The sequence below is a fragment of the Streptomyces sp. NPDC047085 genome (assembly GCF_040643735.1).
Classification (GTDB): Bacteria; Actinomycetota; Actinomycetes; order Streptomycetales; family Streptomycetaceae; genus Streptomyces.
In genome coordinates this window covers 169,800-280,396 of the sequence record NZ_JBEYUW010000012.1, presented here as the reverse complement: position 1 = coordinate 280,396, position 110,597 = coordinate 169,800, and the positions used below count along the sequence as shown (strand labels likewise).

Here is a 110,597-nt window from a genome sequence, read left to right as displayed (position 1 = left end):
CTGACGCCGTCGGCATGGGCTCCGGGCCCGCTGACGCCGTCGGCATGGGCTCCGGGCCCGCTGACGCCGTCGGCATGGGCTCCGGGCCCGCTGACGCCGTCGGCATGGGCTCCGGGCCCGCTGACGGGACTGGCATGGGCACCGCGGCCGCTGACGGCACCGGCACGGGCGCCGCGCCCGCCGACGGCGCCACGGCCGGCATCGCCCTGCTGCTCCGCCCGCCCCGGCCCCGCGCGGCCTGGCGGCTGCTGCCCGCCCGGGTGTTCGCGATGTGCGCCGTGGAGCTGCAGAAGCTGCGCCACGACCGCACCGAGCTGTACACCCGCGCGGTCCAGCCGGCCCTCTGGCTGCTGATCTTCGGGCAGACCTTCACCCGGATCCGGGCGATACCCACCGGCGGGATCCCCTACATCGACTATCTGGCGCCCGGCATCATCGCCCAGTCCGCGATGTTCATCGCGATCTTCTACGGCATCCAGATCATCTGGGAGCGGGACGCCGGCATCCTGAACAAGATGCTCGTCACCCCGACCCCGCGCTCGGCGCTGATCACCGGCAAGGCGTTCGCGGCCGGGGTGAAGTCGCTGATCCAGGCCGTCGTCGTCATCGTCATCGCGGCGGTGCTCGGCGTGGCGCTCACCTGGAACCCGCTGAAGCTGCTCGGGGTCGGCGTGGCCGTGGTCCTCGCCTCCGTCTTCTTCTCCTGCCTGTCCATGACCATCGCGGGCATCGTCCTCAGCCGTGACCGGCTGATGGGCTTCGGGCAGGCGATCACCATGCCGCTGTTCTTCGGCTCCAACGCCCTCTACCCCGTCTCGGTGATGCCGGGCTGGCTCCAGGCCGTCAGCAAGGCCAATCCGCTCAGCTATCAGGTCGACGCCCTGCGGGGCCTGCTGCTGGGCACACCGGCCCACCTCGCCGCCGACTTCGGCGTGCTGGCGGTGGCCGCCGCCCTCGGCATCGCGGCGGCCTCCTCACTGCTCGGCCGGCTGGCCCGCTGATCTTGCCGCGGACGTGATGTGCGGCACGCACCCGCACCCCGCCCGGGACCCCTCCGGAGGGATTCTTCCTGGGCAGCGCTTGATCAACGATCAAAGCGGGCGAATCCGCTGGCCACAGTGCATTCCGCTCATTTGACAGTGCGCTGAGCACACGGATAAACAGCATCTCTTGAAAGGCGAGAGGGGCACCGTGTACGAGCCGAACGTGGTCGGGGACTGGCAGGAGTACGACGAGCATGCCGGTCTGCGGGTCCGCGTCCACCGTCTGGAGGCCGGTGAGCCGCCGCGGGGACGCGACGACGCCGCGGCCGGGCTGACGTACTTCAGGGTCAAGGTGACGGTCGAGAACCGCGGTGCGCGGCACTACGGCATCCATCTCGAGGACGGCCAGATCGATGTCCGGGTCGGCCCCGACGGGGAGGCCGCGTTCATCGACTGGCGCAACACCCAGTTCATCGAGGGCTTCGACGTCTACCCGCTGCGCCGGGTCACCGCCGTGCTCTACGCGGCCGCTCCGGAGGCCGCGCTCACCCATGTCGACATCCAGGTGCAGCTGCGGGTGGACGAGGAGTGGACCGACCGTCGGCTGTGGTTCGGCGGCATAGGCGTCGTGGAGGCGACCGCGGCGGCCACGACGGCGAGCGGCGGACCGGGCAGCCTGGCGCACCAGCTGAGCGCCTTCCTCAAGGACCAGACCGAGCCGGGAACCGCCTGACAGCGGGCCCGGCGGGCCCCCGAGCGGACCGCGCGGTGCGTGCGGTCGGTGAGCCCGGTCAGTGAGCCCGGTCTCGGTCAGTGCGGGATGCCGTCGATGATCTCCCGTGCCCCCTGCCGCAGCAGCGACACCGCGACCGAGGTGCCGAGCGTGGCCGCGTCGAGCCGGCCCGCCCACTCGTGGGCGTTCAGCCGCGTCTTGCCGTCCGGGGTGAAGACACAGGCCCGCAGAGAGAGTTCCCCGCCGCGGTCCACGCGCGCGTAGCCGGCGATGGGGCTGTTGCAGTGCCCCTGGAGCACGTGCAGGAACATCCGCTCGGCCGTCGCCTCCCGGTGCGTGGCCGGGTCGCCGAGCCCGCTGACCGCGTCGATCAGCTCGCTGTCGCCCTCCCGGCACTGCAGGGCGAGGATGCCCGCGCCGATCGGCGGCATCATCGTCTCCGGGGACAGCACCTCGCTGATCACGTCCTGGCGGCCGATCCGCTCCAGACCGGAGACCGCCAGCAGCAGCGCGTCCGCCTCGCCCGCCGCCAGCTTCTCCAGCCGGCGGTTGGCGTTGCCGCGGAACGGCACGCACTCCAGATGCGGGTGCGTGGCGGCCAGTTGGGCCACCCGGCGTACCGAGGAGGTGCCGATCCGGGTGCCGGCGGGCAGTTCGTCGAGGGTGAGCCCGCCGGGGTGCACCAGCGCGTCCCGGATGTCGTCCCGCTTCAGGAACGCGGCGAACACCGTGCCGGCGGGCAGCGGCCGGTCGGCCGGCACGTCCTTGACACAGTGCACAGCGAGGTCGGCCTCCCCGGCGAGCAGGGCAGCGTCCACCTCCTTGGTGAACGCCCCCTTGCCCTCGACCTTGGACAGGTCGCCGAGCCACTTGTCGCCGGTGGTCTTCACGGGGACGACCTCGGTGCGCACCCCTGGATGCAGGACGCCCAACTCGGCGCGCACACGCTCGACTTGGGCGAGGGCCATCGGTGAGTCACGGGAGACGATACGAATCAGCTCGGGCGCGGACATGAGGGACACGATAGACCCTCGGGCGCGCTGCCCCGGCATGTCCCACGGATTGGTCAGGCGCCCGGGTCGAAGGGGATCCCGGACGGCTTCGCCGAGGCCAGGTGGGAGGCGAAGCTCGCGTCCTTCAGGCCGAAGTGGGCGCTGCCGAAGTCGTACGCGCTCAGCTTGTCGCGCAGGCCGGGCGGATAGCCGTTCCAGCCGACCAGGGGCGGGTACTGCCAGGTGTGCTTGTGGTTCTCCGGCGGCTCGTCGTTCGCGTTGGCCAGCCGGAAGCAGTGCGTGCCGATGCCGTCCTTGTGGTACACGATCTTCGGGTGCGAGCCCTCGAAGCGGACCTCGGAGACCGGGTGCACGGTGAACGAGCCGTGGTTGGACGTCGACACGTACCGGATCTGTCCGTCCTGCACCCACACCACCACGTGCTCCCAGTCGTGCCGGTGGCCGCCGAGGCTGATGCCGGGTATCGCCTGGTCCTTCTCGAAGTAGAGGCCGTAGAGGTAGGCGCACCAGCCGTTGTTGCACTTGTAGCGCGAGTAGCTGTTGGTGTTGTCCAGGTCGGAGGCGTCCCGGCAGTTGCCGTTGAGGGCGCCGGTCGGATTGAGGCCGGGGTTGATGGTGCCGTCGGGACCGATCGCGGGCGTCGCGTAGCAGCCGTCCGTGTCGTAGTCGAAGGCGGGCTGGTACGTCAGCTCGGCGGGCTCGGCGTTGCGGGGCAGTGCCGGGGGCGGGGCGGCGAAGGCGACGGCGGGGAAGGCGACGACGAGCGCGACGGCACCGGCCACGACGCCGAACCATCTGCCGCGCCGGACACGGGCGGTGGACGAGGTCACGTGGAGCCTCCAACAGCGGTGGGGGGCAAGGGAGTTGCGAGGGAGTTCAGCATCCCGGTTCGCTGTCCCGCTGCCAAGACACCCCGGGCGTCCCACAGATGAAACCCCGCCCAACAGGTGTCACGCCGACTCAGTCGAAGCCCTCGGGGAGGTCCGCCGCCGACTCCTCCGGCGTCAGGTCCGGACGCAGCCGCAGCCAGGACGGCTGGCGCAGCAGCCCGCCCCGGGTCCGGGTGCTGAAACTGACCTCGCCGACCAGCCGGGGCAGCGCCCAGCGGGCGTCCGGGATGCGCGGCACCGGCTCGAAGGGGCAGCGGCTGCTCGCGGCGGCCCGCAGCAGCGCCGCCAGCTCCGCGCGCTCCGCCTCGCTCCAGCCGGTGCCCACCCGGCCGACGTACCGCAGCCGGCCTCCGGCGCGCTGGCCGACCAGCACCGCGCCGGGCAGCCCGGTCAGCCGCCCCTTGCCGGGCAGCCAGCCGCCGACGATCACGTCCTCGCTGCGCATGTTCCGGATCTTGATCCAGGCCCGGGAGCGCACGCCCGGCTCGTACACCGAGGTCAGCCGTTTGCACACCAGGCCCTCCAGGCCGTGCTCCCGGGTGGCGCGCAGCGCCTCGGCGCCGTGTCCCACCACGGCGACCGGCGTCGACCAGTGCGGCCCGGCCAGGCCCAGCCCCTCCAGCCGCGCCCGGCGCTCCACCCACGGGAGCCGCAGCAGCGGTCCCTCCAGGTACGGCACGTCGAACAGCACCAGGTGGACCGGCACCTGGGCGGCCCGGCGTGCCGCCCGCGCGGGGGCGTGCGCGAGGCCCATCCGGCTCTGCAGCAACTGGAAGTCGGCCCGCCCCTGTTCGTCCAGGGCCAGCACCTCGCCGTCCAGCACGGCGGGCGTGCCGCCCAGGACGGTGCCGAGGGGGCGCAGTTCCGGATAGGCGGCCGTGATGTCCTCACCGGACCGGGCGCGCAGCAGCACGCTGCCGTCTCCGGGCAGATAGGCCATCACCCGCTGCCCGTCCTGCTTCGTCTCGTACGCCCACCGCTCGTCCTGGGCGGCGGGCGGCAGCGTGCCGGGGGTGGCGAGCATGGGGGCGACGATCGGCAGGGTCACAGCGGTCACGGCAGAAGATGTCGACCGCTCCCGGCCCCCTCACGCCCCTTCCGGCGCCGTTTCCCCTGAACGGGCCCCGACTGACGCACGACCACCAAGAGTTGACGGCGAGGACGACGGCCCACCCGGAGCCGGTACCGGACCCTGTCGTTCGGGAGCGGGGCGCGCGTCGTGGGTTTCGGCGGCTGGACCTCGCCGACCGGACCTCGCTGGCCGGCCCGCGCGGGCGCCGCCCCGGTCGAGGACCTGGAGCGATGCGCGGCACCGGCCGCCCCGGGAGGTGCGCGGTCCCGGAGCGGTGGTGGGCATGGCGCGCGGGACGGCGCGGGCACGGGCGTCTCAGTCCGGGTCGTTCGGCTCCGCGTCCAGACCCGTGCAGGCCAGCTGCCCGTCCACCTCGGCGCACGCCTGCACTCCCCGGGGGGACCGGACGGCGAGCATCGGGCTGGTGGTTCCCGTCGGGTCGTCCGCCGGATAGCCCGCCCACAGCACGTTCTGCCCCGCGCGCACCGACACCTCCCTGGCCCGCGGGGAGCGTATGCGCACCTCCGACCAGGCGGTGCCGCAGATGCGCGAGTAGCGCAGCACGACGCCGTAGGAGGGCCCGGTGACCGTGCTCTCGGTCTTCGCGTCGCGGGCGCAGACCGACGTGTCGGGCAACTCGCCCTGACAGGAGCGCCCGTGACAGCGCGGGGTTGCCGTGGACCGCACCTGCGCGGCGGGCGTGTCGCCCCGGTCGGGCAGGGCGATCGCGGCCGCCACGCCGAGCAGTGCCAGCGCCGGCAGCGGCAGCCACCGCACCCAGCCGCGGCCCTTGCCGCCCTCGTCGATCCGCGGGCTCGCGGCCGGCGGCTCGTCGTGCGCCTCCCACAGCGCGAGTACGGCGGCGGGATCGGCGCCGGCGAGCCGGCACAGCGCCTCCACGGCCGGGCGGGGCGGCCGCTGGGTGCCCGTCAGATAGCGGTGCCAGGCGGACTTGCTGTACGGGGTGCGCGCCGCCAGCGCCGCCAGGCTCAGGCCCGTACGGTCCTTCAGTTCGCGCAGTCTCACCGTCAGTGGCTCGTCCGCTGTGGCCGATTCTTGGGGATGCCCCATCGCGCGTCCCTCGACTCCCTTTCCGCTATGGGCGATTTAGCCCCTGATGTCGCAATGGCTTCCCGGCTGACCGGCGTGTGCAACGTCCGGCGAGGTATGAGGACGGTGAGCCACGGGGACATGCCGAAGGCCTGTTCGGAAGGGGGGTCACCCGAACAGGCCTCGGCGGTCAGGTCGTACGACGAACGGCGGCCGTCAGCACCAGGGGACGGCGCGCCCGGTGCGCACGTAGTGGGCGGAGACGTAGCCCCGGTGATGCGGGAGTCGGTACCAGATGTGGTTGCCGTGCACCCCGGAGCCGTACGTCTTGCAGGTCAGTGTGAGCAGCCGGCCCGTGTGCCGGTGCCCGACCACGCGGTAGCCGGTGCCCGGGCCGGAGCGGACGTTCAGCCGGACGCGGTGCGTGGCGACCCGGCCGACGACCGGCAGGGTGCGGTGGTGCGAGACCCGCCGCGTCACGACGTGGTGGGTGCGACGCGCGTGGTGGCGGCGCTGGTGGGCGTGGCGCGTACGGCACGTCGTACGGTGCGTGCGGTGCGTCGTACGGTGCGTGCGGTGCTGGGCGAGCAGCGGCCCGTGCTGGACGAGCCGCACGGCGCGCTCGGCCGGCAGGACGAGGTTCGCGAGGTGCTGGACCGAGACGTCCGGCGCGGGGCCCGGGACGGCCGCCGCGCTCGCCGGGGCGGCGCCGGCCGTCATCGGCAGGAATGCGAACACCGCGACCGTGGCCAGCAGGCCGCTCGTGAGAGTCCGTCGGATCATGGAAACCTCCGGCTGTCGTTCTCGTGACCACGAGCCGTGATCACGACGCCAGCCTTGCCATGACAGTCCGTCAGAATGCCGTCCCCGCGTCCCCCGGGACATCCGGGACGTCCCGGGGGACGGTCACCGCCCCCCGCGCCCCGGCTCACCTGGCACGAAGCGGGAGGCTCGGTGCCTCGCCGACTTACTTGAGTCAGGCAACGAGAGACTAAGGTGGCCGTATGTCCACGGAACCGCTGCCCGACCTGCCCGCCGCCTCCCCCGAGGTCGTCGAGATCGAGCGCGCCCTGACCCGCATCACCTACCTCGGCACCCGGGCCCGGCAGCACGACCGGCTCATGGCGCTGGCCGGGGTGCCCCTGGACCGCGCCGCGGTGGCCCTGCTGCGCCAGGTCGAGGACGCCGAACTGCTGCGGCCGGGGGAGCTGGCGCAACGGCTGGGCGTGGAGGCCTCCCATGTGACGCGGACCGTGCAGCAGTTGCAGCGCAGCGGATACGTGACCCGCGTGCCCGACCCCGACGACCGCCGGGCCCAGCGGATCCGGCTCACCGACGCCGGGCGGGAGGCCGTGGCGCGGATCCGGGACACCGGCGCCCGCGCCATGCAGCTCGCCCTCGCCGACTGGGGGCCCGACGAGCTGCGGCAGCTGGCCGGACTCTTCCACCGCATGGTCGACGACTTCGTCGCCCACGCGGCGCGGAGCGAGCCCGGCCAGGAGACGCACGCCCCGTCGGGCACGGCCTGACCACCGGCACCCGAACCCCTGACCACGGGCACCCCGGATGCCTGATCACCGGCATCTGGAGGCCTTGCCGCCCGGCTCCGGCCGCCCGGCTGCGGACGCCTGGCCGTCGGCATGCCCGGCCACCGGCACGCCCGACCGCGGGCATGCCCGACCATCGGCAGGCCGGACGACCGACGCTCAGGACGCCCCGCTTCGGACGTCCAGCAACCGCCACGCCCGACCGCCGGCACCCCCGCCCGCGGGCACGCCCGACCATCGGCGGCCCGGACGACCGGCGCTGCGGACGCCGCGCTCCGGACCCCGCGACCACCGGCACGCCCGAACGCCAGCACCCTGACCGCGGCCACGCCCGGCCACCGGCACGCCGGGCGGCCGCGCCCAGGCGGCCGCACCGTCGTCTACCGGGGAGTAATATCCGGCGCCAGGTCACCAGAGGAGGAACCGTGCCCCGGTCCGAACGCTCACCCCTGCTGCTCGCCGGTCTCTTGGCCACCGCCGGCGTCGCCCACTTCGCCGTCCCACGGCAGTTCGACGCCACGATCCCCCGGATCCTGCCGGGATCTCCCCGGGCCTGGACGTACGGCAGCGGGGCCCTGGAACTGGCCCTCGCCGCCGGCATCGCCGCGCGCCGGACGCGCCCGGTCGCCGCGAAGGCGGCCGCGGCCTTCTTCGTCGGGGTCTTCCCGGCCAACGTGAAGATGGCCGTCGACTGGCGGACCCGGCCCGCGCCGCAGCGCACCGCGGCCCTGGCCCGGCTGCCCCTTCAGCTGCCCCTGGTGCTGTGGGCCCGCGGCGTCGCCCGTGGCGGGGAGGGACGGTCGTGAGCGAACGCATCGAGATCGGCGACAAGGTCGAGGACTTCGCGCTGCCCGACGAGACCGGCACCACGCGACACCTCACCGAGCTGCTCGCCGACGGGCCCGTCGTGCTGTTCTTCTACCCGGCCGCCCTCACCCCGGGCTGCACCGCCGAGGCCTGCCACTTCCGCGACCTCGCCGCCGAATTCGCCGAGGCCGGCGCCCGCCCCGTCGGGATCAGCGGCGACAGCGTCGAACGGCAGCAGGAGTTCTCCGGCCGGCACACCCTCGGCATCCCCCTGCTCTCCGACGCCGACGGCACGATCCGCGAGCGGTTCGGCGTCAAGCGGGGCTTCTCGCTCGCGCCCACCAAGCGGGTCACCTTCGTCATCGGACAGGACCGCACGGTCCTCGAGATCGTCCGCAGCGAACTGCGCATGAACACCCACGCCGACCGGGCGCTGGCCGCGCTGCGCGCCGCCAAGGGCTGAGCCGGGCCGCTCCGGCGCACCGTGCGCCGGAACCGCTCTGCTTGATGCTCCGGACCGATCGGATCATCCTTGACGCTATGGAGCATGTCGCGGCCGCGGCGATCATCGATGCCCACGGCAGGGTGACCGGGTGGAGCGCGGGCGCGCAGCAGCTCACGGGCCACCCGGCGGGGGAGGTCGTCGGGCGGCCGGCGACGGACCTGCTCGCCGAGGACGTACCGGCCGCCACCCTCGCCGCCCGCTCCGGCACCGTCGCCCTGCGCCACCGCGACGGGCACCGGATCGAGCTGGCCCTCACCGCCTGCCCCGTCCTCGGCCCCGACGGCGAACCGGCCGGACACGTGGTCACCGCCGAACCGCCCCGCCCGCCCCGCCCGTCCGGCACCGCCGTGGCCGCCGACGCCTTCCAGCAGGCGTCCATGTGCATGTCCGTCTTCGACCTGCGGCAGCACTACCTGCGCGCCAACGACGTCGCCTGCCAGGTCCTCGGCCAGAGCGAGGAAGCGCTGCTCGGCCGCCACCTCGCGGAGACCGTCGAGGACACCGTGCACACCCACGGCTTCCTGGACCATCTGCGCCAGGTCGCCGAGACCGGGCAGCCCCTGCGCTACGAGAGCTTCACCGACGCCCCCGCCCTGCACCGGGACCACGCCTGGAGCATCGAGATGTGGCCCCTGCGCGACGGCTCGGGCGAGCTGACCGCCGTCGCCCTGGCCGCGTTCGACAGCAGCGAGCAGTACTGGGCCCGGCGCCGCCTGGCCCTGCTGAACGAGGCGGCCACCAGCATCGGCACCACGCTGGACGTCGTCCGCACCGCCGAGGAAGTGGTCGACCTCCTCGTCCCCCAGTACGCCGACTTCGCCGGCGTCGACCTGCTCGACTGGGTCCTCGGAGAGGCCGAGCCGCCGTCCCTCCCGCACCGTGGCGCCGTCCTGCGCCGCGTCGCCCACGGCTCCACCCGGGAGGGCGCCCCCGGTGCCGCCATCCCCCTGGGCGAGACCCACGTCTACGAGCCGCCCTCGGCGCCCGACCGCGCCCTGCGCGAGGGCAAAGTGGTCCTCAGCCACGCCGGCGACCCCGAGTTCGACCTGTGGCTCGAGGAGCGCAACCTGCGCTCGCCCGAGGGCCGCGCCTACCGCGAGGGCGTCCACTCCCTGATCGCGATCCCGCTCCGCGCCCGCGGCACCACGCTGGGCGTCGCGATCTGTGTCCGCCTGACCCACCCGAACGCCTACGCCCCCGACGACGCCGTCTTCGCCGAGGAACTCGGCAGCCGGGCCGCCGTCTGCATCGACAACGCCCGCCGCTTCGCCCGCGAGCGCAGCACCGCCCACGCCCTCCAGCACAGCCTGCTGCCCCGGGGCGGACTGCCCGGACAGGCCGCCGTCGACGTCGTCCACCGGTATCTGCCGTGCGGCTCGCAGGCCGGGATCGGCGGTGACTGGTTCGACGTGATCCCGCTCTCCGGCAGCCGGGTCGCGCTCGTCGTCGGCGACGTGGTCGGCCACGGCATCCAGTCCTCGGCCACCATGGGCCGGCTGCGCACGGCCGTACGCACCCTCGCCGACGTCGACCTGCCCCCAGACGAACTGCTCACCCACCTCGACGACCTCGTCACCCACCTGGGCACCGAGGAGGAGGGCGGCCAGGAGGTCGCCGAACTCGGCGCCACCTGTCTGTACGCCGTCTACGACCCCGTCTCCCGCCACCTCTCCCTCGCCGCCGCCGGCCACCCCGCGCCCGCGCTCGTACTGCCCGGTATCCCCGCCGAGTTCGTCCCCATGACCGCCGGACCACCCCTCGGCATCGGCGGGCTGCCCTTCGAGGCCACGGAACTGGAACTGCCCGAAGGATCCGTCGTCGCCCTCTACACCGACGGCCTGCTCGAGGGCCGCGACGACCGGGACGTCGACGGGGACGACCGGGACGTCGACCGCGCCGACGACGAACTGCGCCGCGCCCTCGACACGCCCCACAACTCCCTGGACGCGCTCGCCGACACCATTCTCAAGGCCGTCCTGCCCGACCGGCCCGGCGACGACGTGGCCCTGCTGCTGGCCCGCACCCGCGCCCTCGGCAGCGACCGCGTCGCCACCTGGGACGTGCCGCCCGACCCCGCCCAGGTCGCCCACTTCCGGCAGGCGGCCACCGACCAACTCGCCGTCTGGGGCCTGGAGGAGGCCTCCTTCGTCACCGAACTCGTCGTCAGCGAACTCGTCACCAACGCCATCCGCTACGGCGAACCGCCCATCAGGCTGCGCCTGATCCGCGACCGCGCACTCATCTGCGAGGTCTCCGACGCCAGTTCCACCTCACCGCACCTGCGCCGGGCCCACGCCTACGACGAGGGCGGCCGCGGACTGCTGCTGGTCGCCCAGCTCACCCAGCGCTGGGGCAGCAGGCAGACGAGCAGCGGCAAGACGATCTGGGCGGAACAGCCGCTGCCCGGCACCTGACCCCGCGCGGGCCGGCGGATCACTCGAAGGAGCAGCCCGGGTTCGGCACCGACTCGGCGTACGGCGAGCCGTGCGGCAGGACGTACAGCACGTCGAGGACCAGCGGCGTGTCCCCGAGGTTGGCGCCGAGGTGGACCTCGTCCGGCCCGCTCGGCTCGCGCACGGTCTGCCCGGCGCGGTACCGGCCGTCCTGGGCGCAGTCGGAGTGGAAGTGGGTGAGGGTGCCCTGGCGGACGTACCCGTAGACCGGACCGTCGTGGTAGTGCCAGCCGGTGCTCTGGCCCGGCGGGACCGTGATCTCCCGGACGACGTAGTCGGTGTCACCGATGGTGGTCTGGCTGATCAGCCGGGCGGTGACACCCGGTCCGGCGGGGGTGGCGTGGGCGGTGCCGCAGGTCAGCAGCGTGCCGGCGGCCACCGCCCCGGCTATCGCGGAACGGAGCAGGGTGCGCATGGGAAGCCTCCAGGAATCCGGGAACACGGACGGAGATCGACTGCCGCCGTGAACATAGGGGCCCCGCACGGCGGTTGGGGCCGGAACGGCACAATCCGTCGGCGCCCGGGGTGCCTGCGCCTTGGTCGACGGGAGTTCGCCGGGTGAGGGCCGGGGGTGTCACGATCGTGCGTGGAGCCGGTACCGACGAGCAGACGAGCATCGGAGCGCGCATGACGACGCACAGGGCCCCTGCGGATCAGACGGAGCGCGTCGAGGGCGTGGAGGTGAAACCGGTCGCCGGGCACATCGGCGCCGAGATCACCGGTGTCGACCTCGCCGAACCGCTGGACGACACCGTGGTCGCGCTGATCAGGCGGGCGGTGCTGCGCTGGAAGGTGGTGTTCTTCCGGGGACAGGAGCTGGACCACGCCGCGCATCTCGCGTTCGCCCGCCGCTTCGGTGAGCCGGTCGTGCTGCCGCGCCGCGGTCCGCACTCACCGCCGGGCTTCCCCGAGGTCGAGACGACCGCCGACCGGATGGAACTCGCCGGACGATACGGCATGGAGCGCGACGAGTGGCTGCACCGGCGCCGGCACACCCTGCTGCGCGGCTGGCACTGCGACTACGGGAGCCGCATCGACCCGCCGGCCGCGACGATCCTGCGGGCCGAGACCGTACCGCCCTACGGCGGCGACACCACCTGGGCCAACCTGGCCGCCGCCTATGCCGGGCTGTCGGAGCCGGTCCGTGCCTTCGTGGACGGGCTGCGCGCCGAGCACCGGCTCGGCGTCGGATACCAGCCCCGGCCCGGCGACGACGCGTACGCCCGCCGGCTCCTCGACCACCAGGTCGTCTCCGTCCATCCCCTGGTGCGGGTGCACCCGGAGACGGGGGAGCGGGTGCTGTTCGTCAACGGCTACTACGTGGAGGAGATCGTCGGCCTCTCCCGCCCGGAGAGCGCGGCGATCCTGGAGATGCTGGTGGAGCAGGCCGTCCGCCCCGAGTACACGGTCCGCTTCCGCTGGGAGCCCGGCAGCGTCGCCTTCTGGGACAACCGGGCCACCATCCACCTCGCCCCCAGCGACAACGCCCACCTGGACTTCCCGCGCATCATGCACCGGGTGATGCTGGCGGGCGACATACCGGTGGGCGTGGACGGCAGGCCGTCCGAGCCGGTCACCGGTCCGGAGCCGGGTCGCTGGTGACCGGAGACGGGCGGTCGTACCACCTCGGCCGCCCGGCCCGGACGACAACGCCTCAGCGGTGCCCGCGCTTCTTCTGCTCGATCCAGACCACGGGGATGCTGACGACCAGCACGAGCACCGCCGGCAGCGTCAGCCAGAGCGGCATGCCCAGGAAGAACGACACCCAGAGGGCGATGATGCCCGCGATGCCGGCGAGGCTCGCCCACATCTCGCGGTCGCTCATCTGCTGTTCGCTCATGATTCCCCCCTGTCGGCTGCCCGCTCCCCACGGGTGTCGACAGCATCACCCCGCGCATCCACGGGGATCAAGGTCTCGGCGACATGAGAGATCAGCCCGCCGACCGCCACCCCAGCGCCGGGCCCAGCTTCGTCGCCATGTCGGTCAGGATCTGGACGTAGTCCTCGTGCGCGAAGGTGAACGGCAGCGCGAACGCCACCTCGTCGATCTCGCGGAACGCGGCGTGCGTGCGCAGCCGCTCGGCGATCTCGTCGGAGGTGCCGACGAGGTCCGGCGCGAACAGCAGCCGCGCGGGGCCCTGTGGGGCTGCCGTACGGGGCAGGCGTTCGGCCGCGTACTTCTCGTACCTGGCGCGCTGCTCGGGGCTCGCGGAGTCGGTGGGGATCACCACCAGGCCCTGGGACACGCGGGCCGCGTCCCCGTCGGGGTGGTGGGCGCGGAACGCGCGGATGAGGGACAGCTGGATCTGGGCGAAGTCATGCGGTCCCTCCTGGTCCTCGGCCTTGACCACGCTGCTGGTCAGGAAGTTCATGCCGTGCTCGCCCGCCCAGCGCGCCGAGCCGAGGCTGCCGCCGCCGTACCACAGCCGCCGGCCGAGCCCGGGGGAGTGCGGCTGGACCACGTCCGAGAAGACCTCGAACCCCTCCACCCCGCTGAAGTGGCTGGCCGGCGTGCCGCGGACGAAGTCCAGCAGCCGTCGCACCCGCGTGTACCCGAAGTCCTCGGCGTCCGCGGTGTCCGGATACAGGGCGTCCTTGACCTGCTCGAAGTGCATCGGGGGGCCCACGCTGACGCCCGGGTTCAGGCGGCCGCCGGACAGGACGTCGACGGTCGCGAGATCCTCGGCGAGGCGCAGCGGGTTCTCCCAGCCCAGCGGGATCACCGCGGTGCCCAGCTCGATGCGCCGGGTGCGCTGCGAGGCCGCCGCCAGCACCGCGACCGGCGAGGAGATGCCGTGCTGCAGGTGCCGGTGGCGGACCCAGGCGCTGTCGAAGCCCAGCCGCTCGCCCAGCTCGATGATCTCCAGCGTGGACTCGTGGCCCCGCCCCGGATCGGCCGGGTCGAACAGACCGATGGTGAGGAAGCCCAGCTTGCGGAGCGGGCGGGCAGTGGTCGGCACGGGCTCCTCCAGCGGTCGTACGTGACGTCCCCGTCGATTCTCGCAGGCGAGTGTGACAACCGTGTGATCAGTCGAACGGGATGATGACCTCGTCCTCGACCGGCGGATCGAGTTCCTGTGCCCGGTTTCCCGTCGCGGCGAGGCAGCGCAGCCGCACGGCCTCCGGTGTGACGTCCAGCCGCAGGAAGGACTTGAAGAACGGCGGGCTGTACGTGGCCGAGCCCGGCGAGAAGAGCTTGGCGTAGAGCTTGCGGACCGGGAGCCGGACCCGGGAGGTGCGGTCCGGGTCGCCGCCGGCGCCCAGCAGGCTCGCGGCCAGACGCATGCGCCGGGTCACCCGGATGTCCGGCCCCGGGGCTCGGCCCGTGTCGATGCCGAGGTACTCGGCGATCACGGCCGTCGCCTCGGCCTCGGTGAGGGTGAACAAGCGGCGCAGGCCCAGCCGGCGGGCGTACAGGCGGCTGTAGAAGGCGAGCGAGTCGCCGCGCAGGGGGTAGCAGCGGAAGTCCCGCTCGGTGACGTTCGCGACGGAGATCCGGGGGACGGTGTGCGTGGCGTGCATGAACGCGCCGCCGCCGCCCGCGACCACGTACTGGATGGTGCGGCCGGCCACGTCGACCGGATAGCGCTGGTAGTTGTGGATGTCACCGCCGATCGCGGCCACGTAGTGGTGCTCGGGGTCGCGGACGACGTCGTCGACGGTGCCGCCGCCCTCGATGGCGCACGGGTGGTGCTCACCGTCCACGTACAGCGGCGAGCCGGTGATCAGGATCTTCGGCTTCGGCCCCCGGGACGCCTCCCGCAGCCAGGCGCCCTGTTCGGCGTCGATGGTGCCCAGCAGCCCGGTGTCGATGCCCACGATCCGTACGGGACCCGCGTCGATCGCCCAGTAGGGGCCGGGCTGTTCGGCCTGCTGCCCGGGCAGGGAACGCAACTTCCGTGCCTCGGCGAGGCGTTGCTCGTCCGTGGGGCGGGGCCTTCGCCACAGGACGGCCCGCCACCAGGCGGGGGTGAGCGGCCGCGGGGCGGGCTCCGGGTCGAGGGGCGGGGTGTCGGCGCAGAAGACGCGCATGAACGCGCCGAGGTCCTCGTACCAGTCGTGGTTGCCGGGTATCGCGTATATCGGCGCCGGATAGTCCTGGTACGGCCGGAAGAACTTGGTGCCGTAGTCGTCCGCGCTGCCCACGGGGTAGATCACGTCGCTCGCGATCACCGCGAAGTCCGTGTTCTGACTCGCAGTCAGGAAGCCTGGTACGACGCAGTACTGGGAGTCATCGCCCTCGCCGGTGTCCCCGATGACCATGAAGGAGAACCGGTCCGGGACCTCTCGCCGGATCACCTTGTCGGCGGGCGCCCCGGCCGCGGCCCGCCGGGCCACCCAGCGGCTGCGGGTCCGGCCCGTCGGATCGCCGAACCACGACGCCAGCACCCCGTTGCGGGCCGCCCACAGGGTTCTCGGATTCAGCCACGACAGCTTCTCGACGTGGTCCGGCATGAGCTGCTTGTAGGCGCCGGGCTCGGCCGAGCCCCAGCCGGCACCCTGCGCGGTATCGCGTGAGGAGTCAGACACGCGGTGCACGGTAACAACGCACCGATCACCGGCGGGAGGGCGGGGCCTGACACCATGCCAGATCGCCGATCACACCGTCTTGACCTGGCCCCCGTCGATCGTGAACTCGGCTCCCGTGATGTTGCCGGCGAGCGGCGAGGCGAGGAAGAGGGTCAGGTCGGCGACTTCGCGGGCTTCGGTGATCCGCCCGGTGGAGATGCCCATGCTCTGCGGAACGACCACATCCATCGCTTCCTGGGCGGTGGTGCCGGCCTCGGCCGCCGTGGCATCGGCGAAGCCGCCCGGTGCGGTCCAGAAGGGCGTGCGGACCGGGCCCGGGGCGATCGCGTTGACCCGGACGCCACGCGGGGCGAACTCCTCGGACAGCGACTTGGTCAGGCTGGTCAGCCCGGCCTTGGCCGCGGAGTAGTCCACGACCATGGGGAAGGGCAGCCGCGCGTTGATGGAGCTGATGTTGATGATGGAACTCTCGCCGGCGTCCAGGAGATGAGGCAGCGCGGCCCGGCTGGCCCGGACCGCGCTGAACAGCGTCATGTTGAAGATCCGCTGCCACTCGGCGTCGTCGATGTCCAGGAAGCTCGGCCGGGACGTCGCGGTACCCAGATTGTTGACCAGGACGTCGATCCTGCCGTACTGGTCCACCGCGATCCGGACGAGTGTGTTCGGGCCGTCCTCGGTCGACAGGTCGACCGGGACCGCGGTGACGCCGTAGTTCTCACGGAGCGCTTCGAGTTCGGGGGTGATGCTCCGGCTGCCGGCGACGACACGTGCGCCCTCACGGGCGAACCCGTCGGCGATGGCGAGGCCGATGCCCTTGCTCGCCCCGGTGACGACGACGACCTTGTCCTTGAGCTGAAGGTCCATGACGCTCCTTTTGTGGTTGATCAACGCATACGCGGAGACTAGGCGGAACCGGCCCGTCAGCCGGGTAGGAGCGCCTCTCCCGGCCTGAGAGGATCGGCAGGGCCGGTCCGAACGGCGCAGCAGCTCGCCCACGGTGAGCGTCACGCTCGCGACGGCGCGGACCCAGCGAGGCCCGCCGCGCTCCGCCCACGCCCGGTCTTCAGCGCAGGGGGACCGGAAGCGGGCCACCGTGGCCACTTCCGCACCACGCGGACGCGTACGGCGCGGGGGAAACGCCCCAGTCGTCCCACTCGCATCGCGTGGTATAGGGAAAACCCTCGATTGCCTCCGACGTGGCTGACATGCGCTAGTCAAAACTGCAATCCTCCCTCCGCACACAGATCCTCCCCGGTGTGCGCAACGGATCAGGTTCCCGCACAGCTCAGCTCGTCCGGGCAGCACACCCGTCTGCCCGGTCTGTCACCGGCCGCGAACCGGCGGTCGCAGCAGGAGGAGTACGAGTGAGACGTCTTCCCCACAGACGGGCCACGATCGGAGCCGCACTGGTCTCCACCGCGGCCTTCCTCGCCGTCGGTATCCAGTCGGTCCCGGCGAACGCCAAGCCCGCAGGGCTCCACCCCAGCCCGCTCCGTACCGGAGGGCTTGAGGCCAAGCTCACCCCCGCCCAGCACTCCGCGCTGATCAAGAGCGCAAAGGACAACACGGGCGCGACCGCCCGCACCCTCGGGCTCGGCGCCAAGGAGAAGCTGGTCGTCAGGGACGTGGTCAAGGACAACGACGGCACCCTGCACACCCGTTACGAGCGCACCTACGCCGGTCTTCCCGTCCTCGGCGGCGACCTGGTCGTGCACACCCCGCCCGCCTCGCTGGCCAAGGGCACGGTGAGCACCACCTACAACAACAAGCACAAGATCAAGGTCGCCTCCACCACCGCGACCTTCACCAAGTCCGCCGCCCAGACCAAGGCGCTCAAGGCCGCGAAGGCCCTCGACGCCCAGAAGCCCACCACGGACAGCGCCCGCAAGGTGATCTGGGCCGGCAGCGGTACCCCGAAGCTCGCCTGGGAGACCGTGGTCGGCGGCCTCCAGGACGACGGCACGCCCAGCCAGCTGCACGTCATCACCGACGCCACCACCGGAGCGGAGCTGTACCGCTACCAGGCGGTCAAGACCGGTACCGGCAACACCCAGTACAGCGGCACGGTGACGCTCACCACCACGCTGTCGGGCTCGACGTACCAGCTGAACGACACCACGCGCGGCAGCCACAAGACGTACAACCTGAACCACGGTACGTCCGGCACCGGCACCCTCTTCACCAGCACGAACGACGTGTGGGGAGACGGCACCGGCTCCAACGCGGTCACCGCGGGCGCCGACGCCGCCTACGGCGCGCAGGAGACCTGGGACTTCTACAAGAACACCTTCGGCCGCAGCGGCATCCGCAACGACGGCGTCGCCGCCTACAGCCGGGTCCACTACAGCAGCAACTACGTCAACGCCTTCTGGGACGACAGCTGCTTCTGCATGACCTACGGCGACGGCTCGGGCGGCACCCACGCCCTGACCTCGCTGGACGTCGCCGGACACGAGATGAGCCACGGTGTCACCTCGAACACCGCGGGCCTCGAGTACAGCGGTGAGTCGGGCGGCCTGAACGAGGCCACCTCCGACATCTTCGGTACCGGCGTGGAGTTCTACGCCAACAACTCCAACGACGTCGGCGACTACCTCATCGGCGAAAAGATCAACATCAACGGCGACGGCACGCCGCTGCGTTACATGGACAAGCCGAGCAAGGACGGCGGGTCCGCCGACAGTTGGTACTCCGGGGTCGGCAACCTCGACGTGCACTACTCCTCGGGTCCGGCGAACCACATGTTCTACCTGCTCTCCGAGGGCAGTGGCACCAAGGTCATCAACGGTGTGACCTACAACAGCCCGACCTCCGACGGCGTCGCCGTCACCGGCATCGGCCGGGCCGCCGCCCTGCAGATCTGGTACAAGGCGCTGACGACGTACATGACGTCGAGCACCAACTACGCCGGCGCCCGCACCGCGGCCCTCAACGCGGCAGCCGCGCTCTACGGCACCAACTCCGCCCAGTACGCGGGCGTGGGCAACGCCTTCGCCGGCATCAACGTGGGCGGCCACATCAACCCGCCCGCCAACGGGGTGACGGTCACCAACCCGGGCAGCCAGACCTCCACCGTCGGCACGGCGGTCAGCCTGCAGATCCAGGCGAGCAGCACCAACGCCGGTGCCCTGACCTACAGCGCCTCCGGGCTCCCGGCAGGTCTGTCCATCAACAGCTCGACGGGTCTGATCACCGGCACACCGACCGCCGCGGGCACCTCCAGCACCACGGTCACGGTGACCGACTCCACCGGCGCGACCGGCACCGCGACCTTCAGCTGGACGGTCAACCCGGTCGGCGGCGGCTGCACCCCGACCCAGCTGCTGACCAACCCCGGCTTCGAGTCGGGCAGCACCGGCTGGACGGCGACGAGCGGTGTCATCACCAACGACCCGGGTGAGGCCGCCCACGGCGGTTCCTACAAGGCCTGGCTGGACGGTTACGGCACCTCGCACACCGACACCCTGTCCCGGTCGGTGACCATCCCCGCGGGCTGCAAGGCGACCCTGACCTTCTACCTGCACATCGACACCGACGAGACCACCGCCAGCACGCAGTACGACAAGCTGACGGTGACGGCCGGTTCGAAGACCCTGGCGACCTACTCGAACCTCAACGCGGCCTCCGGCTACAGCCAGAAGTCCTTCGACCTGTCCTCGCTGGCGGGTACGACGTTCACGCTGAAGTTCAACGGCGTCGAGGACGTCTCGCTGCAGACCAGCTTCGTGGTGGACGACACCTCCCTCACGACCGGCTGACCCCGTACCAGCTCACGGTCCCGCACGCGGAAGCCGTCCGCGTGCGGGACCGCGGCATGTCAGCTCAGCGGATCCAGCGTCAGATACGCCTGCCGCGGGCTGCCGTCGTTCACCAGCGACTCCTGGTGGCCGACGTCGTCGAAGGCGAACGCGTACGCCTTGCCGTCGGCCATCTGGGCGTGGACGGCGCGCGCGTACTGGTTGGTCACCGCGTCCCGGTAGAAGTTCGCTGCCGAGGTGTCCGGCTGGTTCGGATTGGTCAGCAGGGTGGAGCGGTTGTAACCGGCGCACAGCGTACGGGAGATGGGGCCCCGCACGGCGTCGTTGGGCGCGTCCAGCAGCTTGTGGCAGCCGAAGACGCTGTCCGCGTCCGGCTTCTGGAAGCTCGTGACGAGCCTGCCGGAGGAGTCCGTGAAGTTCATGACGTTCCCCGAGACCCGGCCGAAGTACCGGGTGTTCGGCTGGTCGGCGAACGGCGTGACGGTCAGGGTCGACGTCGAGTACTTCTGCCACACCCGGCCCACGTAGTCGGCCATCACGTTCGCGGGCAGCGCTCCGGTCTCCACGCCGTACAGCGGGGACAGGGCGCGCAGCACGGTGCCGTCGGAGCGGGTCTGGATCAGGTTGCCCCAGCCGCCCGGTTGTGCGCGCAGTGCGTTGAAGAAGCCGGTGTAGCCGCCGGACTTGAGGTGCCCGGTGCTGCTCACACTGCCGTCGGCCCGCTGTACGCCGACCGCGTACGGCGCCGAGAACATGTCGACCTGGGTGCTGTTGAGCCACAGCCCCCCGTCGTTCAGCGTGTACTCCGACCAGTTGAACAGGATGTTGCGGTTGGGGTCGGACGGGTTCTGCACGGCCGGCTGCACCAGCCCGCCGGTGGTGAGCCGGAAGTCGAGCTTCTGGCCGTAGGAGAAGTAGATCCGGCCGGAGAACTTCGGTATCCGGATGGTCGTCGACTGCCCCGGGGCCGGTCCGGCCATGGACGCGTCGGGTGCGGGAGTCGGCGGATTCCCGCCGGCCGGCCAGGCGTGGAAGGTGCCGTTCGCGTCGGCCCAGCCCTGCCGTCCCGTGGACAGTTGGGTACCGAGGTCGTAGACGTACACCGGGCCGCGGCCGGAGTTGTTGGTGATCTTCAGGGGGATGGTGTCGGGGACGGCGGCGTCGGCGGGATCCGGTGTGCCCAGCGCGAGCACTGCGCCGACCAGGGCGGTCGCGGCCACGAGCGGCAGCGTGGGCCGGGTGATGGTGTGGGGCACTCTCCACCTCCGTGTGGGGTCGGGGTCGTACGGATGTTGGTCCGTACCTGTTTGAGAGCGCTCTCAGCGTGCGGGCGGGGCGCGGACATGTCAATGAGTGGGACGGATCCGGCCGACGCCGCTCCCGGTGGGTCGGGCGTCGGCGGGATCTCAGAACGTGCGGCTGAGCAGATCGAGCAGTGCCGCCCAGTGCCGCTCGTCGGCCTCGCGGTCGTAGGCGGGGGTGTCCGCCTGGCTGTAGCCGTGGCCCGCACCCGGGTAGACCTCGGTGGTGTGCCGTACGCCGGCCTTGGTGAGCGCGTCCTCCAGGCGCCGGATCTGCTCCTCGGGCATGGACGGGTCCTGGTCGGCGTGGCCGAAGTACAGCTCCGCGCCGATGTGTTCGGCGCCCAGGTGCGGGCTGTCCGGGGCGTCGGTGGCCAGCCGGCCGCCGTGGAAGCCGGCCGCGGCCGCCACCCGCTCGGGATGAGTGGCCGCCGTGCGCAGCGCCAGCCGGGCGCCCATGCAGTAACCCGTCAGCGCGACCGGGCCGTCGGCGACCAGGGGGCTGTCGGCCAGCCAGCCCAGATAGGCGTCAGCGTCCCGCTCGGTCTGCTCGGGGGTGAGCGAGGCCATGACCGGGGAGATCCGCTCCCAGATGGTCGGGTCCGCCGCGGGGTCGATGAATGCGGGAAGCTCCCCGATCGGGGTGCGGCCGTGCCGGTAGAAGACGTTCGGCACCAGGACCGTGTAACCGGCGCCCGCGAGCCGGTCGGCCATGGCCCTCAGCTGCGGGCGCAGTCCGTAGGCGTCCTGGTAGAGCAGCACGCCGGGGTGCAGCTTCCCGTCGGCGGGGTGGGCGACGTAGGCGTCGGCCACGCCGTCCTCGGTGCGGATGTCGACGTCTGTTCCCTGTACGGCGGTCATGGTGAGAAGCCTCCTGAGGAATCAGCGGCCGGAGGTGGGTGCGCCCCGGTGCCGCGTGCGTCTCTCATGCTGCCACGCAAGATCCACACCGCCGCGCCGGGCCTGCCGCCCTGGTCCCTCGGCCGCGCCGGGTCGGCCGTCCCTGTCTCTCGGCCGCGCCGGGTCGGCTGTCCCTGTCTCTCGGCCACGCCGATCCGGCCGCCCGTGTCCCTCACTCGAACCGTGTGGTGTCCCCGGCGCCCCGCCGCACGATCTCCGCCTCGCCGCCGGAGAAGTCGATGACCGTGGTCGGCTCGGTGCCGCAGTCCCCGGAGTCCACCACCGCGTCGACGACGTGGTCGAGCCGGTCCTTGATCTCCCAGCCCTGGGTCAGCGGTTCCTTCTCGTCCGGCAGCAGCAGCGTGCTGGACAGCAGCGGCTCGCCCAGCTCGGCCAGCAGCGCCTGGGTGACGACATGGTCGGGGATGCGCACACCCACGGTCTTCTTCTTGGGGTGCTGCAGCATGCGCGGCACTTCGCGGGTGGCGGGCAGGATGAAGGTGTAGCTGCCGGGGGTGGACGCCTTCACCGCGCGGAACACGTCGTTGTCGACCCGGACGAACTGGCCGAGCTGCGCGAAGTCCCGGCACATCAGCGTGAAGTGGTGCCGGTCGTCGAGCCGGCGGATCGAGCGGATCCGGTCGATGCCGTCCCGGCTGCCCAGGCGGCAGCCCAGCGCGTAGCAGGAATCGGTGGGGTATGCGATGAGTGCCTCCGAGCGCACCGCGTCGGCGATCTGGGCGATGCTGCGCGGCTGCGGGTTCTCGGGGTGCACGTCGAAGTACTTCGCCATTCACCGAGCTTATGCCGTGGACCGGGCGCCGCACCCGCAGCTTCGGCCCCTGTCACCCCACGCGCCGGAATCGACCGGTGTGCGGCGCGGATTCCGGGGCATCCGACGGATGAGGCGCCCGGGCTCCCCCCCGCTCAGGGTTGCCGTGTCTCCGCCGGCGGCCCGCCCCCCTCTCAGGGCGGCCGGCGGAGACCTGCCCCGGCGCCCGGGGCGTCCGGGCCGGCTCTCGGGTAACGTCCTTCGTCGAACACCGAGGTCAACCCGACGACAAGGAGAAGGACGACGTGGCCGGCCGAGCCGACGAGGGCCCCCACACCCGGCAACCGCACGACAGCGACACCGCCTGGGCGGAGCAACTGCTCGACCATCTGCGCCCCGCGGGCCGCGACCCGCGCCGGGTGGTCAGCTGGCTGGAGCGGACCGTGCGGGCGTCGGTCTGCCTCCAGGACGCGCGGGGCGGGCTCCTGGCCGGCGGGCCCCTGCCGCTCGACGGCACGGTGGTCGCCGACGTGGTCGCCGGCCGGATCTCCTCGGCCGCCCTGCAGGAGTCCGCCTCGTCGGTCTGCGCCACGCGGCAGGGGGCCCGGGGGCGGGAGCGGTGCTGGCGGTGGCCCGCTCGGCACCCTTCGACAGGCGCGCCGGCGAGATCGTGCTGCGCACCGCAGGGGTGCTCGAACTCCTGCTCAGGGAACAGGAGCTGACGGACGCCGGGCGCCGGCTGCGGCGCGCCTCGGCCGACCTTCGGCTGGCGATCCTGCAACTGCTGATGGTGGAGGACGTCGTCTCCGCCCGCCGGGTCGCCGCGGGCCTGTGGCCGGGCCTGCTCGAACAGGACAGCACCCGGGTGTACGTCGTGGAGGGCGCTCCCGCCGAGCGCGACGCGCTCGCGGAGGAGTGCGGGGACCTCACCGAGGGCCAGGCGCTCGTCGTGCGCTGCCCCGCCATGGACGGCCATGTCATCGTCGTCAGCCCCGCACCGGCGGCGGGGGAGCGGCTGCGGTCCCTGGTAGGCGGCCGGCCCGGCACCTTCCTCGGCGGCAGCCTGCGCCAGGGCCTCGCCCGGACCGCCACCGCCTACGGGCAGGCCGTCAGCGCGCTCGCCGTCGCCCGGTTCCGCTCGGACCAGAGCGCCGTCTACGCCGAACGCACCCACCCCGAACGGCTCCTGGACCCGGACCTCCTGCGCGCCTGGTCCGCCGAGGTGCTGCGCCCGCTCGACACCCTGCCCCACCACATCCGCGCCGAACTCCTCGCCACCACCCGCCTGGGTCTCGACTTCACCGCAGTCAACGCCGCCAAGGTGCTCGGCGTCAGCCGCAACACCGTCCGCGCCCGCATGGACCGCGTGGAGACGCTGCTCGGCATCGACTTCACCGACCTCACCACGCGCGCCGCGGCCCGCCTCGCGCTCACCACCGAGGCGGTGCACGGCCCGTACGACCCCGCCGCCACGTCCCCGCGACCCGCGCGGCGCGCCGGGCTCGGCGAACTGCTCGGCTCGGCCGCGCTGCGCGCCTGGGCCCGCGGCCTCCTCGGCCGCCTGGACGGCGACGGCCGTGACCTGCGCGGCACCCTGCGGGCCTGGATCGCCGCCGACGCGAACGCCGAACGCGCCGCCCGGGAGCTGGGCGTCCACGCCCAGACCGTGCGCGAGCACGTCCGCGCCGCCGAACCCGTCCTGGAACGGGAGCTGCTGGCCGGCGGCAGCGACCTGTACGAGGTCGTCCTCGCCCACCTGGCCACCGAAGCCCTCACCGCACCCGTGCTCGGAGGGGCGAAGCGGGACCAAGCGGACTCACCTGTGCACGGGTGAGTCCCCGCCGCCGCGGAGCAGGCATGGGCGCGATACCCGTCACCGGGAAGCGCACGTAAGTTCAGCCTTGCGCGGGGCACGACCGGATCGGGGGACCGGTCGAGGCCCCGCACCTGTCTCAGCCGCCCAGCAGGACCGGCACCTCCTGCCAGCCGTGGGCGATGAACGACGGCACATGCCGCAGCTCGCCGGGCCCGACGGCCAGCCGCAGCCCCGGGAAGCGATCGAACAGGGCCGGCAGTGCCGTCAGCGCCTCCATGCGCGCCAGGGGGGCACCGACACACCGGTGCACGCCGACCCCGAACGCCAGGTGGTCCCCGCCGTCCCGCGCCGCGTCGAACACGGCCGCGTCCGGCCCGTGCCGCGCGGGATCCAGACCGGCGGCCGCGTACGTCGTGACGATCGCGTCCCCGGCCGGGATCGTCACGTCCCCGACCTTCAGGTCCGCCACCGCGAACCGCAGCGGCAGCGCGGCGATCGACGGATGCACCCGCAGCGTCTCCTCGACCACCGCCGCCCAGTCGGCCTTGCCGGAGCGCACCGCCGCCGACTGCGCCGGGTCCGCCAGCAGAGCGACCACCGCGTTGCCGATGAGGTTGACCGTGGTCTCGAAACCGGCGCCGACCACCAGCAGGAGGGTGTGCAGCAGCTCCTCCTCGGAGAGCCGGTCGCCGTCCTCGTCCCGGACCCGGATCAGCTCCGTGGTGAGGTCGTCGCCCGGCCTCCTCACCTTCTCCTCGATCAGGGCGCCCAGCACCGTGCCGATCCGCTCGTGCACCGACGCCGCGTGTTCGGGACTCGGGTCGGAGGTGTCCATGACGTCCGCGATCAGCCGTGCGGCGTCCGCCCGCAACGCGTCGGGAACGCCGAGCAGCTCGCAGATCACGCGCATCGGCAGCGGATGGGCGAGCCCCTGCCGCAGATCGACCACGCGGCCGTCCGCGCCCTCCGCCTCCAGCGCGTCCAGCAGCTCGGCGGTGACGGCGGCCACGAGCGGGCGCAGCGCCTCCGTGCGCCGCAGGGTGAAGCTCGGCGCCACCAGCTTGCGCAGCCGGACGTGGTCGGGGCCGTAGGTGGACAGCATGTTGACCACGCCCACCCAGTTCACGATCCAGCTCCAGGCCGGGTGGCTGCCGGTCTCCGGCCACAGCCGCCAGTGCCGCCGCGCGTCCTTGCTGACCAGTGGATCGAGGATCAGGTCCTTGAGGACGTCGTGTCGTGTGGGCGCCCAGGCGGGGATGCCGCCGGGCAGTTCGACGGGGACGACCGGGCCGAGCGCGCGCAGCCGGGCGTACTCCGCCACGATGTCGGTGCCGAACGGGTCGAGGGCGATGCGGTCGGTGACGGTCACGGATCTCCCGGGCTGGTCGGCCCTCTTGCGAGGCGGTCAGGTCCGCTCCACGTGTGCGGACGGAGCGTTTCCGTACACATGGTGACCGGGCCCGGGATCGCGGAGAAGGGCCGCCAGCGCCAACCGCCGTGAAAACCGGCCGAGTTCGGGCCTCACCTGGCGGCGGGCTCCGCCGGCAGGTCGAAGACGTGGCCCGGGGAGACGATCTTCGTGACGGCCTCGCCGACCAGGGTGCTCGGCTCCTGGCCGTCGTGGTCGATGTCGGTGTTGAGCAGGACCACGAGGGTCGCCTGTGCCGACGGGAGATAGACGGTCAGGGACTCGTAGCCGGGCAGGGAGCCGTTGTGGCCGATCCAGCCCTGCACGTCGAAGATGCCCAGCCCGTATCCGACGCCCGGGATCGGCGTCGCCGGGGTGGTCAGCCGCTGCTGCTGCGTGGCCTCGCTGATCATCCGTCTGCCGTCCGGGAACTGGCCGGTCGCCACCGTGCGCGCCCATACGCGCAGATCGTCGAGGGTCGAGATCATCGCGCCCGCCGCCCAGCCCCATGAGGTGTTCCAGTCGGCCGCGTCCGCGACCTTGCCGTCGGCCGTCTGGTTCGTGTAGCCCTGCGCGTGCGGCTCCGGGAACTCGGCGCCGCTCGGGAACAGGGTGTGCTTCATGCCGGCGGGATCCGTGACGTGCTGCCTGATGTAGTCACCGAGCGGCTGACCGCTCTGCTTCTCGACGACCAGGCCGAGCAGGATGAGGTTGGTGTTGCTGTAGGAGAACTTCTGACCCGGCTGGAACAGCACGGGGTGCCGGAAGGAGTAGTCGAGCAACTGCTGGGGCGTGAAGCTGCGTTGGGGGTCGGACGTGAGCGCCTTGAAGAAGTCGTCGTCCTCCGAGTAGTTGAACAGCCCGCTGCGCATCCCGGCCAGCTGCCGCAGCGTGATGGTGTCGCCGTTGGGCACGCCCGCCACGTACCTGCCGATGGGATCGTCCAGGCCCACCCTGACCTGATCCACCAGCTGCAACAGCGCGGTCACCGTGAACGTCTTGGTCTCGCTGCCGATACGCGAGTACAGGTCGGAGCTCATCCTCCGGCCATTGCTCTTGTCGGCGACCCCGAACGAACCGACGTAAGTCCCTTGATCCGGAGTCCAGATGCCGACCGTGACCCCCGGGATGTTCGCCTCGCGCATCACGTTCCGTACGGCGGCGTCGAGTTGGCGCGCCACGGCCGGGGTGAGGGCGCGGACATCGGGGCCCGAGGGAGAGGGGCTGGGCGGATCCGCGGCGGACACGGCCGACACTGCGGGCGCGGCGGACACGGCAGGCGTGGAGGCCGGCACCGCCCCCGCGGGAGCACCGGCGAGCGGCACGAGGAGAGTCCCCGCCGCGACGGCGACCACGGCCCCCCTGCGCAGGCGTGCGGACGTATGCGACATGGGCTGACTCCAAGCACGTGAGAGCCGGACGTGCGGCGGGCGGGATGTCGGAGCCCTGAGCTCCCAGCATAGGAGCGCGTACCGCGCCGCGCCCCTCGGCCGACCGGGCCGGCGGCGACGTGCCGGTGGACGCGCGCGGGTGGCCGCGCGCCGGTGGCGCGCGTGCTGGGCGTGCACGGCGTATCGGGCCTGCCGCGGGATGCTTGTCGGACAGGCGGAACGGCTCGTTCGAGGGGCGCGCTCACCCGACCCGGTGAGTGGGGCGCCCCGGAACGTACCGGCGGCGCGCGCCGGGCGTTGCCCTCGGCATGAACGTCATCGACCACGTCGCCCGGGTGACGCGCAAGGACCGGACGGAACGTAGGGAACGCAAGGACGGGGCGGACCGGAGGATCCCGGTGGACCGCACCCGTGAGCCGATCTACGCCCAGCTCGTCAGGGAGTGGCGGGCCCAGGGGCGCACCGTGCCCGCCGAACAGGATGTGCTGTGGGCGACGCTGGCCGGGTTCGCCCTGCGCACACGGCCCGAGCCCGAACGCCGCCCCTGACCGGCCGCCGCTCACGGGGAACAGACATCTGCCGGCACCCGCCGGCTACCGGCACATCGGGGCGAGCACGGTCAGGGTGCCGTTCGCCGTGCGCAGCGCCTCCTCCAGGGGGCCCGGCTGGTGCAGCGCGCCGGTGCCGTCCGGCGGGATGAGCCACTCCAGGGAGCGGGCGGGCCGGTACGGCGGCGGTACCGCGACCCAGGAGCCCTTGGTCGCGCAGCGCACCCCGGCGCCCACCCAGCCCCCGGACGGGTCGGGCGGAAGGAAGAACCCGACGCGCCCCGCCGCCGTGTCCACCAGGGTCGGCCCCGGCGTGCCCGACGCGGGCCGCCACAGCAGGTCCAGGGCGAGCAGACCGAGCCCCTCGGGCACGCTCAGGACGTCCCAGAAGCGTCCCGCCTCCAGCAGTGCGACACCCTCCCCGTGGTCCCACTCCCATTTGCAGGCGCGGGGATCGGCCGCCGCCGCGGCGAGCCACTCCACGCCCCGCATCCACATCGCGTTCGTCATGCACTGCTCCGGGTGATCCTCGCACGCCGCACAAGGGCGCAGGGAACGGCTGTGACCGGGCACTTCGTGCGGCCGCACGCCAACCCGGCATATGCATGCTCGTAGATATTTCTACCTGGCGGAAGGGGTGGCGCGGCCTGGCGTTTGAGTGGGTGTGTTCGAACTCCGGGCGATGGTTCGTCAGTTGGATCAAGGGGATGTGTCACTCCTGTGGGTGCCTGCGCCGGCATGCGCGCTCGATTCGATCGTTCTGGCAATCGATTCATGCGTGACATCTTGTTTGAGTCGCTATTCCAGTCGTACGCTCACGCTGTTCCGTCACCGCACCCCCCGAGGTACTCCATGGACCGCACGCGCCTGCACGCCCTCCTGGCCCGCGAGAGCGCCGAGGCCGAACGCCGTAACCCGCGCTCCCGGGCGGCCTACGCGCGCGCCGACCATCTCTTCGGTCGGGTGCCGATGACCTGGATGAACAAGACCGCCGGTGCCTTTCCCCGGTATCTGGCCGGGGCGCGCGGCGCCCGCGTCACCGACGTGGACGGCCACGAGTACATCGACTTCTGCCTCGGCGACACGGGCGCGATGGCCGGGCACTCGCCGGCGCCGGTCACCGAGGCGGTGCAGCGCCGGTACGCAGACCTCGGCGGGGCCACCGCCATGCTCCCCACGGAGGACGCCGAGTGGGTCGGCGCCGAGCTGACCCGCCGCTTCGGCCTGGCCCGCTGGAGCTTCTCGCTGACCGCGACCGACGCCAACCGCTGGGCGATCCGGCTCGCCCGTGCCGTCACCGGTCGCTCCAAGATCCTCGTGAACAGCTACTGCTACCACGGCAGCGTCGACGAGTCGCTGATCGTCGTCGGCCCCGACGGCGAGGGCACCGCCCGTCCCGGCAACGTCGGCGCCCCCTGCGACGTCACGCTGACCAGCCGGGTCGCCGAGTTCAACGACCTCGCCGCACTGGAGCGCGAGCTGGCCCACGGGGACGTCGCCGCCGTCCTCATGGAGCCGGCCCTCACCAACATCGGCATCGTCCTGCCCGAACCGGGCTACCTCGCGGGTGTACGGGACCTGACCAGGCGGTACGGCACCCTGCTGATCAACGACGAGACCCACACCTTCTCGGCCGGCCCCGGCGGCTGCACGGCCGCCTGGGACCTGGAACCCGACCTGCTCACCATCGGCAAGGCGATCGGCGGCGGCATCCCGGCCGGCGCCTACGGCCTGTCCGCCGATCTCGCCGAGCGGCTGCTCGCCCGTGAGGACCTGGACCTGGTGGACATGGGCGGCGTCGGCGGCACCCTGGCCGGGAACGCCCTGTCGGTCGCCGCGATGCGCGCCACCCTCGAACACGTCCTCACCGACGAGGCCTTCGCCCACATGGCCAAGCTGTCCGAACGCTTCGAGGCCGGCGTCCGCGCGGGCATCGACGCCCACCGCCTGCCCTGGTCGGTGAGCCGCCTCGGCGCCCGCACCGAGTACCGCTTCGCCTCTCCCGCGCCCCGCACCGGCACCGAGTCCGCGGCAGTCGCCGACGAGGAGCTGGAGGACTACCTCCACCTCTACCTGGCCAACCGGGGCATCCTGCTCACCCCGTTCCACAACATGGCGCTGATGTGCCCGGACACCACCGAGCAGGACGTGGACACCCACACCGAGGTGTTCGCCGCCGCCCTGGCCGAACTGACCGGCTGAGCCGCGCGGTTAGTCTGGACCGACCCGCCGGAGAGGAAGAACGACGACCGTGGACGAGATCGACCGGGCCATCCTGCGCGAACTGCAGACCGACGGACGCATCGCGTACGCCGACCTCGGCCCCAAGGTCGGCCTGTCGGCGTCCGCCGCCCGGCAGCGGCTCCAGCGCCTGCTGGACTCCCGAACCGTGCAGGTCGTCGGCGTCACCGACCCGATGGCCATGGGCGGCCAGGCCATGGCGCTGCTCGGCATCGGCGTCGACGGCGACCCGCGCACGGTGGCCGACGCCCTCGCCGAACGCCCGGAGGTCGTCTACTCGGTCCTCACCTCCGGCGGATTCGACCTGTTCGCGGAGGTGGTGGCGCCGGGTCCCAAGGCCTTGCTGGACTTCGTCAACGATGTGGTACGGCCGCTGGAGGGCGTCCGCGAGATCCAGTCCTTCCCCTACTTCGGGATCCACACCCACCGGTTCCTGTGGGACGTGGGCTGACATCCGTGCCGACGGGGCACCCGGTGCCGGGGTGATCGGATGCCGGTGTGATCAGGGGACCGGAGGGGTGGGGGTCAGGACGAGCATGGTGGCGTCGTCCCGGACCGCGTAGCGCATCCGATGGAGGTCCGCCCACACCGCGTCCGGGAGCTCGCCCGAAGCTGTGGCGGCGAGCGCGGCCAGTCGCTCGGGCAGCGGGTAGAAGGTGTCCGCGGCGTCCCGGGCCTCCCACACCCCGTCGGAGGCCAGCAGCAGCCGGTCCCGTGGGCCGAGCGTCACCGTCACCTCCTTCGGACGGTCCATGCCGACCAGTCCGATGCCCAGCGGGGGACAGGGCGGGACGGCCAGCTCCAGGGCCCGCCCCTCGTGCAGCAGCACGGGCGGCGGATGACCGCAGCCCACCACCCGCACCGTCCGCGCGTCGCCCGAGAACTCCAGCAGTACCGCGGTGGCGAACAGCTCCGCGTGCCGGACACCCGCGGAGTCCACGCCCAGCCTGCGGTCCATCCGGGCGGCGACCGACTCCAGGTCCGGCTGGTCCAGCGCCGCCTCCCGGAACGCGCCCAGCAGCGACACCACGGTCGTGACCGCCGACAGCCCGTGCCCCTGCACATCGCCCAGCACAGCGCGCACGCCGTGCGGCCCGTCGCGCACGTCGAAGAAGTCGCCGCCCACCAGCGTGCCGTCCTGCGCGGCCCGGTAGAAGCCCGCGCACCCGACCGGGCCGACGCGCTCCGGCAGGGGCGGCATCACGGCCCGCTGCACGGCGTCGCTGATCGCGCGCTCGGTGTCCAGCTGGGCGTCCCTGCGGCTGCGTACGAAGGCGACGAACACACTCAGCACGGCGACGAACGCGATGGTGAGCAGATCGGTGTTGCCGGGTCGATCCAGGTGGGTGAAGGGCAGATTCAGCGCAACGATGACCAGGCCGCCGAGGGCGGCAGTCGCCAAAGGCCCGTACGAGAGCACGGCGAGCGGCGGGATCGCACCGAGCAGGAATCCGAGATCGTGGGCGTGCGGGGTGGCCGTCGTGGCCGCGGTCACCACCACGAGCAGCAGAACGGGCAGCACCCGCACCCATCGCGGCGGTGGCGCGCCTCGCAGCCAGCCGCGCTCCTCCCGGGTCCGACGCGACGACCAGCCGCGCACCGATCTCACAAGCCCACGCTACGCCGCCGCCGAGCCGGTGGCCTCTCCCCGGCCCGCCGACGCCCATGGCGTGAAAAAACCGGTGCCCATGGCGTGAGAAAACCGGTGGACGCCCGCCCGGCCGTCCTCCTAGCGTGAGGCCACCACGCCCGAGACGGCCGGAAGGAGGCGAGCACCATGCAGGTCCCAGTGATTCAGCGCTCCCCCCTCCCCGCTGCCCGGGCGTGCCACCTCTGACCGGACCGGGAGCGCTGTACGCCGTACGCATCCCGGAGGAAGCCCTTGACCGCACCGGTCTTCCGCACGCTCGACGAGAGCAGTGCGCACCTGTTCGACACCCTGCCCGACCCGCTGCGCTTCCGTGAGAAGCATCGGCGGACCCAGTACCGCCCCGACTGGAAGCGCGTCGCCCTGCGCGACGGCCGGCCGGTGGCCCGCGCCGCCTGGTGGGCCCGGCCCGAGGACACCCAGCCGCTCGTGATCAACTGGTTCGACGTGGCCGAGGGCGAGGAGGACGCGGGCGCCGAACTCCTGATGACGGCGCCCTGGCGGACCGAGGAACTCGAGCTCGACCTGCCGGTCGGCTGGCGCGACGACCCCGCACAGCGGGCCGCCGTGGACACCCGCGTCGCGGCCGCCCGCAAGGCCGGCTACGAACTGTTGGTGGAACGCTTCCTGTACCGCTGGACCCCCGACCAAGGTCTGCCCGAGCGCCCCGGACGGCTCCTCTTCTCCGCCGAACCGGACGACGCCGTCTTCTTCGACGCCCTGCGGCACATCCACTCCGTCACCCTGGACGCCCACGCCCGGCGGGCCATCGAGCGGGGCGGAGTGGACCGGGCGGCCCAGGAGGAACTCGACGTCTTCCACTGGATGCCGTCACCGCGCGAGTGGTGGGAGGTGGCCCGCACGCCCGAGGGCGAGCTGGCCGGCATCCACATCCCCGCCCGCAACCCGGGCGGCCCCTGCATCGGCTTCATCGGTGTCCTGCCGGACCACCGCGGCCACGGCTACGCCTACGACCTCCTCGCCGAGTGCACCCACTTCCTGGTCGGACGGGGTGCCGAGTTCATCGCCGCCGGCACGGACCAGGGCAACTTCCCCATGGCCGCGCACTTCGCCAAGGCTGGCTACCCCGTCGTACGGGAACGCCTGAACTTCTGGGCCGACGGCGATGTCAGTGCCGGGTGACATGCTGACGGGGTGGTGACCGGAGACGGAGCGGGGGAGACGCCCATGGTGACGGACGGCGCGGTCTGGCGTGTGGACTCGGCGGTGGAGCCCGTCGGCGAGATCCTGATCGACGAGGCCGACTTCCCCTGGCTGGCGGGACGCTTCACCGCCGGCCCCGGCTTCGCCGCCGTCCAGGACCTCTTCGCCCGCGAGCTCGCTCTGGCGGACCGCGACGACGAGCACGGCTGGGCGGAGTGGGAGTCCGTGTACGAGGAGATACGCGCCCGCGTCTCACTCTCCTCGCCGGACGGCCCGGTCCCCGAGTTCCTGCTGCACATCGAGGGGGACCGGGCATGGTTCCGGTGGAGCGAGGCGCCCTTCGAGGACGCCTAGGCGCCCGCCGGCGACCGCTAGGGGGTGTCGTTTGGATCATCCCGGCGTCGCGGGCCCTGGCACGCACACCTGCGGCGTTGTCGTCGGTCGCCGACGCTCCGCGTCGACTCCCTCCTCCGCCTTGCATCTGCACGCACCAGACCCCGCTCGGGTCGGCCAGGAGGCTCGGTCGGCCGGAGCCGGCCTGATCCAAACGACACCCCCTAGGCGACCGCTTCGGGTGGCGGGGGAGGTGTCCGGTCGGCGAGGTTGCCGGCCAGGCGGGCCTCCGCCGCCGCCAGGATCTCGGTGACCCGCAGGCCGAACGCGGCGTCGCAGGCGTGCGGGCGGCCCGTGCGGGCGGCGGCCACCAGGGCGTCGGCGGCACGGGCCAGGGCGGGGACCGCACCCTCTGAACTCCTCGGCAGCAGCGCCGTCCCCGCCTCGCCCCGCAGCTCCACGTCGGCTCCCGCCGCCGCGGGCGGGGCCGTCAGGCTCAGGGTCAGCGCGCTCGACGCCCCGGTGTCGTGGTCCAGGACCAGATGCACGGTGTCCGAGGGCCCGTGCGCCGCCGCCAGGACCTGCCGTACGTCGCCGAGGACCGGAAGCAGCACCGACAGCGCGTGCGGGCCCACGTCCCACAGGGCACCCTTCTCACGGCGCCACGGCGAGGCCGCGAACGGGCTGTCGCTCGTGAACACCGCCCCCAGCCACTGCGCCCGCGCGGTGAACCAGCCCGCGGTGGCGGCCTGTTCGTCGATCCACGCCTCGGGTTCCTTCTGGAAGCGGGTGGTGAAGAACACCACCGAGGCGACCCCGGCCCGCTCCACCGCCTCGGCCACGGCCCGCGCCTCGGCGACCCCTATGGCCAACGGCTTGTCCAGCAGCAGATGGCGGCCGGCCCGGGCCGCGCGCACCGCCATCCCGGCCTGCACCGACGGAGGCAGGGCCACCGCCACCGCGTCCACGTCGGCCAGCAGGTCGTCCACGTCGTCGTACGCCCGGACACCGTGCTCCTCGGCCAGGGCGCGGGCCGCCTCCGGGCTGCGCCCCCACACCCCGGCGAAGTCCAGGCCGGGGTGTCCGGCGAGGGCGGGGGCGTGGGCCGCCCGGGCCCACGGTCCCGTTCCCAGCAGTCCGATGCGCATGTCGCGTTCCTTTCTCCGAGCCGGTCGCCACAGCATCAAAATGCCGTGTCCCGTGCGCTGTCGACAGACGTCCGGGCCGATGCGCCGTCTCCCGCGAGCCATCGCGCGATGGCCGCGGCGATCGGCTGGCCGGTGTCCATCTCGACGAACCCGAACTGGCCCGACTGGTTGCACTCCAGGAACCACCAGATGCCGTCCGCGTCCTCGGCGAAGTCGAAGGCGCCGTAGGCCAGTTCGGCGCTCTCCATGTACCGGCGGACGGCCTCGGCGACACGGGCGGGCACCTGCACCGGCAGCCAGGGGGAGACCGAAGGGGCGAAGCGGACGTCCACGTCGTCGGGGTGGGCGTCCGGATCGACCTGCTTCCGCGCGGCCAGCAGCCGGTCCCCGACCACCGTGAGCCGGATGTCCGCCCGCTTGGCGACCCGCCGCTGCAGCAGGGTCGGACCGAAGGCCACCGCCGAGAAGTCCGTGTCCGGCGCGACCCTGCTCGTCGGCACGGCACGCGGCGGCTCCTGCGGATGCGCGCCGGAGACGGGCTTGACCACCAGGTCCGGGAAGCGTTCCGCGAAGTCCCGGGCCGCCTGCGGGAACGTCGTGATCAGCGTGGCCGGCACCGCGAGGCCGCTGCGCTGGGCGAGCCGCAGCTGCCAGGGCTTGTGCCGGGCGCGCTGGGCCGCGTCCGGATGGTTCATCCAGCGCGCGTCCGTACACCGCAGCATGCCGTACAGCGCCTGCGTGGACTCCTCCGTCAGCCAGGCCGACGGATGGGCCGCGCGAGCGGCCGCGGCGCCCGGCCTGCGCACCCAGACGGAGCGCAGGCCGCTCATGCTCACCAGGCGGCCGCCGACGGACAGATGCCCGCCGTGGGCGTCCTGCACGTACTCGCCCGACAGCGCCACCCCGCTGGTGAGGTCGGCGGGGTCGAGGCGGACGACGGGCACCCCCGCCTCGCCCAGCCTGAGGACCACCATGTCCGCCGTCACGTCCTCTTCACTGGTCAGGATGAGCACGGTCATCTTGCGCAACCCGCGGTCAGTCGTCGAAGTGCGTCTTGGAACCGGCCGTGGAGGTCGTGGTTCCCAACGCTCTCAACGTTGCGTGATCGGTGGCGGCGATGCGCCCGTCGGGGAGGACGTTCAACTGCAGTCCGGAGTCGTACGCATACGGAGTGGTGACGTCCAACTGCACAGCGGGGCGCGCGTAGTTGAGCGTGAACGGTTGCATGGGTCTCTCCCTGGTTCGGCTTTCACGTCCTTATACGAATCGAACGGGTGATTGGTTTCCTTACGCTCCGTAACCACGGTCCGGAGAGGGGCGGTTCGGGCGCCAGCTAGAAGGACGCCGGCGAGGGCGAACTGGCTGCGCGCACGGCGCGGCAACCTCGCGAATCCGGCGCCTGGGGCGGCCCCGGGCGCCCTCCGCCCGGTCGCGGCGCCCGGCTCAGCCCGCCAGGGCGCCGCGGGCCGCCGCGAGGGCCTGCTCGGCGTAGCTCCGGCCGAACAGCACCGCGTGCACCAGCAGCGGGAAGAGCTGGTGCACGCCGACCCGTCGCCGATGGCCGTCCGCCAGCGGAGCCGCCTCCTGGTACCCCGCCAGCACCCGCTCCAGATGGGGGCAGCCGAACAGCTCCAGCATCGCGAGATCGGTCTCCCGGTGCCCGCCGTGCGCGGCCGGGTCGATGACCCGGACCTCGCCGTCCGCGCCCCACAGCACATTGCCGTTCCACAGGTCCCCGTGCAGCCGCGCGGGCGGCTCGGCCGGGCCGGCCAGCTCCGGGAGCCGCGCGCAGACCCGCTCGATCACGCCGGCCTCCCCGGGCCGGACGGTGCCCGCGTCGACCGCGGCGCGCAGATACGGCAGCACCCGGTGCTCGGCGTACCAGGCCGGCCAGTCGGTGCCCGGCGCGTTGCGCATGGGCGCGAGCCCGATGTACGCATCCACGGGCCCGCCCGGCGGCGCCGCGCCGAACGCGGGCGCCCCGGCCGCATGCAGGGCGGCCAGCGCGTGGCCGAAACGCAGCGCCGCACCGGCGTCGGGAGGACCGGTCGGCACGCGCTCGGTGACCATCCAGTGCTCGTCGTGCCCGAGCACCCCGGGCACCCGGACCGCCCCCGCCCCGCCGAGCCAGCGCAGCCCGGCCACCTCGGCGCGCACCGCGCCCGGGGCGTCGGCACGCTTGACCATCACCGTCGTACCGTCGTCGAACGTGACCTCGGCGGGCGATCCGGACGGCACCCGTCCACCCGTGACCCGGCGTCCGGTGAGCCGGGACGCCGCCTGAGCCGGACCTTCGTCTCGCGTGACCACGGCCCCAGGGTATGGCCCGCAAAGGGGCAGCCACGCAAGGTACTTCGACGGTTGCTACGACTGTTTTCGGTCAAACCCAGGCGGTAACTACCCGTGTTGACCTGGTACGGATAGCGTGAGGGCGTCGCGTCGCCACACCAGGGGCACAGGGCCCTCGCGGGACTAGCGCGCGGCGGAGGATTTCTCCGTGACCACAGCATCCGTGCTGATGGCCGACGTCTTCGAGGTCCAGCCCTACACCACCCACTGCGAAGTCATCTTCGGCGAGGGCGCACATGCCGTGATCGGCGTGTCCCCGGGCAACAGCTACTTTTCCGCCCGTCGCCTGCACGACCTCGCCCGCTGGGGGCTCGACCATTTCGAGAGGGTCGACTTCGTCTACACCGACCTGTACGTGGCCGAGATGTACGAGGCATCCGGCTACGCGCCCGACGAGGCCCGCCGCAAGGCGGTGAAGAACCTGCGGGGCGTGCGGGCGAAGGTCCGCGACGCGGTGACGGCGGCCGACCCGGACGGCACCCGGCTCGACTGGCATCCGATGTCGTCCTTCCGCACCAACCCCGCCTACCAGGAGATCCACGGGCAGCTGCAGAGCAGGCTGACCTCCGACCCCGACTTCCGGTCCGTCTGCAACGTCCTGGTGAGCCGGTTCCTGGCCGCCCGCGGCGAACCCGCGAGCGAGGAGCAGCGCGCCGTGTGCCTGGAGTACGTGTGCGCCGAGGCCCCGCTGTTCCTCGACACCCCCGCCATTCTCAAGGTTCCGTCCTCCCTCAACTGCTACCACCAACTGCTGCCGATGGCCGAACTGTTGTACTCCCGTGGCGCCGGACTGCGCGCCTCCCGCAACCAGGGCCACGCCATCGTGACGCCCGCCGCCCTGGAAGGAGCCGCGGCATGACCACCGCCCCCGATGTCCGCACCGACCTGCCGCCGCTGCTCGACTTCCCGTTCTCCTGGGACGGCACCCGTGTCCCCGCCGAGGTCGAGGACCTGCGCGCCACCAGCCCCGTGCGGCGCGTGCGGACCATCGCCGGCGACGAGGCCTGGCTGGTCTCCTCGTACGAGCTGTGCCACCAGGTGCTGAAGGACGACCGCTTCTCCCTCAAGGACACCTCCGCACCCGGCGTCCCCCGGCAGTACGCCCTCACGATCCCGCCCGAGGTCGTGAACAACATGGGCAACATCACCGGGGCCGGGCTGCGCCGGGCGGTGATGAAGGCGCTCAACCCCAAGGCGCCCGGCCTGCTGGAGTGGCTGCGGACGGAGGCGCAGCGCCTGGTGGACCTGATGGTGGCCGAGGGTCCGACAGCCGATCTGCGCGGAGCGTTCTGCGAGCCGTACTCGGCGGGCATGCACTGCCGCATTCTCGGCATCCCGCAGAGCGAGGCCCCCGCCTTCCTGCGCAGCCTCGACATCGCCTTCATGAACGCGCCGTGCCCGATCACCGGCGCCAGGATCAACTGGGACCGGGACATCGCCCGGATGACCGCCCTGCTCGACGACCCGGCCACCCACGGGCTGATGGGCGAACTCGCCGCCCTGCGCGACGACCCCGAATACGCCCACCTCACCGACGAGATGCTGGCCACCGTCGGGGTCACCATGTTCGGCGCCGGCACCATCTCGACGTCGGGCTTCCTCGCCATGGCCCTGGTCTACCTGCTCACCCACCCGACGGCCCGTGACCTCCTCAGGGACCGTCCCGACCTGATCGGTCCGGGCGTGGAGGAGCTGCTGCGGGTGAACCTCTCCATCGGCGACGCCCTGCCCCGCCTCGCCCTGGAGGACGTCCGGCTCGGCGACGTCGGGATACGCCGGGGCGAACTCGTCCTGGTCCTCGTGGAGGGCGCGAACCTCGACCCCGAGAAGTTCCCCGACCCGCACCGCTTCGACGTCCACCGCGACAACACCGCCGACCATCTGTCGTTCGGCGGCGGCGCGCACTACTGCCCGGCGACCGCCCTCGGCCGTGTGCACGCCCGGATCGCCCTGGAGGTCCTGCTCGACCGCCTGCCGGACCTCGCCCTCGCCGTGCCGGCGGCGCAACTGGTCTGGCGCACCGGGTTCATGAAGCGGCTCCCCGAACGGCTGCCGGTGACCTGGTAGAGCGATAGGGGGGTCCGTCCGTACGGGTACGAGGGCGGACCATCCGTACGGGAACGTACGGCGTCCCCTTCGGCCCGGCCGCCGGGCACCGGGGGGACGCCGGTCCGAACGCCGGGCAGCGGGAGTACCTATGTGACAGATCTACGAGTCCGTCACCGGCCCGCGAACTGCTTCCGGGTCAGGCCCACCGGGTTGGTGGCCGGCAGCAGGCCCGAGGCGTGGACGGCGCGGGCCAGGGGCTCCAGCAGTGCGGCGAGGCGGGCCGTGCGGTCCGGGCCGAGCGCGGCCCACGGCTGCTCGGCGGCCGCGTCCGTCAGCGTCTCGACGTCCGCGCGCAGGGCCGCCCCGGCCGAGGTCAGCGTGCCGTCCGGCGCGAGCAGGCCGCGCTCGCGCAGCCCGGCCCCGGCCGCCTCCCAGTCCGCCTGCTCCCACTTGCGCGTCTCCCGCAGGAACGGACCGTCGGACTCACCGGAGGCCGCCTTGAGCACCATGGCCTCGACCGGGCCGAGCCCCCGGCTCACCAGCGTCGCGACATGCCCGTCGCCCCGGTGCTCGCGCAGCGTCGTGGCCGCCTGCCACAGGCGGGCGGTGGGCAGCTCCGGGCGCTCCAGCGCCTGGTTCGCCGCGCCCAGCACCCGGCCCGCCGTGTCCGCGGCGGCGGCCGCCTCCCAGGCGAGGTCCGCCGCCTCGGCCAGCTCCGCCGAACCGGCCACGTCCGCCCCGAGCAGCCGGGTCATCGCCGCGTCCATCGCCTCCCAGCGGGCCGCCAGAACGGCCTCCGGGCCGGCGTACTCCCAGGCGTCGGGCAGTGCCCGGCGCACCCGGGCCGGGTGGAAGACGAAGAAACTGCCCGTCACCACGGACGGGGGCACCGCGCCGAGCGGCGCCGCCCGCAGCGCCATGTAGCCCATCCAGTACCCGCGCAGCCCCAGCCCGTCCGCCGCCTGCCGCGCCTCGGGCGCGAAGTACACGAGATCGTGCACCGGTTCGTACCGCTCCCACATCGCCCGCGCCGTCCCGCCCGCCACTGCGTCCTCCCACCACGTCGTGCCTGCTGCCCTGCCGCTGTCCTGCCGTCCCGCTGTCCTGTCGGCACCAGACTGCGCTATGACAGCGGTCATAACAAGCGGTATGGCGAACTCGCCGGTCGGCGGGCCGGCGGGTCACAACGGTTGGGCCGCACGGGGGGTGCTCCGGCGTGTCGATGGGACAGACGGGTGGAGCGGTGACCCGGCTGGGCGGCCTGGATGGTGCGCGGCAACGGCCTGATTGACGGTGGTTCATGTCGAGGCCGGGTCACTTCAGCCGATGACGGATCCGCTGCCCGGCCACGGCGGAAGGACACCGATATGCGTTCTGCCCGCATTCTTCTCGCCACGGCCGCCGCGTCCGCAGCCCTGGCCTTCACCGTGCCCGGTGCCGCGCTCGCGGGGGACGACGGAGGCGGGGACGACTCCTCGTACAGCAGGGAGCAGGACAGCGACTCCGGCAGCGATCATGGCAAGGGTTCCGACAGCGACCACGGCAAAGGCTCCTCCGACAGCGGCCGGGGCAAGGGGTCCGGCGACGAGAGCGACGACTACAGCAGCGGACGCGACGGGGGCGACGACGACTCGCCGCGCGGTGGTGTGCACACCGGCGGCGGTGCCCTCGCCGCGGTGCGCAGCGGGGACTGGACCAGCTCCGGTGAGGACGACAGCAGGTTCGACCCGGAGACCTACAGGGACAACGGGGACGACAGCGGCGGCAAGGACAGTGGCGGCAAGGACAACGGTGGCAAGGACAACGGCGACGAGGACAGCGGGAGCGGGCGCGGCAGGGACGACTCGGAGAGTGACGACGAAGGCAAGCCGCACGGCGGCATGCACACCGGCGGCGGTGCCCTCGCCGAACCGGGCGTCACCGCGGGCGGTCTGGCCGTGCTCGCCGTAGGCGCTGCCGGCATGTACGCGCTGCGCCGCAAGAAGGCCGACGCGCCGGCGTCCTGACCGCCCCCTTCCCGAGGCCGCGGCCACCGCTGGCGCGCATCGTGCCGGCGGCCCGCGCCCCCCGTGTCCCGATCCCTCCGCCCTGATCCGTGTGCCCCGATCCCCGTGCTGCCGCGCCCGAGTGAGGTGGTGTCCGATGGCAGCAGATCCCTCCACGCCGCAGCCCGACCAGCCGGCGGACGGACAGCCCCCCGGCCGCGGCGGGCGGCTGACGCTCTGGGGCGTGGCAATCGTCGTCCTCACCGTCAGCCTGCTCGGCGGCCACCACGGGGCGAACGACCCCAACGACCCGTCCCGGTCCGGCGGCGCGACGGCCGGCACCCACCTGCCGGGCGAGCCGCTGCCCCGGTCCACGCCGACCCGTCTGCGCATCCCGAAGATCGCCGTGGACGCCCCCTTCACCGCGCTCGTCCTCGACGCCTCGGGCCGGCTCCAGCCCCCGCCGGCCGACAACATCAACCTGGTCGGCTGGTACGCCAAGGGTGTCACGCCCGGAGAGAAGGGCACCGCGGTCATCGCCGGGCACGTGGACACGAAGACTTCCGCGGCCGTCTTCGCCGGCCTCGACGAGCTGGAGCCCGGCGACCACTTCAGCGTGGAGCGCGCCGACGGGCAGACGGCGCAATTCGTCGTGGACAGCGCCGAGACCTTCGAGAAGGACGACTTCCCCAGCAAGCGCGTGTACGCCGACGCGACGCGCCCCGAGGCACGGCTCATCACCTGCGCCGGGGACTACGACCACTCGGCCGAGGACTACACCGAGAACCTGGTGGTCTTCGCCCACCTCGTGTGACCGGCCACCGACCGGTACGGGGCGTCGGTGGCCGGTACGGTCAGCCGGCTTCCGCTCCGACCTCCGCTCCGGCCTCGGCCTCGGCGCGCTCCGCGAGCGGGCCGCCCGGCGCGAAGGCCAGCGCGGCGAAGCGCTCGCCGATGCGGCGGTGCGTGGCGGCGTCCGGGTGCAGCCCGTCGGGCAGCGGCAGTTCGGCGACATCGCCCTCGCCGTAGAGGTCGCGGCCGTCGAGCAGGTGGAGACGCGGGTCCTCGGCCGCCCGCTGCCGCACGACGCGGGCCAGTTCCTCGCGGACGACGCGCAGCGTGAGCTTTCCCTGGGCCCGTTCCGTGGGGTCCCCCATGGCCCGGAACCGCAACGTCCCCGAGCTCAGGGCGGACAGATCCGGCGCGCTGGGGCCCGGCGTGTCCTCGTGGATGGGGCACAGGATCGGCGAGATGACGAGCAGCGGGGTGTCGGGATGGCCCTCGCGGACGGTGTCCAGGAAGCCGTGGACGGCGGGCCCGAAGGCACGCAGCCGCATCAGGTCGGTGTTGACCAGGTTGATACCGATCTTGACGCTGATCACGTCGGCGGGCGTGTCACGCAGCGCGCGAGCGGTGAACGGGTCGAGCAGGGCGCTGCCGCTCAGCCCCAGGTTGATCAGTTCCACCCCACCGAGCGAGGCGGCGAGCGCCGGCCACGTGGTCGTGGGGCTCGCGGCGTCGGAGCCGTGGCTGATGGAGCTGCCGTGGTGCAGCCACACCCTGCGTCCCCGGTTCGGTACGGGTTCCACGGGGGCGTCGGTGCGCAGGGCGACCAGCTCGGTCGTCTCGTTGTGGGGCAGCCAGATCTCGACGTCCTTGACCTCGCCGGACAGGCCGGTGAAACGGGCCGTGCCGACCGGGCCGGGCCGGTGCTCGGCGGTGCCGGCGGACATGTCGATCGTCAGGGTGTTGCCGCCGCTCACACACGCACGGTCGGCCCGGCGCCCGTTCACGAGCAGCTCGTACACACCGTCCGGGCGGGGCGGGGCGCCGACGTAGACCCGCTTGGTGGGCCGTGTGTCCAGTTCGACGGCGGTGGCACGGGTGCGGAAGGCCAGTCGTACGCCGGAGGGCTGGGACTCCGCCATGAGCAGTTGCGGGTCGGCGCACTGCGCGCGGGCCCGGGCGGGGAGCCGGTGCGGCAGCAGGCCGTCGCCAGTGCGTTCCACGTCCAGGGCGCCGCGCAGCAGGTCGGCGGTGAGGGGGGTGGTGATCCAGTCGTACGAGGTGGCGGGCATCGGGTGGGCCTGTCGAGAGAGTTGCGAAGGGGGGCAAGAGAAGGGGGGACAAGAAGGGGGGGACAAGAAGGGGCGGGGGACTGGATCAGGGCGTGGGCCAGGTGCGCAGGAGGGTGTCGAGGGCGTCGAGGATCCGGGTCCAGGACTCCTGCGAGTCGGGGGCGCTGTGGCTGAAACCGCCGGCCGTCTCCAGGCTGACGTAGCCGTGGAACACGCTGCCCAGCAGCCGGACGGCATGGGTCTGGTCCGGTTCGCCCAGGTCGTAGCCGCGCAGGATCGCCCGGGTCATCTGCGCGTGCCGGCCGCCGGCGCTCGCGGCGGCGGTCTCGGGGTCCAGGCGGAACCGGGCCGCCTCGTAGCGGCCGGGGTGTTCCCGGGCGTAGTCGCGGTAGACGTTCGCGTAGGCGCTCAGGGCGTCCTTGCCGGCGCGGCCGGCCAGCGCGTCGGCGGCGTGGTCGGCGAGTTCCTCCAGCGCGAGCAGGGCGATCCTCGTCTTGAGGTCGTGCGAGTTCTTCAGGTGCGAGTACAGGCTCGCGACCTTGACGTCGAACCGGCGGGCCAGCGCCGACACGGTCACCTGATCGAAGCCGACCTCGTCGGCCAGCTCCGCGCCCGCACGCACCAGCCGCTCCGTGGTCAGACCTGCGCGCACCATGAACTCCCTCTCGTTCTCCGATAGCGATTATGGGCCTTCCTAAAGGTATTAGGCAAGCGGGGTGATGCTGTAGCCAGGCTTGGTGCGGAGTGAGGACGGGTCGGCCCCGGAGTCGGGTGGGAACACCCACTTTTTTGTGGGTACTTGGCAGCCCCGCCCCGCCGGGAGAGGCTGTTGTGCGAGGTCAGGGGCTGCCCGGCGGGGGAGGGGAGGTGAGGGAGTGAGGGTGTCTCAGGAGGCCGGGCGGGTCTCGGTGAGCAACTCCAGGCGGCGGTGGCCCCAGTCGGACAGGGGACCGAGGGCCGCGGCCAGATCACGGCCGAAGTCGGTCAGCGAGTACTCGGTCTTCGGCGGCAGCACGTCGTACACCGCGCGGTGCACCAAGCCGTCCGACTCCATCTCGCGCAGCGCCTGAGTCAGCACCTTCTCGCTCAGCCCCGGCAGCCGGCGCCGCAGCTCGCCGGGCCGGTGCGGACCCGACTCCAGCAGCCACAGCAGGGACGTCTTCCACTTGCCGTCGATCACGGCGATCGCGGCGGTGACCCCGCACACGTTCGGATCCTGGGCACGGCTGCGCGTCATCTCGGCCTCTCCGGTCCTCTCCACGGCCCGTTCGTCCACGTGCCCGTCCGGCACGTCCCTTTCCTGCAGGTGTCTTACCTGCACGTTCCTTTCCTGCACGTTCCTTTACTCATACGGGAGTTCAGTCATGTCTATTCCATCCGCACCCTCCACAGTCACCGTGCTCGGTCTCGGCCCGATGGGCCGCTCGCTGGCCGGGGCGTTCCTGAAGGCCGGGCTGCGGACCACGGTCTGGAACCGCACGCCGGGCAGGGACGCCGAGCTGATCGGGCAGGGCGCGGCCGGCGCCGTATCCGCCGAGGAGGCCGTCGCCGCGAGCGACCTGATCGTCGTCTGCGTGGTGAACTACGACGCGTCCGACGCCGTCCTGCGGCAGGACGCGGTCACCCGGGCGCTGAAGGGCCGTACCGTCGTCAACCTCACCGCCGACACCCCCGACCGTGCCCGGGACACGGCGGACTGGGCGGTCGCCCACGGCATCCGCTATCTCGACGGCGCGATCATGACACCGGCGCCGAGCATCGGCACGCCCGACGCCGTGTTCCTGCACAGCGGGCCGCGGGACCTCTTCCAGGGGCAGCTGCCGCTGCTGGAGGCCCTGGGCGGCACTCACACCCACCTCGGTGAGGAGATCGGGCGCGCCGCCACCTTCGACATCGCGCTGCTCGACATCTTCTGGACGGCGATGGCGGGCTACGCGCACGCCGTCGCCCTCGCCCGCGCCGAAGGCGTCACCGCCCGGGAACTGGCGCCCTTCGCCCAGGGCATCGGCGCGATCCTGCCGCCGCTGTTCGCGGAGTTCGCCGAGGATGTCGACAGCGGCACCTACTCCGGTGCGATCAACCCCATCACCTCGGCCGTCTCGACCATGGCCCATGTGGTCGCCCACTCCGAGGCCCACGGCATCGACGCGGGCGTGATGCGCGCCGTCGAGGGGATGGCCCGCCGCGTCATCGGCCTCGGCCACGGCACGGACGGCTTCATCCGGGTCGCGGAGGTGCTGGGCCGGCACTGATGCCGGGCTCCACTCCCTGTTCCGAGGGGCGCACGCGGTGGTGGCGGCGGCGAAGGCGGACGTCCGGTCGGTGGCGGATCCATGACTTGTGCGGGTGAAGGCACAATGGAACGCTGCCGTCCGGCGGCCGCGATCACGGCCGGCGACGGCGCTGAGCACCGGTTTTCCGAGGGGCGGACGATCTCCCGACCCCCCGGAGCCGGCCGTGGACCGGAACGGGGAGTGGACCGATGGAGTTGGAGCTTCGGCACCTGCGGGTGCTGTGCGCGATCGCCGAAGCGGGCAGCGTGGGCCGCGCGGCGGCGCAGCTCGGGTACTCGCAGCCCGCCGTGAGCACCCAGCTGCGGCGCATCGAGCGCCACCTGGGCGAGCCGCTCTTCGAGCGGGGCACGAGCGGCGTACGCCCGACCCCGTACGGCGCCGAGGTCGTCGCCCAGGCCCGCGACGTCCTCGCCCGCGCCGACGCCATCGGCCACCGCCCGGCCGCCGCACGCCCGCGCCGCACGCTGCGCGTGGCCGCGACCAACTCGCCCATGCTCTCCGGCACGATGTCCCGCGCCCGCACCCGGCTGCCCGAGCTGTCCGTCACCATGACCAGCGTCTACGCCTCCTCACGGATCGTGGAACTGCTGGAGGAGGGCGCGGCGGACGTGGCCATCGCCGCCGACTACCCGGGCATGGAGCTGCGGCACTCGGCCGCCGTGCGACACCGTGGCATCGTCACCGAGCCGACGTTCGTCGCCCTGCCCGCCCGGCACCGGCTGCGGCAGAGCGCGCAGGTCCAGCTCGCCGACCTCGCCGAGGACGAGTGGTTCCTCACCCCGGACGACGGCGCGGGCTGGCCCGGGGTGTTCTACGACGCCTGCGCGGCCGCCGGATTCACCCCGGTCGCCGTGCACGAGTTCCTCGGCGACCAGACCCAGCTGCAGAGCATGATCGCGGACGGCCTCGGTGTTTCCGTCGTCCAGCCGACGCTCCGCCCGATCCCGCACGTCGTGGTCAAGCCGCTGGTCGGCTCGCCGCTGTGGTGCCGGTACGTACTGGCCTGGCGGCCTGAGACGGTCACCGACGACGTCGTGGAGGCACTGTTCCAGTCGGCCACCGCCGCCTACCGCGATCTCGTCGCCCAGGCACCGCACTTGAGGACGTGGGTCTCGCGCACCTGGAGCATCACCGGGGCCTGACGCAGGGCCTGGCGGAGGCCTTACGGGGAGTCAGACGGGTGCCTTACGGAGGCCTGACGGACCGCCACCGGCGCATGCGGACAGTGATGTTATGGCCACGTGGTGCCATGTGCTATGTCACACGCCATTGTTGGCCGTGGGTGAGCGCTGAGACAGTCCCCCTACGCCTCACACCCCACAGAGGCGCATACCTTCCTGGAGGACTCCAGATGCGCTATCGCCTCGCGCTGCCCAGAAGTCTGGCCGGCGCCGCCGCCGTCTGCGTCACCGTGGCCGGCCTGCTGTCGACACCGGCATCGGCATCGGCCAGGCCCCAGGCCGGCACGGCCGCCACCGCACCCGGCAGGCACACCCCCGCGCCCCCGCCCACCGGCCCGACCACCGATGCCACCGAGCATCCCGCGACCCAGGCGCACCGGCTCAGCCCCGCCCAACTCCCGCCCCAGATACCGACTTTCACGCACGGCAGGGCATCCGCGCCGCACACCGTCGGGAAGGCCGCCTCCTGCACCCCGGCCGACTTCGGCAGCCGTACCGGATCCGCGCTCGTCTCGTACGTGACGGCCTCCTCCACGGACTGCGTGAACACCCTCTTCTCGGTCACCGGCCAGGACGCGCACGCCGTCTTCCGCCAGGCACAGATGCTCACCGTGGCCAACGCCTTCACCCGCACGGCGGCGCGGTACCAGGGCGACAATGCGGCCGGCCTCCTCCAACTGGTGTTGTTCCTGCGCGCCGGCTACTACGTCCAGTTCAACCACCCCGGGGACGTGGGCCCGTACACCTCCCGGCTCACCACCGCCACCACGAGTGGCCTGGACGCCTTCTTCGCCCGCTCGCACTCCCGGGACGTCACGGCCGCCAACGGCGACATCCTCGGAGAGACCGTCATCCTCACCGACAGCGCCGACCAGCAGGGCCGTTACCTGTACGTCTACCGGCGGCTGCTGGGCGACTACGACAGCTCCTACGACGCGATCGACAGCATGGTCAGGGCCGTCAACGACGTCTACACCCCGCTGTGGCGCGGCAACTGGAACCCTGCGTACGTGCGGGCGGTCGAAGCCGACCCGCGCATCATCGACACCCTGTACGACTTCGCGCTCGCCAACACCGACCAGCTCGGCACCAGCCTGGCCTTCCTGGACTCCAACGCCGGGATGAACGTGGCCCGTTACGTCGAGCATCCCGAACTGCGGGATGTCGCCGCGCCGTTGGCGAAGGACCTGCTGGACCGGACCGCGATCACCGGACCCACGGCCGGACTGTGGGTCGCCGTGGCCACGCAGGCGAACTACTACGACAGCGCCGACTGCGCGTACTACGACGTCTGCGACCTGCCGGCCAAACTCACCAGGGCCGTCCTGCCGATCACCCGGCACTGCGACGCCAACGTCACCATCCGCGCCCAGTCCCTGACCCCCGCCGACCTCGACGCCGCCTGCGCGAGCGTGCTGAACCAGAGCGCCTACTTCCGCGGCGTGGTCGGCGCCGACAGCGCGATACCCGGCCAGTACGTGTCCACGATCCAGCTCGTGGTCTTCGCCGGCCGCACCGACTACCAGACCTACGCCGGACCGATCTACGGCATCAGCACCGACAACGGCGGCATGACGCTGAACGGCAACCCGTCCGACCCGGCCAACCAGGTCACGTCGATCATGTATCAGAAGAACTACGACGACGGCTTCGTGGCCCGGATCTGGAACCTCAACCACGAGTACACGCACTTCCTCGACGGCCGCGACGACATGAAGGGCGACTTCGGGCAGCAGATCTCGGTGCCCGACGTGTGGTGGATCGAGGGAATCGCCGAGTACGTCTCCTACAGCTACCGGGGCCTGGCCGACGACCAGGCGGTCCAGGAGGCGGCCAAGCACACGTACCGGCTCAGCACCCTGTTCGAGAACACCTACGACAACAGCGACGTCACCCGCACCTACCCCTGGGGTTACCTCGCGGTGCGCTACATGATCGAGAAGCACCCCGACGACGTCGGGCGCATGCTCGCCCGCTTCCGTGTCGGTGACTACGCCGGCGGTTACGCCGTCTACCACGACGGCATCGGCACCCGCTACGACGCCGACTTCGACCAGTGGCTCACGGCGTGTGCCGCAGGCGCCTGCGCCAGGCCCGCCGCGGCCTGACCGAACGCGGGCGAACGCAACGCGGGCGAACGCAGCGGCCGCCGACCGGAACCCGGTCGGCGGCCGCACGTGTCACGCGGGCCCCCGGCGTCAGACCGCCGTCGCCGGGTAGGTCGGGTACTCCACGCCCGAGACGTGCTGGACGACCCGGACGACCTGGCAGGAGTAGCCGAACTCGTTGTCGTACCAGAGGTAGAGGATCGCGTTGTCGCCGTCGACCTTCAGGGCGCCGGCGTCCACGATCGAGGCGTGGCGCGAGCCGATGAAGTCGCTGGAGACCGCGTCGGGCGCCGTGATGAAGTCGATCTGGCGCTTGAGCGGCGAGGTCAGCGACACCTCGCGCAGGTAGTCGTGGACCTCCTCGCGGGTGGTCTCACGGGCCAGCTGGAGGTTGAGGATCGCGATCGACACGTCCGGCACCGGGACGCGGATCGAGCTGCCGCTGATCTTCGCCTTGAGGTCGGGCAGGGCCTTGGCGACGGCGGAGGCCGCACCGGTCTCGGTGATCACCATGTTGAGCGGCGCGGAGCGGCCACGGCGCTCGGACTTGTGGTAGTTGTCCAGCAGGTTCTGGTCGTTGGTGAACGAGTGGACGGTCTCCACGTGGCCGCGCAGCACGCCGTACTCGTCGTCCATCGCCTTCAGCGGCGGGACGATCGCGTTGGTGGTGCAGGAGGCGCAGGACAGGATCTGCTCGTCCGGCTTGATGGTGTCGTGGTTGACGCCGTGCACGATGTTGGGGACGTCGCCCTTGCCCGGGGCGGTCAGGACGACCTTGTCGATACCGGGGCGCAGGTGCTTGGACAGGCCTTCGCGGTCGCGCCACTTGCCGGTGTTGTCGATGAGGATGGCGTCCCGGATGCCGTACTCGGTGTAGTCCACGGACGTCGGGTCGTCCGCGTAGATCACCTTGATCGCGTTGCCGTTGGCAATGATCGTGTTGGTGTCCTCGTCCACGGTGATCGTGCCGTTGAACTGGCCGTGGATGGAGTCGCGGCGCAGCAGCGAGGCGCGCTTGACGATGTCCTGGTCGCCGCCGCCGCGCACGACGATGGCGCGCAGCCGCAGGCCGTTGCCGGAGCCGGCCTTCTCGACCAGGAGCCGGGCGACGAGGCGGCCGATGCGGCCGAAGCCGTAGAGGACGACGTCGCGGGGCTCGCGGCGCTCGATCTTGTTGGCACCGGTGGCACCGGCGACGGCCTCGGCGGTGAACTGCTCCACGCTCAGGCCGCGGTCGTCGGCCTTGTAGGTGGCGGCGAGCATGCCGAGGTCGATCTGGGAGGGCCCGAGGTCCAGGGTGGTGAGGGCCTGAAGGAACGGCATGGTCTCGGTGACCGACAGCTCCTCGCCGGCGATCTGCCGGGCGAAGCGGTGCGTCTTCAGGATGCTGACCACCGACTTGTTCACCAGGGAGCGGCTGTGCAGCAGGACGGTCACGTCCCGCTCGCGGTGCAGCTTCCCGATGAGCGGGATCATCGACTCCGCGATTTCCTCGCGGTGCATCCAGTTGGTGAACGAGTCGTCGTTGACAGTCACAGATCTATCTTTCGAGCTAGGCAGCGCTCATATGGTAACCACACCCTACGTTGATCTCTTCGGAGGGCTGTAAGGGGGGTGGGGGCATCCCGTCTTGTCCCGTTTTGCGGGGCAGGTTGGTTGATGGTGCGTCAGGTAGGGGCTTTTCCTGAATCCGGTTGTCCCCGTTCCTGAATCAGGGTGGAAGACCGTAAGAAACCCGGGTCGCGCTTGGTCCGGCCGTGTCGGCCTGCCCAAGGTCTGAGCGTGAGCACGTCTTCCGTACCCCGGCCCGAGTCGGCCACCCCCTCCCGTTTCCCCCTCCGCCCCGCGCTGTCCCGCGTCCGCCGGGGCCACACACCGCACGGCGCCCCACTCGCACTCGCGCTGTTCGCGGCCGTGCGGCTGGCCGGTGTCCTCGCCGTGATGGTGGCCAGCCACCTCGGCGGACATCCGCTGACCCGGAGCCTGGCCCACTCCTGGGACTCGCGCTGGTATCTGCACATCGCCACGCACGGCTACGGCCGGCTCATCTGGATCAGTCAGGCCGGCGCGGTGCAGACCGACTGGGCGTTCTTCCCGCTCTATCCCGGTCTCGTCCGCGCCCTCACGACCGTCCTCCCCTTCGTCACGCCCGGCCAGGCCGGCATCCTCATCGCCTGGAGCGCCGCGATCGTGGCGGCGTACGGCATCTACGTCATCGGCCACCACCTGTACGGCCGCGCCACCGCCACCGCCCTGGTCGCCCTGTGGGCCGTCCTGCCGCACGCCGTCGAGCTGACCATCGCCTACACCGAGTCCCTGTTCGCCGCCCTGGCCGCCTGGTCCCTGTACTGCGTGCTCAAGCGGCGCTGGGTGTGGGCCGGTTCGCTGGCCGCGCTGGCGGGCCTGGCCCGGCCGACCGGTTTCGCCGTCGCGGTCGCCGTCGGGGTCGCCGCCGCGCACGAGGTGCTGCGCCGGCGCGGCCGGGTGCCGGCGGGGCTGTGGGTGGGCGCGCTCGTCGCCCCGCTGGGCTGGCTCGGCTATGTGCTGTGGGTGGGCTGGCGGACCGGTGACCTGCTCGGCGGCTACTTCAAGGTGCAGAGCGCCTGGGACTCGCGCTTCGACTTCGGTGCGGGCGCCGTGCGGTTCCTGGGGGCGCTGTTCCGGTACGGCGGCGGCTTCGTGTACCCGATGGCGCTGCTGGTCGTCGTACTCGGACTGGTGCTGTTCGGGCTGCTCTGCCTGGACCGCGCCCCGCTGGCCCTGGTGGTCTTCGCCGGGGTCCTGGTGCTGCTCGTGGTCGGCGGCTCCGGCTCCTTCTCGTCCAAGCCGCGCTTCCTGCTCCCGGCCTTCCCCCTGCTCATCCCGCCAGCCCGAGCCCTGGTCCGCACCTGGCGGGTCCGGCCCGCGCATGCGCTGCTCGTCGGCGGCGCCCTGGCCGTCGTGTCCGTGCTGTACGGGGCGTATGTGACGGTGGTGGCCCACTCGCCGCTGTGACGTCAGTTCAATTAAAAGATCCACCCGGATCGTGGTGAGACCGAAGTTCTGCACGAGAGAGGCGTGTCGATGAAGCTGCACACCCGAGAGTGGGGGACCGGAGACCGCGTCGCCGTCCTGGTGCACGGGATCATGTCCGACCACAGGACCTGGCGGCGGGTCGCGCCGGCCCTCGCGGACCAGGGGTATCGCGTCGTCGCGGTGGACTTGCGCGGACACGGTGCGAGCGGCCGGGGGGAGTACGGCGCCGAGGTCTGGGCCGACGACCTGGTGGAGACCCTGCCCAAGGGGCCCGAGCTGGCGATCGGGCACTCGCTCGGCGCCATGGCGCTGTCCCTGGCCGTCGATCGGCTGGCGCCGGCCCGGGCCGTCTACTGCGACCCCGCCTGGGAACTGCGGGCGGACGCCGACCTGGTCGCCCGCACCTTCATCGACGCCAAGCACGCGCCCCGCTCGGCGATCGCGGGCTTCAACCCGTGCTGGGAACAGGCCGACGTGGACATCGAGTTGGCCACCCTCGCCGCCTGGGATCCCGCGACGGCCCAGGCCCTGCCCGACATCTACGCCGTCAGCCGCACACCGGCGCGAGCGAAGGTGCCCTCCCTGGTGCTGCGGGCCGACCCCAGTACCCTCGTCCCGCCGGACATGGCGGGCGAGTTGACCCGGCGGGGCTTCGAGGTGCGCACGGTTCCGGGGGTCGGACACACCCTGTACCGGAACGACTTCGAGGGTTTCATGGCGGCGCTGGACGGATGGACCTGACCGGCACTCCCTCCCCGTGTCGCCGTGGCGCGTGATCTTCACTCGGGGGAGGGATCACCGGAAAAGGTAAAATCATGGCGTTTGCCCCAGAGGGTCACGCCGAACCGGAAGTGATCGATGCCCCGCAAGCGCTCCACGGACGACGGCGACGAGCTGCTGACCAGACTCGGATCGCTCACCGCCCAGGCACGCGAGCGCGCGGAGCTGCAGCGCAGCCAGGTCGAGCTGGCCATCGCGCTGCAACGCGGCATGCTGCCCCGGGACCTGCCCAGCCTGCCCGGTCTCCGTCTGGCGGTGCGGTACGCGCCGGCCTGCTACGGCCTCAACGTCGGCGGTGACTGGTACGACGCCTTCGCGCTGCCCGACGGCCGGATCGGGCTGTGCATCGGCGACGTGCAGGGCCACAACATCGAGGCCGCCGCCTTCATGGGCCAGGTCCGGGCCGGACTGCGCGCCCTGGCCACCGTCACCAGTGAGCCTGGTGAACTCCTCGCCCGGACGAACGACCTGCTGTTGTCCCTGGGCAGCGAGCTGTTCGCCACCTGCACGTTCCTGCGGCTCGACCCGGCCACGGGGGTACTGGAGAGCGCGCGGGCCGGACACATCCCCTTCGTCTGGGCCACGGCGGACGGCAAGTCCGGCATCGTCGACGACGAGGGAGGGCCGCCGCTCGGCATCCAGGCGGGCATGGAGTACGCGGTGACCCGGCACCGGCTCACCACGGGCGGCGTGTTCGTCCTGCTCACCGACGGCGTGGTGGAGGGCCCCTCGATGAGCGTCGACGAGGGCCTCGACCAGGTGGTGCGGCTCGCGGGCATCGCCGCCGTCGCGGGTCTGGAGGCCCACGCGCTGGCGGCGGCCGTGATCAAGGGTGCCGAGAACGTGGGCCACGAGGACGACGCCGCCGTCCTCGTCGTGGGCCACGACGAGCCGGACGCCCAGCCGTAGCGGCCGGGCGGGTGGCCGGCGTCCGGACCGCGGGTTCAGCCATAGAGCGGGAGCGGACCCGCTCTCGCCTCGCCGCCGGGGAGCCACCGGTGTGAGATGGCTGCTGTGGTGGGTGTCCAGGGTCTGCGTCGGCCGGGTGGCTATGTCCTCCGCGTCCTGGCCGTCACCGCCTGCTACTTCGCGGCGGGGCGGCTCGGACTCATGCGCAGCCTCGTCGTCGAGGGCGCCGTGGTCACCCCCATCTGGCCGCCGAGCGGCGTCGCCGTCGCCGCCCTGCTGATCCTCGGACTCGGCTGCTGGCCCGGCATCACGCTCGGCGCGTTGTTCATCATCCTGTCCATCACCCTCACCCCCGGCCCCGACGTGCTCGGGTTCATGGCCGGCAACACGCTCGCCCCCGTGTGCGCGGCGGTGCTGCTGCGCAGGGCCCGTTTCCACACCGACCTCAGGCGCCTGCGCGACGGCCTCGCCCTGGTGTTCCTGGGCGCGCTGGGCGCCATGCTGATCAGCACGACCGTCGGCGTCGGTCTTCTCGTCCTCACCGGCAAGATGCCCGCGCACAGCTTCTGGCCGATCTGGCTGGCCTGGTGGGTGGGCGACGCGATGGGCGTCCTGCTCGTCACCCCGTTCCTGCTCCTGCTGTACACGGCACGCCGGGCGCCGCCCCTGACGCGCTGGAAGGAGGCCGCCGCGCTCGCCGTGGCCGCCGGTGGCGTCATCCCGCTGGCCATCTACAGCTCGCTCAGCCTGGCGTTCCTCGTCTACCCGCTCATCATCTGGGCCGCGCTGCGCTTCGAGCTGGTGGGCAGCATGCTCTGCGCGCTGGTGACGTCCGTGCTGGCCACCGTCGCCGCCACGGACGGCGCCGGAGCCTTCCACGGGCTGACCCGAATAGAGGTCATGGCGAAACTTCAGGCCTTCAACGGCACGATGGCACTGACCGCGCTGCTGCTGTCCGCGGTGATCATCGAACAGCGCAACACCCGGCGCTCGGTCGAGAAGGCCTGCCAGGAACTGGTCGAGGTCCTCGAACATCTCACCGCGGGCGAGACCCCGCCGCCCCGGCCGCCGCCCCGGCCGCCGTCGGGTGCCGAGGCCGGGCCGGGGCCCGGGGGCGTCCCGGGGCCTGAGGGCACACCGTGGCCCTTCGACCAACCCCGACCCCGTACCGATGACCAACCGGGGACCGGCGACCAGTCCGGTCCGGAGGCCAGCCCGGGTCCGACGTAGGCCACACCGCCGCACCCCCAGGCGGATTGCTTAATCCTGGTTGAACAGTCCAGACTGATAAATCTATCGTTACTAGCCATGGGAACGGACCGCATCATCGAAGACGGCACCCCTTCCGCCGGGCCCCCGACGCAGGACACCGCGCCGCTCGCGGCCGCCCTGCGGCTGGCGATGGGCCGGATCGTGCGCCGGCTGCGCCAGGCACACGCGGTGGGAGACCTCAGCCTCTCCGGCGTCTCGGTGCTGAACCGGCTGGCCGCCGGCGGACCGGACTCGCCGGGTTCGCTCGCCGAACTGGAGCGGGTGCGGCCACAGGCGATGGCCACCACCCTCGCCGCCCTCGAACAGCGCGGGCTGGTCAGCCGTGCCCCCGACACGGCCGACGGACGACGGGCCATCGTGTCGGTCACCGACGAGGGCCGGGCCGTGCTGGAGGAGCGCCGCTCCGAATCCGTCGCCCGGCTCGTCCACGCCCTCGACGAGTTCACCCCGCGGGAGCGCGAGGCACTGCGTGCCGCGCTGCCTCTCCTCGACCGACTGGCGGAACGGCTGTGAGCGGACCGACGCCCGACCGGGCGGGCACCCCGTCCACAGGCGGAACACCCGTCATGGGCGGAACACAGGCCACGAGCGGAACACACGTCACGGGTGGAGCGCGCGCGTGGCTGGTCGCCCGCTCCGCCCGGCACCGCGACACGCCACCGGGCCCCGGCTACAAGTGGGTGGCGCTGTCCAACACCACGCTCGGCGTGCTGATCGCTACGATGGACGCCTCCATCGTGATCATCTCCCTGCCGGCGATCTTCCGGGGCATCGGCCTGGACCCCCTCGCGGCGGGCAACATCGGCTATCTGCTGTGGATGATCCTCGGCTATCTGCTGGTCTCGGCCGTGCTGGTCGTCGTCCTCGGCCGACTCGGGGACATGTTCGGCCGGGTCCGCATCTACAACCTCGGCTTCCTGGTCTTCGCCTGCGCCTCGGTCGCGCTGTCCCTCGACCCGTTCCGGGCCGGCGCGGGCGCCCTCTGGCTGATCCTCTGGCGGGTGGTGCAGGCCTTCGGCGGCTCCATGCTCACCGCCAACTCGGCCGCCATCCTCACCGACGCCTTCCCGGCCCGGCAGCGGGGCATGGCGCTCGGCGTCAACCAGATCACCGCGCTCGCCGGGCAGTTCCTCGGTCTGCTCGCCGGCGGTCTGCTGGCCGCCGTCCACTGGCGGGCGGTGTTCTGGGTGAGCGTCCCGATCAGTGTCATCGGCACCGTCTGGTCGTATCTGAGCCTGCGGGAGACCGCCGCCGGCGGACGCGGCCGAGTCGACTGGCTCGGCAACATCACCTTCGCCACCGGCGCCGGCATCCTGCTCGCCGGGATCACCTACGGCATCCAGCCCTACGGCGGCCACCCCACCGGCTGGACCAACCCGTGGGTGCTGACCGGCCTGATCGGCGGCGTGCTCCTCCTGGTGGCGTTCTGTGTGGTGGAGACCCGGGTCGCCGAGCCGATGTTCCGGCTGTCGCTGTTCCGGGTGCGGGCCTTCGCCGCGGGCAACCTGGCCGCCCTGCTCACCGCGATCGCCCGGGGCGGGCTGCAGTTCATGCTGATCATCTGGCTGCAGGGCATCTGGCTGCCGCTGCACGGCTACGACTTCGAGGACACCCCGCTGTGGGCCGGCATCTTCATGCTGCCGCTGACCCTCGGCTTCCTGATCGCCGGGCCCGTCTCCGGCTATCTGTCCGACCGGTTCGGCGCCCGGCTGTTCTCCACGACCGGCCTGCTCGTGGTCGCCGGTTCCTTCCTCGGCCTGCTCGCCCTGCCGGTGAACTTCGACTACGGCGCCTTCGCCGCGCTGCTCCTGCTCAACGGGCTCGGTCAGGGCATGTTCTCCGCGCCCAACACCTCGTCCGTGATGGGCAGCGTGCCGGCCCGGTACCGGGGCGTGGCCTCCGGGATGCGCTCCACCTTCCAGAACTCGGGCACGGCCCTGTCCATCGGCGTCTTCTTCTCCCTGATGGTGTCCGGACTCGCCGCCTCGCTGCCGTCGACGCTCAGCGACGGACTCCAGGCGCACGGCGTGCCGGCCGGGACCGCCCACGAGGCGGCCGCGCTCCCGCCGGTCAGCACCCTCTTCGCGACGTTCCTGGGCGACAACCCTATTGGGCATCTGCTCGGCGCGAGCGGCACCCTCGACCATCTGACCGCGGGGCAGCGTGCCACCCTGACCGGGCACGCCTTCTTCCCCGAGCTGGTCTCCGGGCCGTTCCACGACGGGCTGTCCGTCGTCTTCGGTGTCGCCGCCGCCATGGCCCTGGTGGCCGCGCTGGCCTCCGCCCTGCGGGGCGGCCACGAGCGCGGCGACGAGGCACCGCCGAAGGACGGCCCGGACCACGCCACGGCCGGGCGTCCGGAGCAGCGCACGGCGCCCTCCTCCTGAGGGAAGGACGCCGCACGCGGCCCGGGTCACCGGGGGTACGACTTATCGGGCGTGCGACGTCAGCGGGCGTACGACGTCAGCGGGCAATGGTCCGAGAGGTTCGTGTCCAGGTCCTCGCGCGGGTCGCTGGGTACCGGTAGCGGGCGATGGAGTTCTCCTGGGTGTCGAAGGAGTACGGGTGCCCGGTGCGCGCGTCGGCCCCGACCAGGCCGGCGTCGGCGAGCATCGAGGCGTACTCGGGGCTGCGCGAGTCACCGGCGACCAGCACTTCCTCGTCCGTCGGGATGTTCTTGGCGTCCAGGAAGGCGTCGATGGCCTTGAACTGCCGACTGCGCATCGCCGCCGCCTCGCCCGCGCCGCACCCGGGGTCCGTGGACTGCGCGTGCGTGCCGGGGAAACGCTGGACTCCGGAGGCCGGGCCCCTGGCCGGCCGGACAGGTCGGCCGGTCAGGGGGCTGCGGGGCGGCCGGCGGGCGGGGCCGCGGCCGCCTAGCGCCAGAAGCCGTAGCCGTCCGTGCCGAGGTCCGGCTCGGGCTGGCAGGTGCGACACAGCTCGTGGGTCCCGTCACGGGTCACCACGGTTCCCCAGCCCAGACAGTGGTCGCAGTCACGGGCGAGCCTCAGGTCGGGGTGGGGATTGGAGAAGGGGCTGTGCTGGGCTCCGTAGGCCATGTGGTGGGGGGTCCTAGGAATCGCGGCGAGATCGCAGGAAATGCGGCGGTTCGGTGCCCTTAATTATGTCTGATTTGTTCCTTATGTCTAGAGTCGGTGTCACTGAGTGCCAGGCTCAGCCGCCCAGGTTCCCCAGCCGGGCGTCCCGCCACAGGTCGACGCCGCCGTCGGTGGCGTACTTGTCGATCTCGGCCAGCTCCTCGGCGCTGAAGTCGAGGTTCTCGAGTGCCGCCACGTTCTGCTCCAGCTGCTCGACGCGGGAGGCGCCGAGGACCAGCGAGGTGACCCGCTCGTCGCGCAGGGCCCAGGCCAGCGCCATCTGGGCCAGCGACTGCCCGCGCCGGGCCGCGATGTCGTTCAGGGCGCGCAGCCGGCCCCGCATGTCCTCGGTGAGCCAGGCCGCGTCGAGCGAGGTGCCCCGCGCCGCCCGCGAGTCCTCGGGGATGCCGTCGAGATAGCGGCCGGTCAGCAGGCCCTGGGCCAGCGCGGTGAAGCCGATGACGCCGAAGCCCTCCTCCTCGGCCGTGTCCAGCAGGCCGTCCGTCTCGATCCAGCGGTTGAGCATGCTGTACGACGGCTGGTGGATCAGCAGCGGGGTGCCCAGCTCGCGCAGGATGGCGGCCGCCTGCCGGGTGCGCTCGGCGTCGTAGGACGAGATGCCGACGTACAGGGCCTTGCCCTGGCGGACGGCCGTGTCGAGCGCGCCCATCGTCTCCTCCAGCGGCGTGGTCGCGTCCAGCCGGTGGGAGTAGAAGATGTCGACGTAGTCCACGCCCATCCGGCGCAGCGACTGGTCCAGCGAGGCCAGCACGTACTTCCGGGAGCCGCCGCCCTGCCCGTAGGGGCCCGGCCACATGTCCCAGCCCGCCTTGGTGGAGATCACCAGCTCGTCGCGGTACGGCGCGAGGTCCTGCTTCAGCAGCCGGCCGAAGTTGATCTCGGCCGAGCCGTACGGCGGGCCGTAGTTGTTGGCCAGGTCGTGGTGGGTGATGCCGAGGTCGAAGGCGCGCAGCGCGATCGCGCGCTGGGTCTCGAAGGGGCGGTCGTCGCCGAAGTTGTGCCAGTAGCCCAGGGACAGGACGGGCAGGTCCAGCCCCGAGCGGCCGGTGCGCCGGTAACGCATGGTGCCGTTGTAGCGCTCAGGGTCCGCGACGTGGTTCATCGGGTCTTTCTCCGGGTGCGGTAGATGTCGCCCCTCCGTGTGCGGACGGGGCCCATCCACCCTGCGCCCGCGCGCCGCCCAAGTCCAACCGCCGTCCCGGATGGGATTGTGCGGTTCTGTTTCTGAATCGGCCGAGCGGGCAGTCGCCGAGCGGGCAGTCGGTGACCGGTGAGCGCGTGGAAAGGGAGGCGCTCGCGAGCGGTGCGTCGGACGGACGACAGCGGGGCCGACATCGGCCCGGGGTCCCGCAAGCCTGGCGCGGCTGCCACGCCAGGTGCGCGAGGAGCTGACCGACCGGCTCCGCCAGGGCCGGCGCGCCTTCGGCAAGGACGACGTCCAGGTCGTCGAGCCCCGCTGCTCCGGCGTGCCGTCGGCGCCTCCGCGCTCGGCAACTGCATGGAGTGGTTCGACTTCGGGGTGTACAGCTACCTCGCCGCCACCGGCGACGACCTGATGCCCGCGTACTACCTGATGCTGGCGGGCGCCATCGGCCTGCTGACCGGTCAGGTTCCTTCCCGAGAGCGCGCAGGTGCCGCTCAAGGGCTCGCAGCCGATGGTCGGTTCGCGCGAGGAGCGGCGTGAACTGATCACCGTCTCGAAGGAGCTGTACACGCTCGCGCGGGAGCAGGAGCGGGCATTCCGGCAGGTGCCGCACCACGGCTGAGCCGCGGCTGAGCAGGCCGGGCGGCTGTCGCGGGGGCGGGTGGAGCCGGGTGAGGGGGTGCCACCGGGGCCAGAGCCAGTCGTTCGATCCTACGAATTTCACGCGGACCGGGTTACCGGCATGCCTCTACATTTGATAGGAAACTTTCCTACCAGTGCAACGCATGCCCAACTCCCCACCCCCCGCCTCGATTTGGAGTTCACGTGGTGCACGCAGACCGCGACACAGCAGGACCCGCCACCGTCTCCCGCCGGACCGTCGTCGCCGTGCTCGGCGCCGTCGCCACCGGCGCGCTGCTCGGAACCCAGCGCGCCCTCGCGACACCGCTGGCCGCGCCGGGCCTCGACGACCCGGCGAAGAAGGAGATCGCCATGAAACTGGTCTCGAGCGCGGAGAACTCCTCGCTCGACTGGAAGGCCCAGTACAAGTACATCGAGGACATCGGCGACGGACGCGGCTACACCGCCGGCATCATCGGCTTCTGCTCCGGCACCGGCGACATGCTCGACCTCGTCCAGCTCTACGCCGACCGCAAGCCCGGCAACGTCCTCGCCAAGTACCTGCCGGCCCTGCGCCGGGTCAACGGCACCGACTCGCACGACGGACTGGACCCCAACTACCCCAGGGACTGGCGCAAGGCCGCCCAGGACACCGCCTTCCAGCAGGCGCAGAACGACGAGCGCGACCGCGTCTACTTCAACCCGGCGGTCGCCCAGGGCAAGGCGGACGGCCTGCGCGCGCTGGGCCAGTTCGCCTACTACGACGCCCTCGTCATGCACGGCGACGGCGACGACCCCACCAGCTTCCGCAACATCCGCAAGCGGGCCCTGCGCACCGCCAAGCCGCCGGCCCAGGGCGGCAACGAGACGACGTACCTCAACGCGTTCCTCGACGCCCGGGTGTGGGCCATGAAGCAGGAGGAGGCCCACAGCGACACCAGCAGGGTCGACACCGAACAGCGGGTCTTCCTGCGCAAGGGCAACCTCGACCTGAACACCCCGCTGGACTGGAAGGTGTACGGCGACAGCTACCACATCGGCTGAGCAGCCCCACCCAGACGGCCCCGATCTCCTTCTGCGGGTGGCGCCACCACCGCGTCCAAATGGTCCAGTGCACTGGCCCATGACAGGCGCGAGCCCGCGGTGGCGCCTACCGTCGCCAGGGAGCGACAGCTCGAGCGATGCAGACGGAGACAGGGCCGCAGGGAGGCGGAACATGGCGGAACCCCAGCCAGGGGCTCGCGGTGTCAAAAGACGGCTCAGCCGCACCGCAGTGGCCGGCGTGATCGCGGTGGGGTTCGCCTTCGCGAGCTGCCCACCCTCCGCCACCGCGAGTTCACCGCCGGACCGGCCGCACCTGTGCGCGACGCAGCCCGCTCCCCCGACCGGCAGTGCGACCACCCCGCCGCCGATCACTTCGGGCAGCGGCGTCTGGAGCTTCGTCTCCGAGCCGGCCCTTCACCCCCAGCGGGTCACAGTGACCGCGCACAAGCCCGGGACGGCCCCCGGCAAGATCTTCGTCGGCCCCTACGCCATCGGCACCGCGGTGTTCGGCCAGACGGGGGCGCTCATCTCCGACGACTCCGGAGATCCGGTCTGGTTCCGTCCTCTGCCCTCCCCCGACCTCCAGAACGCGGACTTCAAGGTTCAGACCTACCACAACCGGCGGACCGGAAAGGCGCAGCCGGTGCTGACGTGGTGGCAGGGATCCATCGCCATTCCGCCCACATACACGAACCTGCCGGGCGGCGCACCCGAGCCGGGTGGGTGCTACTACATCTATGACGATCACTACCGCCTGCTCAAGACGGTCTTCGCGCATCACGGCTTCTCTCCGGACGAGCACGAGTTCCTGCTGACCCGCAGGGGGACCGCACTGTTCATCGCGTCCAAGCCGGTCCCCATGGATCTCACCCGCTACGGGGGCCCGAAGGACGGGGCCATCCTGGACAGCGAGATCCAGGAAGTCGACCTGGAAACGGGAAAGCTCGTCTTCTCATGGGACCTGCTGGATCACCTGGACCCCGCCGATTCCGAGGTGCCGGCCTCCGACGCGGCGGCGTCAGGCGGGGTATGGGACGCCTACCACCTGAACTCGCTCGACGAGGGACCGAGAGGGGAGCTGTTGATCTCGGTCCGGAACTTCTGGGCGATCTACGAAATCTCCAAGAAGACCGGAAAGGCCCGCTGGCAACTCGGTGGCAAGAACAGCGACTTCACCTTCGGCCCCGACGCGGACTTCTACTGGCAGCACGACGCACGGTACGGGCCGGACAACAAGATCAGCCTGTTCGACGACGGCTGCTGCAACCAGCCGGACGGCACACCGGAACAGGAGTCCCACGGCCTGGTCCTGGACCTGGACTTCGACCACCGCCGCGCGACCGCCGTGCGGACCTACTACCACCAGCCGGCGCTCTTCTCGGCGTCCCAAGGGAACACCCAGGCCCTGGCCAACGGCGACAAGTTCGTCGGATGGGGCCAGAGCTCGTACTACTCGGAATACGCCAACGCGGGTAACACGAAAGGCAACGGCTCGGAGAACCTGCTGTACGACGCGAAGATGCCGGGCTCCAACATCTCGTACCGGGCCTTCCGCAACACGTGGGTCGGCAAGCCCTACTATCCGCCGAGCGCAGCGGCGAAGACCGACAACGGGAACAGCGTCGTCTACGCCTCCTGGAACGGTTCGACGCAGACCAGAGCGTGGCGGGTGCTCGCAGGACCGGACCCCGATTCCCTGTCGGTGGTCGTGCGGCACGCCGAACGAACCGGGTTCGAGACGGCGGTCCGGACGGCCCACCGAGGACCGTACTTCCAGGTCGAGGCGTTGGACGACGAGGGCCACGTCCTCAAGTCCTCCGACGTCGTGACCCTGTCCCGCTGAAGGCCGGCCCATGACCGAGCCCACGACGGAACCACGTCCCGATCCCTCCCGTCGGACCCACCTGGGTATGCGGCCCGGCGAACTCGACGGCAAGTGGTACGCGAAGTACTGGAACCCGGTGATGGCTCCGCTGCCGGGGCACATCAAGGAGGCGATCGATCTCGGTCCGCAGGCGCCCCCTTTGTGTCTGGGCCTCGACGACGCGGAAACACTGAGCGAGACCGGCCAACAGGATCTCGAGAACGGATACAGCCTCTTCGACGACGGCTCCATGCACATCGCCACATCGACTCATATGCCGAGGGTGACCCCGGACATGGTGGACTGGTGGTTCTGGTGGCACACCTCGGAGACCCAGCGCTACAAGCTCTGGTATCCGCGTGCCCACCTGTACGCGGAATGGTCCGACGGCACGGCGGACCGGAGCGCTTCCTACCGTGAGAGATATGTCGGCGGCACATCGTTCGTCGACGAGTACGTCGGCAACGTGCCGGGCGAGCTCGCCATTCGCTTCGTCCGTCCCAGCGCTCTGGGATTCAGCGAGGACAGGCTCGATCCGGACAAGGCAACCGCGATCTGCGCGAGAGTCGGATTCTCGCATGTCCCACTCGACTGGGGTCATGTGGTCCATTACGTACGCCGGGTGGACGATGGCGCCGAGATGCGTTCGCGTTTCTGGATGGGCGGGAATTACGTCGCCCCCAGCGGAGGAGCCTCCCTGACCGGTGAACTCGAAAAAGTCGCGGAAGGCGTGAGGAGGCTCGGAGACGTGCAGGCCCGCGCCATGGTCGTGCACTGCTCGCAGGAGATGAACCACCTCGCCGCGTTCCTCCCGGACATCTTCGACGAGTTCGAACACCGTCAACAGGTGTGAACGGTCCGGATGTCCTGGGCCCTGGAGGCTCGCGCGACGGGTGATGTACATCGAACTCGGCGAAGGGAACGGCCATGGCGAACCACATCGAGGGCAGGGTGCTGCGGCGCGGTGACTACCGCTACGAGTGCCTGCGCAGCGAGGCCTGCTGGCATTCGGGGGTCCCGGACCGCTACCCCGAGGTGATCGTGCTGGCGAACGGCGAGGACGACGTCGTCGGAGCGGTGAAGCTGGCCAGGGAGGAAGGCCTGCAGATCTCGGTCCGTTCCGGCGGCCACAGCTGGTCCGGGTCGCACCTGCGCGACGGCACGGTGCTGATCGACCTCTCCAATCTGCGTCATGTGGCCGTCGACAAGGAGGCGATGACCGGCACCGCCCAGCCCGGCATCAAAGGGTCGGAGCTCAACTCGATGCTGGCGGAGAAGGACCTGTTCTTCCCCACGGGGCACTGCACGGGCGTCTCCATCGGCGGTTACCTGTTGCAGGGCGGATTCGCCTGGGCCGGGCGGGACTACGGACCGGCCTGCATGTCGGTCACCGGCATCGACGCGGTCACCGCCGACGGGGAGCGGATCCACGCCGACGAGACCCGGAACGCCGATCTGCTCTGGGCCGCCCGGGGCGCCGGTCCCGGCTTCTTCGCCGTCGTCACCCGGTTCCACGTCAAGTTCTACCCGCGCAAGCGGATCACGATGAACAGCGGATATTTCTGGCCCGCCTCGGCCGCGCGGGACGTCTACGGCTTCGTGCACGAGATCGGCCGTCGGACGCCCGCAGAGATCAATCTCATGTGCAACCGCGACCCGATGACGTACGACGAGCCGCTCATCTCACTCAATGCCACCGCCTTCACCGACAGCGAGGAGGAGGCCAGGGAGCAGTTGTCGGTCTTCGAGTCCTGCCCGGCACGTGCTCAGGTGCTCACCACGCGGCTCAACGAGGTGACGGACACCGGCACCCTGAGCCGGCTCGGCACCGATCCGCACTACGACGAGACCAAGCGCTATCTGGCCGACAACATGTGGACCCATGCCTCCTTCGACGACCTCTGGCCCAACTTCGAGGCCATGCTGAAGACCTGGCCTCCGGCACCCTCGCACATGGTGCTGTACAACTGGGGATACGAGGGACAGCCCGAACGCCCGCCGATGGCCTTCTCGGTGGAGGACGAGCTGTACTACGGGCTGTACGCGGCCTGGTCCGATCCGGCCGACGACCGGCGGTACACGGACTGGGTGACCGAGCACATGCGCGCCTGGGAGCCGTACGCCAGCGGCATCCAGCTGGCCGACGAGAATCTGATCAACCGCCCGTACCGGTTCGTGACCGACGAGAACCTCCGACGCCTCGACGACCTCCGCGCCACCTGGGATCCCGACGGGCTCTTCATTTCCTGGCTCGGCCGCCCGTGACCAGGGCGTCATCCTCACCGTCCATGAACCCTCGCACCTGGCCCGCTGTCCAAGATCAATCTCAGTGCCGACCACGGATTCATTGATCCCCGGGACCGTAGGACACGTCCGCTTCCGGGCGCGGCGGTTCCGCGACGCCCGGGAGCGGGCGGGTCGCGTCGAGTGCGGCGGACTGGCGTGCCGTGACGCGCTGGATCACGGCGATCGCCAGGGCACCCGCGGCCAGTTCCAGGAACTCGGTCACGAAGAGGTAAGGGAGCGAAGTCTCCAGGCCCGCCAGGGCGCCCGCGGTGAGGGCCAGCGCGTGCCCGACCCACGCCGCCCACCAGACGTTCACCAGCACGCGGTCGCGGCCCTCGGCCGCGCCGGGGCCGCTCGCGCGATGCACGTCGAGGACCAGCCCCCGCGGAGCCCAGAGGTGGACCACCGGGATCAGCCACGCGAGCACGGCCCAGGCGGCGGAGCCGGCGAGCGGCGTGGGGGAGAGCAGCCGGGCGTTGCGCCGGCAACGGGAGAACCACACCAGGAACAGCACGATCGCGACCGTCGCCACGTCCACGTACACCTCGGACGCTCGTCCGGACATGCCCAGGGGCGTGTCCTGCGGATGCAGCCGGTGCGCCCGCAGGGTCACCGCCCGCCAGACGTCCGTCACGGCCGCCGCGGCCACGGCGGCCTGGGCGGAACGGGCGAGCGCCCAGGGGGCTTTGGCAACGGGTCCGGGCACGAGGGGGCACCTGCCTGTGGGGGACGGCACGCGCGGGCACGGCGTGACGGCGATCGGGTCGGAAGATCGGAGGACCGGATCATAGGGCAGGTGCCCATGGGGCAGGCGCCCCGGTCCGCCCGCCGGCTGCCCCGGTGGCGTACTCGCCTGCCCGCCGCTGACGAGGAAAGATGAGTCCGAGCGTTCGATCACACCGATGCGGAGGAACGGACTCATGCCGCACGAGCGAGCCGGCCGGCCGGCCGGTCCCGAGGACCTTGTCGACGTGGCCCGGCTGGTCACGGCGTACTACGCGCTCCACCCCGACCCGGCCGACCCGGCGCAGCGGGTCGCGTTCGGCACCTCGGGGCACCGGGGTTCGTCCCTGGCGAGCGCCTTCAACGAGGACCACATCGCCGCCACCAGCCAGGCCATCTGCGAGTACCGCGCCGCCCAGGGCATCGACGGCCCGCTGTTCCTCGGCGCCGACACCCACGCCCTGTCGGAGCCCGCCAAGGTCACCGCGCTGGAGGTGTTCGCCGCGGGCGGGGTCACCGTGCTCATCGACAGCGAGGACGGCTACACCCCGACCCCCGCGGTCTCGCACGCCATCCTCACCCACAACCGGGGCCGCACCTCGGGCCTCGCCGACGGCGTGGTCGTCACCCCCTCGCACAACCCGCCCGCCGACGGCGGCTTCAAGTACAACCCGCCGAGCGGCGGCCCCGCCGCCTCCGACGCCACCGCCTGGATCCAGAACCGCGCCAACGAGATCATCACGGGCGGCCTGAAGGACGTACGGCGGGTGCCGTACACCCAGGCGCTCGCCGCGGACACGACCCAGCGGTACGACTTCCTCGGTGCCTACGTCGGCGACCTGCCGAGCGTCCTGGACCTGGACGCCGTGCGCGCGGCCGGCATCCGCATCGGCGCGGACCCGCTCGGCGGGGCGTCCGTCGCCTACTGGGGCCGGATCGCCGAACAGCACCGCATCGACCTGACCGTGGTCAACCCGTACACCGACCCCACCTGGCGGTTCATGACGCTGGACTGGGACGGCCGGATCCGCATGGACTGCTCCTCGCCCTACGCGATGGCCTCCCTCATCGACCAGCGCGACCGCTACCGCATCGCGACCGGGAACGACGCCGACGCCGACCGGCACGGCATCGTCACCCCGGACGCGGGCCTGATGAACCCCAACCACTACCTCGCCGTCGCCATCTCCTACCTCTACCGGCACCGCGAGCAGTGGCCGCAGAGCGCGGGCATCGGCAAGACCCTCGTCTCCTCCACGATGATCGACCGGGTCGCCGCCGACCTCGGCCGTCAACTGGTCGAGGTACCGGTCGGGTTCAAGTGGTTCGTGGACGGACTGGTCAGCGGTTCCCTCGGGTTCGGCGGCGAGGAGTCGGCCGGCGCGTCCTTCCTGCGCCGGGACGGCTCGGTGTGGACGACGGACAAGGACGGCATCCTCCTGGCCCTGCTCGCCTCCGAGATCACCGCGGTCACGGACCGGACGCCGTCCGAGCACTACGCCGGCCTGACCGCCCGCTTCGGCGAACCCGCCTACGCCCGCATCGACGCCCCGGCCACCCGCGAGCAGAAGGCGCTGCTCGGAAAGCTGTCCCCGGCCCAGGTCACCGCCGACACGCTGGCGGGCGAGGCGGTCACGGGCGTCCTCACCGAGGCACCGGGCAACGGAGCAGCCATCGGCGGCATCAAGGTCACCACGGCCAACGCCTGGTTCGCGGCCCGCCCTTCGGGCACCGAGGACGTCTACAAGGTCTACGCCGAGTCCTTCCTCGGCCCCGACCACCTCGCCCAGGTGCAGGAGGAGGCCAAGGGTGTGGTTCAGGCCGCGCTCGGCGGCTGAGCACACGCGGTCGTACCACGGCCTCCACGCCGGATGCGTGGAGGCCGTTGCGGTGCGTCCGAGTGGAGGCCGCGGGTGGCGTGGAGGCCGCGGGTCGCGTGGAGGGCGTCGCCGTGCCGGTCAGTCCCGGCCGCGTGGCTGCTCCAGCCGGTCCAGCACGGCCTGCGCCATGGCCGCCTCACCCGTGGCGTTGGGGTGGGCCGGGGCCGCGGGTGAGGCCGGGCGCAGCGGCTCGATCCAGCGGTCGGCGGGTGCCTTGCACATGTCGTGGCCGACCGTGGGCCGGTAGGTGTCGACGTACTCCGCCCGGTTCCACGCGGCCACCAGACGCAGCATCAGGTTCAGCCGCTTCTCGGTGTCCCGCAGGTACGGGAAGTCCTGCTGCGCGAACGGCACCGACGGGAAGCAGCCGCTGCCGTCGTCCGGCAGCAGGTCCGGGTAGCCGACGAGGAGCACCCGCGCGTGCGGCGCCCGGTCGTGGACGGCCCGCAGCACACGGTCGATCTTCGGCGCGGTCTGCGCGATGGTGAGGGCCAACTGGTCGTACCCGGACGCCTTGTAGGAGCGCTCGCAGGGATTGCCGGCCGGGTCCTGGACGGCGAGCCGGGCGCACGTGTTGATGATCGAACCGAAGCCGACGTCGTTGCCGCCGATCTGCACCGTCACCAGGTCGGTGTCCCGCCCCACGGCGTCGAGTTGGGGCCCGTTGGTGCCCTGCGCCTTCCACATCTCGTTCGTCGTGGCCCCGCCGCAGCTCACGTCCTTGAACGCGGTCGCCTCCCGCTCCGCCGCCACGAGGGAGGGGTAGTTCCGGTCGGAGCGGGCGCAGTTGGCGTCCACCTGGTTCGGGATGAGGGGGCCGGAGGTGTAGGAGTCGCCGAGCGCGACGTAGGTGAGGTCGTGGCCGTGGCCGGCCGGGTGTGCGGCGGCGGGTGTCGTGGAGGCGGCGACGAGGGCGCAGCCGCCCAGGGCCGCCCCCAGCACGGCGGCCCGCCGCCGACCTCTCGCCACGTCCTCCGCACGCGTGTCGTTCGTCATGAATCCTCCCCCTGAGGCCGGGACATCGCGCCGAGTCCGCACCGTGGAGCGGCCCTCGCGCGTTCGACGGGGTCTGTATACCGCCCGGTAGGTCACGTGGACCAGAAGCGGGAACGAACATTCGCGCCGGCGGGGAGCCGAACCCGGGTGCCCACGACGGGGCGACTTCGGCCCGCGTTCACAGGAGCAACCAGTGCCGGAACCCGCAGGCGTCGCCCCGCCGGCTTCGCTCCGCCACGCTCGGCGCGCCCGGGGTGTCACCCGGTCGGGTGTTCTCCCGGGAGCGCCCGCCGGGCGAGTCGATGCGGCCGTGATTCTTCCGTGATCATGCCCTGGTGAATCCGCAACGTCGAAGTGTCGTACGCCGCCGGGTCGTTCCGGCTGCGCTCGGCACTCTCAGTGTCCTGTCCCTGTTGTCCGCCCTGCCCGCCGCCGCGCAGCCCGCGTCACGGGAGGACGCCCGCAGTGCCGCGCCACTCCGGCCGGTCACGCTCGCCGAGGCGCGCACCGACACCTACCTCCGCTCCGTCGAGGCCCGGCCCGACGCGCTGCGCGACTTCTTCCGGCGGCTGCCCAAGGGCGGAGACCTGCACAACCACCTGTCCGGCGCGGTGTCCACGGAGTACCTCATCGAGCTGGCCGCCGAGGACGGGCTGTGCATCGACGCCACCCTGACCGCCGTCGTCCCGCCCTGCGGCACGGGCACCCGCCCCGCCGCCGACGCCCGCACCGACCGCGCCTTCGGCGACGCGATCGTGCGCGCCTGGTCCATGCAGGACTTCCCGCCCGACCAGAACGGCCACGACCACTTCTTCGACACCTTCGGCAAGTTCGGCGAAGTCACCTGGCGGCACCGCGGCAAACTGCTCGCCGAGGTCGCCGACGACGTCGTACGGCAGAACCAGTTCTACCTGGAGACCATGGTCACCCCGGCGTCCGACAGCGCGAGGAAGCTGGCCGACCAGGTCGGCTGGGACGACGACCTGGCCGCGCTGCACCGCAAGCTCGTCGAGGGCCACAAGCTGGACAACGTGGTGGCCGAGGCCCGCAAGGAGGCCGACGACGGCGACGCCGAGTTCCGCGCCACCGAACGCTGCGGCACCGGGGAGTCCCGGCCCGGCTGCGGCCTCACCGTCCGCTGGATCTCCCAGGTGTCCCGGGGCAGTTCACCGGAGCGGGTCTTCACCCAGCTCGCCCTCGGCATGCGGCTGGCCGAGGCCGACCCGCGCTTCGTCGCCGTCAACCTCGTCCAGCCCGAGGACTGGGACAGCTCGCTGCGCAACTACAGCCTGCAGATGCGTATGGTCCAGTACCTGCGCACCCAGTACCCGAAGGCCCATGTCACCCTGCACGCGGGCGAGTTGTGGCCCGGCCTCGTCAAGCCCGAGGACCTGAAGTTCCACATCAAGGAGGCGGTGAACGTCGCCCGCACCGAGCGGGTCGGGCACGGCGTCGACCTCGTCCACGAGGACGACTGGCAGCAGACCGCCCGGACCATGGCGGCCCGCCGGGTCGCCGTCGAGGTGCCCCTTTCCAGCAACGCCCAGATCCTCGGCGTCAAGGGCGCCGACCACCCCTTCACCACCTACCGCCAGTACGGCGTCCCGGTCGTCCTCTCCACCGACGACCCCGGCGTGTCCCGCATCGACATCAGCCACGAGTACCAGTACGCCTCCGGCACCTACGACCTGGGCTATCCCGAGCTGAAGGACCTCGCCCGCGCCTCCCTCGAGTACGCCTTCGTGCCCGGCGCGAGCCTGTGGCAGGGCAACCCCACCGCCGAGGGCTACCGCCCGGTGCGGGCCTGCCGTGGTGAGCGGCCCGGCCTACCCGTACGGGCCCAGGCCTGCCGGCGCCTGCTGGCGGAGAGCCCGAAGGCGCGGCTCGAATGGCGCCAGGAGACGGCGTTCACGGACTTCGAGCGGACGTACACCCGAACGGTGAACTGACACGCCCCTGGTGCTGCTGGCCGTGCGCACCGCCCGCGAGCGGGGCGCGGCCGTCTGCGGACGGTCACCGGCGAACCCCCCGACCCCTGGGCCGCGTTGACCCCCCGCGCCGACGGGGCCGGGAGGGGTCCGGCGCGGCCGGTGTGCAAGGCTGCGAGGGTCAACCACCGTACCCGCCAGGAGAAACTGCCGTATGGCCCTCATCCACCACACCACCCTCAAGCCGACCAAGCTCGAACTCCTCACCACCTGGCTGCCCACCCGACCCTGGTACCGGGGCGGCGCCGACGCGCCCGTGCTGACCAAGTCCGGCGGTTTCCGGTTGGACGACCCGGAGGGCGAGGTCGGTATCGAGTTCATGGTGGCCACCGACACCTCCACCTCCGAACCGACCGCCTACCTGGTCCCGCTCACCTACCGCGGCGCGCCGCTGGAGGGGGCCGAGCACGCCCTCGTCGGCACCACGGAGCACGGCGTACTGGGCAAGCGCTGGGTCTACGACGGCTGCCACGACCCGGTGCTGGTCACCGAACTGCTGTCCCTGATCGAGGGCAGGGCCCAGGCCATGGCGCAGAGCATCACCGACACACCCGACCACGAGGTGACCCGCTCCTGCACCGGCGAGCCCTTCCCGGGCACCGCGGTCACCCCGGCCCCCGTGGACGACGAGCACGGCACCCGCCTGCCCGCTCCGCACGGCACGACCCTGCGCATCCACCGGGTCCTCACCCCGGTGCCCGAGAACCCGCCGCTGCCCGCCCAGGGAGCGCTCGGCCATGTCGCGACCGGCTGGCCGGGCCCGGACGAGACCCGCCTGCGGGCCGTCTTCATGGTCCTGGACGCCGGCTGACCCGGCGCCCGCTCCACCACCCGCCCGGAAAAGCCGACGTGCCGGGGACCGGGACCGGGGGTGTAGTGGGGGACGGAACCCGTGGCGCCGTGGGGAGAAGAAGGTGTTGCGGGGAGAAGGAGGCGCTACGGGGAGGAGAAGGTGAGGCCATGCCCGGACGACCCCACCGCCCCGATCCGCTGCCCAGGACGCTCGTCGTCCTGACCGCCGTCACGGGGGCGGTCGACGCGGTGGCCTACCTGGGCCTCGGGCAGGTCTTCACCGCCTTCATGACCGGCAACATCCTCTTCCTCGGCTTCGCGCTCGCGGGCGGGGTGGGGCTCTCGCCGATCGGATCCGGTACCGCGCTGGCGGCGTTCGCCGTCGGCGCGGTCGCCGGGAGCCGGCTGGGCGCCGCCCTGTCCGCGCGGCGCCGCCGCTGGCTGTTCGCCTCGGCCACCCTCGCGGCCGCCCTCCTCGTGGCCGCGGCGCTCACCGCGATCGGACTGCGCCCCGCGGGCCAGGATCCGGAGACCCGCCACTACATCGTGACTGCGCTGATCGCGCTGGCGATGGGGCTGCGCAGCGCGACGATGTGGCGCCTGGGCGCGGTGCTCAACACGACCCTCGTCACCGGCACCCTCGTCACCCTGATCCGGCACTCGGCCCTGGGCGGCGGGACGGGTGACCCCGGCCAGCGCTACCGTGCTGCCGGCCTGCTGGCGGTGTGCGTGGGTGCGGCCGTCGGGGCGGCGCTGCTGCGGCTGAGCATGACCCTGGCGCTGCTGCTCGCCGCCGCAGGTGTGCTCGGGGGTATCGGGAGCTACGTGCTGCGTTCGGCACCGGAATCCTGAGCCTCACCAGGCACCGCAGTCCTGAGCCCCGCCCGGCGCCGGAGTCCTGAGCTCCATCCGGCACGCCGCGTGGGTCCTCCCCGCCGCACTCTCCCTGACCCGACATCAGGAGCACGCCCACCCACTTCCCCTGCACTTCTGGCATGCACTGTTCAAATCTGTCACTCTTTCGGCAGCCTCGTCCTGACCCCATCAGGGCGCGGCGCCCCCGCACAGCGATCGCGCAACCCCAACCCCACGGCCGCCCCGGCGCACCCCAGCCGGCCGGGCGGTCATCGAGCAGGCCGGAACCCCGGCCGCCGTAAAGGAGTTAGCGTGCTGAGATCGACCCCCCACCGGGCACTCGGCGCCGGCGCCCTCACCGTCGCCGCGCTGGCCGCCCTCTCCCTCCCCGTCATTCCCGCCGCCGCCCAGCCGGCCAAGGCTCCGGTGGCCGCCGCGTGCACTCCGGCACAGGTCGTCACCAACGGCGGCTTCGAGAGCGGCACCTCGCCCTGGACCCAGTCCTCGTCCACGGTGATCACCAGCCGCACCGGCCAGGCCGCCCACGGCGGTTCCGCCTACGCCTGGCTCGACGGCGTCGGCAGCACCCACACCGACACCCTCTCGCAGAGCGTCACGATCCCGAGCGGCTGCAGCACCGCCACCCTCACCTTCTGGCTGCACATCGACACCGACGAGACGACCTCGTCCACCGCGTACGACAAGCTGACGGCCAAGATCGGCAGCACCACGCTGGCGACCTACTCGAACCTCGACGACAACACCGGCTACGTGCAGAAGTCGTTCGACGTGTCGTCGTTCGCGGGCCAGACCGTGAACGTGTCCTTCACCGGAACCGAGGACTACAGCCTCCAGACGAGCTTCGTCCTGGACGACATCGCCCTCGCCACCTCCGGCGACACCACCCCGCCCCCGGCGGACTCGACCCGCACCCCGGCCGCGCCCTCCTACACCGTCAGCCTCAGCAGCGACACGAGCGGCACCGTCTGGAACGGGCACGAGAGCGTGTCCTTCACCAACGCCTCCGCGACCGCGCTCGGCGAGGTGTACCTGAGGCTGTGGGACAACTACCACGGCACCTGCTCGGCGATGCCGATCACGGTCACCAACGTCACCGGCGGCACCGCGGGCGCCCTCTCGGTGGACTGCACCGCCCTGAAGGTCACCCTGCCGACCCCGCTGAACCAGGGGCAGACCGCCACCATCGGCTTCGACCTGGGCATCACCGTGCCCAGCGGCGCCGACCGGTTCGGCCACGACGGCGCCTTCAGCTTCATCGGCAACGCGCTGCCCGTCCTCGCGGTCCGCGACAGCGCCGGCTGGCACCTGGACCCGTACACCAACAACGGCGAGTCCTTCTACTCCCTGGCCGCCGACTTCAAGGTGACCCTCGACCACCCCAGCACCCTGCTGGTCCCGGCCACCGGCACCTCCACCGACACTCCCGGCACCAGCGGCCGTACGGTCACCACCGCCACCGCGGCGAAGGTCCGTGACTTCGCCTGGGCCGCCGGTCCGTTCAGCAAGATCTCCGGCACCTCGCCCGGCGGCGTCCCGGTGAACATCTACTCCGTCTCGGGCATCAGCTCCTCCAGCGCCCAGTCGATGCTCAGCACCGCCAAGACCGCCGTCGACGCCCACGCGGCACGCTTCGGCGCCTACCCCTACGGCGAGCTGGACGCGGTCATCGACAACAACTACTGGTTCGGCGGCATGGAGTACCCCGGCTTCGTCCTCGACCTGGTCAGCACCACGGCCCTCACCCATGAGATCGGCCACCAGTGGTGGTACGGCATCGTCGGCGACGACGAGTACACCAGCCCCTGGCTGGACGAGGCGTTCACCGACTACGCCACCGACCTCGCGCTCGGCAAGACCGGCACCAACTGCTGGAGCAGCGTCTCCTGGGCCTCCAGCGCCGAGAAGATCACCAACTCGATGGCGTACTGGGACGCGCACTCCTCCCGCTACTCCACCGTGGTCTACGGCTACGGCAAGTGCGCTCTGCACGACCTGCGACGCGTCCTCGGCGACACCGCGATGACCAAGCTCCTCAAGGACTACGCGACCGCGCACTGGTACGGCGTGTCGACCACGGCCGAGTTCAAGGCGGCCGCCCAGGCCGCCACGAGCACGGACCTGACGTCCTTCTGGACTCAGCACCGCATCGACGGCTGACCCGGCCGGCCGGTCGTGGGCGGCGCCCGACGGCGTCGCCCACGACCGGTCCGACGCGGGACCACAGCCGGGCCGTACGCCGTCCGCAGGGAGCCACCCACATGGCCCAATCCCCGGTCGGTGATGGCTTCTTTGGGCGGTACCCGGAGTGCGGTACGCCCCGACCGCGGGTCAGATGGATGATGTGCGAAGCGACAACACCCGCCACCGCGGCCGGCGCTCACGCCTCGGCCTCCTGGGCGTCCTGACCGGCCTCCTCCTCGCCCTGGCGACTCCCGCCGCCCTTCCCGACCCGGGCGGTCGCACACCCCTGCGCGGCACCGCCTACATGGGCATCGGCGTCCTCGCCCACGACGGCAGCGCCACCAGGGCCGGCACCCGGTCGGCCGACGACCGGGGGACCCGCACCGAAGGGGTGGACGTCTCCAGCCACCAGCTCAACGTGCCCTGGTCGGACCTGTGGGCCGACGGCGTGCGATGGGCCTACACCAAGGCGACGGAGGGCACGTACTACAAGAACCCCTACTTCACCCAGCAGTACAACGGCCCCTACGACGTCGGCATGATCCGCGGCGCCTACCACTTCGCCACCCCCGACACCACCGCCGGAGCCACCCAGGCCGACTACTTCGTCGAGCACGGCGGCGGCTGGTCCAAGGACGGCAAGACCCTGCCCGGGGTGCTCGACATCGAGTGGAACCCCTACGGCGACTCCTGCTACGGCAAGTCGAAGAGCGCCATGGTCAGCTGGATCCGCGACTTCCTGAACCGCTACAAGTCCCGCACCGGACGTCCCGCCGTCATCTACACCGCCACCAGCTGGTGGAAGGAGTGCACGGGAAACCACGCCGGCTTCGGTGACGCCAACCCGCTCTGGATCGCCCGGTACGCCTCGACCGCGGGGACCCTGCCGGCGGGCTGGTCGGCGTACACGATGTGGCAGTACACCTCGTCCGGCCCGACGGTCGGCGACCACAACAAGTTCAACGGCTCCACGGACGCGCTGCGTTCCTTCGCCACCGGGTGAGGCCGAGAACGAGGGCTACGACGCGACCGTCTCACGCACCGGGGTGATGATCTCGTCGACGAGCCACCGTGCGACGCCGGGCGGATAGGGGCCGCGCAGGCTCAGGACGATGTGGGTCAGCCCCGCGTCGACGAGTTCGGCGACGGTCTTGCGGTCGGTGGCGGGGTCGTCGTACGACACGATGTACTGCACCGACCGGGTGAGCGTGTCCGGGTCCCGGCCGATGTCCGCGCAGTGCGCGTCGAGGACGCGGGCGCGTTCGCGGACGAGGTCGAGAGAGTTGTGCGGCGGCCCGGGGATGTTCCAGATGTCCGCCTGCTCGGCGACGACCCGCAGGGCCCGGCTGCCCCAGGCGCCGATCAGCAGGGGCGGCCCTCCGGGCTGGACCGGCCTGGGCCGGTTCCGGGTGCCGGTGAGGGTGTAGTACTCCCCGTCGAAGTCGAAGACGTCCCGCGTCCACATGTTCTTCAGGATGGCGATGGTCTCCCGCAGCCGCGCGATGCCCTCGGCGGGCGGGACGAACGCCGGTTCCTGGAACCGCTCTCCGGCCCGGACGCGACCGCCCTGGTCCGCATGTTGCAGGCGCTCGTGGCCGACGACCGGCGCGGTGCCGCGTCGTCGGGGCAGCCTGCCTGAACCGGTCTCGACGCTCAGAACGCCGGCGTCGGCAGCAGCCGCGGCTCGATGCGTTTCTCCACCGCCCGCTCGCCCTCCCGGGTCACCACGTAGGCGCCCTTGTCCGGGAGTTCGGCGACGGCCTCGACCAGTTCGGTGCCCCGGTAGACCAGGCCGACCCCGTCGTCGGTGCAGTGGGCCACCGGGAAGGTGCCGTCCGCGACGAGCCGGTGGATCAGCGGGCGCCGGCCCGCGTCGGAGTCGTAGTGCACGCCGTTGCCGTACGGCAGCAGGCCGAGGCCGTTGGTCACCGGGCGCAGCTCGGGCCCGAAGGAATCCGTCGCGCCGCCCTGGAACCAGCAGAGGGAGCCGGCGCTCACCCCGGCGAGGACCACACCGGCCTGCCAGGCGCGGCGCATTACGGTGTCCAGGCCGTGCACCCGCCAGACGGCGAGCAGATTGGCCACCGAACCGCCCATCACCCAGACCACGTCGTGGTCGCGGACGGTGCCCTCGATGTCCGCCACGTTCGGCATCGGGAAGAGCTGCAGCGGGGTGAGGTCGAAGCCCGCCACCCGGGCCGCCTCGGACACCCGGGCCGTCGCGACCTCGGCGTCCCCGACCGCCGTACCGACGTACAGGATCCGCGGACGCCGCCCGTGCACGCCCGACAGGTCCACCGCGTGGTGGACCAGGGCGTCGAAGAGCAACCGGGTACGCCCGCCGAGGCGGTGCCCTCCGGAGGTGGCGAGGATGGTCGGTTCCGGGGCAGTCACGCGCATGATCGTAGCGTGGAGCGCGAGGGGGGCGGACTGTGCCGCGGTGACAGGTGATCCGAACGGCCCGTCGGCGGAAGGTGGTTGAGAGGTTGCCGAAAGGTTGGATGTCGAAAGGCTGTTGAAAGGGGGTTGAAGGGCTGCAGCGTCCTCGGCGGCGTCCTTCCTACCGCAGCAGGGCGTCCGTGAAGGTCTCGCGGTGGGCGACCAGCCACTTCCGGATGCGGTCCCAGCGCCGCCACCCGCCGCGCTCGACCAGCATCCGCGCATGGGCCGGGTCGCCCTCGGTCACCCGGCGGGCGACGAAGGCCCGGCAGATCTCGGTGGTCTGCTCGATGACTGCGGGCAGCTCGGCGCGTTCACGCTCGCTCAGGCCGTAGCTGTCGGCGAGGACGCGCAGGCGCGCCGGGGCGTCGAGACCGGCGGGGTAGAGGGCCGCGGCGGACTCGGGGTCGAGCATGGGGGCCCAGTAGCGGGCGGTCATCGCGACGTCCCACAGGGGCCGGCCCGGCGCGGCCAGGTCGAAATCGATCAGGGCGGCGGCGCGGCCGTCGCGGAAGACGACGTTGTCCGGGGAGACGTCGTTGTGGCACAGGATCGTGCCGCCATGCGGGTCGGCCAGGTCCCGGGGCCACTCGGTGCGCGGGTCGACCGCGACGGCGGCACCGGCCTCGTGCAGGCGCCGCAGCAGAACCCCGACCGAGCCGAGCGCGGGCTCGGACATCGCCCAGGACGGGAACGGCGGCAAGGGGACGTCACCGGGGAGGAAGGCCAGCCGCTCGCGGCCGTCGGCGGTGAGACCGACCGGGAGGGGCGCCCCGTCGAAACCGTGTTCGCGCAGCGCCAGGAGGTGGCGGTGCAGCGCCCGTGCGGTGCGTGGCGCGGGTCGCTCCACCAGCGCGCCGCGCCGGAAGACCGCCCCCGCGTTCACCGTGCCCCCGGCCAGCTCCCGACCCTCTCCCGCCGCCGCGCCCTCAGCCGTCACACGGCCACGCTACCGGCGGCCCGACGTCCGGTCACCGGCTCATGGAGCGCCCTCACGAGCACCCGTCGGTCAACGGCCGGTCGCGCGGCGGAACCAGCCCCGCTTGGGCGCGCCGGGCGCGGGCGGGGGAGCGGGTGCAGGCGGGGGAGTGGGGTGCGGCGGCTGGGCCGGGCCGGGGAACGGGGGGAGCTGCCGGAAGTGTTCGTCCAGCGTGACGGTCGGGGTGATGCGGTTCAGCGTGGCCCGCACCCGCGTGAGGGGGTGATCGGGGAACTCGGCGTCCCATTGTTCGTCATCACCCACGTGGTACGGCAGCCCGCCGAACTGCTCGCCGGCGGAATACGGGTGGGGCCGGAAGTAGGCTTCGAAGCCCACTCGGTCCGCCACCACGGCCTCTCGCATACCGGTCATCCCGCGTTCCGCGGCCTGCACCTTGAGGACCATGCTGCACGCGGCCTTGGGGATCGTCCACGTGCCGATGAACGCCTGCCCGCGCGGTGCATGGGGGAGGGGCACCTTGACCAGTTGACGGACCGCCGGCACGCCGTGCACCGTGCCGGGCACCGCCTCGATGAGACCGCCCCCGTTCCGGCCCACGTCCGCCGCGCGCGTGGTCCGCAGGCGCTCGAACTCGTGCAGCGGGGCGGGGAGATCGGGGACGAGGGGAAAGAAGTGGACCGACAGCACGAGTTCCGTCGCGTCCATCCACACGCCCGGCTCGAGCGCGGTGAAGCCGGTCAGATCCAGGCCGGTGATCGGAGTCATGCCGATCATCATGCCGGGTGCGGGAGCCGTGCCGGCGCCCGGCCTCCGAGGTCACCGAATGGGCGGGATTCTGCCACTGTGCGCCAACCGGCCTGTTCGCAGGCCGAGTTCGCGCCGCCGCGATCTGTTCGCCGGACGCGCGGCGATACCGTGGTGGGCTGGCTAGGCTTTGAGCGTGGCGCATGTGGAAATCGTTCAGCTGTTGGTCTCGCCGGTGCACCGGTTCGAGGGCCGCCCCGGCGACGGTCTGCCCGAGCTGCCGCCCGCCGACCTGGTGCCGACGGCCGAGGTCCGAGCGGGCCTGGGCATCGTCGGCGACCGCTACTTCAACCAGCCGGCCCACCGCGACGCCTCGGTCACCCTCATGGCCGCCGAGCGCCTGCCGCAGTCGGCCACAGGGGAGGCGGACCTGCTCCGCACCCGGCGCAACGTCCTGCTGCGCGGCGTGGACATCGACGCGTACATCGGCTCGACCGTGTTCCTCGACTGCGGCACCGGGCCCGTGGAGTTCGAGGTGCGCAGCGCGGCCAGGCCCTGCGCCTGGATGGACACCACGCTCGGGCCCGGCGCACAGCGGGCGCTGCGCGGCGGTGGGGGAGTCCGCTGCCGCCCGCTGACCGACGGCACCCTCACGGTGGGCCCGGCCGTGTTCGGCGTGCGGGATGCGCCGGACACGTAGGACACACAGGCCACGTAGGCGGATCACTCGGGACATCCAGGCGCTGGTCAGCGCCCGAAGTCGCCCGCGCCCGCCCGCGTCCAGGCCGCCTCGCGGAGCAACCGCAGCCCGTTCAGACCGACGACGACCGTCGAGCCCTCGTGGCCGAGGACGCCGAGGGGCAGCGGCAGGGTGCCGACGAGGTCCCAGACGACCAGGCCGGAGATGAACAGGGCCGCGATGGCCAGGTTCTGCGCGACCAGGCGGCGGGCCCGCCGGGAGAGGGACACCACGGCGGGGACGGTGGCGAGCTCGTCGCGGACGATCACCGCGTCGGCGGTCTCCAGGGCCAGGTCCGATCCGGCACGGCCCATCGCGATTCCGGTGTGGGCGGCTGCGAGGGCGGGCGCGTCGTTGACGCCGTCGCCGACGACCAGCACTCGGCGGCCGGCGCTCTCCCACTCCCTCACTGCGGCCACCTTGCCCTCGGGCAGCAGCCCGGCGCGCACATCGCCGATGCCGACCTCGTCCGCCAGCAGGGCGGCGGCACGGGGGTTGTCACCGGTCAGCAGCGCCGGGCGGCGTCCGGTGAGCGCGGCGAGTGCGGCGACGGTCGGCGCGGCGTCCGGGCGCAGCCGGTCCGCGATGCCGAGCACACCGGCCGGGACACCGTCGACGGTGACCAGCACGGCGGTACGGCCCCCGTACTCCAACTCCGCGACGACCTTTCCGGCGACCTCTGCGACGCCCGCCGCGATCTCCCCGCCGCCCTCCGCCCCGACCTCCGACTCAAGCCCCGCGCCGCCCTCCGCCACGAGCCCGTCGGCGGCCTCTGCGACGGCCTCCGCGGCGGGGGAGCCGGGGTCGGAGCCGAGGGGCTCGGTCGGCAGCCGTGCCGGTGCGCCCACCGCGACCGCACGGCCCTCGACGGTCGCCCGTACGCCGACGCCCGGCGCGGAGCGGAAGTCCCGCGCCACGGGCACGGTGAGGCCGCGGGCGTGGGCGGCGTCGACCACGGCGCGGGCCAGCGGGTGCTCGCTGGGGTGCTCGGCCGCTGCGGCCAGCGCGAGCAGCTCCCGCTCGTCCAGGCCGGAGCCGGGCAGCGGGACGGCGTCGGTCAGGCGCGGGGTGCCCTCGGTGAGGGTGCCGGTCTTGTCCAGCGCGACCGCGTCGACCTGGCCGAGGCGTTCCATCACCACGGCGGACTTGACCAGCACACCGTGCCGGCCGGCGTTGGCGATCGCGGACAGCAGGGGCGGCATGGTGGCCAGGACCACCGCGCAGGGCGAGGCGACGATCATGAAGGTCATGGCCCGCAGCAGCGCCCCGGTCAGCGGCGCACCGAAGACGAGCGGCACCGCGAACACCGCGAGCGTCACGGCCACCATGCCGAGCGCGTACCGCTGTTCGACCTTCTCGATGAACAGCTGGGTCGGCGCCTTGGTCTCGGACGCCTCCGCCACCATGCGCACGATCCGGGCGATCACCGTGTCCCCGGCGTCGCGCTCGACCCGCACGCGCAGCGCGCCGGTGCCGTTCAGGGTGCCGGCGAACACCTCGTCACCGGGGCCCTTGGCCACCGGCAGCGGTTCGCCGGTGACCGTGGCCTGGTCGACGTCGCTCACCCCGTCCAGGACGCGGCCGTCGGCGCCGACCCGCTCGCCGGGGCGCACGAGCACGGTGTCGCCGACCGTGAGGTCCGCCGGGGTCACCGTCTCCTCCCGGCCGTCGGCGGACAGCCGGGTCGCGGTGGCGGGCGCCAGGTCGAGCAGGCCGCGTACCGAGTCGGCGGTGCGCGCCGTGGCGAGCGCCTCCAGCGCGCCGGAGGTCGCGAAGATGACGATCAGCAGCGCGCCGTCCATCACCTGTCCGACCGCCGCCGCTCCCAGCGCGGCCACGACCATCAGCAGATCCACGTCGAGGGTCCGCTCCCGCAGCGCCTGAAGCCCGGCCCACGCGGGTTCCCAGCCGCCGGCGACGTAGGCGAGCGCGTACGCAACCGCCCAGGTCCAGCCGGGCGCGCCGGTGAGCTGCAGCGGCAGCGCGAGCAGGAACAGCACCGTGGCCGCCGCGGCCCAGCGGGCCTCGGGCAGGGCGAACACCCGGGTCCGGCGCCTCGGGCCGCTGCGCGCGGCGGGGCCGGCTTCGGGCGGCGCGGGGCGCTCGGTCAGGACGGAAGACATGGAGAAGGGACCCTTCGGGGGGCGGGGACGGCAACCGTAACACCATACAGGTACATATGAAGAACCATTCAAGTGTCATCTGTATGATGACAGCCATGGGTCATGGAGCAACTCCCGCGCGGCAGGCCGTGCCTCGTACCCGCCTGGACGCGCACAGCGCCGACCGCGTGGCGACCACGTTGCAGGCCCTGGCCACCCCCTCCCGGCTGCTGATCCTGTCCCGGCTGCGGGAGGGCCCGTGCGCGGCCACCGAACTCGCCGCCGAGGTCGGCATGGAACAGTCCGCCTGCTCCCACCAGCTGCGGCTGCTGCGCAACCTCGGCCTGGTCGTCGGCCGGCGCCAGGGCCGTTCGGTGATCTACGCGCTCTACGACAACCACGTCGCCGAACTCCTCGACCAGGCCGTCTATCACATCGAACACCTGCGTCTCGGCCTCGCCGACACCCCCGACCGGGACCAGCCGGAGGAAGCGACCCTCGGTACGGCCCCGTGACACCGACGCGGCGCGCGGCGCCGGTAGGCCGGCCGGCGTGAGGGTGGGCACCGAGGAGACCCGGCTGGTCGTGCTGCGCGGCAACAGTGCCTCGGGCAAGTCGTCCGTCGCGGCGGCACTGCGCCGGCGCCACGGCCGGGGCCTCGCCCTGGTCGGCCAGGACAACCTCCGCCGAGAGGTGCTGCGCGAGCGCGACCAGCCCGGAGCCGCCAACATCGGCCTGATCGACACGGTCGCCCGCTACGCCCTGGACGCGGGCTACCACGTGGTCGTCGAGGGCATCCTCTACGCCGACCGCTACGGCGAGATGCTCACCCGTCTGTGCGCCGACCACCGCGGCCCGACCCACTGCTACTACCTCCACGTCCCCTTCGAGGAGACCCTCGCCCGGCACGCCACCAAACCGCAGGCGGCCGAGTACGGCGAGGCGGAAATGCGCGCGTGGTACCGGGAACTCGACCTGCTGCCCGGCGCCGTGGAGACGGTCATCGGGGCCCACAGCGCACTGCCCGACACGGTCGACCGCATCCTGCGGGACACGGGCCTGGCCTGACGGCGCGTCGCCGGTCGGCTGGTCGCGAAGAGGCCTGTCCGTGTCGGGCGTCCCCGGTCAGGGAGTGGGGCGGATCGGCCGTCGTGTTCGGATGCCGCTACAGCCCCAACTGCCGCCGGAACGAAGGGAAAGGGGTCGGTCAGGACGCGTCCGTCAGGGCCTGCGCGTCCGCCTCGGGCTTCGGTGATGCGGCGGGTGCCGTCCGGCCCGGGGCGCCTCCGCGGCTGAGGTGCACGCCGATCGCCGAGGTCGCCAGGCTCAGTACGGCGGCTGTTGACCAGGCGATCCGGAAGTCGTGACCCGAGGTGGCACCGACGTGGGAGCCGACCACCGCGATCAGGACGGCGACGCCGACCGTGGTCGAGATCTGGCGGACGGAGTTGACCAGCGCCGACCCGGTCGCGGCACGGTTCCCAGGCAGGGCATGCACACCGGCGGCCACCAGAGTGCCCAGGCTCAGACCGATGCCCGTACCGGTCAACAGCTGGCTGGGCAGCAGGTCACGCACGTAGTCCGGCGTGACGGACGCGAAGCACGCGAACCAGACCATGCCGCCGGCGAACAGCAGCCCGCCCGCGGCGACCAGCGGTCCGTGCCCGAAGCGCTGCGCGGTGCGGGCGGTCAGAACGGTGACGACCGGCACGAGGGCGGGACCGGGGGCCAGGGCGAGACCGGTGCGCAGCGCGCTCCAGTGCCAGACCTCCTGGCACCACAGCACGTTCGACAGCAGCATGATCGCGAAGGCGATGCCGAACAGGAGGCTGCCCGCGTTCGCCGCTCCGAAGCGCGGCAGCCTCAGCAGGTCCAGCTCGAACAGCGGGTGGGGGTGTCGCAGGGATCTGAGGACGAACGCGGCGCCGCTGACGACGGCGACGGCCAGGAGCAGTACGGTCCCGCCGCTCGTCCAGCCCCAGGCGGGTGCCTGGACCAGCGCCCCGGAGAGCGCCGCGATCGAGAAGACGACCAACAGGGCACCGAGGAGGTCGGGCAGCGGTCCGGCCTCCCCGGCGGCCGGCTTCGGCAGGACCGCGCGGCCGGCGACGAGCGCCGCGATGCCGATGGGCAGGTTGACGGCGAAGACCCACCTCCAGTCCACCTCGGTCAGCAGGCCACCGGCGACCGGCCCGGCCGCGGCGGCGAGTCCGCCGACCGCAGCCCAGCTCCGGGTGGCCTGGGTGCGGCGCTCGGCCGGCACCGCCGCCAGCAGCAGGGCCAGGGACGTCGGAATCTGGGCGGACGCCCCGACGGCCTGTATCACGCGGGCCACGACGAGGGTCTCCAGGTTCGGGGCCAGGGCGCAGCCCAGCGACGCGAGGGTGAAGACGGCGATCCCGGTGAGGAAGACCGGCCGCCGGCCGATGCGGTCACCGGCACGCCCGGCCACCACCAGCAGCGCCGCGAAGGTGATCGCGTAGGCGTTGAGGACCCAGGACAGCGAACCGAGGCTCGCGCCCCCGCCGCCCGCGGAGAAGGTCTCTCCCATGGCCGGAAGCGCGACGTTGACGATCAGCAGATCCAGGTTGGTCATGAAGACGGCCACCAGGACGACCGCGGTGGCCGTCCGAGTGTGCTTTGAAAATCGAAGCGTAGTAGCCATGGCGCAAGCCAAGCACGGAGTGATTTGGAAATCAAACCTTGCCGGGTGATACTGGGGCCGTGACCACGCGCATCGATCCCCATGACGTGCCCGGACGCCCGTGCTCGCTCGCCGCGGCCCTGCAGGTCGTCGGCGACCGATGGGCCCTGCCCGCGATCCGTGAGGTCATGCTCGGCAACCACCGGTTCCGGCAGATCGCCAGGAACACCGGCGCTCCCACGGATCGCCTGGCGGCGCGCCTGAAGGCGCTGGTGGACAGCGGCGTCCTCGAAAAGCGCCCGCTCCCGGACGACGCACGCTACAGCGGCTACTACCTGACCGAGGCGGGGCGCGATCTGGGGGCCATCACCCGTGAGCTCATCGGCTGGGGCGACCGCTGGGTCGTCACCGCACCGCCCAGCCGGATCCTTCACCGGGACCACGAACTCGTCTCCCACTCCGTCTGCGAGACCTGTGGCGAGCGGGTCCACGGCGAGGACATCCGCCGGGAGGAACTGATCCCCGACTGGGAGCCGTCCGGTCCGGTGGAAGCGTCGTAGACCGTGCGGTGGTTGATCCAGGACCGTGCTGTAAGGAGATGTGATGCAGGTAGCAGTGGTCACGTTCGACGGGTTCAACGAACTCGACAGTTTGATCGCGTCCGCGCTGATCAACCGATGTCGTAAGGACGGCTTGGAAGCCTTCATCACCACGCCGGCACCGGTGGTCACGTCGATGAACGGTGTCGAGGTGACCGGGCAGCGCCCGATGGAGTTCGTGACGGAAGCCGAGGTCGTGCTGATCGGTAGTGGCGTGAAGACGCGAGACGTGGTCGCCGACGACCGGCTGATCTCCCGGCTGGTGCTGGACCCGTCACGGCAGCTGATCGGTGCGCAGTGCTCCGGCGCGCTGATGCTCGCCCGGCTCGGGCTGCTGGACGGCATGCCCGCCTGCACGGACATGAAGACCCGGCCCTTCGTCGAGGCCTGCGACGTCACCGTGCTGGACGCGCCGTTCCACGCCGAGGGAAACATCGCTACGGCAGGAGGCTGCCTGGCGTCCCAGTATCTCGCCACGTGGGTGATCACCCGGGCGCTCGGGGAGGACGCCGCGACTGGCGTCATCGACTACGTGGCTCCGGTCGGCGAGAACCAGGAGACCGTCGAGCGCGCCCTGCGTGCCGTCCGCCCGGGCGCGGCCGCGCTGCGCTGACGTCCCGTCATCAACCTCGGCACAATGAAGATCCACCATCCTGGAGCCGTCCGGCCACGGCTTGATGCGAGGTGGCGGCCGGCAGGAGACCTGACATGAACGAACTGCTCAGCGAGGCGATCGAAGCCCACGGCGGGAGCACACGCTGGCGCCGGCTGACCCAGGTGCGAGCCACCCTCGTCAGCGGCGGTCATCTCTTCGCCGTGAAGGGCCTGCCGCAGGATCCCGCGCCGCGCGAGATGACCGTGCGCCTCCACGAGGAGCACGCCTCGGTGAGACCCTTCGGCGCCCCTGACCAGAAGACCGACTTCACGCCCGGACGCGTGAGCATCGACAAGCTCGACGGGCGAGTGGTGGCCGAACGCGAGGACCCGCGGTCGTCCTTCGACGGCCACACGTTGGAGACCCCCTGGGACCCGCTGGACCGCGCCTACTTCAACGGCTACGCCCTGTGGACCTACCTCACCACGCCGTTCCTGCTGGCCATGCCCGGCTTCACGGTCACCGAGATCGAGCCGTGGCGGGAGAAGGACGAACTGTGGCGAGGACTGCGTGCCACCTTCCCACCCGAGATCGCCAGTCACAGCACCCACCAGGACTTCTACTTCGGCCCCGACCGGCTGCTGCGCCGACACGACTATCACGTCGACGTGGCCGGCGGATTCGCCGCCGCGCAGTACGTCTACGACCGTGTGGAAGCGGACGGCATCGTGCTGCCCACCAAGCGCCGGGCCTACCGCCGCGACGCCGATGGCCACCCCGTCCTCGACCAGGTCATGGTCTCGATCGACCTCACCGACATCCACTTCAGCTGACAGCACGGAGAACAGCAGGCCGATCGCTCGACGGCGGTGAGGAGTCCGGCCGCTTTCAAGGGAGCTGAGATCCCGGCGGCGGCAGCTGCTCCGGAGGGGCCCGCAGTGCGCTCAGCACCGCCCAGGCGACCGAGACGAACGGCACCGCCACGATGGCGCCGATCACTCCCCCGACGATGCTGCCCGCGATGACGGACACGGCCACGACCAGCGGGTGCAGCCGCACCGCCCAGCTCATCACCAGCGGATGCAGCACATGCCCTTCGAGCTGTCCGATGACGACGATGAGGACCAGCACCAGGAAGGCCGTGAGCGGACCGCGCCCCGCCAGGGCGACCACCGTGGCCACCCCGAGCGCGACCGGTGAGCCGACCAGGGGCACGAACGAGGCGAAGAACTCCAGCAGCGTCAGCGGCAGCGCGAGCGGCACCCGCAGCACGAGCAGCACGACGCCGACGAACACCGCGTTCGTCGCGGCGACGATGATGATGCCGCGCGTGTACCCGGCGAAGGTCCGCCAGGCCGCGCGCCCCGCGCGGTCCCACGCCGAGCGCGCCCCGCTGGGCAGCAACCGGTCCCGCACCCAGCCCCACAGACGCTCCCCGGAGTGGATGAAGAAGGCGGACGCGAACAGCGCCAGCGCGCCCCCCGTCACCAGCTCGACGACCCGGCCCAGCCCCGAGACCGCGCTGCTGAGCAGGCGGGCCCGATGCGCCGCGATGTAGTCCGTCACCTGGCGCTGCAGCTCGGACAGCCTGCCGGGACTGAGCCGGAACGGCGGACGCCGCAGCCACTGCTCGATACGGTGCACACCGCCCCGGAACTCGCCGGCCAGCCGGTCCGACTCCTGCGCCACCGCGTTGCCCACCAGGGCGAGCAGGCCCAGCAGAAGCAGCAGACTCCCCACGAGGGCGATCGCGACACTCAGGGGCCGGGGCAGCACACGGTTCAGCAGGTCGGCCAGCGGCCGCAGCACCGAGGTGACGACGAGCGCGAGGAACAGCGCGACGGCGATCAGCTGGAAGCGGCCGAGGACGCCGAACACGCCGTAGACGACGACGCCGACGAGAATGAGCCGCCAGGCGTACGCCGCGCCGATCCGCAGCCATGGCACGGTGCGCTCGGCCACCGACGTCCTCGGTTCGGAACGGGGGACCGCGGGGAGCCGTACGGAGTAGGCCGGCCGGCTGCCCATCACCGTCTGACGCGCACCCGATGCACGACGCCCGCGCCCCGACGCCTGTCGCCCCGCGCCATCGACCACGCCTCCCGCCTCCGTTCCGCGTCCACATCATGACATTTCGTCACAATATGAGAACGGTATGCGCAAGGCGACGGAACGGGACCGTCCAACGCGCCCGCACCCGTGCCCGGCCCATGCCCGCGCGCGCATCCGTGGCCGCGCCCCATGGCCCGGTGCTCGGCGGCTCCCGGCCGCCTCTCAGCCCGTCGTCCTGACCTCGTTCGCCTGACTCGACCCGCTCGCCTGACTCGACTCGTTCGCCTAATAGGCGCGTTCCACCGGCAGCAGCTCCCGGATGTCCGAGGGCAGTGCGTGGGCCATGCGCTCCGTCAGCTCGGGGGCGAGCGCCGCGTCGAGCACCTCCAGCACGGCGGCGGCCTCGCGCAGGGCCGTGTCCTCGTCCGTGCCCGCGCGGTCGGCGATCCGTCCGGCGAACACGGTCAGCCCGAACCGCTCGCCGGCCGTCCCCGAGTCGACGCCGGGGGACGCGTCCGCGGCCTCACGCATGGCGGCCGCCATGTCCGGCGGCAACTGCGCGGCCACGTGCCGGACGAGCCCGGTCGGCAGCCGCTCCGCCAACGTGCTCGCCACCGCGTGCGCCACCCGCTCGGCCGCGCGCCGGTCGGGCAGCTGAGCGAGATCCTGCACTTTTCCGATCATCTCGTCGTGGTGCATGAGGCCGGTCCCTTCCTCACGGTGCGGTGGGTCCGCACTCCCGACGACCGGGCGAGGGGCGAGTACCCGCATCCGGGACCGCGCCTCGCCTCCGTGCCGCCTACTCCTGCGTCGGCAGCCAGTTCCCGTGCAGGCCCAGCGGGACCCGCACGGGGATGCGTATGCGCGCGAGAGGCCCGCTCTCGGGCCCCTCCGCGGGCAGGACGAGCAGCCAACTCCTCTCGTCCGTACGGTCGGTGGCGAAGGTCAGCCAGTACCCCTGCCCGTCGTCGGGGTGGCCGGGGGAGGGGGCGAAGGCCGGTTCGCCCACGGACAGATCGCCGGCGTGCCAGGTGCGGGACGGAACGGCCGGGTCCCCGGTGTCGTACCACCGCAGCGCGTCGTACTCGCCCGGCAGCAGCCCGGGCGTGTCGCCGCTGTCCGCCGCGACCGCGACGCGCCGGTGCCGGCGCCCGATGCTGCGGTCGTCGATGCGCGGGAACTCGATGCGCCTGTCGTCCAGGGGCTCCCGGCGCATCCGGCCGCCCGCCGGGTCGAGGACGGCGCTCATCAGGTGGCTGCGGTTGCCCCTTTCCCCCGTTCCGCCCAGGGAGAGCCGTGACCACTGCACGTACTGCAGCACCACGGTTCCGTCGGCCTCGACGTCGTACGCGTTCACGGTGTGCCACAGCCAGAACGCGTCGTCGTCGGCCCAGCGCACCGGCGAGCCGTCCCGGGGGATCAGCGCCACCCGGGTGCCGGCCTCGGGACGCCAGTCGATCAGCGAGCCGCCGCGCAGCGCGGCGGACAGGTCGAAGAACACCGGGGCGAGGACCAGGACCAGGTAGCGGCCGGTCAGCGCCATGTCGTGGATCATCACCGGCTCGTCGACCCCGTCGACGGGCGTCGGCCCCCGCGCCACCGCCCCGCTCGGCGCGACGATCGACCAGGTCAGGTACGGCGGCTCCAGCGCGTAGCAGAACACCGCCATCTCGCCGGAGTCCGGGTCGGTCTTCGGGTGCGCGGTGATGCCGGCCGGCAGCGCGCCGCCGAACGTCTCCCTGCCGATCGTCTCCAGCTCCGGGGTCATCCGGAACGGGCACGCGGACTCCGCGAGCGCCAGCAGCCGGCCGGCGTGCCGGACGACGTTGACGTCGGGCAGGTCCCTGAACGTGTGGGCGAGTTCGGGGCCGACCTCCTGGGGTCCCGGCATGATCAGGGACTCGATGCCGCCCCACAGGGCCCGGCCCGCCCGCTCCTCCGCGACGAGGGCGGGCGTGCGCACGAAGCGGTTGCGGTAGCGGGCCCGGCCCCGCTCGATCCAGACGCCGTGCACCATGCCGTCGCCGTCGACCGGGAACAGGTAGGAGCCGATCGGGGTGAAGCGCGGGTTGGGGCCGTTGCGCAGGTAGACGCCGTCCAGATCGTCCGGCAGCCGGCCCTCCACCGCCAGGTCGACCTCGTCCACCTCCTCCGTGACCGGGGCGAACCGCCCGGACAGGTGGGCCACGCGCGCGGGGTCGAAGGTCCGTTCGACGGAAGCGGTCATGTGCGCCTCCCTGGAGGAAGGGAGCGGACGGACCGGTCACGGCCGGTCGCCGGTGAATCGCGGGTCGTGGCGGGCGCGGGCGAGGGCCCCGCACCGGCGCCGTCCCGGAGACAGGGCGGCACACGTGCGCCGGTCCGTCCCGCACTTCCATCGTGGCGCCGTGGCCCTGCCCGCGCATCCGGGTTCCGCGGTCCGACTCGCGCCCCCGGGTTCCGCGCACCGACTCGCGCCCCCGTGCGATCCGGATGGCGGACGAGTGCGGACGGGGCGGACGAAACGCCGCAGGGGTCCTTCACGGACTGCCGGTAACGGACGAACATGCCGTGTCATGGACATTCTGCTCGTCGCCAGTGCGTTCAACAGTCTCTCCCAGCGTCTGTACGCCGAACTGTCCGACCAGGGCCACCAAGTGGACGTCGTACTCGCCACCCACGGCCCCGACCCGGTCCGCGCCGCCGCACGTGAGCTGCGTCCGGACCTGATCATCGCGCCGATGCTCAAGACGGCGCTGCCCGAGGACGTGTGGCGGGAGCACACCTGCCTGATCGTCCACCCGGGACCGCCCGGAGACCGGGGCCCGTCATCGCTGGACTGGGCGATCGCCGAGGAGGCGACGCACTGGGGCGTGACGGTCCTGCAGGCCGAGGCGGCGATGGACGCGGGCGACATCTGGGCGGCGGAGACGTTCGCCGTCCCGCCCGTCGGCAAGAGCGACCTGTACCGCAACGAGGCCTCCGACGCCGCCGTCCCCGCCGTCCTGCAGGCCGTGGGCCGCTACGCCGACGGCTCGTACAAGCCCCGCCCGCAGACCGGCACCTCGCTGCACGTCGTGTGGCGCGACTTCTTCCGGCAGGAGCGGCGCCGGATCGACTGGGAGCACGACAGCACCGAGACCGTGCTGCGCACACTGCGCGGCGCCGACTCGCAGCCCGGCGTCCTCGACGAGCTCCTCGGCCGAGAGGTGTTCCTGCACGGCGGCCACCCCGAGGACCGGCTGCGCGGCCGCCCCGGGGAACTGCTCGCCACCCGCGCGGGAGCCGTGTGCCGTGCCACGAGCGACGGCGCCGTGTGGATCCCGGAACTGCGCCCGCGCAAGAACTCCGGCGACCCGGCGCCCTTCCGGCGCCCGGCCGCCTCCGTACTCGCCTCCTTCTCCGCCGAGGACGTGGCGGCACTCCCCGAAGAGCCCGTCCCGCTCGAACTGCCCCCGGACCGGCGCACCTGGAGCGACATCCGCTACCGGGAGCACGGCGACACCGGCTTCCTGAACTTCTCCTTCCCGGGCGGCGCGATGAGCACCGACCAGTGCCGCAGACTGCTCGACGCCTACACGTACGCGCTCTCCCGCCCCACCTGGGTCCTGGTGCTCGGCGGCGCCCGCGACTTCTTCTCCAACGGCATCCACCTGAACGTCATCGAGGCGGCCCCCGACCCGGCCGAGGAGTCCTGGCGGAACCTCAACGCCATGGACGACCTCGTCGAGGCCGTGCTGCGCACCACCGACCGCCTGGTGGTGGCCGCGCTCGCCGGCAACGCGGCCGCCGGCGGCGCCATGCTCGCGCTCGCCGCGGACGAGGTCTGGTGCCGTACCGGCGCCGTCCTCAACCCGCACTACCGGCGGATGGGGCTGTACGGCTCCGAGTACTGGACGTACACGCTCCCGCGCCGGGCCGGAGCGGACACCGCGCACCGGCTGACGACCGACGCCCTCCCGGTGAGCGCCGCGCGCGCCGCGGACCTCGGGCTGGTGGACCGGCTGGTGCCCGCCGGGGCACAGGAGTTCGCGGGCGAGGTCGAGCGCATGGCCGCCGCCCTCGCCGCCACCCCGGACCTCGGCCACCGCATCGCCGCCAAGGCGGCCGCACGCCGCGCGGACGAGGCGAGACGACCGCTCGCGGACCACCGGTACCACGAACTCGCCCGCATGCACGCCCTGTTCTTCGACCCCCACGCCCCGTATCACGCCCTGCGCTCGGCCTTCGTCCGCAAGATCCCGACCGCCTCCGTCCACCCCCTGGCGGCGGCCGCGGAAGCGGTCCGGTGACCGGCGCGGGTGCGGGCGGACCCCGGAGCGGTCCGGTGAACGGCTCCCCGGGCGGGCTGCTCGTGGCCGGTGTCGGCAACATCTTCCTCGGGGACGACGCCTTCGGCCCCGAGGTGATCCGAGCCCTCGAACGCCGGCCCCTGCCCGCCGGGATCCAGGTGCGGGACTTCGGCATCCGCGGCATGGACCTCGCCTACGCGCTGCTGGACGGCTGCGCCACCGCCGTCCTGGTCGACGCCGCGCCCCGCGGACACCGGCCCGGCACCCTGTCCCTGATCGAGCCGGAGCCGCCCGCCGGCACGGTCGTGCCGGAGGCCCACGGCATGGACCCGCAGAAGGTGCTGGCCCTCGCCGCGCACCTCGGCGACGAACCACTGCCACGGGTCCTCGTCCTGGCCTGTGAGCCCGAGGTGCTGCCGCGCGGTGACGAGGACATCGCCCCGGGCCTGAGCGACACCGTGCGGGAGGCCGTCGACGGGGCCGTCGACGCGCTGCACACGCTGATCCCCGCGCTGCTCGCCGATCCGGCCGCGCCCGTGCCGCCGTTGGGCCGCCCGATGGAAAACGGGCCCCCGCTCGCGGCTGGGCTGCCCGGCCCCGAGACCGACGGAACCGAAGATCGGTGAGACGCCAGGGCCGTGCCCGGCACGGCCCTGGCGCTTCGCGTCCGTTCTTCCCGTGCGACCCCGAGGAGCTGCGCCCATGTGCCGGTCCGACGTCAGGCAGGCCGTCCTGGCCAAGAACGACGACCTGGCCGCGCGCCTGCGCGACGACCTGACCCGGCAGGGCGTCACCGTGGTCAACCTGCTGTCCAGCCCGGGCAGCGGCAAGACGGAGCTCCTCGGGCTGGTCCTGGCCCGGGCGCTGGCGCGAGGCGTCCCGGTGGCCGCGCTCACCGCCGACCTGGCGACCGAGAACGACGCCGTCCGGCTCGCGCGTTCGGGCGCCCCGGTCCAGCAACTGCTCACCGACGGACTCTGCCATCTGGAGGCCCGGCAGGTGCGTGCCCGCCTGGCCGGCTGGTTGCCCGCGGACACCAGGGTGCTGTTCGTGGAGAACGTCGGCAACCTCGTGTGCCCGGCCTCCTACGACCTGGGCGAGACCCTGCGGATCGTGCTGATGGCCGTGACCGAGGGCGAGGACAAGCCGCTGAAATACCCCACCGCGTTCGGCTCCGCCCATCTGGTCGTCATCACCAAGACCGACCTGGCCGAGGCGGCCGGCTTCGACGAGGCCGCCTTCCGGGCGCACGTGCAGCGGGTCAATCCGGGGGTGGAGATCGTACGGTCCTGCGCGCGCACCGGCGACGGTGTCGACACCCTCCTCGAGCGGGCCCTGGCCACCCACGACGGAGCCCCACCGCACCGGCCACCCCTCGCCCCGCACCCGCACCCGCACGGGCACGGGCATGGGCACGGGCGCGACGACGGCGACCACCCGCGCGTCGACCACTCGCACGTCGGCGACCACTCGCACGGCGACGACTCGCACGGCGGCCACCCGGACCACCCGGCGTCCGCCCCCGTCTCATGACGGCGCCCGTCACCGGCCGGGTGCGCCGCAGACTTACCGTGCGCGGCACGGTGCAGGGCGTCGGCTTCCGTCCCCATGTGCACCGGCTGGCCGCCGGCCTCGACCTGGCCGGGTTCGTGAGCAACACCGCGGGCGGTGTGCTCATCGAGGTCGAGGGCCCGGCGGACGGCGTCGGCCGGTTCTGCGACCTGCTGGCCGAGCAGCCGCCACCGCTCGCCGCCGTGACCGGCATCGGCTGCGAGGACCTGCCACCGACCGGCTCGACGGGACCGTTCGCCATCCGGCCCACCGAGCGGTCCACCGGGCGCACGCAGCTCCCGCCCGACACCGCCACCTGCGGCGACTGCCTGCGTGAAATCGCCGATCCCGCCGACCGGCGACACCGGCACCCGTTCATCACCTGCACCCACTGCGGCCCCCGCTTCACCATCGCCACGGCGATGCCCTACGACCGCGTGGCGACCACCATGGCCGGGTTCCCGATGTGCCCGGCCTGCGCCCGCGAGTACGGTGACCCGGCCGACCGGCGCTTCCACGCCCAGCCCGTCGCCTGCCCCGACTGCGGCCCGAGGCTGCGCCTGATCCCTGCCGACGGCACCGGCCTGCGCCCGGCCCTCGACGCGGCGGCCCTGGCGGCGGCCCGGGCGCTGCTCGGTGCGGGCCGGATCGTCGCCGTGAAGGGTGTCGGCGGCTACCACCTGGCCTGCGACGCCACCGACCCCCGCGCCGTCGCGACCCTGCGCGCCCGCAAGGAACGGGGCGGCAAGGCCTTCGCGGTGATGTGCGCCGACCTTCCCACGGTGGAGCGCATCGCCGTCGTCTCCGACGCCGAACGCGCCGCGCTCACCAGCCCCCGGCGCCCCATCGTCCTGCTGCGCGGGCGCCGGTCGGCGGACGGCCCCCGGCTCGCCGACCAGGTGTGCCCCGGCAGCCCGCACGTGGGCGTCCTGCTGCCCTACACACCCGTGCACACTCTGCTGTTCGGGCTGCCCGGCGATCCTCCCGGTCCGCGCGTCCTCGTCATGACCAGCGGAAACCGTTCGGGCGAGCCCATCGTCACGGACGACGACGAGGCCCGGACCCGGCTGGCCGGCCTGGCCGACGCCTGGCTCGCCCACGACCGGCCCATCGCGTCCCCGTGCGACGACTCCCTGCTCCGCGTGCGCCCCGACGGCACCGAACAGGTCCTCCGCCGCTCCCGCGGCTACGCCCCGCGCCCGCTGGCCCTCCCGGTGCCCGTCCGCCCCGCGCTCGCGGTCGGCGGCGACCTGAAGAACGCCCTCTGCCTGGGCGAGGGCGAGCAGGCCTGGTTCGGGCCCCACATCGGCGACATGGGCGACCTGGCCACCCACGAGGCGGCCCAACGAGCCGAGCGGCACCTCACCCGCCTCACCGGGATCACGCCCCGCCTGCTGGCCGCGGACCGGCACCCCGGCTACCACTCGACCGGCCGGGCCCGCCGCCGCTCCCGCGAACTCGGCCTGCCGTCACCGACGTTGGTCCAGCACCACCATGCCCACATCGCCGCCGCGATGGCCGAACACGGCCTCGACGGCACCACACCCGTGATCGGGGTCGCCTTCGACGGCACCGGATACGGCGACGACGGCACGGTGTGGGGCGGCGAGATCCTGCTCGCCGACTACGCCGGCCACCGGCGCTTCGCCCACCTGACACCGGCCCCGCTGCCCGGCGGTGACACGGGCGTGGCCAACCCGTGCCGGCTGGCACTGGCCCGGCTGTGGGCCGCCGGACTGCCGTGGGAGTCGGAGCTGCCGAGCGCCAAGGCCTGCACGGACGCGGAACTCCCCGTACTGCGCAGCCAGTTGACCCGCCAGGTGGCCTGTGTGCCGACGACCAGCATGGGCCGACTCTTCGACGCCGTGTCGTCCCTCGTGGGCGTGTGCCACCGGGCGGAGTACGAGGCGCAGGCCGCGCTGGAGCTGGAGGCGGCGGCGACGCGGGCATGGGCCTCGGATGCCGAGGCGTACCTCTTCGGGTTCGACCGGCCGGCCGGGGTGGGCGGTTGGGGCATCGACCCCACCCCCCTGCTGCGAGCCCTCCTGGCCGACCAGCGTCGCGGCACCCCCGCCCCGCTGCTCGCCGCCCGCTTCCACCGCGGGGTCGCGAGGGCGGTCGCCGAGATCTGCCGGCGCGCCCGCGCGGCCACGGACCTGACCGTCGTGGCCCTCAGCGGCGGGGTGTTCGCCAATGCCCTGCTGGAGGAGGAGAGCGCCGCACTGCTCGCGGCGGACGGCTTCACGGTCCTGCGGCACCGCGAAGTACCCCCGAACGACGGCGGACTGGCGCTCGGACAGCTCATGGTCGCGGCACACGAGCCCCGGCCGGGACGGGCTCGGTAGCCCGCGCATCAGCACACAACGACGAGACGGAGTGACCCATGTGTCTGGCAGTGCCCGGCAAGGTCGTGGCCATCGACGACGGCGCCGACCCGCTCACCGGGCTGATCGACTTCGGCGGGGTGCGGAAACAGGCGTGTCTGGAGTACCTGCCCGACGTGCGGGTGGGGGAGTACGTCATCGTCCACGTCGGGTTCGCCCTGCAGCGCCTGGACGAGGAGTCCGCCCGGGCGTCCCTGGCGCTGTTCGAGCAACTGGGGCTCCTGGAGGAGGAGTTCGGCGACGCCTGGCAGCAGGCGGCGCGGCAGCACAGCGGGAGTGAGACGGCATGAAGTACATCGACGAGTTCAACGACCCGGACCTGGCGCGGCGCCTGCTGGACGAGATCCGGACCACGGTCACCCGGCCCTGGGCGCTGATGGAGGTCTGCGGCGGCCAGACCCACTCCATCATCCGGCACGGGATCGACCAACTCCTCCCGGACGAAGTCGAGTTGATCCACGGACCCGGCTGCCCGGTGTGCGTCACTCCCCTCGATGTCATCGACAAGGCGCTGGAGATCGCCGCCCGCCCCGGCGTGATCTTCTGCTCCTTCGGCGACATGCTCCGGGTGCCGGGCACCGACCGCGACCTGTTCCGGGTCAAGGGCGAGGGCGGTGACGTACGCGTGGTCTACTCGCCGCTCGACGCCCTCGACCTCGCGCGCCGGAACCCGGACCGCCAGGTCGTGTTCTTCGCGATCGGCTTCGAGACGACCGCCCCCGCCAACGCCATGGCCGTGCACCAGGCCCGCCGGCTCGGCCTGGACAACTTCAGCCTGCTCGTCTCCCATGTCCGGGTCCCCCCGGCGATCGAGGCCATCATGACGGCCCCCGCCTGCCGGGTGCAGGGCTTCCTCGCCGCCGGGCACGTGTGCAGCGTGATGGGCACAGCCGAGTACCCGGAGCTGGCCGAGAGGCACCGGGTGCCGGTGGTGGTGACCGGCTTCGAACCGCTGGACATCCTGGAGGGCATCCGCCGCGCCATCCACCAACTGGAGCGCGGGGAGCACCGGGTGGAGAACGCCTACGCCCGGGCCGTACGCGACCAGGGCAACCCGGCGGCGCTGCGCATGATCGAGGAGGTGTTCGAGGTCACCGACCGCAACTGGCGCGGCATCGGCCCCATCCCGGCCAGCGGCTGGCGCCTGTCCGACGCCTTCCGCGCCTACGATGCCGAGCACCGCTTCGACGTCACCGGCATCCGCACCGAGGAACCCGCGGTGTGCCGGGCCGGTGAGGTCCTGCAGGGCCTGATCAAGCCCACCGAGTGCGCCGCGTTCGGCACGACCTGCACCCCGCGCACCCCGCTCGGCGCCACGATGGTCTCCAGCGAGGGTGCCTGCGCGGCCTACTACCTCTACCGCCGCATGACCGACGGCCCGGCACCGCGGGGCTCCCGCATCCCGCGTGAGGAGATGAACCCCGTTGGCTGACCTCGCCACCGAAGCGACCCCCGACGCCGCACCCGCGGACGCCGCCCCCACCGCCGTCGAGTCCCCCGCCGTCGACCCCGCGAACTGGACCTGCCCCGCCCCCCTGCGCGACCAGCCGGTCGTGGTGATGGGGCACGGCGGCGGCGGGGCCCTGTCCGCCGAGCTGATGGAACAGGTCTTCGCCCCGGCGTACGGCAACCCCGCCCTGGCCGCGCTCACCGACTCGGCCGTCCTGGAGCTCGGGGGCGCCCGCCTCGCCTTCTCAACCGACTCCTACGTGGTGCGGCCGCTGTTCTTCCCCGGCGGCAGCCTCGGCGACCTCGCGGTCAACGGCACCGTCAACGACCTGGCGATGAGCGGCGCCCGCCCCGCCTGGCTGTCCGCCGCGTTCGTCCTGGAAGAGGGCGTGGAACTCGCCGTCGTCGAACGGATCGCCCGGGCCATGGGAACGGCGGCCGAGGCGGCCGGAGTCACCATCGCCACCGGCGACACCAAGGTGGTCGAGTCGGGGCACGGCGACGGCGTCTACGTCACCACCGCCGGCGTCGGTCTCGTGCCCGACGGGGTCGACATCCGTCCCCAGCGGGCCCGGCCCGGCGACGCCGTCATCGTCAGCGGCCCGATCGGCCTGCACGGTGTGGCGATCATGAGCGTGCGGGAGGGGCTGGAGTTCGGCGTCGAGATCGCCTCCGACACCGCGCCGCTCGCGGACCTGGTCGCGGCCATGCTCGACGTCACCCAGGACGTCCACGTCCTGCGGGACCCCACGCGCGGCGGCCTCGGCGCCTCCCTGAACGAGATCGCCCGCGCCTCCGGCACCGGCGTACGGCTCCAGGAGCGGGCCCTTCCGATCCCCGACGAGGTCGCGGGCGCGTGCGGCTTCCTCGGCCTGGACCCGCTGTACGTCGCCAACGAGGGCAGACTCGTCGCCTTCGTGCCCCGGGAGGAGGCCGACGCCGTGCTCGCGGCGATGCGCGCCCACCCGCAGGGCAGCGGGGCGACGGTCATCGGCGAGTGCGTGGCGGAGCATCCGGGCATGGTCGTCGTCGCCACCGCGCTCGGCGGCACCCGGGTGCTGGACCTGCCGCTGGGGGAGCAGCTGCCCCGCATCTGCTGAGACACAGCCGCTGGATCAGCTGCGACGGCCCGGCAGACGGTGACCGGCCCCGCCCTGAGGGCGGGGCCGGTCACCGTCGTCACGCCGGGGCCACGCGCCGTCAGGGCACCGCCTCGACGGCCGTGATCTCCAGCTCCCGCCCGCTGCGCAGCTCCTGCGACGGCCGGTCGCAGCGCGGGCACCAGAAGAACGGCGGCATACCGACCGCGAACTCCTCGGCGCACGCACCGCACCACGCCTGGGCAGGCACCTGCTCGACCACGAGCCGGGCCTCGTCGAGGGCCGTACCGTCGCGGGCCACCTCGAAGGCGAAGTGCAGCGCGTCCGGCACCACACCCGCCAGCTCGCCGACCCGCACGGTCACCGACGCGACACCGCCGGCGCCGTCCTCGCGGGCGATCTCCTCGGCCTGTTCCACGATCGCGGTCGCGATCGACAGCTCGTGCACGCCGGACTCACGGATACCGGCGAGCGGCGCGCAGGCCGCCGGTCATCCGGTAGATCCGCAACTCGCGCACCACTCCGGGGAACTCCTTGACGAACAGGGCCAGCATCAGACTGCCCACCACGGCGGCCTGCGCGACCAGCACCTGGCGCCCCGACAGCACCGATCTCGACGCGTGTCCCACTCGGCTGCGTTTCATGCCCTTCACTCCTTGCTCCGTTTTCCCGGTGAGTCGCTCTGTCATCCCGGTGAGATGTTCGGCATCTCCTCCACCAGGGCGTCATGCCGCTTCCAGTGGACCCCCGTGGAGCGGCGGGCGTCGGAGGTGCCGTCCTCGTGGTGTCCGGTCTGTTCGTCGTACGGGCCCTTGTTGCCCTCGTGCAGCCCGCGCACGTGGCTGGGCGTGTCGGGCTTCGCCTGGGGGCGGCCCACTCGGATGGTGCCCATGTCTGTTCTCCTTCCAGGCCTTCACGGCCGCTCGGTCAGCTCCGCGAAGAACCGCTCCACAGCCGGCCAGACCCGGCCGCCGCCGGACAGGCCGCGCCACTCACGGCGGACCAGCGCGACCATCCGGAAGCAGTCGTCGACCGGCACGATCCAGTGCTCGTCCATGCCGCGCACGGTGTTCACGAGGAGCGCCTCCACCTCGGGTGCCACGGAGGCGAGCGGTGGACACGTCCCGGCCAGCCGCCGCCAGGCCGCCGCGTCCACCTCCCAGCGCATGGCCCCGGCCGGGCTGGGCCCCTGCGCGGTGACCGTGCCGTCCGTGCGCGGCACGAAGAACACCAGGCCCACCGGAACGCCCAGGACCGCCGTGTCGACGGGCGGCAGCCGGAGCCGGCGGCGGGGCACGAGCCGGTAGCGGCCCGCCGCGTCGTCGGCGAAGAGCACCGAGCAGGGGCGGCAGACGCAGCGCACCTCCTCGTCCGTGGTGTCGTACAGGTGGCGGTGCTCGTCGGCCACCTGGGCGGCGCACAGCTCGCAGGTCTCGAACCCGGCCGCCGGCGCGCGGTCGGCGGCCGAACGGATGACGCGGGCCAGCGCTCCCTCCATGGTCACCCCGCCTCCCGTGCCCGCGCCCCGGTCCGGCGCGTCAGCGTCGTCAGCGGGACGAACGCGGGAGCCGGCCGTCGCTCGGCGGGGACCTCCTCGACCGCCTCCAGTTCCGGGGCGACCGCCATGACCGCCGCACGGACGGCCCCGATGACGTCGGCCGACCCGCCGCCGCAGCCCGATCCGCAACCGGAGCCGGTGCTCACCCGCACCCGGGCCACCCGCCCCTCGACGCCGGCCCACTCCAGGTCCCCGCCGCGGTCGCGGACCGCCGGCCGCAGCTTCTCCACGGCCCGGGCGGCACGGTGCTCGACCGGCTCGGGATGGAGCGCGTGCAGCACCAGCAGGTGTCCCACCAGCTCGTCGTCGGCCATCCGCGCGGCCAGCGCCCCGTCTGCCCCGTCCGCGCCGTCGAGCATCCGGGCGAGCGCCTCGCCGTACACCTCGGTGAGCAGACCCACGGCCTCCAGCGCCTCGCGGGCGACGGGGCCGGGCGCGGACTCCAGGCCCGTCAGCAGCTCGTCCAGCCGGACGAACCGTGCCTCCACCGCGGGATCCGGCAGCCGCCGGGCGTCAGCCATGGTTGGCCCCGTAGGTCGGCGAGTGCACGGTCGTCAGGGTCTTGCCCTTGCCCATGTACATGTGCACACCGCACGGCAGGCAGGGGTCGAAGCTGCGGACGGTGCGCATGATGTCGACGCCCTTGAAGTCGTCCGGCCCGTTCTCCTCGAAGATGGGCTGGCCCTGCACGGCGTCCTCGTAGGGGCCCGGGGTGCCGTAGATGTCGCGGGGGCTGGCGTTCCAGGGCGTCGGCGGGTACGGGTGGTAGTTGGCGATCTTCTTGTCCTTGATCACCAGGTGGTGCGAGAGCACCCCGCGCACGGCCTCGTGGAAGCCGCAGCCGATCGCCTCGTCCGGCACCTCGAAGTCCTGGAACACCTTGGTCTCGCCGTCCCGGAGCAGCCCGGTGGCCTCCTCCAGGAACTGGAGGGCCATCGCGGCGGCGTAGGCGACGAAGTAGGGCCTGGCGCGGTCCCGTTCGAGGGTGTTGCTCCACTTCGGGATGCGCCACTCCAGCGTCGTCTCCGGCAGGCTCTCGCCCTTGGGCAGGGTGATGCGGACGCTGCCGCCGGTGGCCTTGACGTACGGCGTGTCGACCAGGCCGTTCAGCGCGGTCGACCACAGCCGGGCGAGCGGCCCGCCGCCCGTGTCCAGCGCGAGGTTCTCCCCGGTCCCGGCGTGGTGCCAGCGCGGGCTCATGACCCAGCTGTAGTTGCCGTCGAAGTCCCGCTTCTGCGGCACCGGAACGGTCGTCTGGTTCCACGGGTGGCGCATGTCGACGGGGTTGCCGAGCGGGTCGTGGGTGACGAAGGGCTCCTCGTTGACCCAGTCCTCGTAGTAGGAGCTGCCCAGCATGATCCGCAGCCCGAGGTTGATGTCGACGAGGTTGTTGGTGACGAGCTCTCCGTCGACGATGACGCCCGGGGTGACGTGCATCGCCTTGCCCCACTCGTTCATCGAGGCGTAGCGGTAGTCGACGACGTCCGGGTTCTGGAAGGCGCCCCAGCAGCCCAGCAGGATGCGCCGCTTGCCGACCTCCTCGTACCCCGGCAGGGCGTCGTAGAAGAAGTCGAAGACGTCGTCGTTCATCGCCACCGACTTCTTGATGAAGTCGATGATGTGCATCAGCCGGCTGAGGTAGTCGGTGAAGGTGCTGGGCTGCGGCATCGTGCCGACGCCGCCCGGGTACATCGTGGACGGGTGGACGTGCCGCCCCTCCATCAGGCAGAACATCTCCCGGGTGACCCGGCTGACCTTCAGTGCCTCCTTGTAGACCTCGCCCTCGAAGGGGTTGAAGGCCTTCATGATGTCGGCGATGGTCCGGAAGCCGTGGACGTTCCCGCGGGGCGCGTCGGTGCGCTCGGCGCGGGAGAGGAGGCCGGGGTTGGTGGCCTTGACCATCGCCTCGCAGAAGTCCACGAACACCAGGTTGTCCTGGAAGATCGTGTGGTCGAACATGTACTCGGCCGCCTCGCCGAGGTTGGTGATGTGTTCGGCGATCCGGGGCGGCTTGACGCCGTAGGCCATCTGCTGGGCGTAGTTCGAGCAGGTGGTGTGGTTGTCGCCGCAGATGCCGCAGATCCGTGAGGTGATGAAGCCGGCGTCGCGCGGGTCCTTGCCCTTCATGAACACCGAGTAGCCGCGGAACAGCGACGAGGTGCTGTGGCACTCCACGACTTCACGGTTCGCGAAGTCGATCTTCGTATAGATACCCAGGTTGCCGATGATCCGGGTGATCGGATCCCACGACATGTCCACGATCTGCGCCGGTTTGCGCTCGGTGGGCCGGGACTCGGTGGTCGTCATCTGCGGTACTGCCCCTCGCTGTTCGGGTACGGCGGATCAGTGGCGGGATGGGGGACGGGCGGCGTCACGGACGCCACTTCGGGTTGTAACCGCTGGTCAGCTTGCGCTTCTTGTGGCGCCACTTGGGCTCGTGGTTCACCATCTCGTTGGTCAGACCGCGCAGTCGGCGTACGACGGCTCCGTACGGCTTGATGACCAGGGTGGACAGGGTGCCGCCGGGGGGCTCATCCATGAACGGCATGAACGCGTCGGGGAAGCCGGGCATCGTGCACCCGATGCAGATCCCGCCGACGTTCGGGCAGCCGCCGATGCCGGCCATCCAGCCGCGCTTGGGCACGTTGCAGTTGACCACGGGACCCCAGCAGCCCGTCTTCACCAGGCACTTGGGCGAGTTGTAGTCGAGGCCGAAGTCGCCCTGCTCGTAGTACGAGCCCCGGTCGCAGCCCTCGTGCACGGTCTTCCCGAACAGCCACTGCGGGCGCAGCATGTGGTCCAGCGGCGGCGGGGGAGCGTTGCCGGCGGCGTGCTGGAGCACCCAGACCAGGGTCTCCATGAAGTTCTCCGGCTGGACGGGGCAGCCGGGCACGTTCACCACGGGCAGTCCGGCCGTGGACCTGAACTCCCAGCCCAGGTAGTCGGCGAGGCCCATGCAGCCGGTGGCGTTGCCGGCCATCGCGTGAATGCCGCCGTAGGTCGCGCAGGTGCCCGCGGCCACCACCGCCCAGGCCTTGGGGGCGAGTTGGTCGATCCACCAGTTCAGGGTCAGCGGCCGGCCGGTCTCCGGGTCGTTGCCGAACGACGTCCAGTAGCCGTCGCCCTCGATGATGTTCTGGTTCGGGACCGAGCCCTCGATGACGAGGATGAACGGTGTCCCCAGCTCATCGGCGACCGCCGCCCGGTAGGGGGCGAGGAAGTCCTCGCCGCCCAGGCTGGGCGAGAGCACCTTGTTGACCAGATGGACCTTCGGCAGGCCGGGGATGAGACCGAGGACGACGTCCTCGATGGACGGCTGGTCGGCGGCCGTCACGGAGACGGTGTCGCCGTCACAGCTCATTCCCTCGGAGATCCAGAGGATATGGATCTCGTCGATGCCCTGCCGCTCGTCGGCCCGGCCGGGCGCGCCGCGGACTTCGGTGGTGCCGCTCTGGGTGGTCATGTCGTCCGCCTTTGCTGCAGTGGGTCGCGGAGCCGGTCGCGGGGCCGGTCGTGGGGTCGCTCGGGGGGTTGCTCGTGGGTGGCCGCGTCGGAGTCGTCCGGGAGGTGCCCGAGCGGTTCGAGTTCGTCGGCGCGGAAGTAGTGGAAACGGCCGTACCAGCCGTGCAGTTCGGCGGCGGGATCGTCGTCGACGGTCACCGCCAGGTGCACGCACCCGTCCACGTCGTGGAAGACCGCGGCGACGCGGGCGGTCCGCCCGGCCAGGAACATGTCCTGGGCGTCGGCGCCCCGGCCACGCGGGCGCAGCCGCACCCGGCTGCCGCCGCCGACCGGGACGCCGTCCACGAGCACGGTGTCCGTGGTCGGCGACAGCCCGTCGTCCGCACCCTCCTGCCACCAGGCGGGCCGCCCGTCGGCGGATGTCCGGGGCGGGACCGGCGTCTCCTGAGCCGGGGCCGCGGTGGTCCGGGGTGAGGCCGTGGTGTTCCGGGCCGGGGCGGCGGTTGCCTCGGGTGCGGCCGTGGTGGTCCGGGGCGGGGCCGCGGGGGTCAGCGAGCGGATGGCGCCGTGCAGCCGGGCGAAGACTTCGCGGGGCATCGTGTCGACCCGGTCGAGGATTTGCGCGGCGCGCGGATCGGTGGCCCGGGCCTCGGCCTTCTCCTCGTCGGTCAGCAGCATCGTGCGCAGAGTGAGGATCTCGTCGATCTCGGCGGCGTCGTGAAGATCGCCCGGACTCTCGGGGGCGACCTGCGGATGGTCCGGAAGGATGATGGGGGCGGAGAGGACGACGGGCCCGGTGGCTCCGGTGCCGTCGTCCGTGGGCGGAGCCTCGCCCCCGAGGACCGGAAACGTGAACGCGTTACGGCAGCTGCGGACGTGCTCGCGCAGCGTGGCAGGTGGATCGATCAGCGAGACGAACTCGACGCCCTCGCCGCCGATCAGGGTGTGGGCGGCGATCAGCGCGTGGCGCAGCGCCTCGGCGCGCGGGGCCCGGGGGTCGGGCGCGGGGCCGGCGTTCTCGGTGCGTACCCGCAGTCGGTACACGTCGTGGCCGAGGTGCTCGGCCACGACCGCGGTGTGCGCCCGGATCTCCTCGCAGCGGCGGAGCACCCGCCCGGCGTCCGCGGGCAGTGGCTCGGTCTCCAGGGCGGCGGGCGCGGAGACCGGAGCGAGGCACGGACCCCGCAGCAGATCGTCCAGCGCCCACACCAGGTCGACCTCGTGCGGCACGGCCTCGTCGAAGCTCAGATGCGTCGTCCCGTCGTCCATGCGCAACGACTCGACGGGGCGGAACCCGCCGCGGCCGTCGCCCGCCTCGACCTGCTTGTGCCGCATCTGCAAATAGCGCACCCGCACCCTGACGACCGCGCCGGGCCGCGGGACGCGCACCAGGCACTCGGTCTGCTGGTACCAGGAGTCGGCCGAGCCGGAGATGCCCACGGGGACCGGTCCGTCCGCCTCCACCCAGGCACGGGGCAGCAGCACTCCGAACTGCCAGCGGACGCGGTTCTTGCCCGAGGACCGGCGGTACGGGTAGAGCAGGTACCCCTCGTAGAGGACGGCGTCGGCGACGCCGCTCACCTGGCCGAAGGCATCGCCGGGCACGTCGTGCGCCGCCGTGCCGCGGCCCTGCACGGCGACGCACTCCACGCCGCTCCCGCCGCCCGTGTCCGACATTCCGCCTCCTCGCTGGGTCCGCACGCGCGCATGCCTTCCACCAAGGTCACACCCCTCACCGGACCTCGCCCCTCCGGCGGACCCGTGTTGGGCCGGGCAGGTGAAGGCGGGCGAGCCGGAGCGGATGAAGGAGCGGATGACGGCGGCGTGGAGGACGGCGCGGAGGACAGAGCAGATGACGGCGCGGAGGACAGCGGTGGCCGGGCCGGACGCGCCCTGGGCTTCAGGGCGCCGCCTCCCGGGCGAGGTCGAGGCAGCAGCGGACGAAGTCGCGTACGACAGGGTTGTGGTCGTCGGCGGGGGCCCAGGCGACGCCCACGTGGGTCGGGCTCACGCCGGTGACCGGCCGGTAGACGATGCCGGGGCGGGCGTAGAAGCGTGCGGCGGAGCGGGGCGCGAGGGCGATGCCGTAGCCGTTGGCGATGGCGGTCAGCCAGTCGTCGGGCTGCTCGGTGACCGCGCCGACGCGGACGGGACGGCCCTCGCGCTCGTCGGCGGCCAGCCAGTGGTCGCGCCAGGCGCCGGTCTTTGCCGGGGCGGCGACGAACGGCTCGTCCCACAGGTCGCGGAAGGCGATCACCTCGTGTCCGGCGAGCGGGTGCGTGGCGGGCAGCGCGACCCAGCGCGGCTCGCCGAAGAGCGGTTCGACACGCAGGGCGTCCTGGCCCGGGAAGGGCAGCCGCAGCAGCGCGGCGTCCACCTCCCCGGCAGCCAGGCCCGCGCTCGGGTTGCTCCAGGCCGCCTGACGCAGTTCGACGCGCCACCCGGGCCGGCGCCGGGCGAACTCGGCGACGATGTCCTGCGTCGCCTCGTTGGCCGCGCTCGCCACGAACCCGACACGCAGCACCCGCGAGGCGTGCCGGTCCGCCGCGTGCGTGGCCCGCAGGGCCTCGTCCCAGGCCGCCAGCACCTTCGGGGCGCGGCGCGCGAGTTCCCGGCCGGGCCCGGTCAGCGCCATACCGGAGCGCGAGCGGTCGAAGAGCCGCACGCCCAGCTGGGTCTCCAGCTGACGGATCTGCTTCGTCAGGGCGGGCTGGGACACGTACACGCGCTCCGCGGCGCGGGTGACGCTGCCGTCCTCGGCGACGGCGAGGAAGTACCGCAGGAGACGGGTGTCGACATCCATTCCTCCAGGTTATGGATGCAGGTATTGGACGGCGCGGCGGCCCTCCGCAGAGGCTGGGGAGCAGTCCGGGAGCAGTCCGATCACCGAGGCAGCCGAGGAGCCGCGCCGTGGACATCGCCTACGTCACCGTCACCTGTGCCGCCGTTCTGGCCAACGCCGGCATCGCCGCGGCCGACTTCGCCAAGGCGCCCTTCGTCCTCGCCAACTCGGCGGCGGTCGGCGTGCCGCCCGCCTGGCTCCCGCCGCTGGCGCTGCTCAAGGCCGCCGGGGCGGCGGGACTCCTGCTCGGCCTCCTGGGCCTGCGTCCACTGGGGATCGCCGCCGGCATCGGCCTGGTGCTGTTCTACGTCGGCGCCCTCGTCTTCCACGTACGGGCCCGTGTCTTCGCCACCATCGGCTTCCCGGGCCTGTTCCTGGCCCTGGCCGCAGGGGCACTGGCCCTCGCGGTGACGCGGTAGATGCGCCGTCGGCCACACGAGCAGGCCCCGAACTGTGGCGTCCACGCCCATATCGTCACGCCGTCACGCTCCTACGATCCGGGGACATGCAGACCAGAGCCGCACGCCTGACAGCCGTCCTGGTGGCCCTTCTGGCCGCCGTGACCGCCGGACTCCTCACACCGGGCAGGGCCACCGCCGCGCCCTCCCTGACCGAAGTCACCGGGTTCGGGACCAATCCCGGTGCGCTGCGCATGTTCCGCTACGACCCGCCGGGCCTGCCGGCTGGCGCTCCCGTCGTCGTCGCCCTGCACGGCTGTACGCAGGACGCCGGCTATGCGGTCGACAGTGGCTGGACCACCCTCGCCGATCGCTGGCACTTCTCCGTCGTGGCCCCGCAGCAGACCTCGTCCAACAACTTCTCGAACTGCTTCGACTGGTTCCAGTCCGGGGACATCGAGCGCGGGAACGGCGAAGCCGCCTCGATCGCGCAGATGGTCGACCGCCAGCTCGCCGACGTCCACGGCGACCCCTCCCGCGTGTTCGTCACCGGGCTGTCCGCCGGCGGCGGCATGACGGCCGTGATGATGGCGACGTATCCGGAGAAGTTCCGGGCGGCGGGCATCGTCGCCGGACTGCCCTACGACTGCTCCCGAGCGGCCGGCGGCCCGTACCCGTGCATGTACGGATGGGCGAACCAGACGCCCGCCCAGTGGGGCGACCGCGCCCGCGCGGCCCGCCCCGGCTACGGCGGACCCTGGCCCACGCTCACCGTCTTCCAGGGAACCGCCGACATCACGGTGAAACCGTCGAACATGACCGACCTGGTCAAGCAGTGGACCAACGTCCAGGGAGCCGACCAGAGCGCGGACCGCTCCGACACCGTGGCGGGCTATCCGCACCAGGTGTACACCGACCCGTCGGGGAAGGCCGTGGTGGAGACGTACAGCATCACGGGCATGGGACACGGGCAACCCGTCGACCCGGCGACGGGGTGCGGGACGACAGCCTCGTACATCCTCGACGTCCACCTGTGCGCCGCCTACCGGCTCGCTCAGGGCTGGGGCCTGGGCTGAGCCGTGGGTCTGCCGTGCCCTCCGGGCCCCGCGCCGTTCCGGGGGGCACCTGGCTCTCACACCCGGCGCTCACTCACCCCGCCGGCCGCTCTGCTCGCTGGGGCCGCTCTCCGGGCACTGGCCGCTCTGCCGGCTCTCGCCGCTCCGCCCACGCCGCGTCCGGACCGCCTCCACCAGCAGCGGGAGCAGGGAGACGACGACGATCACGGCGACCAGCGGCAGCAGGTAGTCGTCGACATGGGTGACCGACGAGCCGAGCAGGTACCCGGCGAGGACCAGGCTCTGGGACCAGAGGAGGCCGCCGACCGTCTGCCAGACGGTGAACGTCCGCACGGGCACACCGAGGGCGCCCGCCACCGGATGCAGCACCGACCGCACCATGGGCACGAAACGGCCGATCACCAGGGCCTTGCGGTAGCCGTAGCGGGCCAGCAGCCGTTCCGCCCTGGCCGCTCCCTCCTTGACCCGTCGGCTGGAGGCACGGTTCCGCAGGGCCCGTCCGCCGCGCCGCCCGAGCAGGTAGCCCAGCTGCCCGCCCGCCACGGCCCCGACGGCCGCGCACAGCAGCACCTGCCACAGCGCCAGCCGCGGCCCGTGCTGCCCCGCGCCCGCGCACAGCACTCCGGCGGGGAACAGCAGGGTGTCCCCCGGCAGGAAGAAGCCGACGACCAGCAGGCCGGACTCCGCGAAGATCACCACCAGGACGCTCAGCGCGCCGAAGGCGGCCAGCAGCGAGGCGCTGTCCGTGGGATCGACCGCGATCACCGCCCATCGCCTCCCGCCCCCCGCCGCTCTGCCGCTTCCGTCAAGTGTCCCGTGGACGGCGCCCGGGCGCCCGGAGAGCCGTGGGCCGGAGCCGCGGACGTCGGTCTTTGTCCTGTGAGTGGAGAAAGTCTGCGGCAATTACTGCACGACTTCTTCCCAGGCTCGGCAGCCGCTGCTACGTTCCCTACGAAAGCCCGACACTGGTGGCCGAATCTGGGCGGGGAGGGGCACGTGAGACGCATGACGGCACGACCGGCGAACACGCACCAGGCCCGTCTGCTCAAGCTGCTGCGCGACGGCGGCCCCAACTCCCGTGCCCAGCTGGGCGACCAGGTCGACCTGTCCCGGTCCAAGCTGGCCGTGGAGGTGGACCGGCTGCTGGAGACGGGCCTCGTCGTGGCCGACGGACTCGCCGCCTCGCGCGGCGGCCGCCGCTCCCACAACGTCCGGCTCAACCCGGACCTCCGGTTCCTCGGCGTCGACATCGGCGCGACCTCGGTCGACGTCGCCGTCACCAACGCCGAACTGGAGGTCCTCGGTCACCTCAACCAGCCGATGGACGTCCGTGAGGGCCCCGTCGCCGTCTTCGAGCAAGTCCTGGACATGGCCGGAAAGCTGAAGGCCACCGGGCTCGCCGAGGGCTTCGACGGCGCCGGCATCGGCGTCCCCGGACCGGTCCGCTTCCCCGAGGGCGTACCGGTCGCCCCGCCGATCATGCCGGGCTGGGACGGCTTCCCCGTACGGGAGGCGCTCAGCCAGGAACTCGGCTGCCCGGTGATGGTCGACAACGACGTGAACCTCATGGCGATGGGGGAGCAGCACGCCGGAGTCGCCCGCACCGTCGCCGACTTCCTCTGCGTCAAGATCGGCACCGGCATCGGCTGCGGCATCGTCGTCGGCGGTCACGTCTACCGCGGTACCACCGGCAGCGCGGGCGACATCGGCCACATCCAGGCCGTACCCGACGGCCGCCCCTGCGCCTGCGGCAACCGGGGCTGCCTCGAAGCCCACTTCAGCGGGGCCGCCCTGGCCCGGGACGCGCTGCAGGCGGCCGCACAGGGCCTGTCCACCGAACTCGCGGCCCGGCTGGAGGCGAACGGCACCCTGACCGCCGTCGACGTCGCCGCCGCGGCCGCCGCGGGAGACGCCACCGCGCTCGAACTGATCCGCGAGGGCGGCACCCGCGTCGGCCAGGTCATCGCCGGGCTCGTCTCCTTCTTCAACCCCGGCCTGGTGGTGATCGGCGGCGGGGTGACCGGCCTCGGCCACACCCTGCTCGCCGCGATCCGCACCCAGGTCTACCGCCAGTCGCTGCCCCTGGCGACCGGCAATCTGCCCATCGTTCTCGGAGAGTTGGGCGCGAGCGCCGGCGTCATCGGCGCGGCCCGCCTGATCAGCGACCACCTCTTCTCACCCGCATAGGCGACCCGTCTCCTACCTCCGACCGCCTCCTCCACCCGTCTTCCCCGACCGTCTCCCCCGACTGTCTTCTCCGACCGTCTTCTCCGACCCGCAAGCGACACGCTCACCCCGTCCCAGCGGACCTCGCCGCGCCCACTGACTCGTGTAGACAGCTCGCTTACTCGTGTAGATACGGCTGCTGACTCGTGCAGACAGCGCCGCCCGCCCGCAAGCACCCGCCCGGCCCGCGCCGCCGGCCGTGGGTGCGGCACGCCCTGCCACCGGCCCGCACGCCCGCCGAGGGGAACCCACATGGCACCAGAACCACCCCTGCTCAGCATGTCCGGGATCACCAAGTCGTTCCCCGGCGTCCGCGCCCTGGACGGCGTAGACCTCGACGTCCAGGCCGGTGAAGTGCACTGCCTGCTCGGCCAGAACGGCGCCGGGAAGTCCACCCTCATCAAGGTGCTGGCCGGCGCCCACCAGCCCGACGGCGGCACCATCCGCTGGCGCGGCGAGCCCGTCACCCTGCGCTCGCCCATCGCCGCCATGCGCCTCGGCATCGCCACCATCTACCAGGAACTCGACCTGGTGGAACACCTGTCGGTCGCGGAGAACGTCCACCTCGGCCATGAGCCGACGGCCGCCGGCTTCGTCGTACGGGGCAGGGCGGCGCGCTCCGCGACGGCCCAGCTGCTGAAGCGGCTCGGGCATCCGGAGATCGAACCCGGCCGCCTGGTGGGGGAGTTGTCGGCGGCCCAGCAGCAGATCGTGTCCATGGCCCGCGCCCTCTCCCACGACGTCCGCCTGATCGTCATGGACGAGCCGTCCGCCGCGCTCGACCCCGACGAGGTCGACAACCTCTTCCGCATCGTCGGCGACCTCACCGCCGAGGGCGTCGCCGTCGTCTACATCTCGCACCGACTGGAGGAGATCCGGCGCATCGGCGACCGGGTGACCGTACTGAAGGACGGTCGGGCGGTCGCGGGGGGACTGCCCGCCAGGACCACCCCGACCCGTGACGTCGTCGCCCTGATGACCGGCCGCAACGTCGAGTACGTCTTTCCCGGGCGGCCCGCCGCGCCACCCGCCGCCGACCCCGTGCTCCGGGTCACCGGGCTCGCCCGCGACGGGGAGTTCGCGCCGCTCGACCTCGACGTACGGCCCGGGGAGATCGTCGGCCTCGCCGGTCTGGTCGGCTCCGGTCGCTCCGAGATCCTGGAGACGATCTACGGGGCGCGCAGGCCCACGGCGGGCCAAGTCCAGGTCGACGGCCGGTCGTTGAAGACCGGAAGCGTCCGGGCCGCCGTGCGCGCCGGGCTCGGGCTCGCCCCCGAGGAGCGCAAGGCGCAGGCCCTGCTGATGCTGGAGTCCGTCACCCGGAACGTGTCCGTCTCCACCCTGTCCCGCTTCTCGCGCGGCGGCTGGCTCGACCGGCGCGCCGAACTGGGCGCCGCCCGCGCGGCCACCCGTGAGCTGTCGCTGCGCCCCGACAACCCCTCCGTACCCGTCCGCACGCTCTCCGGAGGCAACCAGCAGAAGGCGGTCCTGGCCCGCTGGCTGCTGCGCGGCTGCCGCGTGCTGCTGCTCGACGAACCGACCCGCGGCGTCGACGTCGGCGCCCGCGCCGAGCTGTACGCGGTCATCCGCCGCCTCGCCGACGAGGGCCTCGCCGTGCTGCTCGTCTCCAGCGAGGTCCCGGAGGTGCTCGGCCTCGCCGACCGCGTCCTGGTCCTGCGCGAGGGCCGCGTGGTGCACGAGGCACCCGCCCGTGAACTGGACGAACACCGTGTACTCGACCTCGTCATGGAAGGAAGCCCGGCGTCATGACGCAGCACGCCTCCCCGCCGCGCGACGGCACCGGCAAGGTGCCACCGGTGAGCGAACTCCCCTCCTGGCGCTCCCTGGTGGCCCGCGCCGACGTCCGCACCCTCTCCCTGC

103 protein-coding genes and 3 pseudogenes (1 of these 106 only partly in view) are annotated in these 110,597 nt (G+C 72.3%); 56 read left to right on the top strand and 50 right to left on the bottom strand.

The annotated features are described in order from the left end of the window. The first annotated feature begins 134 nt into the window (after positions 1-134). Both ABZ865_RS33320 and ABZ865_RS33315 read left to right on the top strand, forming a co-directional pair. On the top strand, positions 135-1,001 hold the full coding sequence (locus ABZ865_RS33320) for an ABC transporter permease (RefSeq protein ID WP_361238862.1): 867 nt from the start codon (positions 135-137) through the stop codon (positions 999-1,001). Positions 1,002-1,191: 190 nt separating this feature from the next. Further along, complete coding sequence (locus ABZ865_RS33315; protein ID WP_361238859.1) at positions 1,192-1,716, top strand: hypothetical protein; 525 nt, start codon at positions 1,192-1,194, stop codon at positions 1,714-1,716. A 77-nt stretch (positions 1,717-1,793) separates the two neighbouring features. Here the strand turns inward: ABZ865_RS33315 and hemC are convergent, their stop codons facing one another. The 5 genes from hemC to ABZ865_RS33290 form a co-directional block, all read right to left on the bottom strand. Then, on the bottom strand, positions 1,794-2,729 hold the full coding sequence (hemC, locus tag ABZ865_RS33310) for a hydroxymethylbilane synthase (RefSeq protein ID WP_361238782.1): 936 nt from the start codon (positions 2,727-2,729) through the stop codon (positions 1,794-1,796). Positions 2,730-2,782: 53 nt separating this feature from the next. After that, positions 2,783-3,559 (bottom strand): NPP1 family protein, encoded by a 777-nt coding sequence (locus ABZ865_RS33305; RefSeq protein WP_361238779.1) that lies wholly within the window; start codon positions 3,557-3,559, stop codon positions 2,783-2,785. A gap of 130 nt (positions 3,560-3,689) precedes the next feature. Continuing rightward, complete coding sequence (locus ABZ865_RS33300) at positions 3,690-4,667, bottom strand: ATP-dependent DNA ligase (protein WP_361238857.1); 978 nt, start codon at positions 4,665-4,667, stop codon at positions 3,690-3,692. A gap of 339 nt (positions 4,668-5,006) precedes the next feature. Beyond that, complete coding sequence (locus ABZ865_RS33295) at positions 5,007-5,717, bottom strand: DUF2690 domain-containing protein (RefSeq protein ID WP_361238776.1); 711 nt, start codon at positions 5,715-5,717, stop codon at positions 5,007-5,009. A gap of 240 nt (positions 5,718-5,957) precedes the next feature. Continuing rightward, positions 5,958-6,524, bottom strand: coding sequence for an SH3 domain-containing protein (locus ABZ865_RS33290; RefSeq protein ID WP_361238773.1), 567 nt, complete (start codon positions 6,522-6,524; stop codon positions 5,958-5,960). A gap of 221 nt (positions 6,525-6,745) precedes the next feature. On the opposite strand from ABZ865_RS33290, the gene ABZ865_RS33285 reads away from it, so the two are divergent. From ABZ865_RS33285 to ABZ865_RS33270, 4 genes are all read left to right on the top strand, one after another. Then, positions 6,746-7,270 carry a MarR family transcriptional regulator gene (locus ABZ865_RS33285; RefSeq protein ID WP_361238770.1) on the top strand — a complete coding sequence of 175 codons (525 nt, stop codon included), beginning with the start codon at positions 6,746-6,748 and terminating at the stop codon, positions 7,268-7,270. 443 nt (positions 7,271-7,713) lie between these two features. Next, the gene (locus ABZ865_RS33280) at positions 7,714-8,094 is read left to right on the top strand and encodes a hypothetical protein (RefSeq protein WP_361238767.1); all 381 of its coding nucleotides are present in this window, start codon (positions 7,714-7,716) and stop codon (positions 8,092-8,094) included. Continuing rightward, on the top strand, positions 8,091-8,558 hold the full coding sequence (locus tag ABZ865_RS33275) for a peroxiredoxin (RefSeq protein ID WP_361238764.1): 468 nt from the start codon (positions 8,091-8,093) through the stop codon (positions 8,556-8,558). Before ABZ865_RS33280 ends, ABZ865_RS33275 begins: the two co-directional genes overlap by 4 nt. Positions 8,559-8,635: 77 nt before the next feature. Continuing rightward, positions 8,636-11,014 (top strand): SpoIIE family protein phosphatase, encoded by a 2,379-nt coding sequence (locus ABZ865_RS33270; protein WP_361238761.1) that lies wholly within the window; start codon positions 8,636-8,638, stop codon positions 11,012-11,014. A gap of 19 nt (positions 11,015-11,033) precedes the next feature. Here the strand turns inward: ABZ865_RS33270 and ABZ865_RS33265 are convergent, their stop codons facing one another. Further along, complete coding sequence (locus ABZ865_RS33265) at positions 11,034-11,468, bottom strand: cupin domain-containing protein (RefSeq protein ID WP_361238758.1); 435 nt, start codon at positions 11,466-11,468, stop codon at positions 11,034-11,036. A 212-nt stretch (positions 11,469-11,680) separates the two neighbouring features. Between ABZ865_RS33265 and ABZ865_RS33260 the strand changes: the two genes are divergently transcribed. Further along, positions 11,681-12,655, top strand: coding sequence for a TauD/TfdA family dioxygenase (locus tag ABZ865_RS33260; RefSeq protein WP_361238755.1), 975 nt, complete (start codon positions 11,681-11,683; stop codon positions 12,653-12,655). A gap of 52 nt (positions 12,656-12,707) precedes the next feature. Here ABZ865_RS33260 and ABZ865_RS33255 read toward each other — a convergent pair whose 3' ends face one another. From ABZ865_RS33255 to ABZ865_RS33240, 4 genes are all read right to left on the bottom strand, one after another. Continuing rightward, positions 12,708-12,893 (bottom strand): hypothetical protein, encoded by a 186-nt coding sequence (locus tag ABZ865_RS33255; RefSeq protein WP_361238752.1) that lies wholly within the window; start codon positions 12,891-12,893, stop codon positions 12,708-12,710. Between the two features lie 91 nt (positions 12,894-12,984). Continuing rightward, positions 12,985-14,013: an LLM class flavin-dependent oxidoreductase gene (locus ABZ865_RS33250; RefSeq protein WP_361238749.1), complete on the bottom strand. Its 1,029-nt coding sequence runs from the start codon at positions 14,011-14,013 to the stop codon at positions 12,985-12,987. A gap of 67 nt (positions 14,014-14,080) precedes the next feature. Further along, positions 14,081-15,583, bottom strand: coding sequence for a metallophosphoesterase (locus tag ABZ865_RS33245; RefSeq protein WP_361238746.1), 1,503 nt, complete (start codon positions 15,581-15,583; stop codon positions 14,081-14,083). A gap of 69 nt (positions 15,584-15,652) precedes the next feature. Continuing rightward, a complete protein-coding gene (locus ABZ865_RS33240) occupies positions 15,653-16,447 on the bottom strand; it encodes an oxidoreductase (RefSeq protein ID WP_361238743.1) in 795 nt (264 codons plus the stop codon). A 500-nt stretch (positions 16,448-16,947) separates the two neighbouring features. Here ABZ865_RS33240 and ABZ865_RS33235 point away from each other — a divergent pair, with 500 nt between their 5' ends. Then, entirely contained in the window at positions 16,948-19,341 is a 2,394-nt protein-coding gene (locus ABZ865_RS33235) for a M4 family metallopeptidase (protein ID WP_361238740.1), read from the top strand. A 59-nt stretch (positions 19,342-19,400) separates the two neighbouring features. Here ABZ865_RS33235 and ABZ865_RS33230 read toward each other — a convergent pair whose 3' ends face one another. The 3 genes from ABZ865_RS33230 to ABZ865_RS33220 all read right to left on the bottom strand — a co-directional run bounded on the left by ABZ865_RS33230 (position 19,401) and on the right by ABZ865_RS33220 (position 22,335). After that, positions 19,401-20,597 (bottom strand): glycoside hydrolase family 64 protein, encoded by a 1,197-nt coding sequence (locus ABZ865_RS33230; RefSeq protein ID WP_361238737.1) that lies wholly within the window; start codon positions 20,595-20,597, stop codon positions 19,401-19,403. 150 nt (positions 20,598-20,747) lie between these two features. Continuing rightward, positions 20,748-21,503 carry a dienelactone hydrolase family protein gene (locus tag ABZ865_RS33225; protein WP_361238734.1) on the bottom strand — a complete coding sequence of 252 codons (756 nt, stop codon included), beginning with the start codon at positions 21,501-21,503 and terminating at the stop codon, positions 20,748-20,750. Positions 21,504-21,714: 211 nt separating this feature from the next. Next, positions 21,715-22,335, bottom strand: coding sequence for an L-threonylcarbamoyladenylate synthase (locus ABZ865_RS33220; protein WP_361238731.1), 621 nt, complete (start codon positions 22,333-22,335; stop codon positions 21,715-21,717). Positions 22,336-22,619: 284 nt separating this feature from the next. Here ABZ865_RS33220 and ABZ865_RS33215 point away from each other — a divergent pair. Next, positions 22,620-24,148, top strand: a pseudogene (locus tag ABZ865_RS33215) (helix-turn-helix domain-containing protein). Between the two features lie 118 nt (positions 24,149-24,266). Here ABZ865_RS33215 and ABZ865_RS33210 read toward each other — a convergent pair. Both ABZ865_RS33210 and ABZ865_RS33205 read right to left on the bottom strand, forming a co-directional pair. Further along, positions 24,267-25,499, bottom strand: a complete 1,233-nt coding sequence (locus tag ABZ865_RS33210) for a cytochrome P450 (protein WP_361238728.1) — start codon at positions 25,497-25,499, stop codon at positions 24,267-24,269. Between the two features lie 152 nt (positions 25,500-25,651). Next, entirely contained in the window at positions 25,652-26,929 is a 1,278-nt protein-coding gene (locus ABZ865_RS33205; RefSeq protein ID WP_361238725.1) for a serine hydrolase domain-containing protein, read from the bottom strand. A 308-nt stretch (positions 26,930-27,237) separates the two neighbouring features. On the opposite strand from ABZ865_RS33205, the gene ABZ865_RS33200 reads away from it, so the two are divergent. After that, complete coding sequence (locus ABZ865_RS33200) at positions 27,238-27,477, top strand: hypothetical protein (RefSeq protein ID WP_361238722.1); 240 nt, start codon at positions 27,238-27,240, stop codon at positions 27,475-27,477. 45 nt (positions 27,478-27,522) lie between these two features. Here the strand turns inward: ABZ865_RS33200 and ABZ865_RS33195 are convergent, their stop codons facing one another. Then, positions 27,523-27,987, bottom strand: coding sequence for a hypothetical protein (locus ABZ865_RS33195; RefSeq protein WP_361238719.1), 465 nt, complete (start codon positions 27,985-27,987; stop codon positions 27,523-27,525). A gap of 342 nt (positions 27,988-28,329) precedes the next feature. On the opposite strand from ABZ865_RS33195, the gene ABZ865_RS33190 reads away from it, so the two are divergent. Both ABZ865_RS33190 and ABZ865_RS33185 read left to right on the top strand, forming a co-directional pair. Then, positions 28,330-29,679: a transaminase gene (locus tag ABZ865_RS33190; RefSeq protein WP_361238716.1), complete on the top strand. Its 1,350-nt coding sequence runs from the start codon at positions 28,330-28,332 to the stop codon at positions 29,677-29,679. Between the two features lie 49 nt (positions 29,680-29,728). Next, on the top strand, positions 29,729-30,169 hold the full coding sequence (locus ABZ865_RS33185) for an Lrp/AsnC family transcriptional regulator (RefSeq protein ID WP_361238713.1): 441 nt from the start codon (positions 29,729-29,731) through the stop codon (positions 30,167-30,169). Positions 30,170-30,220: 51 nt separating this feature from the next. Here ABZ865_RS33185 and ABZ865_RS33180 read toward each other — a convergent pair whose 3' ends face one another. Continuing rightward, positions 30,221-31,327 (bottom strand): PP2C family protein-serine/threonine phosphatase, encoded by a 1,107-nt coding sequence (locus tag ABZ865_RS33180; RefSeq protein ID WP_361238709.1) that lies wholly within the window; start codon positions 31,325-31,327, stop codon positions 30,221-30,223. Between the two features lie 273 nt (positions 31,328-31,600). Between ABZ865_RS33180 and ABZ865_RS33175 the strand changes: the two genes are divergently transcribed. Both ABZ865_RS33175 and ABZ865_RS33170 read left to right on the top strand, forming a co-directional pair. Continuing rightward, a complete protein-coding gene (locus ABZ865_RS33175; protein WP_361238706.1) occupies positions 31,601-32,509 on the top strand; it encodes a GNAT family N-acetyltransferase in 909 nt (302 codons plus the stop codon). Positions 32,510-32,554: 45 nt separating this feature from the next. After that, positions 32,555-32,884: a hypothetical protein gene (locus ABZ865_RS33170; protein WP_361238854.1), complete on the top strand. Its 330-nt coding sequence runs from the start codon at positions 32,555-32,557 to the stop codon at positions 32,882-32,884. A 203-nt stretch (positions 32,885-33,087) separates the two neighbouring features. On the opposite strand, the gene ABZ865_RS33165 is transcribed toward ABZ865_RS33170, so the two are convergent. From ABZ865_RS33165 to ABZ865_RS33150, 4 genes are all read right to left on the bottom strand, one after another. Beyond that, complete coding sequence (locus ABZ865_RS33165; RefSeq protein ID WP_361238703.1) at positions 33,088-34,011, bottom strand: Gfo/Idh/MocA family oxidoreductase; 924 nt, start codon at positions 34,009-34,011, stop codon at positions 33,088-33,090. A gap of 35 nt (positions 34,012-34,046) precedes the next feature. Continuing rightward, complete coding sequence (tgmB, locus tag ABZ865_RS33160; protein ID WP_361238700.1) at positions 34,047-35,030, bottom strand: ATP-grasp ribosomal peptide maturase; 984 nt, start codon at positions 35,028-35,030, stop codon at positions 34,047-34,049. 16 nt (positions 35,031-35,046) lie between these two features. Next, a complete protein-coding gene (gene tgmA, locus ABZ865_RS33155) occupies positions 35,047-35,238 on the bottom strand; it encodes a putative ATP-grasp-modified RiPP (protein WP_020938095.1) in 192 nt (63 codons plus the stop codon). A 216-nt stretch (positions 35,239-35,454) separates the two neighbouring features. After that, positions 35,455-36,321: a fructosamine kinase family protein gene (locus ABZ865_RS33150; protein WP_361238697.1), complete on the bottom strand. Its 867-nt coding sequence runs from the start codon at positions 36,319-36,321 to the stop codon at positions 35,455-35,457. Between the two features lie 187 nt (positions 36,322-36,508). Here ABZ865_RS33150 and ABZ865_RS33145 point away from each other — a divergent pair, with 187 nt between their 5' ends. Beyond that, positions 36,509-37,219 (top strand): tRNA-dependent cyclodipeptide synthase, encoded by a 711-nt coding sequence (locus tag ABZ865_RS33145; RefSeq protein ID WP_361238694.1) that lies wholly within the window; start codon positions 36,509-36,511, stop codon positions 37,217-37,219. Further along, positions 37,216-38,427 (top strand): cytochrome P450, encoded by a 1,212-nt coding sequence (locus ABZ865_RS33140; protein WP_361238691.1) that lies wholly within the window; start codon positions 37,216-37,218, stop codon positions 38,425-38,427. The genes ABZ865_RS33145 and ABZ865_RS33140 overlap by 4 nt, the downstream gene beginning before the upstream one ends. A gap of 152 nt (positions 38,428-38,579) precedes the next feature. On the opposite strand, the gene ABZ865_RS33135 is transcribed toward ABZ865_RS33140, so the two are convergent. Beyond that, positions 38,580-39,548 (bottom strand): hypothetical protein, encoded by a 969-nt coding sequence (locus ABZ865_RS33135; protein ID WP_361238688.1) that lies wholly within the window; start codon positions 39,546-39,548, stop codon positions 38,580-38,582. Positions 39,549-39,776: 228 nt separating this feature from the next. On the opposite strand from ABZ865_RS33135, the gene ABZ865_RS33130 reads away from it, so the two are divergent. Together ABZ865_RS33130 and ABZ865_RS33125 are read left to right on the top strand one after the other, a co-directional pair. Further along, positions 39,777-40,415, top strand: coding sequence for a hypothetical protein (locus tag ABZ865_RS33130; RefSeq protein ID WP_361238685.1), 639 nt, complete (start codon positions 39,777-39,779; stop codon positions 40,413-40,415). A gap of 136 nt (positions 40,416-40,551) precedes the next feature. After that, positions 40,552-41,208, top strand: a complete 657-nt coding sequence (locus ABZ865_RS33125) for a class F sortase (RefSeq protein ID WP_361238682.1) — start codon at positions 40,552-40,554, stop codon at positions 41,206-41,208. Positions 41,209-41,248: 40 nt separating this feature from the next. On the opposite strand, the gene ABZ865_RS33120 is transcribed toward ABZ865_RS33125, so the two are convergent. From ABZ865_RS33120 to ABZ865_RS33110, 3 genes are all read right to left on the bottom strand, one after another. Beyond that, entirely contained in the window at positions 41,249-42,472 is a 1,224-nt protein-coding gene (locus tag ABZ865_RS33120; protein ID WP_361238679.1) for a GDSL-type esterase/lipase family protein, read from the bottom strand. A gap of 85 nt (positions 42,473-42,557) precedes the next feature. Then, the gene (locus tag ABZ865_RS33115) at positions 42,558-43,127 is read right to left on the bottom strand and encodes a TetR/AcrR family transcriptional regulator (RefSeq protein WP_361238676.1); all 570 of its coding nucleotides are present in this window, start codon (positions 43,125-43,127) and stop codon (positions 42,558-42,560) included. 231 nt (positions 43,128-43,358) lie between these two features. Beyond that, positions 43,359-43,709, bottom strand: a complete 351-nt coding sequence (locus ABZ865_RS33110; RefSeq protein WP_361238851.1) for a helix-turn-helix domain-containing protein — start codon at positions 43,707-43,709, stop codon at positions 43,359-43,361. Positions 43,710-43,836: 127 nt separating this feature from the next. On the opposite strand from ABZ865_RS33110, the gene ABZ865_RS33105 reads away from it, so the two are divergent. The 3 genes from ABZ865_RS33105 to ABZ865_RS33095 all read left to right on the top strand — a co-directional run bounded on the left by ABZ865_RS33105 (position 43,837) and on the right by ABZ865_RS33095 (position 48,055). Further along, on the top strand, positions 43,837-44,724 hold the full coding sequence (locus ABZ865_RS33105; RefSeq protein ID WP_361238673.1) for an NAD(P)-binding domain-containing protein: 888 nt from the start codon (positions 43,837-43,839) through the stop codon (positions 44,722-44,724). 230 nt (positions 44,725-44,954) lie between these two features. Next, entirely contained in the window at positions 44,955-45,908 is a 954-nt protein-coding gene (locus ABZ865_RS33100; protein WP_361238670.1) for a LysR family transcriptional regulator, read from the top strand. 209 nt (positions 45,909-46,117) lie between these two features. Then, a complete protein-coding gene (locus ABZ865_RS33095; RefSeq protein WP_361238668.1) occupies positions 46,118-48,055 on the top strand; it encodes a collagenase in 1,938 nt (645 codons plus the stop codon). A 90-nt stretch (positions 48,056-48,145) separates the two neighbouring features. Here the strand turns inward: ABZ865_RS33095 and ABZ865_RS33090 are convergent, their stop codons facing one another. Beyond that, on the bottom strand, positions 48,146-49,591 hold the full coding sequence (locus ABZ865_RS33090) for a glyceraldehyde-3-phosphate dehydrogenase (RefSeq protein ID WP_361238665.1): 1,446 nt from the start codon (positions 49,589-49,591) through the stop codon (positions 48,146-48,148). Between the two features lie 246 nt (positions 49,592-49,837). On the opposite strand from ABZ865_RS33090, the gene ABZ865_RS33085 reads away from it, so the two are divergent. The 6 genes from ABZ865_RS33085 to ABZ865_RS33060 all read left to right on the top strand — a co-directional run bounded on the left by ABZ865_RS33085 (position 49,838) and on the right by ABZ865_RS33060 (position 56,418). Continuing rightward, positions 49,838-51,049 (top strand): hypothetical protein, encoded by a 1,212-nt coding sequence (locus tag ABZ865_RS33085; protein WP_361238662.1) that lies wholly within the window; start codon positions 49,838-49,840, stop codon positions 51,047-51,049. Between the two features lie 69 nt (positions 51,050-51,118). Next, positions 51,119-51,811, top strand: coding sequence for an alpha/beta hydrolase (locus tag ABZ865_RS33080; protein WP_361238659.1), 693 nt, complete (start codon positions 51,119-51,121; stop codon positions 51,809-51,811). Between the two features lie 117 nt (positions 51,812-51,928). Beyond that, on the top strand, positions 51,929-52,759 hold the full coding sequence (locus tag ABZ865_RS33075) for a PP2C family protein-serine/threonine phosphatase (RefSeq protein ID WP_361238656.1): 831 nt from the start codon (positions 51,929-51,931) through the stop codon (positions 52,757-52,759). A gap of 96 nt (positions 52,760-52,855) precedes the next feature. After that, positions 52,856-53,989: an MASE1 domain-containing protein gene (locus tag ABZ865_RS33070; RefSeq protein WP_361238653.1), complete on the top strand. Its 1,134-nt coding sequence runs from the start codon at positions 52,856-52,858 to the stop codon at positions 53,987-53,989. Between the two features lie 78 nt (positions 53,990-54,067). Continuing rightward, on the top strand, positions 54,068-54,544 hold the full coding sequence (locus ABZ865_RS33065) for a MarR family transcriptional regulator (protein WP_361238650.1): 477 nt from the start codon (positions 54,068-54,070) through the stop codon (positions 54,542-54,544). A gap of 53 nt (positions 54,545-54,597) precedes the next feature. Beyond that, positions 54,598-56,418: an MFS transporter gene (locus tag ABZ865_RS33060; RefSeq protein ID WP_361238647.1), complete on the top strand. Its 1,821-nt coding sequence runs from the start codon at positions 54,598-54,600 to the stop codon at positions 56,416-56,418. A gap of 104 nt (positions 56,419-56,522) precedes the next feature. On the opposite strand, the pseudogene ABZ865_RS33055 reads toward ABZ865_RS33060, so the two are convergent. The 3 genes and pseudogenes from ABZ865_RS33055 to mgrA form a co-directional block, all read right to left on the bottom strand. Continuing rightward, positions 56,523-56,809: pseudogene (locus tag ABZ865_RS33055) on the bottom strand (sphingomyelin phosphodiesterase); the annotation flags it as partial. A 98-nt stretch (positions 56,810-56,907) separates the two neighbouring features. Further along, the gene (locus ABZ865_RS33050) at positions 56,908-57,090 is read right to left on the bottom strand and encodes a hypothetical protein (protein ID WP_361238644.1); all 183 of its coding nucleotides are present in this window, start codon (positions 57,088-57,090) and stop codon (positions 56,908-56,910) included. 115 nt (positions 57,091-57,205) lie between these two features. Beyond that, positions 57,206-58,252, bottom strand: a complete 1,047-nt coding sequence (mgrA, locus tag ABZ865_RS33045; protein WP_361238641.1) for an L-glyceraldehyde 3-phosphate reductase — start codon at positions 58,250-58,252, stop codon at positions 57,206-57,208. A gap of 253 nt (positions 58,253-58,505) precedes the next feature. On the opposite strand from mgrA, the pseudogene ABZ865_RS33040 reads away from it, so the two are divergent. From ABZ865_RS33040 to ABZ865_RS33020, 5 genes and pseudogenes are all read left to right on the top strand, one after another. Continuing rightward, positions 58,506-58,693: pseudogene (locus ABZ865_RS33040) on the top strand (MFS transporter); the annotation flags it as partial. A 426-nt stretch (positions 58,694-59,119) separates the two neighbouring features. Further along, positions 59,120-59,959, top strand: coding sequence for a chitosanase (locus ABZ865_RS33035; RefSeq protein WP_361238638.1), 840 nt, complete (start codon positions 59,120-59,122; stop codon positions 59,957-59,959). Between the two features lie 172 nt (positions 59,960-60,131). Further along, positions 60,132-61,802, top strand: coding sequence for an arylsulfotransferase family protein (locus ABZ865_RS33030; RefSeq protein WP_361238635.1), 1,671 nt, complete (start codon positions 60,132-60,134; stop codon positions 61,800-61,802). A 10-nt stretch (positions 61,803-61,812) separates the two neighbouring features. Further along, on the top strand, positions 61,813-62,676 hold the full coding sequence (locus ABZ865_RS33025) for a hypothetical protein (protein ID WP_361238632.1): 864 nt from the start codon (positions 61,813-61,815) through the stop codon (positions 62,674-62,676). Between the two features lie 74 nt (positions 62,677-62,750). Beyond that, positions 62,751-64,088 (top strand): FAD-binding oxidoreductase, encoded by a 1,338-nt coding sequence (locus ABZ865_RS33020; RefSeq protein WP_361238630.1) that lies wholly within the window; start codon positions 62,751-62,753, stop codon positions 64,086-64,088. A gap of 79 nt (positions 64,089-64,167) precedes the next feature. Here ABZ865_RS33020 and ABZ865_RS33015 read toward each other — a convergent pair whose 3' ends face one another. Then, the gene (locus ABZ865_RS33015; RefSeq protein ID WP_361238627.1) at positions 64,168-64,815 is read right to left on the bottom strand and encodes a DUF4328 domain-containing protein; all 648 of its coding nucleotides are present in this window, start codon (positions 64,813-64,815) and stop codon (positions 64,168-64,170) included. Between the two features lie 214 nt (positions 64,816-65,029). Between ABZ865_RS33015 and pgm the strand changes: the two genes are divergently transcribed. Next, positions 65,030-66,670 carry a phosphoglucomutase (alpha-D-glucose-1,6-bisphosphate-dependent) gene (pgm, locus tag ABZ865_RS33010; RefSeq protein ID WP_361238624.1) on the top strand — a complete coding sequence of 547 codons (1,641 nt, stop codon included), beginning with the start codon at positions 65,030-65,032 and terminating at the stop codon, positions 66,668-66,670. Between the two features lie 120 nt (positions 66,671-66,790). Here the strand turns inward: pgm and ABZ865_RS33005 are convergent, their stop codons facing one another. Next, positions 66,791-67,708, bottom strand: a complete 918-nt coding sequence (locus ABZ865_RS33005) for an SGNH/GDSL hydrolase family protein (protein ID WP_361238621.1) — start codon at positions 67,706-67,708, stop codon at positions 66,791-66,793. A 335-nt stretch (positions 67,709-68,043) separates the two neighbouring features. On the opposite strand from ABZ865_RS33005, the gene ABZ865_RS33000 reads away from it, so the two are divergent. The 5 genes from ABZ865_RS33000 to ABZ865_RS32980 all read left to right on the top strand — a co-directional run bounded on the left by ABZ865_RS33000 (position 68,044) and on the right by ABZ865_RS32980 (position 74,548). Next, on the top strand, positions 68,044-69,657 hold the full coding sequence (locus ABZ865_RS33000) for an adenosine deaminase (protein ID WP_361238618.1): 1,614 nt from the start codon (positions 68,044-68,046) through the stop codon (positions 69,655-69,657). Between the two features lie 193 nt (positions 69,658-69,850). Continuing rightward, entirely contained in the window at positions 69,851-70,507 is a 657-nt protein-coding gene (locus ABZ865_RS32995) for a 1,4-alpha-glucan branching protein (RefSeq protein WP_361238615.1), read from the top strand. Between the two features lie 149 nt (positions 70,508-70,656). Continuing rightward, positions 70,657-71,340: a YoaK family protein gene (locus tag ABZ865_RS32990; protein WP_361238612.1), complete on the top strand. Its 684-nt coding sequence runs from the start codon at positions 70,657-70,659 to the stop codon at positions 71,338-71,340. A gap of 318 nt (positions 71,341-71,658) precedes the next feature. Then, positions 71,659-73,521, top strand: a complete 1,863-nt coding sequence (locus tag ABZ865_RS32985) for a M1 family aminopeptidase (protein WP_361238848.1) — start codon at positions 71,659-71,661, stop codon at positions 73,519-73,521. A gap of 175 nt (positions 73,522-73,696) precedes the next feature. Further along, positions 73,697-74,548 (top strand): lysozyme, encoded by an 852-nt coding sequence (locus tag ABZ865_RS32980; RefSeq protein ID WP_361238609.1) that lies wholly within the window; start codon positions 73,697-73,699, stop codon positions 74,546-74,548. Between the two features lie 15 nt (positions 74,549-74,563). Here the strand turns inward: ABZ865_RS32980 and ABZ865_RS32975 are convergent, their stop codons facing one another. The 4 genes from ABZ865_RS32975 to ABZ865_RS32960 all read right to left on the bottom strand — a co-directional run bounded on the left by ABZ865_RS32975 (position 74,564) and on the right by ABZ865_RS32960 (position 77,689). Next, positions 74,564-75,130: an LLM class flavin-dependent oxidoreductase gene (locus ABZ865_RS32975; RefSeq protein WP_361238846.1), complete on the bottom strand. Its 567-nt coding sequence runs from the start codon at positions 75,128-75,130 to the stop codon at positions 74,564-74,566. 68 nt (positions 75,131-75,198) lie between these two features. After that, a complete protein-coding gene (locus ABZ865_RS32970; RefSeq protein ID WP_361238606.1) occupies positions 75,199-75,939 on the bottom strand; it encodes a peptidase E in 741 nt (246 codons plus the stop codon). A gap of 166 nt (positions 75,940-76,105) precedes the next feature. Continuing rightward, positions 76,106-76,924 (bottom strand): phosphotransferase, encoded by an 819-nt coding sequence (locus ABZ865_RS32965; RefSeq protein WP_361238603.1) that lies wholly within the window; start codon positions 76,922-76,924, stop codon positions 76,106-76,108. A 69-nt stretch (positions 76,925-76,993) separates the two neighbouring features. After that, positions 76,994-77,689 carry a hypothetical protein gene (locus ABZ865_RS32960; RefSeq protein ID WP_361238600.1) on the bottom strand — a complete coding sequence of 232 codons (696 nt, stop codon included), beginning with the start codon at positions 77,687-77,689 and terminating at the stop codon, positions 76,994-76,996. Positions 77,690-77,864: 175 nt separating this feature from the next. Here ABZ865_RS32960 and ABZ865_RS32955 point away from each other — a divergent pair, with 175 nt between their 5' ends. Further along, positions 77,865-78,368: a molybdenum cofactor biosysynthesis protein gene (locus ABZ865_RS32955; RefSeq protein WP_361238597.1), complete on the top strand. Its 504-nt coding sequence runs from the start codon at positions 77,865-77,867 to the stop codon at positions 78,366-78,368. Positions 78,369-78,415: 47 nt separating this feature from the next. Here the strand turns inward: ABZ865_RS32955 and ABZ865_RS32950 are convergent, their stop codons facing one another. After that, complete coding sequence (locus ABZ865_RS32950) at positions 78,416-80,530, bottom strand: heavy metal translocating P-type ATPase (RefSeq protein ID WP_361238594.1); 2,115 nt, start codon at positions 80,528-80,530, stop codon at positions 78,416-78,418. Positions 80,531-80,625: 95 nt separating this feature from the next. On the opposite strand from ABZ865_RS32950, the gene ABZ865_RS32945 reads away from it, so the two are divergent. Further along, entirely contained in the window at positions 80,626-81,024 is a 399-nt protein-coding gene (locus ABZ865_RS32945; RefSeq protein ID WP_361238591.1) for a metalloregulator ArsR/SmtB family transcription factor, read from the top strand. 37 nt (positions 81,025-81,061) lie between these two features. After that, entirely contained in the window at positions 81,062-81,577 is a 516-nt protein-coding gene (locus ABZ865_RS32940; protein ID WP_361238589.1) for a kinase, read from the top strand. Between the two features lie 139 nt (positions 81,578-81,716). Here ABZ865_RS32940 and ABZ865_RS32935 read toward each other — a convergent pair whose 3' ends face one another. Next, complete coding sequence (locus ABZ865_RS32935) at positions 81,717-83,174, bottom strand: MFS transporter (RefSeq protein ID WP_361238586.1); 1,458 nt, start codon at positions 83,172-83,174, stop codon at positions 81,717-81,719. A 59-nt stretch (positions 83,175-83,233) separates the two neighbouring features. Between ABZ865_RS32935 and ABZ865_RS32930 the strand changes: the two genes are divergently transcribed. The 3 genes from ABZ865_RS32930 to ABZ865_RS32920 all read left to right on the top strand — a co-directional run bounded on the left by ABZ865_RS32930 (position 83,234) and on the right by ABZ865_RS32920 (position 85,180). Next, entirely contained in the window at positions 83,234-83,713 is a 480-nt protein-coding gene (locus ABZ865_RS32930) for a helix-turn-helix domain-containing protein (RefSeq protein ID WP_361238583.1), read from the top strand. A gap of 43 nt (positions 83,714-83,756) precedes the next feature. Next, complete coding sequence (locus ABZ865_RS32925) at positions 83,757-84,365, top strand: DJ-1/PfpI family protein (RefSeq protein ID WP_361238580.1); 609 nt, start codon at positions 83,757-83,759, stop codon at positions 84,363-84,365. Between the two features lie 95 nt (positions 84,366-84,460). Continuing rightward, positions 84,461-85,180 (top strand): hypothetical protein, encoded by a 720-nt coding sequence (locus ABZ865_RS32920; protein ID WP_361238578.1) that lies wholly within the window; start codon positions 84,461-84,463, stop codon positions 85,178-85,180. 55 nt (positions 85,181-85,235) lie between these two features. Here the strand turns inward: ABZ865_RS32920 and ABZ865_RS32915 are convergent, their stop codons facing one another. The 3 genes from ABZ865_RS32915 to ABZ865_RS32905 all read right to left on the bottom strand — a co-directional run bounded on the left by ABZ865_RS32915 (position 85,236) and on the right by ABZ865_RS32905 (position 88,626). Next, a complete protein-coding gene (locus ABZ865_RS32915) occupies positions 85,236-86,309 on the bottom strand; it encodes an AI-2E family transporter (RefSeq protein ID WP_361238575.1) in 1,074 nt (357 codons plus the stop codon). A 375-nt stretch (positions 86,310-86,684) separates the two neighbouring features. Next, positions 86,685-87,098 carry a DUF2267 domain-containing protein gene (locus ABZ865_RS32910; protein ID WP_361238572.1) on the bottom strand — a complete coding sequence of 138 codons (414 nt, stop codon included), beginning with the start codon at positions 87,096-87,098 and terminating at the stop codon, positions 86,685-86,687. A gap of 100 nt (positions 87,099-87,198) precedes the next feature. Next, on the bottom strand, positions 87,199-88,626 hold the full coding sequence (locus ABZ865_RS32905; protein ID WP_361238569.1) for a carotenoid oxygenase family protein: 1,428 nt from the start codon (positions 88,624-88,626) through the stop codon (positions 87,199-87,201). Between the two features lie 328 nt (positions 88,627-88,954). On the opposite strand from ABZ865_RS32905, the gene ABZ865_RS32900 reads away from it, so the two are divergent. From ABZ865_RS32900 to hypE, 7 genes are all read left to right on the top strand, one after another. Then, the gene (locus ABZ865_RS32900) at positions 88,955-90,670 is read left to right on the top strand and encodes a hydrogenase maturation protein (protein ID WP_361238566.1); all 1,716 of its coding nucleotides are present in this window, start codon (positions 88,955-88,957) and stop codon (positions 90,668-90,670) included. Between the two features lie 35 nt (positions 90,671-90,705). Then, complete coding sequence (locus ABZ865_RS32895; RefSeq protein WP_361238563.1) at positions 90,706-91,296, top strand: hydrogenase maturation protease; 591 nt, start codon at positions 90,706-90,708, stop codon at positions 91,294-91,296. Positions 91,297-91,372: 76 nt separating this feature from the next. Beyond that, positions 91,373-92,203: a hydrogenase nickel incorporation protein HypB gene (gene hypB, locus ABZ865_RS32890; RefSeq protein WP_361238560.1), complete on the top strand. Its 831-nt coding sequence runs from the start codon at positions 91,373-91,375 to the stop codon at positions 92,201-92,203. Next, entirely contained in the window at positions 92,200-94,566 is a 2,367-nt protein-coding gene (hypF, locus tag ABZ865_RS32885) for a carbamoyltransferase HypF (protein WP_361238557.1), read from the top strand. Before hypB ends, hypF begins: the two co-directional genes overlap by 4 nt. 38 nt (positions 94,567-94,604) lie before the next feature. After that, entirely contained in the window at positions 94,605-94,895 is a 291-nt protein-coding gene (locus ABZ865_RS32880; RefSeq protein WP_361238554.1) for a HypC/HybG/HupF family hydrogenase formation chaperone, read from the top strand. Beyond that, on the top strand, positions 94,892-96,037 hold the full coding sequence (hypD, locus tag ABZ865_RS32875) for a hydrogenase formation protein HypD (RefSeq protein ID WP_361238551.1): 1,146 nt from the start codon (positions 94,892-94,894) through the stop codon (positions 96,035-96,037). Before ABZ865_RS32880 ends, hypD begins: the two co-directional genes overlap by 4 nt. A gap of 127 nt (positions 96,038-96,164) precedes the next feature. Next, positions 96,165-97,154: a hydrogenase expression/formation protein HypE gene (hypE, locus tag ABZ865_RS32870; RefSeq protein ID WP_361238844.1), complete on the top strand. Its 990-nt coding sequence runs from the start codon at positions 96,165-96,167 to the stop codon at positions 97,152-97,154. 100 nt (positions 97,155-97,254) lie between these two features. Here hypE and hypA read toward each other — a convergent pair whose 3' ends face one another. The 9 genes from hypA to ABZ865_RS32825 form a co-directional block, all read right to left on the bottom strand. Next, a complete protein-coding gene (gene hypA / locus ABZ865_RS32865; RefSeq protein WP_361238549.1) occupies positions 97,255-97,602 on the bottom strand; it encodes a hydrogenase maturation nickel metallochaperone HypA in 348 nt (115 codons plus the stop codon). Positions 97,603-97,609: 7 nt separating this feature from the next. Then, entirely contained in the window at positions 97,610-97,798 is a 189-nt protein-coding gene (locus tag ABZ865_RS32860) for a hypothetical protein (protein WP_361238546.1), read from the bottom strand. Between the two features lie 41 nt (positions 97,799-97,839). Next, entirely contained in the window at positions 97,840-98,046 is a 207-nt protein-coding gene (locus ABZ865_RS32855) for a hypothetical protein (RefSeq protein WP_361238543.1), read from the bottom strand. Between the two features lie 21 nt (positions 98,047-98,067). Continuing rightward, positions 98,068-98,658 carry a DUF5947 family protein gene (locus ABZ865_RS32850; protein ID WP_361238541.1) on the bottom strand — a complete coding sequence of 197 codons (591 nt, stop codon included), beginning with the start codon at positions 98,656-98,658 and terminating at the stop codon, positions 98,068-98,070. Further along, a complete protein-coding gene (locus ABZ865_RS32845; protein WP_361238538.1) occupies positions 98,655-99,233 on the bottom strand; it encodes a NifU family protein in 579 nt (192 codons plus the stop codon). The genes ABZ865_RS32850 and ABZ865_RS32845 overlap by 4 nt, the downstream gene beginning before the upstream one ends. Beyond that, complete coding sequence (locus ABZ865_RS32840; protein ID WP_361238535.1) at positions 99,226-101,019, bottom strand: nickel-dependent hydrogenase large subunit; 1,794 nt, start codon at positions 101,017-101,019, stop codon at positions 99,226-99,228. The genes ABZ865_RS32845 and ABZ865_RS32840 overlap by 8 nt, the downstream gene beginning before the upstream one ends. Before the next feature lie 64 nt (positions 101,020-101,083). Next, positions 101,084-102,175, bottom strand: coding sequence for a hydrogenase expression protein HypE (locus tag ABZ865_RS32835; protein ID WP_361238532.1), 1,092 nt, complete (start codon positions 102,173-102,175; stop codon positions 101,084-101,086). Beyond that, positions 102,172-103,851 carry a hypothetical protein gene (locus ABZ865_RS32830; RefSeq protein ID WP_361238529.1) on the bottom strand — a complete coding sequence of 560 codons (1,680 nt, stop codon included), beginning with the start codon at positions 103,849-103,851 and terminating at the stop codon, positions 102,172-102,174. Before ABZ865_RS32830 ends, ABZ865_RS32835 begins: the two co-directional genes overlap by 4 nt. Positions 103,852-104,074: 223 nt before the next feature. Further along, positions 104,075-104,977, bottom strand: coding sequence for a LysR family transcriptional regulator (locus ABZ865_RS32825; RefSeq protein ID WP_361238526.1), 903 nt, complete (start codon positions 104,975-104,977; stop codon positions 104,075-104,077). A 107-nt stretch (positions 104,978-105,084) separates the two neighbouring features. Here ABZ865_RS32825 and ABZ865_RS32820 point away from each other — a divergent pair, with 107 nt between their 5' ends. Together ABZ865_RS32820 and ABZ865_RS32815 are read left to right on the top strand one after the other, a co-directional pair. Continuing rightward, positions 105,085-105,435 (top strand): DoxX family protein, encoded by a 351-nt coding sequence (locus tag ABZ865_RS32820; protein ID WP_361238524.1) that lies wholly within the window; start codon positions 105,085-105,087, stop codon positions 105,433-105,435. An 86-nt stretch (positions 105,436-105,521) separates the two neighbouring features. Further along, the gene (locus ABZ865_RS32815; protein ID WP_361238521.1) at positions 105,522-106,490 is read left to right on the top strand and encodes a PHB depolymerase family esterase; all 969 of its coding nucleotides are present in this window, start codon (positions 105,522-105,524) and stop codon (positions 106,488-106,490) included. A 69-nt stretch (positions 106,491-106,559) separates the two neighbouring features. Here ABZ865_RS32815 and ABZ865_RS32810 read toward each other — a convergent pair whose 3' ends face one another. Further along, positions 106,560-107,255: a DedA family protein gene (locus ABZ865_RS32810; protein ID WP_361238518.1), complete on the bottom strand. Its 696-nt coding sequence runs from the start codon at positions 107,253-107,255 to the stop codon at positions 106,560-106,562. A 240-nt stretch (positions 107,256-107,495) separates the two neighbouring features. Here ABZ865_RS32810 and ABZ865_RS32805 point away from each other — a divergent pair, with 240 nt between their 5' ends. The 3 genes from ABZ865_RS32805 to ABZ865_RS32795 form a co-directional block, all read left to right on the top strand. Then, positions 107,496-108,677: an ROK family transcriptional regulator gene (locus ABZ865_RS32805; RefSeq protein ID WP_361238515.1), complete on the top strand. Its 1,182-nt coding sequence runs from the start codon at positions 107,496-107,498 to the stop codon at positions 108,675-108,677. A gap of 291 nt (positions 108,678-108,968) precedes the next feature. After that, entirely contained in the window at positions 108,969-110,486 is a 1,518-nt protein-coding gene (locus ABZ865_RS32800; protein WP_361238512.1) for a sugar ABC transporter ATP-binding protein, read from the top strand. Continuing rightward, positions 110,483-110,597: the beginning of an ABC transporter permease gene (locus tag ABZ865_RS32795; RefSeq protein WP_361238509.1), read on the top strand. It continues 905 nt past the right edge of the window; 115 of the gene's 1,020 nt are visible here — the first part of the coding sequence; the start codon lies at positions 110,483-110,485; its stop codon lies off the right edge, out of view. Before ABZ865_RS32800 ends, ABZ865_RS32795 begins: the two co-directional genes overlap by 4 nt.

What these genes read in the sequence shown, in the direction of transcription:
- ABZ865_RS32945 (WP_361238591.1), top strand. Translation starts at nt 80,626, where the DNA reads ATGGGTCATGGAGCAACTCCCGCGCGGCAGGCCGTGCCTCGTACCCGC.
- ABZ865_RS33165 (WP_361238703.1), bottom strand. Translation starts at nt 34,011, where the DNA reads ATGCGCATCGGACTGCTGGGAACGGGACCGTGGGCCCGGGCGGCCCAC.
- ABZ865_RS33220 (WP_361238731.1), bottom strand. Translation starts at nt 22,335, where the DNA reads ATGGCGAAGTACTTCGACGTGCACCCCGAGAACCCGCAGCCGCGCAGC.
- hypB (WP_361238560.1), top strand. Translation starts at nt 91,373, where the DNA reads ATGTGCCGGTCCGACGTCAGGCAGGCCGTCCTGGCCAAGAACGACGAC.
- hypD (WP_361238551.1), top strand. Translation starts at nt 94,892, where the DNA reads ATGAAGTACATCGACGAGTTCAACGACCCGGACCTGGCGCGGCGCCTG.
- ABZ865_RS33130 (WP_361238685.1), top strand. Translation starts at nt 39,777, where the DNA reads ATGCGTTCTGCCCGCATTCTTCTCGCCACGGCCGCCGCGTCCGCAGCC.
- ABZ865_RS32845 (WP_361238538.1), bottom strand. Translation starts at nt 99,233, where the DNA reads ATGGCTGACGCCCGGCGGCTGCCGGATCCCGCGGTGGAGGCACGGTTC.
- ABZ865_RS33255 (WP_361238752.1), bottom strand. Translation starts at nt 12,893, where the DNA reads ATGAGCGAACAGCAGATGAGCGACCGCGAGATGTGGGCGAGCCTCGCC.
- ABZ865_RS33070 (WP_361238653.1), top strand. Translation starts at nt 52,856, where the DNA reads ATGGCTGCTGTGGTGGGTGTCCAGGGTCTGCGTCGGCCGGGTGGCTAT.
- ABZ865_RS33060 (WP_361238647.1), top strand. Translation starts at nt 54,598, where the DNA reads ATGGGCGGAACACAGGCCACGAGCGGAACACACGTCACGGGTGGAGCG.
- ABZ865_RS32990 (WP_361238612.1), top strand. Translation starts at nt 70,657, where the DNA reads ATGCCCGGACGACCCCACCGCCCCGATCCGCTGCCCAGGACGCTCGTC.
- ABZ865_RS33030 (WP_361238635.1), top strand. Translation starts at nt 60,132, where the DNA reads ATGGCGGAACCCCAGCCAGGGGCTCGCGGTGTCAAAAGACGGCTCAGC.
- ABZ865_RS32910 (WP_361238572.1), bottom strand. Translation starts at nt 87,098, where the DNA reads ATGCACCACGACGAGATGATCGGAAAAGTGCAGGATCTCGCTCAGCTG.
- ABZ865_RS33170 (WP_361238854.1), top strand. Translation starts at nt 32,555, where the DNA reads ATGGTGACGGACGGCGCGGTCTGGCGTGTGGACTCGGCGGTGGAGCCC.
- hypF (WP_361238557.1), top strand. Translation starts at nt 92,200, where the DNA reads ATGACGGCGCCCGTCACCGGCCGGGTGCGCCGCAGACTTACCGTGCGC.
- ABZ865_RS32825 (WP_361238526.1), bottom strand. Translation starts at nt 104,977, where the DNA reads ATGGATGTCGACACCCGTCTCCTGCGGTACTTCCTCGCCGTCGCCGAG.
- ABZ865_RS33200 (WP_361238722.1), top strand. Translation starts at nt 27,238, where the DNA reads ATGAACGTCATCGACCACGTCGCCCGGGTGACGCGCAAGGACCGGACG.
- ABZ865_RS33270 (WP_361238761.1), top strand. Translation starts at nt 8,636, where the DNA reads ATGGAGCATGTCGCGGCCGCGGCGATCATCGATGCCCACGGCAGGGTG.
- ABZ865_RS32950 (WP_361238594.1), bottom strand. Translation starts at nt 80,530, where the DNA reads ATGTCTTCCGTCCTGACCGAGCGCCCCGCGCCGCCCGAAGCCGGCCCC.
- ABZ865_RS33240 (WP_361238743.1), bottom strand. Translation starts at nt 16,447, where the DNA reads ATGGACCTTCAGCTCAAGGACAAGGTCGTCGTCGTCACCGGGGCGAGC.
- ABZ865_RS32830 (WP_361238529.1), bottom strand. Translation starts at nt 103,851, where the DNA reads ATGTCGGACACGGGCGGCGGGAGCGGCGTGGAGTGCGTCGCCGTGCAG.
- ABZ865_RS32920 (WP_361238578.1), top strand. Translation starts at nt 84,461, where the DNA reads ATGAACGAACTGCTCAGCGAGGCGATCGAAGCCCACGGCGGGAGCACA.
- ABZ865_RS32805 (WP_361238515.1), top strand. Translation starts at nt 107,496, where the DNA reads ATGACGGCACGACCGGCGAACACGCACCAGGCCCGTCTGCTCAAGCTG.
- ABZ865_RS32935 (WP_361238586.1), bottom strand. Translation starts at nt 83,174, where the DNA reads ATGGCTACTACGCTTCGATTTTCAAAGCACACTCGGACGGCCACCGCG.
- ABZ865_RS32815 (WP_361238521.1), top strand. Translation starts at nt 105,522, where the DNA reads ATGCAGACCAGAGCCGCACGCCTGACAGCCGTCCTGGTGGCCCTTCTG.
- mgrA (WP_361238641.1), bottom strand. Translation starts at nt 58,252, where the DNA reads ATGAACCACGTCGCGGACCCTGAGCGCTACAACGGCACCATGCGTTAC.
- ABZ865_RS32995 (WP_361238615.1), top strand. Translation starts at nt 69,851, where the DNA reads ATGGCCCTCATCCACCACACCACCCTCAAGCCGACCAAGCTCGAACTC.
- ABZ865_RS33110 (WP_361238851.1), bottom strand. Translation starts at nt 43,709, where the DNA reads ATGACGCGCAGCCGTGCCCAGGATCCGAACGTGTGCGGGGTCACCGCC.
- ABZ865_RS32900 (WP_361238566.1), top strand. Translation starts at nt 88,955, where the DNA reads ATGGACATTCTGCTCGTCGCCAGTGCGTTCAACAGTCTCTCCCAGCGT.
- ABZ865_RS33190 (WP_361238716.1), top strand. Translation starts at nt 28,330, where the DNA reads ATGGACCGCACGCGCCTGCACGCCCTCCTGGCCCGCGAGAGCGCCGAG.
- ABZ865_RS33105 (WP_361238673.1), top strand. Translation starts at nt 43,837, where the DNA reads ATGTCTATTCCATCCGCACCCTCCACAGTCACCGTGCTCGGTCTCGGC.
- ABZ865_RS32925 (WP_361238580.1), top strand. Translation starts at nt 83,757, where the DNA reads ATGCAGGTAGCAGTGGTCACGTTCGACGGGTTCAACGAACTCGACAGT.
- hypE (WP_361238844.1), top strand. Translation starts at nt 96,165, where the DNA reads ATGGGGCACGGCGGCGGCGGGGCCCTGTCCGCCGAGCTGATGGAACAG.
- ABZ865_RS33075 (WP_361238656.1), top strand. Translation starts at nt 51,929, where the DNA reads ATGCCCCGCAAGCGCTCCACGGACGACGGCGACGAGCTGCTGACCAGA.
- ABZ865_RS32840 (WP_361238535.1), bottom strand. Translation starts at nt 101,019, where the DNA reads ATGACGACCACCGAGTCCCGGCCCACCGAGCGCAAACCGGCGCAGATC.
- ABZ865_RS32905 (WP_361238569.1), bottom strand. Translation starts at nt 88,626, where the DNA reads ATGACCGCTTCCGTCGAACGGACCTTCGACCCCGCGCGCGTGGCCCAC.
- ABZ865_RS32980 (WP_361238609.1), top strand. Translation starts at nt 73,697, where the DNA reads ATGGATGATGTGCGAAGCGACAACACCCGCCACCGCGGCCGGCGCTCA.
- ABZ865_RS33050 (WP_361238644.1), bottom strand. Translation starts at nt 57,090, where the DNA reads ATGGCCTACGGAGCCCAGCACAGCCCCTTCTCCAATCCCCACCCCGAC.
- ABZ865_RS33140 (WP_361238691.1), top strand. Translation starts at nt 37,216, where the DNA reads ATGACCACCGCCCCCGATGTCCGCACCGACCTGCCGCCGCTGCTCGAC.
- ABZ865_RS33120 (WP_361238679.1), bottom strand. Translation starts at nt 42,472, where the DNA reads ATGCCCGCCACCTCGTACGACTGGATCACCACCCCCCTCACCGCCGAC.
- ABZ865_RS32855 (WP_361238543.1), bottom strand. Translation starts at nt 98,046, where the DNA reads ATGGGCACCATCCGAGTGGGCCGCCCCCAGGCGAAGCCCGACACGCCC.
- ABZ865_RS33095 (WP_361238668.1), top strand. Translation starts at nt 46,118, where the DNA reads ATGCGCTATCGCCTCGCGCTGCCCAGAAGTCTGGCCGGCGCCGCCGCC.
- ABZ865_RS33025 (WP_361238632.1), top strand. Translation starts at nt 61,813, where the DNA reads ATGACCGAGCCCACGACGGAACCACGTCCCGATCCCTCCCGTCGGACC.
- ABZ865_RS32800 (WP_361238512.1), top strand. Translation starts at nt 108,969, where the DNA reads ATGGCACCAGAACCACCCCTGCTCAGCATGTCCGGGATCACCAAGTCG.
- ABZ865_RS33020 (WP_361238630.1), top strand. Translation starts at nt 62,751, where the DNA reads ATGGCGAACCACATCGAGGGCAGGGTGCTGCGGCGCGGTGACTACCGC.
- ABZ865_RS32880 (WP_361238554.1), top strand. Translation starts at nt 94,605, where the DNA reads ATGTGTCTGGCAGTGCCCGGCAAGGTCGTGGCCATCGACGACGGCGCC.
- ABZ865_RS32835 (WP_361238532.1), bottom strand. Translation starts at nt 102,175, where the DNA reads ATGACCACCCAGAGCGGCACCACCGAAGTCCGCGGCGCGCCCGGCCGG.
- hemC (WP_361238782.1), bottom strand. Translation starts at nt 2,729, where the DNA reads ATGTCCGCGCCCGAGCTGATTCGTATCGTCTCCCGTGACTCACCGATG.
- ABZ865_RS33080 (WP_361238659.1), top strand. Translation starts at nt 51,119, where the DNA reads ATGAAGCTGCACACCCGAGAGTGGGGGACCGGAGACCGCGTCGCCGTC.
- ABZ865_RS33005 (WP_361238621.1), bottom strand. Translation starts at nt 67,708, where the DNA reads ATGACGAACGACACGCGTGCGGAGGACGTGGCGAGAGGTCGGCGGCGG.
- ABZ865_RS33265 (WP_361238758.1), bottom strand. Translation starts at nt 11,468, where the DNA reads ATGCGCACCCTGCTCCGTTCCGCGATAGCCGGGGCGGTGGCCGCCGGC.
- ABZ865_RS33260 (WP_361238755.1), top strand. Translation starts at nt 11,681, where the DNA reads ATGACGACGCACAGGGCCCCTGCGGATCAGACGGAGCGCGTCGAGGGC.
- ABZ865_RS32860 (WP_361238546.1), bottom strand. Translation starts at nt 97,798, where the DNA reads ATGAAACGCAGCCGAGTGGGACACGCGTCGAGATCGGTGCTGTCGGGG.
- ABZ865_RS33225 (WP_361238734.1), bottom strand. Translation starts at nt 21,503, where the DNA reads ATGACCGCCGTACAGGGAACAGACGTCGACATCCGCACCGAGGACGGC.
- ABZ865_RS33205 (WP_361238725.1), bottom strand. Translation starts at nt 26,929, where the DNA reads ATGTCGCATACGTCCGCACGCCTGCGCAGGGGGGCCGTGGTCGCCGTC.
- ABZ865_RS33135 (WP_361238688.1), bottom strand. Translation starts at nt 39,548, where the DNA reads ATGACCGCTGTCATAGCGCAGTCTGGTGCCGACAGGACAGCGGGACGG.
- ABZ865_RS33290 (WP_361238773.1), bottom strand. Translation starts at nt 6,524, where the DNA reads ATGATCCGACGGACTCTCACGAGCGGCCTGCTGGCCACGGTCGCGGTG.
- pgm (WP_361238624.1), top strand. Translation starts at nt 65,030, where the DNA reads ATGCCGCACGAGCGAGCCGGCCGGCCGGCCGGTCCCGAGGACCTTGTC.
- ABZ865_RS33125 (WP_361238682.1), top strand. Translation starts at nt 40,552, where the DNA reads ATGGCAGCAGATCCCTCCACGCCGCAGCCCGACCAGCCGGCGGACGGA.
- ABZ865_RS33320 (WP_361238862.1), top strand. Translation starts at nt 135, where the DNA reads ATGGGCACCGCGGCCGCTGACGGCACCGGCACGGGCGCCGCGCCCGCC.
- tgmB (WP_361238700.1), bottom strand. Translation starts at nt 35,030, where the DNA reads ATGACCGTGCTCATCCTGACCAGTGAAGAGGACGTGACGGCGGACATG.
- ABZ865_RS33100 (WP_361238670.1), top strand. Translation starts at nt 44,955, where the DNA reads ATGGAGTTGGAGCTTCGGCACCTGCGGGTGCTGTGCGCGATCGCCGAA.
- ABZ865_RS33115 (WP_361238676.1), bottom strand. Translation starts at nt 43,127, where the DNA reads ATGGTGCGCGCAGGTCTGACCACGGAGCGGCTGGTGCGTGCGGGCGCG.
- tgmA (WP_020938095.1), bottom strand. Translation starts at nt 35,238, where the DNA reads ATGCAACCGTTCACGCTCAACTACGCGCGCCCCGCTGTGCAGTTGGAC.
- ABZ865_RS33065 (WP_361238650.1), top strand. Translation starts at nt 54,068, where the DNA reads ATGGGAACGGACCGCATCATCGAAGACGGCACCCCTTCCGCCGGGCCC.
- ABZ865_RS33285 (WP_361238770.1), top strand. Translation starts at nt 6,746, where the DNA reads ATGTCCACGGAACCGCTGCCCGACCTGCCCGCCGCCTCCCCCGAGGTC.
- ABZ865_RS32960 (WP_361238600.1), bottom strand. Translation starts at nt 77,689, where the DNA reads ATGACTCCGATCACCGGCCTGGATCTGACCGGCTTCACCGCGCTCGAG.
- ABZ865_RS33195 (WP_361238719.1), bottom strand. Translation starts at nt 27,987, where the DNA reads ATGACGAACGCGATGTGGATGCGGGGCGTGGAGTGGCTCGCCGCGGCG.